This window comes from Enterococcus sp. HMSC078F03 (assembly GCF_001811595.1).
GTDB classification, from domain to species: domain Bacteria; phylum Bacillota; class Bacilli; order Lactobacillales; family Enterococcaceae; genus Enterococcus; species Enterococcus faecalis.
Map to the genome: position 1 here is coordinate 210,841 of NZ_KV805556.1, position 115,343 is coordinate 326,183.

At 37.9% G+C, this 115,343-nt stretch carries 110 protein-coding genes, 2 pseudogenes and 3 riboswitches (2 of these 115 only partly in view); of the genes and pseudogenes, 47 read left to right on the top strand and 65 right to left on the bottom strand.

All coding sequences use genetic code 11. The features are described from left to right. Positions 1 to 493: the 3' portion of an aldose 1-epimerase family protein gene (locus HMPREF2810_RS06570; RefSeq protein WP_002408466.1), read on the top strand. 383 nt of this gene lie to the left of the window's left edge; only the last 493 of its 876 coding nucleotides appear in the window; its start codon lies off the left edge, out of view; the stop codon is at positions 491 to 493. Positions 494 to 534: 41 nt separating this feature from the next. On the opposite strand, the gene plsY is transcribed toward HMPREF2810_RS06570, so the two are convergent. Beyond that, positions 535 to 1,164, bottom strand: a complete 630-nt coding sequence (plsY, locus tag HMPREF2810_RS06575; protein ID WP_002360243.1) for a glycerol-3-phosphate 1-O-acyltransferase PlsY — start codon at positions 1,162 to 1,164, stop codon at positions 535 to 537. Between the two features lie 194 nt (positions 1,165 to 1,358). Next, a riboswitch (cobalamin riboswitch) is annotated at positions 1,359 to 1,530 on the top strand. A 117-nt stretch (positions 1,531 to 1,647) separates the two neighbouring features. Here plsY and HMPREF2810_RS06580 point away from each other — a divergent pair. The 29 genes from HMPREF2810_RS06580 to HMPREF2810_RS06720 all read left to right on the top strand — a co-directional run bounded on the left by HMPREF2810_RS06580 (position 1,648) and on the right by HMPREF2810_RS06720 (position 31,013). Then, positions 1,648 to 2,676, top strand: coding sequence for an ABC transporter substrate-binding protein (locus HMPREF2810_RS06580; protein ID WP_025192224.1), 1,029 nt, complete (start codon positions 1,648 to 1,650; stop codon positions 2,674 to 2,676). Continuing rightward, positions 2,669 to 3,676 (top strand): FecCD family ABC transporter permease, encoded by a 1,008-nt coding sequence (locus HMPREF2810_RS06585; protein WP_002361862.1) that lies wholly within the window; start codon positions 2,669 to 2,671, stop codon positions 3,674 to 3,676. The genes HMPREF2810_RS06580 and HMPREF2810_RS06585 overlap by 8 nt, the downstream gene beginning before the upstream one ends. Then, positions 3,673 to 4,440 carry an ABC transporter ATP-binding protein gene (locus HMPREF2810_RS06590; protein WP_002365688.1) on the top strand — a complete coding sequence of 256 codons (768 nt, stop codon included), beginning with the start codon at positions 3,673 to 3,675 and terminating at the stop codon, positions 4,438 to 4,440. Before HMPREF2810_RS06585 ends, HMPREF2810_RS06590 begins: the two co-directional genes overlap by 4 nt. Positions 4,441 to 4,581: 141 nt before the next feature. Beyond that, the gene (locus HMPREF2810_RS06595; RefSeq protein WP_002363995.1) at positions 4,582 to 5,025 is read left to right on the top strand and encodes a EutP/PduV family microcompartment system protein; all 444 of its coding nucleotides are present in this window, start codon (positions 4,582 to 4,584) and stop codon (positions 5,023 to 5,025) included. Continuing rightward, positions 5,022 to 5,603 (top strand): cob(I)yrinic acid a,c-diamide adenosyltransferase, encoded by a 582-nt coding sequence (locus HMPREF2810_RS06600; RefSeq protein ID WP_002408470.1) that lies wholly within the window; start codon positions 5,022 to 5,024, stop codon positions 5,601 to 5,603. Before HMPREF2810_RS06595 ends, HMPREF2810_RS06600 begins: the two co-directional genes overlap by 4 nt. Before the next feature lie 44 nt (positions 5,604 to 5,647). Further along, positions 5,648 to 5,797, top strand: a riboswitch (adenosylcobalamin (AdoCbl) riboswitch). Positions 5,798 to 6,089: 292 nt separating this feature from the next. After that, entirely contained in the window at positions 6,090 to 7,220 is a 1,131-nt protein-coding gene (locus HMPREF2810_RS06605; RefSeq protein ID WP_010715227.1) for a 1-propanol dehydrogenase PduQ, read from the top strand. A 159-nt stretch (positions 7,221 to 7,379) separates the two neighbouring features. Continuing rightward, positions 7,380 to 7,727 carry an ethanolamine utilization microcompartment protein EutS gene (gene eutS / locus HMPREF2810_RS06610; RefSeq protein WP_002345864.1) on the top strand — a complete coding sequence of 116 codons (348 nt, stop codon included), beginning with the start codon at positions 7,380 to 7,382 and terminating at the stop codon, positions 7,725 to 7,727. A gap of 27 nt (positions 7,728 to 7,754) precedes the next feature. Then, positions 7,755 to 8,327 carry an ANTAR domain-containing response regulator gene (locus HMPREF2810_RS06615; RefSeq protein WP_002357503.1) on the top strand — a complete coding sequence of 191 codons (573 nt, stop codon included), beginning with the start codon at positions 7,755 to 7,757 and terminating at the stop codon, positions 8,325 to 8,327. After that, the gene (locus HMPREF2810_RS06620; RefSeq protein WP_002357504.1) at positions 8,328 to 9,761 is read left to right on the top strand and encodes a sensor histidine kinase; all 1,434 of its coding nucleotides are present in this window, start codon (positions 8,328 to 8,330) and stop codon (positions 9,759 to 9,761) included. A 66-nt stretch (positions 9,762 to 9,827) separates the two neighbouring features. Then, a complete protein-coding gene (gene eutA, locus HMPREF2810_RS06625) occupies positions 9,828 to 11,276 on the top strand; it encodes an ethanolamine ammonia-lyase reactivating factor EutA (RefSeq protein WP_025192223.1) in 1,449 nt (482 codons plus the stop codon). A gap of 17 nt (positions 11,277 to 11,293) precedes the next feature. Then, positions 11,294 to 12,658 (top strand): ethanolamine ammonia-lyase subunit EutB, encoded by a 1,365-nt coding sequence (locus HMPREF2810_RS06630; RefSeq protein ID WP_002357506.1) that lies wholly within the window; start codon positions 11,294 to 11,296, stop codon positions 12,656 to 12,658. Between the two features lie 17 nt (positions 12,659 to 12,675). Next, positions 12,676 to 13,587: an ethanolamine ammonia-lyase subunit EutC gene (gene eutC / locus HMPREF2810_RS06635; protein WP_002363986.1), complete on the top strand. Its 912-nt coding sequence runs from the start codon at positions 12,676 to 12,678 to the stop codon at positions 13,585 to 13,587. 13 nt (positions 13,588 to 13,600) lie between these two features. Continuing rightward, complete coding sequence (gene eutL / locus HMPREF2810_RS06640) at positions 13,601 to 14,254, top strand: ethanolamine utilization microcompartment protein EutL (RefSeq protein ID WP_010715225.1); 654 nt, start codon at positions 13,601 to 13,603, stop codon at positions 14,252 to 14,254. Between the two features lie 13 nt (positions 14,255 to 14,267). After that, a complete protein-coding gene (locus HMPREF2810_RS06645; RefSeq protein ID WP_002360254.1) occupies positions 14,268 to 14,786 on the top strand; it encodes a BMC domain-containing protein in 519 nt (172 codons plus the stop codon). After that, positions 14,777 to 16,255 (top strand): acetaldehyde dehydrogenase (acetylating), encoded by a 1,479-nt coding sequence (locus HMPREF2810_RS06650; protein ID WP_010715224.1) that lies wholly within the window; start codon positions 14,777 to 14,779, stop codon positions 16,253 to 16,255. The genes HMPREF2810_RS06645 and HMPREF2810_RS06650 overlap by 10 nt, the downstream gene beginning before the upstream one ends. Positions 16,256 to 16,378: 123 nt before the next feature. Then, the gene (locus HMPREF2810_RS06655; RefSeq protein ID WP_002357513.1) at positions 16,379 to 16,669 is read left to right on the top strand and encodes a BMC domain-containing protein; all 291 of its coding nucleotides are present in this window, start codon (positions 16,379 to 16,381) and stop codon (positions 16,667 to 16,669) included. A gap of 67 nt (positions 16,670 to 16,736) precedes the next feature. Further along, the gene (locus tag HMPREF2810_RS06660; RefSeq protein ID WP_010715223.1) at positions 16,737 to 17,306 is read left to right on the top strand and encodes a hypothetical protein; all 570 of its coding nucleotides are present in this window, start codon (positions 16,737 to 16,739) and stop codon (positions 17,304 to 17,306) included. Positions 17,307 to 17,309: 3 nt separating this feature from the next. Beyond that, positions 17,310 to 17,945, top strand: a complete 636-nt coding sequence (gene eutD, locus HMPREF2810_RS06665) for an ethanolamine utilization phosphate acetyltransferase EutD (RefSeq protein WP_002357516.1) — start codon at positions 17,310 to 17,312, stop codon at positions 17,943 to 17,945. Between the two features lie 14 nt (positions 17,946 to 17,959). Further along, positions 17,960 to 18,559, top strand: coding sequence for a TIGR02536 family ethanolamine utilization protein (locus HMPREF2810_RS06670; protein ID WP_010715222.1), 600 nt, complete (start codon positions 17,960 to 17,962; stop codon positions 18,557 to 18,559). 12 nt (positions 18,560 to 18,571) lie between these two features. Continuing rightward, positions 18,572 to 18,835, top strand: a complete 264-nt coding sequence (locus tag HMPREF2810_RS06675) for a EutN/CcmL family microcompartment protein (protein ID WP_002357519.1) — start codon at positions 18,572 to 18,574, stop codon at positions 18,833 to 18,835. A 12-nt stretch (positions 18,836 to 18,847) separates the two neighbouring features. Further along, complete coding sequence (gene eutH / locus HMPREF2810_RS06680) at positions 18,848 to 19,948, top strand: ethanolamine utilization protein EutH (RefSeq protein ID WP_002379468.1); 1,101 nt, start codon at positions 18,848 to 18,850, stop codon at positions 19,946 to 19,948. 12 nt (positions 19,949 to 19,960) lie between these two features. After that, positions 19,961 to 20,404, top strand: a complete 444-nt coding sequence (locus HMPREF2810_RS06685) for a cupin domain-containing protein (RefSeq protein ID WP_002357522.1) — start codon at positions 19,961 to 19,963, stop codon at positions 20,402 to 20,404. A gap of 88 nt (positions 20,405 to 20,492) precedes the next feature. Further along, a complete protein-coding gene (locus HMPREF2810_RS06690) occupies positions 20,493 to 20,921 on the top strand; it encodes a CoA-binding protein (RefSeq protein ID WP_002363980.1) in 429 nt (142 codons plus the stop codon). 204 nt (positions 20,922 to 21,125) lie between these two features. Beyond that, positions 21,126 to 23,183 (top strand): DNA topoisomerase IV subunit B, encoded by a 2,058-nt coding sequence (parE, locus tag HMPREF2810_RS06695; protein ID WP_010715221.1) that lies wholly within the window; start codon positions 21,126 to 21,128, stop codon positions 23,181 to 23,183. A 12-nt stretch (positions 23,184 to 23,195) separates the two neighbouring features. Further along, positions 23,196 to 25,658 (top strand): DNA topoisomerase IV subunit A, encoded by a 2,463-nt coding sequence (gene parC, locus HMPREF2810_RS06700; protein ID WP_002357527.1) that lies wholly within the window; start codon positions 23,196 to 23,198, stop codon positions 25,656 to 25,658. A gap of 289 nt (positions 25,659 to 25,947) precedes the next feature. Then, the gene (pflB, locus tag HMPREF2810_RS06705) at positions 25,948 to 28,194 is read left to right on the top strand and encodes a formate C-acetyltransferase (protein WP_002357529.1); all 2,247 of its coding nucleotides are present in this window, start codon (positions 25,948 to 25,950) and stop codon (positions 28,192 to 28,194) included. Positions 28,195 to 28,270: 76 nt separating this feature from the next. Then, the gene (gene pflA, locus HMPREF2810_RS06710) at positions 28,271 to 29,035 is read left to right on the top strand and encodes a pyruvate formate-lyase-activating protein (protein ID WP_002357530.1); all 765 of its coding nucleotides are present in this window, start codon (positions 28,271 to 28,273) and stop codon (positions 29,033 to 29,035) included. A 95-nt stretch (positions 29,036 to 29,130) separates the two neighbouring features. Next, positions 29,131 to 30,057 carry a manganese-dependent inorganic pyrophosphatase gene (locus tag HMPREF2810_RS06715; protein ID WP_002360265.1) on the top strand — a complete coding sequence of 309 codons (927 nt, stop codon included), beginning with the start codon at positions 29,131 to 29,133 and terminating at the stop codon, positions 30,055 to 30,057. 71 nt (positions 30,058 to 30,128) lie between these two features. Then, entirely contained in the window at positions 30,129 to 31,013 is an 885-nt protein-coding gene (locus HMPREF2810_RS06720; RefSeq protein ID WP_010715219.1) for a DUF1803 domain-containing protein, read from the top strand. Between the two features lie 58 nt (positions 31,014 to 31,071). Here the strand turns inward: HMPREF2810_RS06720 and HMPREF2810_RS06725 are convergent, their stop codons facing one another. Further along, positions 31,072 to 31,623: a DUF2179 domain-containing protein gene (locus HMPREF2810_RS06725; RefSeq protein ID WP_002361848.1), complete on the bottom strand. Its 552-nt coding sequence runs from the start codon at positions 31,621 to 31,623 to the stop codon at positions 31,072 to 31,074. Positions 31,624 to 31,803: 180 nt separating this feature from the next. On the opposite strand from HMPREF2810_RS06725, the gene cls reads away from it, so the two are divergent. The 9 genes and pseudogenes from cls (at position 31,804) to HMPREF2810_RS06770 (ending at position 44,249) form a co-directional block, all read left to right on the top strand. After that, complete coding sequence (cls, locus tag HMPREF2810_RS06730; RefSeq protein WP_002371124.1) at positions 31,804 to 33,264, top strand: cardiolipin synthase; 1,461 nt, start codon at positions 31,804 to 31,806, stop codon at positions 33,262 to 33,264. 281 nt (positions 33,265 to 33,545) lie between these two features. Beyond that, a complete protein-coding gene (locus HMPREF2810_RS06735; RefSeq protein WP_002420179.1) occupies positions 33,546 to 35,426 on the top strand; it encodes a beta-glucoside-specific PTS transporter subunit IIABC in 1,881 nt (626 codons plus the stop codon). After that, a pseudogene (locus tag HMPREF2810_RS06740) lies at positions 35,426 to 36,839 on the top strand (glycoside hydrolase family 1 protein). Before HMPREF2810_RS06735 ends, HMPREF2810_RS06740 begins: the two are co-directional and overlap by 1 nt. Positions 36,840 to 36,945: 106 nt before the next feature. Continuing rightward, positions 36,946 to 37,107: a hypothetical protein gene (locus HMPREF2810_RS06745; RefSeq protein ID WP_010715217.1), complete on the top strand. Its 162-nt coding sequence runs from the start codon at positions 36,946 to 36,948 to the stop codon at positions 37,105 to 37,107. A gap of 226 nt (positions 37,108 to 37,333) precedes the next feature. Next, entirely contained in the window at positions 37,334 to 38,191 is an 858-nt protein-coding gene (locus tag HMPREF2810_RS06750; protein ID WP_010715216.1) for a PRD domain-containing protein, read from the top strand. A gap of 3 nt (positions 38,192 to 38,194) precedes the next feature. Then, entirely contained in the window at positions 38,195 to 40,048 is a 1,854-nt protein-coding gene (locus HMPREF2810_RS06755) for a beta-glucoside-specific PTS transporter subunit IIABC (protein WP_002420183.1), read from the top strand. A 16-nt stretch (positions 40,049 to 40,064) separates the two neighbouring features. After that, positions 40,065 to 41,486, top strand: coding sequence for a family 1 glycosylhydrolase (locus tag HMPREF2810_RS06760; protein ID WP_010715215.1), 1,422 nt, complete (start codon positions 40,065 to 40,067; stop codon positions 41,484 to 41,486). A 315-nt stretch (positions 41,487 to 41,801) separates the two neighbouring features. Further along, entirely contained in the window at positions 41,802 to 42,683 is an 882-nt protein-coding gene (locus HMPREF2810_RS06765; RefSeq protein ID WP_002378272.1) for a helix-turn-helix domain-containing protein, read from the top strand. Positions 42,684 to 42,815: 132 nt separating this feature from the next. Further along, the gene (locus HMPREF2810_RS06770; protein WP_010715214.1) at positions 42,816 to 44,249 is read left to right on the top strand and encodes a cryptochrome/photolyase family protein; all 1,434 of its coding nucleotides are present in this window, start codon (positions 42,816 to 42,818) and stop codon (positions 44,247 to 44,249) included. Between the two features lie 316 nt (positions 44,250 to 44,565). Here the strand turns inward: HMPREF2810_RS06770 and HMPREF2810_RS06775 are convergent, their stop codons facing one another. From HMPREF2810_RS06775 to HMPREF2810_RS06795, 4 genes are all read right to left on the bottom strand, one after another. Next, positions 44,566 to 45,576, bottom strand: coding sequence for a hypothetical protein (locus HMPREF2810_RS06775; protein WP_010715213.1), 1,011 nt, complete (start codon positions 45,574 to 45,576; stop codon positions 44,566 to 44,568). Positions 45,577 to 45,715: 139 nt separating this feature from the next. Then, positions 45,716 to 46,141, bottom strand: coding sequence for an 8-oxo-dGTP diphosphatase (locus HMPREF2810_RS06780; protein ID WP_010715212.1), 426 nt, complete (start codon positions 46,139 to 46,141; stop codon positions 45,716 to 45,718). 88 nt (positions 46,142 to 46,229) lie between these two features. Next, the gene (locus HMPREF2810_RS06790) at positions 46,230 to 48,008 is read right to left on the bottom strand and encodes an ABC transporter ATP-binding protein (RefSeq protein ID WP_070635598.1); all 1,779 of its coding nucleotides are present in this window, start codon (positions 48,006 to 48,008) and stop codon (positions 46,230 to 46,232) included. Next, positions 48,001 to 49,749, bottom strand: a complete 1,749-nt coding sequence (locus HMPREF2810_RS06795; protein WP_010715210.1) for an ABC transporter ATP-binding protein — start codon at positions 49,747 to 49,749, stop codon at positions 48,001 to 48,003. The genes HMPREF2810_RS06790 and HMPREF2810_RS06795 overlap by 8 nt, the downstream gene beginning before the upstream one ends. A 136-nt stretch (positions 49,750 to 49,885) precedes the next feature. Between HMPREF2810_RS06795 and HMPREF2810_RS06800 the strand changes: the two genes are divergently transcribed. Next, a complete protein-coding gene (locus HMPREF2810_RS06800; protein ID WP_010715209.1) occupies positions 49,886 to 50,704 on the top strand; it encodes a helix-turn-helix transcriptional regulator in 819 nt (272 codons plus the stop codon). Between the two features lie 54 nt (positions 50,705 to 50,758). Here HMPREF2810_RS06800 and HMPREF2810_RS06805 read toward each other — a convergent pair whose 3' ends face one another. Continuing rightward, the gene (locus HMPREF2810_RS06805) at positions 50,759 to 51,286 is read right to left on the bottom strand and encodes a GNAT family N-acetyltransferase (protein WP_010715208.1); all 528 of its coding nucleotides are present in this window, start codon (positions 51,284 to 51,286) and stop codon (positions 50,759 to 50,761) included. A 19-nt stretch (positions 51,287 to 51,305) separates the two neighbouring features. Continuing rightward, positions 51,306 to 51,758: a GNAT family N-acetyltransferase gene (locus HMPREF2810_RS06810; protein ID WP_033591669.1), complete on the bottom strand. Its 453-nt coding sequence runs from the start codon at positions 51,756 to 51,758 to the stop codon at positions 51,306 to 51,308. A gap of 224 nt (positions 51,759 to 51,982) precedes the next feature. On the opposite strand from HMPREF2810_RS06810, the gene HMPREF2810_RS06815 reads away from it, so the two are divergent. Next, positions 51,983 to 52,591 carry an NUDIX hydrolase N-terminal domain-containing protein gene (locus tag HMPREF2810_RS06815; protein WP_010715206.1) on the top strand — a complete coding sequence of 203 codons (609 nt, stop codon included), beginning with the start codon at positions 51,983 to 51,985 and terminating at the stop codon, positions 52,589 to 52,591. 47 nt (positions 52,592 to 52,638) lie between these two features. On the opposite strand, the gene HMPREF2810_RS06820 is transcribed toward HMPREF2810_RS06815, so the two are convergent. The 4 genes from HMPREF2810_RS06820 to HMPREF2810_RS06835 form a co-directional block, all read right to left on the bottom strand. Beyond that, on the bottom strand, positions 52,639 to 53,979 hold the full coding sequence (locus tag HMPREF2810_RS06820) for an NADH oxidase (protein WP_002357559.1): 1,341 nt from the start codon (positions 53,977 to 53,979) through the stop codon (positions 52,639 to 52,641). Between the two features lie 297 nt (positions 53,980 to 54,276). Then, positions 54,277 to 54,720, bottom strand: coding sequence for a Fur family transcriptional regulator (locus HMPREF2810_RS06825; RefSeq protein WP_002357560.1), 444 nt, complete (start codon positions 54,718 to 54,720; stop codon positions 54,277 to 54,279). A gap of 138 nt (positions 54,721 to 54,858) precedes the next feature. After that, entirely contained in the window at positions 54,859 to 55,791 is a 933-nt protein-coding gene (gene cysK / locus HMPREF2810_RS06830) for a cysteine synthase A (RefSeq protein ID WP_002357561.1), read from the bottom strand. 228 nt (positions 55,792 to 56,019) lie between these two features. Further along, entirely contained in the window at positions 56,020 to 56,880 is an 861-nt protein-coding gene (locus HMPREF2810_RS06835; protein WP_002357562.1) for a glucosaminidase domain-containing protein, read from the bottom strand. Positions 56,881 to 57,234: 354 nt separating this feature from the next. Here HMPREF2810_RS06835 and HMPREF2810_RS06840 point away from each other — a divergent pair, with 354 nt between their 5' ends. Next, a complete protein-coding gene (locus HMPREF2810_RS06840; RefSeq protein ID WP_002357563.1) occupies positions 57,235 to 58,425 on the top strand; it encodes an MFS transporter in 1,191 nt (396 codons plus the stop codon). 50 nt (positions 58,426 to 58,475) lie between these two features. Here HMPREF2810_RS06840 and tkt read toward each other — a convergent pair whose 3' ends face one another. Beyond that, positions 58,476 to 60,470: a transketolase gene (gene tkt, locus HMPREF2810_RS06845; protein WP_010715205.1), complete on the bottom strand. Its 1,995-nt coding sequence runs from the start codon at positions 60,468 to 60,470 to the stop codon at positions 58,476 to 58,478. Positions 60,471 to 60,541: 71 nt separating this feature from the next. Then, positions 60,542 to 60,784, bottom strand: coding sequence for a DUF896 family protein (locus tag HMPREF2810_RS06850; RefSeq protein WP_010715204.1), 243 nt, complete (start codon positions 60,782 to 60,784; stop codon positions 60,542 to 60,544). Positions 60,785 to 60,934: 150 nt separating this feature from the next. Here HMPREF2810_RS06850 and lexA point away from each other — a divergent pair, with 150 nt between their 5' ends. Further along, on the top strand, positions 60,935 to 61,555 hold the full coding sequence (lexA, locus tag HMPREF2810_RS06855) for a transcriptional repressor LexA (RefSeq protein WP_010715203.1): 621 nt from the start codon (positions 60,935 to 60,937) through the stop codon (positions 61,553 to 61,555). 14 nt (positions 61,556 to 61,569) lie between these two features. Here the strand turns inward: lexA and queG are convergent, their stop codons facing one another. The 23 genes from queG to HMPREF2810_RS06970 form a co-directional block, all read right to left on the bottom strand. Continuing rightward, the gene (gene queG / locus HMPREF2810_RS06860; protein ID WP_010715202.1) at positions 61,570 to 62,739 is read right to left on the bottom strand and encodes a tRNA epoxyqueuosine(34) reductase QueG; all 1,170 of its coding nucleotides are present in this window, start codon (positions 62,737 to 62,739) and stop codon (positions 61,570 to 61,572) included. Positions 62,740 to 62,762: 23 nt separating this feature from the next. Next, positions 62,763 to 63,257 carry a trimethoprim-sensitive dihydrofolate reductase gene (gene dfr / locus HMPREF2810_RS06865; protein WP_002357568.1) on the bottom strand — a complete coding sequence of 165 codons (495 nt, stop codon included), beginning with the start codon at positions 63,255 to 63,257 and terminating at the stop codon, positions 62,763 to 62,765. Between the two features lie 17 nt (positions 63,258 to 63,274). Beyond that, on the bottom strand, positions 63,275 to 64,222 hold the full coding sequence (locus HMPREF2810_RS06870; RefSeq protein ID WP_002369390.1) for a thymidylate synthase: 948 nt from the start codon (positions 64,220 to 64,222) through the stop codon (positions 63,275 to 63,277). Positions 64,223 to 64,239: 17 nt separating this feature from the next. Then, on the bottom strand, positions 64,240 to 66,129 hold the full coding sequence (locus HMPREF2810_RS06875) for an ABC-F family ATP-binding cassette domain-containing protein (RefSeq protein WP_002365663.1): 1,890 nt from the start codon (positions 66,127 to 66,129) through the stop codon (positions 64,240 to 64,242). A gap of 110 nt (positions 66,130 to 66,239) precedes the next feature. Continuing rightward, on the bottom strand, positions 66,240 to 68,294 hold the full coding sequence (locus tag HMPREF2810_RS06880; protein ID WP_002360309.1) for a cation:proton antiporter: 2,055 nt from the start codon (positions 68,292 to 68,294) through the stop codon (positions 66,240 to 66,242). 35 nt (positions 68,295 to 68,329) lie between these two features. Next, on the bottom strand, positions 68,330 to 68,662 hold the full coding sequence (locus HMPREF2810_RS06885) for an ACP phosphodiesterase (protein ID WP_002357572.1): 333 nt from the start codon (positions 68,660 to 68,662) through the stop codon (positions 68,330 to 68,332). 77 nt (positions 68,663 to 68,739) lie between these two features. Beyond that, the gene (locus HMPREF2810_RS06890; RefSeq protein ID WP_002398295.1) at positions 68,740 to 69,216 is read right to left on the bottom strand and encodes a hypothetical protein; all 477 of its coding nucleotides are present in this window, start codon (positions 69,214 to 69,216) and stop codon (positions 68,740 to 68,742) included. 11 nt (positions 69,217 to 69,227) lie between these two features. After that, positions 69,228 to 69,422: a hypothetical protein gene (locus HMPREF2810_RS06895; protein ID WP_002357574.1), complete on the bottom strand. Its 195-nt coding sequence runs from the start codon at positions 69,420 to 69,422 to the stop codon at positions 69,228 to 69,230. Between the two features lie 193 nt (positions 69,423 to 69,615). Then, positions 69,616 to 70,464, bottom strand: a complete 849-nt coding sequence (locus HMPREF2810_RS06900; RefSeq protein ID WP_002382324.1) for a DegV family protein — start codon at positions 70,462 to 70,464, stop codon at positions 69,616 to 69,618. A 75-nt stretch (positions 70,465 to 70,539) separates the two neighbouring features. Continuing rightward, the gene (locus HMPREF2810_RS06905) at positions 70,540 to 71,712 is read right to left on the bottom strand and encodes an LCP family protein (RefSeq protein WP_002420197.1); all 1,173 of its coding nucleotides are present in this window, start codon (positions 71,710 to 71,712) and stop codon (positions 70,540 to 70,542) included. Positions 71,713 to 71,855: 143 nt separating this feature from the next. After that, a complete protein-coding gene (gene pheA / locus HMPREF2810_RS06910; protein ID WP_002374851.1) occupies positions 71,856 to 72,704 on the bottom strand; it encodes a prephenate dehydratase in 849 nt (282 codons plus the stop codon). Between the two features lie 7 nt (positions 72,705 to 72,711). Further along, entirely contained in the window at positions 72,712 to 73,218 is a 507-nt protein-coding gene (locus HMPREF2810_RS06915; RefSeq protein ID WP_010715201.1) for a shikimate kinase, read from the bottom strand. 19 nt (positions 73,219 to 73,237) lie between these two features. Continuing rightward, positions 73,238 to 74,476, bottom strand: coding sequence for a 3-phosphoshikimate 1-carboxyvinyltransferase (gene aroA / locus HMPREF2810_RS06920; RefSeq protein WP_370684044.1), 1,239 nt, complete (start codon positions 74,474 to 74,476; stop codon positions 73,238 to 73,240). 54 nt (positions 74,477 to 74,530) lie between these two features. Next, a complete protein-coding gene (locus tag HMPREF2810_RS06925) occupies positions 74,531 to 75,625 on the bottom strand; it encodes a prephenate dehydrogenase (RefSeq protein WP_002420202.1) in 1,095 nt (364 codons plus the stop codon). Between the two features lie 33 nt (positions 75,626 to 75,658). Then, positions 75,659 to 76,825, bottom strand: coding sequence for a chorismate synthase (gene aroC, locus HMPREF2810_RS06930; RefSeq protein WP_002357582.1), 1,167 nt, complete (start codon positions 76,823 to 76,825; stop codon positions 75,659 to 75,661). A 1-nt stretch (position 76,826) separates the two neighbouring features. Continuing rightward, positions 76,827 to 77,903, bottom strand: a complete 1,077-nt coding sequence (gene aroB / locus HMPREF2810_RS06935) for a 3-dehydroquinate synthase (RefSeq protein ID WP_010715199.1) — start codon at positions 77,901 to 77,903, stop codon at positions 76,827 to 76,829. Between the two features lie 22 nt (positions 77,904 to 77,925). Continuing rightward, positions 77,926 to 78,951, bottom strand: coding sequence for a 3-deoxy-7-phosphoheptulonate synthase (gene aroF, locus HMPREF2810_RS06940; protein ID WP_002363948.1), 1,026 nt, complete (start codon positions 78,949 to 78,951; stop codon positions 77,926 to 77,928). A gap of 36 nt (positions 78,952 to 78,987) precedes the next feature. After that, the gene (gene aroE, locus HMPREF2810_RS06945; RefSeq protein WP_002377421.1) at positions 78,988 to 79,854 is read right to left on the bottom strand and encodes a shikimate dehydrogenase; all 867 of its coding nucleotides are present in this window, start codon (positions 79,852 to 79,854) and stop codon (positions 78,988 to 78,990) included. A gap of 487 nt (positions 79,855 to 80,341) precedes the next feature. Then, positions 80,342 to 80,797: a hypothetical protein gene (locus HMPREF2810_RS06950; protein WP_002357586.1), complete on the bottom strand. Its 456-nt coding sequence runs from the start codon at positions 80,795 to 80,797 to the stop codon at positions 80,342 to 80,344. Positions 80,798 to 80,886: 89 nt separating this feature from the next. After that, a complete protein-coding gene (locus tag HMPREF2810_RS06955) occupies positions 80,887 to 81,261 on the bottom strand; it encodes a thioesterase family protein (protein WP_002420204.1) in 375 nt (124 codons plus the stop codon). Beyond that, positions 81,261 to 82,481, bottom strand: coding sequence for a CCA tRNA nucleotidyltransferase (locus HMPREF2810_RS06960; RefSeq protein ID WP_025192222.1), 1,221 nt, complete (start codon positions 82,479 to 82,481; stop codon positions 81,261 to 81,263). The genes HMPREF2810_RS06955 and HMPREF2810_RS06960 overlap by 1 nt, the downstream gene beginning before the upstream one ends. Next, entirely contained in the window at positions 82,478 to 83,257 is a 780-nt protein-coding gene (gene dapB, locus HMPREF2810_RS06965; protein WP_002357591.1) for a 4-hydroxy-tetrahydrodipicolinate reductase, read from the bottom strand. Before dapB ends, HMPREF2810_RS06960 begins: the two co-directional genes overlap by 4 nt. Continuing rightward, the gene (locus HMPREF2810_RS06970; protein ID WP_002363944.1) at positions 83,250 to 83,600 is read right to left on the bottom strand and encodes a nucleotide pyrophosphohydrolase; all 351 of its coding nucleotides are present in this window, start codon (positions 83,598 to 83,600) and stop codon (positions 83,250 to 83,252) included. Before HMPREF2810_RS06970 ends, dapB begins: the two co-directional genes overlap by 8 nt. A gap of 123 nt (positions 83,601 to 83,723) precedes the next feature. Between HMPREF2810_RS06970 and HMPREF2810_RS06975 the strand changes: the two genes are divergently transcribed. Beyond that, positions 83,724 to 84,608 (top strand): YitT family protein, encoded by an 885-nt coding sequence (locus tag HMPREF2810_RS06975; RefSeq protein WP_002357595.1) that lies wholly within the window; start codon positions 83,724 to 83,726, stop codon positions 84,606 to 84,608. A 37-nt stretch (positions 84,609 to 84,645) separates the two neighbouring features. Here the strand turns inward: HMPREF2810_RS06975 and HMPREF2810_RS06980 are convergent, their stop codons facing one another. The 10 genes from HMPREF2810_RS06980 to HMPREF2810_RS07025 all read right to left on the bottom strand — a co-directional run bounded on the left by HMPREF2810_RS06980 (position 84,646) and on the right by HMPREF2810_RS07025 (position 95,224). Next, on the bottom strand, positions 84,646 to 85,185 hold the full coding sequence (locus HMPREF2810_RS06980; RefSeq protein WP_002360333.1) for a ReoY family proteolytic degradation factor: 540 nt from the start codon (positions 85,183 to 85,185) through the stop codon (positions 84,646 to 84,648). A 9-nt stretch (positions 85,186 to 85,194) separates the two neighbouring features. Continuing rightward, on the bottom strand, positions 85,195 to 86,451 hold the full coding sequence (locus HMPREF2810_RS06985) for a tetratricopeptide repeat protein (RefSeq protein ID WP_002377424.1): 1,257 nt from the start codon (positions 86,449 to 86,451) through the stop codon (positions 85,195 to 85,197). Positions 86,452 to 86,460: 9 nt separating this feature from the next. Continuing rightward, complete coding sequence (locus HMPREF2810_RS06990) at positions 86,461 to 87,501, bottom strand: hypothetical protein (RefSeq protein WP_010715197.1); 1,041 nt, start codon at positions 87,499 to 87,501, stop codon at positions 86,461 to 86,463. A gap of 306 nt (positions 87,502 to 87,807) precedes the next feature. Next, positions 87,808 to 88,083: an HU family DNA-binding protein gene (locus HMPREF2810_RS06995; RefSeq protein WP_002357604.1), complete on the bottom strand. Its 276-nt coding sequence runs from the start codon at positions 88,081 to 88,083 to the stop codon at positions 87,808 to 87,810. 247 nt (positions 88,084 to 88,330) lie between these two features. Continuing rightward, positions 88,331 to 89,641, bottom strand: coding sequence for a ribosome biogenesis GTPase Der (der, locus tag HMPREF2810_RS07000; protein ID WP_002357608.1), 1,311 nt, complete (start codon positions 89,639 to 89,641; stop codon positions 88,331 to 88,333). 173 nt (positions 89,642 to 89,814) lie between these two features. Next, positions 89,815 to 91,026, bottom strand: coding sequence for a 30S ribosomal protein S1 (gene rpsA, locus HMPREF2810_RS07005; protein WP_002360341.1), 1,212 nt, complete (start codon positions 91,024 to 91,026; stop codon positions 89,815 to 89,817). Between the two features lie 113 nt (positions 91,027 to 91,139). Next, positions 91,140 to 91,820, bottom strand: coding sequence for a (d)CMP kinase (gene cmk / locus HMPREF2810_RS07010; RefSeq protein WP_002357612.1), 681 nt, complete (start codon positions 91,818 to 91,820; stop codon positions 91,140 to 91,142). A 236-nt stretch (positions 91,821 to 92,056) separates the two neighbouring features. Further along, complete coding sequence (locus HMPREF2810_RS07015) at positions 92,057 to 92,671, bottom strand: SAG1386/EF1546 family surface-associated protein (protein WP_010715196.1); 615 nt, start codon at positions 92,669 to 92,671, stop codon at positions 92,057 to 92,059. A gap of 75 nt (positions 92,672 to 92,746) precedes the next feature. Continuing rightward, on the bottom strand, positions 92,747 to 94,189 hold the full coding sequence (locus tag HMPREF2810_RS07020; RefSeq protein WP_002420207.1) for a RecQ family ATP-dependent DNA helicase: 1,443 nt from the start codon (positions 94,187 to 94,189) through the stop codon (positions 92,747 to 92,749). After that, positions 94,190 to 95,224: a YpbB family protein gene (locus HMPREF2810_RS07025; RefSeq protein WP_010715194.1), complete on the bottom strand. Its 1,035-nt coding sequence runs from the start codon at positions 95,222 to 95,224 to the stop codon at positions 94,190 to 94,192. A gap of 35 nt (positions 95,225 to 95,259) precedes the next feature. On the opposite strand from HMPREF2810_RS07025, the gene HMPREF2810_RS07030 reads away from it, so the two are divergent. Continuing rightward, a complete protein-coding gene (locus HMPREF2810_RS07030; protein WP_002357617.1) occupies positions 95,260 to 95,478 on the top strand; it encodes a ferredoxin in 219 nt (72 codons plus the stop codon). Between the two features lie 22 nt (positions 95,479 to 95,500). On the opposite strand, the gene HMPREF2810_RS07035 is transcribed toward HMPREF2810_RS07030, so the two are convergent. From HMPREF2810_RS07035 to HMPREF2810_RS07070, 8 genes are all read right to left on the bottom strand, one after another. Continuing rightward, positions 95,501 to 96,832, bottom strand: a complete 1,332-nt coding sequence (locus HMPREF2810_RS07035) for a zinc ribbon domain-containing protein (RefSeq protein WP_002420209.1) — start codon at positions 96,830 to 96,832, stop codon at positions 95,501 to 95,503. Positions 96,833 to 97,088: 256 nt separating this feature from the next. Further along, a complete protein-coding gene (locus tag HMPREF2810_RS07040) occupies positions 97,089 to 97,754 on the bottom strand; it encodes an ECF transporter S component (protein WP_002382314.1) in 666 nt (221 codons plus the stop codon). 71 nt (positions 97,755 to 97,825) lie between these two features. Further along, positions 97,826 to 97,945: riboswitch (FMN riboswitch) on the bottom strand. A gap of 151 nt (positions 97,946 to 98,096) precedes the next feature. Further along, positions 98,097 to 98,813, bottom strand: coding sequence for a pseudouridine synthase (locus HMPREF2810_RS07045; protein ID WP_002357624.1), 717 nt, complete (start codon positions 98,811 to 98,813; stop codon positions 98,097 to 98,099). Between the two features lie 3 nt (positions 98,814 to 98,816). After that, positions 98,817 to 99,422, bottom strand: coding sequence for an SMC-Scp complex subunit ScpB (gene scpB / locus HMPREF2810_RS07050; RefSeq protein ID WP_002357625.1), 606 nt, complete (start codon positions 99,420 to 99,422; stop codon positions 98,817 to 98,819). Then, positions 99,419 to 100,213 (bottom strand): segregation/condensation protein A, encoded by a 795-nt coding sequence (locus tag HMPREF2810_RS07055; protein ID WP_002420210.1) that lies wholly within the window; start codon positions 100,211 to 100,213, stop codon positions 99,419 to 99,421. Before HMPREF2810_RS07055 ends, scpB begins: the two co-directional genes overlap by 4 nt. Positions 100,214 to 100,277: 64 nt before the next feature. After that, entirely contained in the window at positions 100,278 to 101,168 is an 891-nt protein-coding gene (gene xerD, locus HMPREF2810_RS07060) for a site-specific tyrosine recombinase XerD (protein ID WP_002360354.1), read from the bottom strand. A gap of 168 nt (positions 101,169 to 101,336) precedes the next feature. Then, positions 101,337 to 102,266, bottom strand: a complete 930-nt coding sequence (locus tag HMPREF2810_RS07065; protein WP_010715191.1) for an alpha/beta hydrolase — start codon at positions 102,264 to 102,266, stop codon at positions 101,337 to 101,339. 194 nt (positions 102,267 to 102,460) lie between these two features. Further along, the gene (locus HMPREF2810_RS07070) at positions 102,461 to 103,552 is read right to left on the bottom strand and encodes a DUF871 domain-containing protein (protein ID WP_002357630.1); all 1,092 of its coding nucleotides are present in this window, start codon (positions 103,550 to 103,552) and stop codon (positions 102,461 to 102,463) included. Positions 103,553 to 103,733: 181 nt separating this feature from the next. Here HMPREF2810_RS07070 and HMPREF2810_RS07075 point away from each other — a divergent pair, with 181 nt between their 5' ends. Next, positions 103,734 to 104,483 carry a peptidylprolyl isomerase gene (locus HMPREF2810_RS07075; RefSeq protein ID WP_010715189.1) on the top strand — a complete coding sequence of 250 codons (750 nt, stop codon included), beginning with the start codon at positions 103,734 to 103,736 and terminating at the stop codon, positions 104,481 to 104,483. 43 nt (positions 104,484 to 104,526) lie between these two features. Here HMPREF2810_RS07075 and HMPREF2810_RS07080 read toward each other — a convergent pair whose 3' ends face one another. The 5 genes and pseudogenes from HMPREF2810_RS07080 to obgE form a co-directional block, all read right to left on the bottom strand. Then, on the bottom strand, positions 104,527 to 104,901 hold the full coding sequence (locus HMPREF2810_RS07080) for a YxeA family protein (RefSeq protein ID WP_002357632.1): 375 nt from the start codon (positions 104,899 to 104,901) through the stop codon (positions 104,527 to 104,529). A gap of 142 nt (positions 104,902 to 105,043) precedes the next feature. Beyond that, positions 105,044 to 105,590 (bottom strand): annotated as a pseudogene (locus HMPREF2810_RS07090) (TetR/AcrR family transcriptional regulator). A gap of 218 nt (positions 105,591 to 105,808) precedes the next feature. Further along, on the bottom strand, positions 105,809 to 107,107 hold the full coding sequence (locus HMPREF2810_RS07095; protein WP_010715187.1) for a PTS sugar transporter subunit IIC: 1,299 nt from the start codon (positions 107,105 to 107,107) through the stop codon (positions 105,809 to 105,811). A gap of 26 nt (positions 107,108 to 107,133) precedes the next feature. Beyond that, a complete protein-coding gene (locus HMPREF2810_RS07100; protein ID WP_002420214.1) occupies positions 107,134 to 107,436 on the bottom strand; it encodes a hypothetical protein in 303 nt (100 codons plus the stop codon). A 138-nt stretch (positions 107,437 to 107,574) separates the two neighbouring features. Beyond that, complete coding sequence (obgE, locus tag HMPREF2810_RS07105) at positions 107,575 to 108,891, bottom strand: GTPase ObgE (protein ID WP_010715186.1); 1,317 nt, start codon at positions 108,889 to 108,891, stop codon at positions 107,575 to 107,577. Between the two features lie 287 nt (positions 108,892 to 109,178). Here obgE and gap point away from each other — a divergent pair, with 287 nt between their 5' ends. Continuing rightward, positions 109,179 to 110,189 (top strand): type I glyceraldehyde-3-phosphate dehydrogenase, encoded by a 1,011-nt coding sequence (gap, locus tag HMPREF2810_RS07110; protein WP_002357638.1) that lies wholly within the window; start codon positions 109,179 to 109,181, stop codon positions 110,187 to 110,189. Positions 110,190 to 110,239: 50 nt separating this feature from the next. Here gap and HMPREF2810_RS07115 read toward each other — a convergent pair whose 3' ends face one another. The 5 genes from HMPREF2810_RS07115 to dnaG all read right to left on the bottom strand — a co-directional run. After that, positions 110,240 to 110,689, bottom strand: coding sequence for a ferric iron uptake transcriptional regulator (locus HMPREF2810_RS07115; protein ID WP_002357640.1), 450 nt, complete (start codon positions 110,687 to 110,689; stop codon positions 110,240 to 110,242). 115 nt (positions 110,690 to 110,804) lie between these two features. Next, entirely contained in the window at positions 110,805 to 111,686 is an 882-nt protein-coding gene (locus HMPREF2810_RS07120) for a CvfB family protein (RefSeq protein WP_002361792.1), read from the bottom strand. A 73-nt stretch (positions 111,687 to 111,759) separates the two neighbouring features. Further along, entirely contained in the window at positions 111,760 to 113,823 is a 2,064-nt protein-coding gene (locus tag HMPREF2810_RS07125; RefSeq protein ID WP_010715185.1) for a cell division site-positioning protein MapZ family protein, read from the bottom strand. Between the two features lie 151 nt (positions 113,824 to 113,974). Continuing rightward, positions 113,975 to 115,081, bottom strand: coding sequence for an RNA polymerase sigma factor RpoD (gene rpoD / locus HMPREF2810_RS07130; protein ID WP_002360364.1), 1,107 nt, complete (start codon positions 115,079 to 115,081; stop codon positions 113,975 to 113,977). 107 nt (positions 115,082 to 115,188) lie between these two features. After that, positions 115,189 to 115,343, bottom strand: the end of a protein-coding gene (gene dnaG, locus HMPREF2810_RS07135) for a DNA primase (protein WP_002380276.1). It continues 1,732 nt past the right edge of the window; 155 of the gene's 1,887 nt are visible here — the last part of the coding sequence; the start codon falls outside the window, past its right edge; the stop codon is at positions 115,189 to 115,191.

The following is a 115,343-nucleotide window of genomic DNA, read 5'->3' on the forward strand; positions in this document are numbered from 1 at the left end:
AGAAAATACAGGGAAAGAAGAGATGTATTTTGGGATTGGTGGTCATCCAGCCTTTAATGTACCTTTAGAATCTTCACTAACGTTTGAAGATTATTATCTAAGTTTTTCACCTAAAAAATCACGGACACAAATTCCCTTAGCAGGCCCGTTTATTGATTTAGCGAATAAAACGCTAGCCCAAACGAATACCAGCTTTGACTTAACGCATCAATTATTTGAAAATGATGCAATGATTTTTGAAACAAAAGGTCAAACAGCAATTACGATTGCCACAGACGAAAGTGACCATCAAGTCACTTTGAGTTATCCAGAAATGCCTTTTGTAGGGATTTGGTCACCGACACCGAAAGAAGCGCCTTTTGTCTGTATCGAACCTTGGTGCGGGATTGCTGATGCTGTCGACGCAACTGGCCAACTTGCTGAAAAATTTGGCATCAATAAGTTACCAGCTAACGAACTATTTAAAACACAGTATATGATTAGTGTAAAATAAAGAAAAAGGCTGTGAACATTATTTGTTCACAGCCTTTTTCTTTATTTTTTTGCACGTAAGCCAAAAGAGAGGCGACTTTCTGTTCCGTTTTTAATTCGCTGAATGTTTTCACGATGACGGACAAAGATAAAAGTAGTCAAAGCAATCGCAATCACGGTTAATAACCAGTTAAATGTTGGTAAAATAGCTGGGACAGTGAAAGGCAAAATAATAGTAGAAAGTGTAATTAGTACAGCGCTAATCATACTTGTTAAACTCACCATACTGGTTAGATACAGACAAATCACAAAAATAAGAGCAGAATAAATAAAAAATGTGGGGCTGTATGCTAATAACATGCCAGCGCTAGTGGCTACGGCTTTACCACCTTTGAAATTGGCAAAAATAGGGAAGGTATGCCCTAAAACAGCTGCTACCCCAAAGAAAAGCGGGTTCACGCCTTGTAAACCAAACAAATAGGGTAATGAAGTGGCTAACGTTCCTTTCAAGATATCCATTAATAATACCGTAATTCCGGCAGGTTTCCCTAAGACACGAAATGTATTGGTTGTTCCTGTATTCCCACTCCCAAATTGGCGTATATCTTTTTTAAAGAAAAGTTTGCCAATCCAAACACCTGAGGGAATCGAACCTAATAAATAGGCAACAAGTAACAAAATGACGATTTTCATCAAGTTAACCTCTTTCTTATTCAAACTAGGATTTATTTTATCATGAATAGAAAAACGGAACAACGTCTAATAACTAAAACAAGAAAAGTTTTTCTTTTGCTTGAGGAAGCGTTGACAAATGGTTGATAACCGTTATAATAAATGTGTGTCATTAGACAAAGACGTCTAATCACTGGTTTGAAAATTAGTTATCAACGAAGATACAATATATATGTACTTATGAAGTGTCAGGGAAAGAGGTGCGAATCCTCTACAGACCTACCTACTGTATGGTGGATGAAACCAATAAGACCACAGATTATTCTGGAAGGATTGGGAGTAAGAAGAAGCTAAGTCAGGATACCGGCTTGATAAGTCTAATCATTCTTTTGTAGGAAAAAGAAGGGGCTTTGAAGATAACTGGCTGAGTATATCATTAGCATAGTTAAGTGACTGCTTTTTTTCTATTGGAGAAAAAAGTGGTTTTTTTGTATTGTTTTGACGTTGAGACAAAGGAGGTTCATTTCAAAAAATTTTCCCCAAAATAAAATAGACGAATGCGAGGATGAAAAAATGAAAAAATTTACTTTAACAATGATGACTTTAGGTTTAGTAGCAACACTTGGATTAGCAGGGTGTGGTAAACAGGAAAAGAAAGCAACTACCTCTTCTGAAAAAACAGAAGTAACGTTACCAACCAAAGACCGTAGCGGCAAAGAAATTACTTTACCCAAAGAAGCAACCAAAATTATTTCTCTAGTGCCATCAACAACAGAAGTGATTGAAGACTTAGGTAAAACCGACCAATTAATCGCAGTTGATACTCAAAGTAGCACAATGATGACTGATTTAAAAAAATTACCACAAATGGATATGATGGCTGTCGATGCAGAAAAATTGATTGCCTTGAAACCACAAATTGTTTATGTGAATGACATCAATTTAGCTAGTTCAGAAAGTGTTTGGAAACAAGTGGAAGATGCTGGAATTACAGTCGTTAATATCCCCACTAGTACAAGTATCAAAGCAATCAAAGAAGACGTCCAATTCATCGCGGATAGCTTATCTGAACATGAAAAAGGACAAAAGTTAATCAAAACAATGGATCAAGAAATCGACGAAGTAGCCAAAATTGGGAAAACTATTAAAAAACCAAAAACTGTTTTGTTTGAAGTGGCTGCCTTACCAGACATTTATAGTTTTGGTAATGGGACATTTTTAAATGAAATGATTGAAACAATTGGGGCAAAAAATGTTTTGGCAAATGAAAAAGGCTGGTTACCAGTGACAGAAGAAGCGGCCATTGCTGCAAAACCAGAAGTCATTTTAACCAATGTTAACTATATGAAAGATCCCGCCAAAGAAATTTTAGCTCGTAAAAACTGGGAAAGCGTTCCAGCAGTTCAAAACAAAGAAGTTTTCGAAATTGATAATATGTCTAGCTCTTTACCAAATAACCACATTACCAAAGCATTAAAACAAATGGCAAAAGCTGTTTATCCAGAGGAATATAAGGATTTAAAAGATGAGTAAAAAAACGTGTCTCATACTGATGCTCTTGATCAGTATGAGCATGCTCTTTTTGGGTATTAAAATTGGAAGTGTTCAGATTTCGTTAACGGATTTGCTTCAAATTTTAGTGAAAAAGACGGTTTCAGAAGACGGGATTTTAGAGGGAATCATCTGGAATGTTCGGTTACCGCGTGTCGTGATGGCCTATCTCGTGGGCGCAGGCTTAGCAGTAAGTGGCACGGTGATGCAATCGCTCTTAGGTAATCCTTTAGCTTCTTCGTATACTTTGGGCGTATCAGCGGGAGCATCCTTAGGCGCTGCGTTAATCATGGTAACTGGAGTAACTGCTTCGATCTTAGGGGCATTTTTATTGCCTTTAACTGGTTTTATCTTTGGCTTAGCAACGGTCTTTTTAGTTTTGTTATTTACGCAAACAATGGATAGTCAAATGTCCAATCAAACAGTTGTTTTAGTGGGGATGATTATGACCTTGTTTGTCGGTGCTATTTTGACGTTGATTACAGCACTTTTCCAAGATTATTTGAAACAATTAGTCTTTTGGCAAATGGGTAGTTTTTCTGGCAGTAATTGGCAAAAAATTGCTATTTATTGTCCAATCTTGCTTGTCAGTAGTCTGTTTCTTTGGTTTGATGCCAATGCATTGGATGTTCTTGGCTTAGGAGAAGAACATGCGATGTTAGCGGGAGTAGAAGTCAAAACAGCAAAACTACGCATTATTCTTTTGGCTAGTTTACTAGCAGGAAGTGCGGTTTCATTTGTCGGTGTGATTGGTTTTGTTGATTTAATAGCACCACATATTGTCCGTCGCTATCTAGGGGCGACTCATCGCTGGTTGATTCCCGGTTCAGCAATCTTAGGTGGGACCATCATGGTAATAGGGGACACAATTGCCCGCACGATTTTATCACCAAGAGAAATTCCCATCGGGGCCGTAACAGCCTTGATTGGAGCGCCATTCTTCTTGTATATTTACTTTAAAAAAAGGGGCGTTGCTGCATGATTGAATTAAAAGAAACAGCTGTAACACTCCAACAAACCCCCATTTTAAAAGATATTTCCCTCGTTTTTCCGACAGGTAGTAAAACTTGTATTTTAGGTCCAAATGGTTGCGGTAAAACGACACTTTTAAAAACGATTGCCGGACTTGTCCCTTATAGTGGTTCTGTTTTAATTGATGGTCAAGAAGTTCATGGACAAAAGCGGAAGGAATTGGCAACGAAAGTAGCGATGATGAGTCAATTCACGACAGTTGCTTTTGATTATACGGTTTACGAAACAGTTTTGATGGGGGCGTATCGACAACAAGCACAACGTTTTTTACCGATTGTTTCTAAACAAGAAAAAGAACGAGTCCTTTATTATTTAGAACGCACGGGTTTATTGCCTTTAAAAGATAAAGTTGTCAATCAGCTTTCAGGAGGACAACAACAACGAGTATTTTTGGCTAAATTATTTGTACAAGATCCAGAAATTATTTTATTGGATGAACCCAATAATCATTTGGATATTCGGTATCAACAAGAATTGATTCAGCAGTTAAATGAGTGGAGTGCGCAAGAAGGGAAAACGTTAATCGGGGTGTTTCATGATATCCGTTTAGCGTTAACGCTGAGTGAAAAAATTGTGTTTATGAAGCAAGGGAAAGTGGCCGCGCAAGGTGATTTTCAAACGTTGGCTTCAAAAGAATTTTTACAAACGATTTTTGAAACAGATATTGTTTCCTATTTTCAGAAACAACATAAAGTTTGGGAAACTATCCAATAACTTTGACAAGTTTTTTGGAAACAGGTAAGATAAAGGCAAAGAATCAGAAACACAATGGCGTGTTTTAACAAATCGGCAAAGGAGCCCAAGACTAAGTACGTGATGGTACTTGCTTTGGGCTCCTTTTTTATGGAGGTAGCGATGAAACGAATCATTTTAATGGGAGCTATCGGTTGTGGCAAAACCACGTTATGTCAAGCTCTGCAAGGCAAAGAATTAATTTATGATAAAACACAGGCGGTGGAATTTCATACAGAAATGATTGATACACCGGGCGAGTTTATTTTGCATCGGCAATATTATAATGCATTAAACGTCACAGCGGCAGAAGCAGATGTGATCGGTTTGGTTCAAAGTGCTGTAGAAACACAACAAGTTTTTTCACCAGGATTTGGTAGTATTTTCCCGAAAGAAATCATTGGTATTTTAACCAAGATTGATTTAGCACAAGATTCTCAGCAGTTAGAGATTGTTCGGCAACAATTAAAAAGTGCGGGTGCAACAAGAATTTTTGAAATTTCTTCTGTTGAAAAAATTGGCTTGCAAGAATTAGTAGATTATTTAGAGGAGGATGAAGCAGAATGAAAATTTATACAAAAACTGGCGATAAGGGAATGACGAAATTAGTCGGCAGCTCAACCGTCGCTAAGGATTCTGATCGAGTTGAAAGTTATGGAACAATTGATGAATTGAATTCTTGGGTCGGCTACATTATCAGCCAACTTCCACAAGAAAATCAAGAAATTAAAGAAGAACTAGAAGCTTTACAACATTTACTTTTTGATGCGGGAACAGATTTGTCAACACCGATTGAAGCACAACGACCATTTAAATTACAAAAGGAAAGTGTCCATTGGCTAGAACAGCGGATTGATTTCTACACTGCACAATCACCAGATATTGATCGTTTTATTTTACCTGGCGGAACCTCAGCAGCCAGTATGGTTCATGTGGCTCGGACGATTGCACGGCGCGCAGAACGCATCATTGTTCGTTTAAATTGGACAGCCAAAATTAACGAAGAGGTATTAATTTTTACCAATCGTTTATCAGATTATTTTTATGCGTTGGCTCGCTATTTAAATGTTCAAGCACAACGACCTGATGTTTTTTATGAACGAAGCGAAAAGGTTTTCCATAAAATTAAAGAGGATGGATTGTAAACAGTTGCTTTTCTAAAAAACTTATGGTAAATTTCAGATAGATTAAACGAATATTTTATGAAAAATATGAATGGAAGCCAGTGAGAATCTGGCACGGTCCCGCCACTGTGAAGAAGCAAGGTTGCTTTTAAGTCAGGTCTTTTCATTTTTTCATTATTGGGCATGCTGTTTCGAGGCAAAACAGGATGTTTCTTAACAACGCTTGTGTTGAAAATCCAGCCCAAGATATTTGTATTAATCCAATTAATGGCACGAGGAAGTGCTTTTGGGAATTTTGGGCTGGTCTTTCAATGTTGAAGGAGATTTCAGGTACAATGACGTACTGCTATATTCCCTTTTTTTATTGACAATTAATTAAAGGCGTTGTACTCTATGGATAAGGTTTCGTGTACAATGGCGTATACATAAGGAAGCAAAGACGCTTCAGACAGATGATTTTTCGTTTGTTTGAAGTGTCTTTTTGTATTTTATTAAGGAGGAATTTAGATGAAAACAATTCATTTCCCTACCGAACTATGGGTAGGAGAAGGCGCATTAGCCAATTTGGAAACACTTCATGATAAACGTGTTTTCATTGTCACAGATCCATTCATGGTTGACTCTGGATTTGTGAATGAAGTGACAAAGCATTTAACAAAAAGTGAATGGCAAATTTTTAGTGACATCATCCCCGATCCACCAATTGATAAAATCGCTGCGGGAATTAAGCAGTTAGCGACATTTCAAGGAGATACGATATTAGCTTTAGGTGGGGGATCCGCTATTGATGCGGCCAAAGCAATGAAATTTTTTGGCAAACGTACTTTGCAAACTCAGATTGCTGAGTTTATTGCGGTTCCTACAACTAGTGGAACTGGTTCAGAAGTTACGAATTTTTCAGTGATTACGGTTGCAGAAACTGGCACGAAAATCCCGCTTGTAACGGATGAAATTCAACCAGAAATTGCGATTTTAGATACAAATTTAGTGATGAGTGTGCCACCAAAAATCACAGCGGATACAGGAATGGACGTCTTAACGCATGTTATTGAAGCGTATGTTTCAACAGAAGCAAATCCGATTTCAGATGCGTTGTGCGAAAAAGTCGTTCGCCTGGTATTCGACAATTTAGAAATAGCCTTTAATGAGGGTAGCAACCAAGAAGCTCGTGAAAATATGCATTTAGCTTCATGTATGGCAGGGATGGCGTTTAATGTTACTTCGTTAGGCTTGAATCACGGTATTGCTCATGCGGCCGGTGCGCGTTTACATGTGCCACATGGACGAATGAATGCAATGCTCTTACCTGAAGTCATTGCATATAACAGTGGCTTAGCGAATGGCAAAGTCACCAACGAACCAACAGCCAAACGTTATGCGCAGTTAGCAAATTGTCTAAATGATACACAGACAACCAATGCACGGATTGGTGTTCAACAATTTATTCGACAAATCAAGCAACTCCGTCACAAATTAAACATGCCTGCCACTTTTAGTGATTATGGTTTACCAAAAGAAGAAGTCCAAGCTGCGATCCCAAAAATAGCTGAAGGCGCATTGATGGATGGCTGTACCAAAACAAATCCTGTCCAACCAACAGCAGCAGAAGTGACAAAAATTTTAAATTCTATCTTATAAGCGATTGACAGGATGAAATCGATAACATATAATGTGGGTAGCACAACGGCGTGCTTCAAAATTTAAGAGCAAAGAAGCTCCTTAGTAGAAAGCGAAAGTGGAACCTTTACGTTTTTTATTGAGGATTTTTTATTTGCTAAATTAAAGGAGCGAGTCTGGTTGGAAGAAAAACAACGAATGATTCAAGAATATGTTCCTGGGAAACAAGTAACGTTAGCGCACATCATTGCTAGTCCTAATAAAGAAATTTATACAAAATTAGGATTGCCAGAAGGCACCAGCAATGCACTAGGTATTTTGACAATCACTCCGAGCGAAGCGGCAATTATCGCTGTTGATATTGCGACTAAAAGCGGAGATATCCAAATCGGTTTTATTGATCGATTTTCTGGATCGGTGGTCATTTCTGGTGACGTAAGCTCAGTAGAAGCAGCCTTACAAGCGGTGATTGAAGGTTTACAACAGATTTTAAACTTTTCTGTAACTTGTAAAATTACCAGAACATAGCGTTGAAAGGACAAGGGCGTGAAGAAAATGGATGGACGAATTGTAATAGTCGATGATGAACCTATTACGAGACTCGATATTCGTGATATTGTGATAGAAGCAGGGTACGAAGTAGTCGGTGAAGCGGCCGATGGTTTTGAAGCAATTGAAGTATGTAAAAAAACACAACCTGACCTAGTATTAATGGACATTCAAATGCCAATTTTAGATGGTCTAAAAGCAGGTAAAAAAATTGTTCAAGACCAACTAGCCAGTAGTATTGTCTTTTTATCTGCATACAGTGACGTACAAAATACGGACAAGGCTAAAAAATTAGGCGCACTGGGTTATTTAGTTAAACCTCTAGATGAAAAATCATTAATACCTACAATTGAAATGAGCATTGAACGAGGCAAACAAACGCAGCTGTTACTAAATCAAATCGATAAATTAAGTTTAAAATTAGAAGAACGTAAAATTATCGAAAAAGCCAAAGGTATTCTTGTAAAAGAAAATCATATATCGGAAGAAGAAGCCTACCAAATGTTGCGTACGTTAAGTATGAACAAACGCGCACGTATGAGTGAAATTGCAGAATTGATTGTAATGGATGATGAATAAATGAAACGATTAGAGCAATTATGTCACCAATATACCAATCTTTCAGAATCAGACATTAAAGAATTACAACGTACAGCACGTTATCTTTCTTCGACGACACTCTATCAAAGTGCAGATGTTTTTATTGATGTGTATAAGGAAATGTCACAGCAAGCACTAGTCGTTTATCATAAGCCGCCTGCGAAGACAACTTCTTTATATAGCGGAGATGTCGTCGGGATGGAAGCTTTATTAAAAAATGAACCTGGTGTTCTGCGTACCATGCAAACTAGCTTAAATAGCATTGGTTTGTTAGCAGTGACTCAGGAAAATCGTTTGATTAAGCAAAATATCTATCCCATTCGCAATGAACATCGAACGATTGGTGTCATTATTGTCGAGATTGCGGCAGATGAAGAGATTCAAGCGGACTTACAAAAAGAGGAGTTAAATAACTGCCAGTTAGCAAAAGTAGCGAAATCAACTAGTCAAGTCGACGCATTATTTATTGATCAATTGGCAGAAGCCGTTTTGATTTTTGATGCGGCGGGTCACTTATTAATTACCAATCACAATGCACAAGAGCTTTATCGCAAACTTGGTTATCGGGATAATATCATTGGAATGAGCTATGACAATTTGTCCATCGATTATACAACTTTTGAATATGTGTTGTATCAAATGAAATATAAAATGAGTAATCAACCAATTGAAAGCAAAACGACCTACCTTAATTATTATTTTAAGGTTCGGAAAGTGTGGTTGGCATCAGAAGAACAACTGATTATGATTATTCAAGACAATACAGAATTTAAAGAAAAAGAAGCGGAAATTATTTCCAAATCTGTTGCGATTCGTGAAATTCATCATCGTGTTAAAAATAACTTGCAATCGGTGGTTTCCTTATTGCGTATTCAAGAACGGCGAACGCAAAGCCCCGAAGCAAAGAAAGTCCTTCATGAAAGTGTCAATCGAATTATGGCGATTGCAGCCACCCATGAATTGCTGTCAAAACAAGTCAAAGATGACGTTGCTTTACGGCAAACATTGGAAGCAGTGATGTATAATTTTAGACATCTTTTTCAAGGCGCACAACCCATTGAGATGATGATGGATGTTGATCCAGCCATTATGGTTTCTAGCGAACAAATGGTCACCATTTCCCTTGTTGTCAACGAACTATTACAAAACATTTTTGATCACGCATTTGAGCCACAAACAAGTGGCGTTGTTAAACTTAGTGGAACATTAGATAATAAAATGATTACCATTACTGTTACAGATAATGGTAAAGGCTATGACGTTCATCAAAGTAACGAGACCAGTTTAGGTTTGATGATTGTCAAAAGCTACGTAAAAGATAAATTAAAAGGAAAAATTACAATTGAATCCAATAAACAGGGAACTAAAACCTGTTTCTATTTCGAACAGAACACCAGTGATGTTGTTCATTGATTAAGCAAAGGCGCTTAAAGAAAAGTAGAAAGAAATTTTCTAACGATTCTTTAAGTGCCTTTTTGTATGCAAAAGGAGGCGAGTCAGGCGATGTCGAAGGAAACACTTTTAACCGTAGGGATTGATTTAGGGACGTCTACAACCCAATTAGTCTTGTCAGAATTAACTGTTGAAAATTTTGCCTCTGCGTTTACAGTACCACGTATCAGCATTTCTGATAAAAAAGTCATTTACCGAAGTGACATTATCTTTACACCCTTACTTAACCAATCAGAAATTGATGCAGAACCTATCAAAGCGTTTGTAGCGGAGCAATATCGCCAAGCAGGCATTCATAAACAAGATATTCAAATGGGTGCGGTAATTATCACAGGTGAAACTGCTCGAAAAAGCAATGCCAACAATGTGCTACGAGCACTTAGTGGCTATGCAGGTGATTTTGTCGTTGCTACGGCTGGTCCTGATTTAGAAAGTATCATTGCCGGGAAAGGCGCTGGTGCTCAAACTTATTCTGAAACGAAACGCCGACCGGTGGTTAATTTAGATATTGGTGGTGGAACGACAAATTTAGCTGTCTTTAAAGATGGTGAAGTGATTGACACGGCTTGTTTTGACATTGGCGGACGCTTAATTAAATTAGATCAACAACAAAAAATCACCTATATAGCTCCGAAAATTCAAGAAATTATAAATAAAAAAGGGCTAACCTTGCACCTTGGTGACCAAGCCACCGAACAAAACTTACTGCCAATTATTTCGGAATTAGTTGCCGTGTTAGAAAATAGCATTGGCTTGGGGACACAAAGTCCGTTCTACCAGTTATTAGTAACCAACCATCCACTACGAAAAGGTGAGGAATTACCAATTGTAACATTTTCTGGTGGTGTGGCTGATTGCTTAAATACGACAAGTACGAATCTCTTTAAATATGGGGACATCGGCTTACTTTTAGGGAAATACTTGAGAAAGTCACTGATTTTTTCGGAAAAAGAAGTCTTAGAAAGCGCAGAAACAATCCGAGCAACGGTCGTCGGAGCAGGTTCACATACTGCTGAAATTAGCGGAAGCACGATTGCTTACCGTGAGCAAATTTTGCCGGTAAAAAATATCCCAATTCTAAAATTAGCGCAAGAGGATGAAACCCTTACTGTGACAGAATTAGGCCAGCGAATCCAAGAAAAACTCAATTGGCATCGTATTGAAGAAACGCCCCAGATTGCCCTAGCAATTAGAGGCATGAGCAATCCAACATTTGCTGATATTCAACGCTATGGTCAAGGGATTGTGGAAGGATTAGCTAGTTTAGTTGCTGAACAAATTCCCATTATTGTTATGGTGGATGAAGACATGGCGAAAGCTTTAGGGCATGCCTTAAGTGCCCATCTGCCAAAAGACTATCTGTTTATCTGTCTTGACTCGGTCAAAGTAGAAAACGGTGATTATGTAGATATCGGTTTACCAGTGGCAGAAGGAGCCGTCCTTCCAGTCATTGTTAAGACCTTAGTATTTAATTAAAAAGGAGCGACACAAAGATGATTTTAAAAACCAAACTATTTGGCAAAGTCTATCAATTTACATCCGTTAAAGAAGTCTTAGCCAAAGCCAATGAAGAAAAGTCTGGCGACAAGTTAGCTGGCGTAGCTGCTAATTCAGCCGAAGAACGCGTGGCAGCGAAAGTCGTTTTATCGGAATTGTCCTTAAATGACTTGTTTAACAATCCCGTTGTTGATTATGACGAAGACGAAGTGACACGCATTATTATTGACCAAGTCAATATGCGAATTTTTGAAAGTATTAAACATTGGACAGTCGCAGAATTACGCGAATTTATCTTATCTTCGGAAACAACCGATTTTGATATCAAACGAATTTCCCGTGGACTCACTTCTGAAATGATTGCTGCTGTCTGTAAATTAATGTCCAACATGGATCTAATTGTTGGCGCAAAAAAAATCAATATTGAAAAAACCGCCAACACAACGATTGGCCGTCCCGGAACTTTTTCAAATCGTTTACAGCCGAACCATCCAACCGATAATGTCGATGGCATTATGGCTTCAGTTATGGAAGGTCTTTCTTATGGCGCCGGTGATGCTTTAATTGGTTTGAATCCTGTTGATGATTCTACAGAAAGTGTTAAACGAATCTTAAACAAATTTGAAGAGTTCCGTAGCGAATGGGAAATTCCAACACAAACTTGCGTGCTTGCTCACGTAACGACACAAATGGAAGCCATGCGTCAAGGCGCGCCAACTGGCTTAGTCTTTCAATCCATCGCTGGTTCAGAAAAAGGGAACACAGCATTTGGTTTAAATGCAGAAATTTTAGCTGAAGCACAAGATTTAGCACTTCACAGTGGTCAAGCAGCTGGTCCTAATGTGATGTATTTTGAAACAGGTCAAGGCTCAGAACTTTCTTCTGAAGCGAACTTTGGCGCAGACCAAGTCACAATGGAAGCGCGTTGTTATGGCTTAGCCAAAAAATTTGATCCGTATATTGTAAATACCGTTGTTGGCTTTATTGGACCAGAATATCTTTACGATTCAAAACAAGTCATCCGCGCTGGTTTAGAAGATCATTTCATGGGCAAATTAACTGGAATTTCAATGGGCTGTGATGTCTGCTACACCAACCATATGAAAGCTGATCAAAATGATATGGAAAACTTAGCAATGTTATTAGCAACAGCTGGTTGTACGTATATCATGGGGATTCCTCATGGCGATGATGTCATGTTAAATTATCAAACAACTGGGTTCCATGAAACTGCGACGATTCGTGAAACATTAGGCTTACGTCCAATTAAAGAATTTGAAGAATGGATGGAAAAAATGGGCTTAATGGAAAACGGAAAATTAACAAGTCGCGCTGGCGATGCATCTGTATTTATTAAATAAACGAGGTGAGAATACAAATGAACGAAAAAGAATTAAAAGAAATGATTGCCGGAATTTTAACAGAAATGGTCGCTGACAATCAAGCGGTTTCGACTGCCACTGTGACTGCTGAAGAAAAACCAGTCACAACACACGTCACTGAAACGACAGAAATTGAAGAAGGCCTAATTCCTGACATTACTGAAGTAGATTTACGTAAACAATTACTATTGAAAAATGCCGTAGATCCTGAAGCACTATTAAAAATGAAAGCTTTCTCGCCAGCTCGTTTAGGCGTTGGTCGTGCAGGGACGCGTTATATGACTAGTTCAACATTACGTTTCCGAGCAGACCATGCGGCAGCACAAGATGCGGTCTTTTCAGATGTAAGCGAAGACTTGGTAAAAGAAATGAATTTTATTTCTACAAAAACAATCTGTAACAGTAAAGATGAATATTTAACACGTCCAGATTATGGTCGTCAATTTGATGAAGAAAATAGTGAAATCATTCGGAAAAATACGACACCAAAAGCCAAAATCCAAATGGTCGTAGGGGATGGCCTTAGTTCAGCTGCTATCGAAGCGAATATTAAAGAAGTCCTACCAGCAATTAAACAAGGATTAAACATGTACAACTTAGATTTCGACAATGTAGTTTTTGTTAAATATTGTCGTGTGCCAGCAATGGATAAAATTGGTGAAATCACTGACGCTGATGTTGTTTGCTTGCTAGTTGGCGAACGTCCTGGTTTAGTAACAGCTGAATCTATGAGTGCCTACATTGCTTACAAACCAACTGTCGGTATGCCAGAAGCACGGCGGACAGTTATTTCAAATATTCACAAAGGTGGGACACCGGCTGTTGAAGCAGGCGCCTACATTGCCGAAATTATTAAAAAAATGTTAGACAAGAAAAAATCTGGTATTGATTTAAAAGAAGCTGAATAAAGGAGGATTTCTCATGAAAAATGATCGTCTAGGTGCAAATGTCCTAAGTATGAAAGTCATTCCCAATGTCGATCCGGCATTAGCAAAAGAATTATCATTGAAACCAGAACATCGCTCATTAGGAATTGTTACTTCCGATTGTGATGATGTCACTTATGTTGCATTAGATGAAGCAACTAAAGCCGCCGATGTTACTGTAGTTTACGGTAAAAGTATGTATGCTGGCGCAGCAAATGCTTCAACCAAATTAGCCGGTGAAGTGATTGGCATTATTGCTGGTCCGAGTCCTGCCGAAATCAATAGTGGCTTGAGTGTCATTACGCAAGTCATTGAAGAAGAAGCCAGCTTCTATAGTGCTAACGAAGATGACAGTATTGTTTATTTTGCGCATGTAGTGTCAAGAACGGGTAGCTTTTTATCTGAACAAGCGAATATTCCTGAAGGTGAAGCGATTGCTTATCTGATTGCTCCACCGCTAGAAGCAATGGTTGGCTTAGATGCAGCAATGAAAGCTGCCGATGTTCAAATGGGTGTCTTTTATGGCCCACCTTCTGAAACGAACTTTGGCGGCGCCTTATTGACAGGTAGTCAATCTGCATGTAAAGCTGCTTGCAGTGCGTTTGAACAAGTCATTCAAAATATCGCTGACAATCCGTTGAGTTATTAAGGATGTGACCTGAATGAAAGCATTAGGAATGGTCGAAGTCAAAGGGTTTTTAGGTGCCATTAGTGTGGCCGATGCGGCATTAAAAGCCGCCGACGTTACTTTGTTAAAAGCTGAAATTATTAATGGCGGTTTAACAACTGTGGAACTGATTGGTGACGTTGCCGCGGTTCAAGCTGCCGTTGAAGTAGGCACGGAAGTAGCTAAAGAATTAAATTGTTTAATTGCTCATCATGTGATCTCACGGGTTGATGCTCAAACGGAAGTGATTTTATCAGATCCAGAACCCAAGTCAGCACCTGAACCGATGGAACAAATAGAAGTAATTGAAGAAGAGATTGAAACACCAGACTTGGAAGAACACACTGGCACACGCCAAAAATTAGAAACACAACGCGTGGTTGATTTACGCAAACAAGCCTACAAAATGAACCTAAGTAGTTTAAAGAAAAGTGAGATTAAATTTGCCAATAAAGAAGCTTTAATTCAAGCAATCATGGCTGAAATAGAAAGAAGTGAAGACGAGTGGAATTAGTAGATAAAGACTTACGTTCCATCCAAGAAACAAGAAATTTAATCAGAAAAGCCAAAGAGGCACAGCAAGTATTAGCAACATTTTCGCAAAAACAAATCGATGCGATTGTCCAAGCAGTTTCAGAGGCTACGTTTAACCAACGAGAAAAGTTAGCGAAAATGGCCAATGAAGAAACAGGATTTGGTATCTATGAAGATAAAATCATCAAAAATGCTTTCGCTTCAAAAGTAGTATATGACGAAATGAAGGACAAACCTACAGTTGGTGTGATCAATGATGATGCTGCCAAAAAAGTCACTGAAATTGCTGTCCCAGTTGGTGTAATTGCAGGATTAATTCCTTCTACCAACCCGACATCAACAGTCATTTACAAAGCATTAATTTCATTAAAAGCTGCCAACAGCATTGTTTTTTCACCACATCCCAATGCGTTGAAATCGATTATTGAAACAGTAGAAATTATCCAAAAAGCGGCTATTGCTGCAGGGGCACCAGAAGGTTGTGTCTCGGTCATCAAAACGCCAACTATGCAAGCGACCAACGAATTAATGAAAAATAAAGAAACAAATTTAATTTTAGCTACTGGTGGAAACGCAATGGTTAAAGCAGCGTACTCTTCTGGAACACCAGCAATCGGTGTTGGGCCTGGTAATGGACCAGCCTACATCGAACGAAGCGCAAATGTTCCTCATGCAGTGAAACAGATAATGGATTCAAAAACTTTCGATAACGGTACAATTTGTGCATCGGAACAATCAATTATTGTTGAAACTGTCAACCGTGAAGCGGTCAAAGAAGAGTTAATTAAGCAGGGCGCGTATTTCTTAAGTCCAGCCGAAGCCGACAAATTAGCTAAATTTATTTTACGACCAAACGGTACAATGAACCCGCAAATCGTAGGACGTTCCGTTCAACATATTGCTTCATTAGTTGGTTTATCTATTCCAAAAGATCGCCGCTTAATTGTTGCCGAGGAAACACATGTAGGCTTGAAATATCCATTTTCAAGAGAAAAATTGGCGCCGATTATTGCTTTCTATACAGTTGAAAACTGGGAAGCAGCTTGCGCGTTATCAATTGAAATTTTGAAAGGTGAAGGTGCGGGTCATACGATGGGTATTCACACAGAAAACAAAGAAGTCATTCGTGAATTTGGCTTAAGAAAACCCGTCTCTCGTTTGCTTGTTAACACCTCTGGTACACTTGGCGGAATTGGTGCTTCAACTAACTTAGTGCCAGCATTAACACTTGGTTGTGGCGCAGTTGGTGGCAGCTCAACTTCTGATAATATTGGAGTTGAAAATCTGTTCAATTTACGTCGTGTTGCTTATGGCGTGCGTGATTTAGAAGAGATTCGTCAAGAATTTGGTCAAACATCAACCACATCTGTGGCTACTTCTTGCGAAACAACCAATCAAGAAGAACTAGTAAATGCCTTGGTGGCTCAAGTTTTAGCTCGCTTAAACTAACAAGAAACGAGCGAGTAAGAGTAAAACAAATGAATTATTGGATTTAGGGTTTGGGACCTAAGTCAAATTGCTAATTGTCCCAAATTTTTAAAAATAAAACATACATCTTAGGAGGAAATTATAATGTCAAGTACAAATGCTTTAGGAATGATCGAAACTCGTGGTTTAGTAGGTGCTGTTGAAGCAGCCGATGCAATGGTGAAAGCGGCAAACGTTACTTTAATTGGAAAAGAACAAGTCGGTGGCGGTTTAGTTACAGTAATGGTTCGCGGTGACGTTGGTGCTGTAAAAGCAGCAACAGATGCTGGTGCTGCCGCAGCAGAACGTGTTGGCGAATTATTATCTGTCCATGTAATTCCACGTCCACATACAGAAGTAGACGCTATTTTACCTCACGCAACAACTGAATTATAATTTTGATTTTTTGGGGCAGAGGTAGGTTCATTACTTCTGTCCTAAACTTTCATTGAGGAGGGGTGTTATGACAGTTATTACAGAAGATATGCTTCGCAACAAAAGGCTTAAAAAAGAACTAGAAGATGGCACGGATTTTGTGTTTCCTGTAGGCAGTTTTCTGACGCCAGCCGCCAAAAGCTATCTACGCGAGCATCGGATTAATAGCAGCTTCTCTTCAACAAACCCATTGCTTTCTGAGGTTCATTCAGTGAAGGCCTCCTCACAAAAACAAAAACAAGAACATTTATCAAAAGAAACAATTTATGAGATTCGGCACTTAAGCCATCTATTGTATTTGCCTTTCTTAACGAATGAAGCGTTATCAACAGAAGGTTGGTTATATTTCGAACAACAACAACTGTGGTTAGAGAAATTTATTTTAGAACAGTCGCTTGTAATGGAACCAGTCATTTTGGAATCAAAGGTAAGTATTCTAACTAACCAACAGAGACAATGGCGCTATTCCTCAAAAGAAATTCAATTACAACTAGATAAAATTATTCTCCAGTTAAAAGGAGAATCACAACTGTTCGGCCTTTTTCAATCTTGGGCTACAGAATTAATTAGCACCATGGCTGAAATATCACGAAACTAGGAGATGAACAAATTGGATTCAATGAATGAAATTGTTGAAGAAGTTGTTAAACGAATTCAGCAACAACAACAAAATACTTTTGAAGTTGAAGCTTCTGGCCGACATGTTCATTTGTCTCGTCAAGAGATTGATGCATTATTTGGACCAGGATATCAACTAACAAAAGTGAAAGATTTATCACAACCTGGACAGTTCGTTTGTAAAGAACGAATTACGGTTGCTGGACCTAAAGGACTTTTTCAAAATGTGGTTATTTTAGGCCCTGAACGTAGCGAATCACAAGTTGAAGTTTCTATGACGGATACACGTATTTTAGGAATTAACGCCCCAGTTAGAGAGAGTGGCAAGACAGAAGGGACACCAGGTGTCACGCTGATGAACGGATCAGCAGTTGTGACATTAAGTCACGGCTTAATTGTTGCCAAACGTCATATTCACATGACACCCGAAGACGCCTTGAAAAATAAAGTAAGCAATAGCCAAATTGTGCAAGTCAAAGTGGAAGGCACACGTCCGTTAATCTTTGATGATGTAGTTGTGCGAATCAGTCCGCGATTTGCAACGTACATGCATATTGACTACGATGAAGCCAACGCTTGCGGCTTAACCAAAGGAGCTCGTGGCTATATTCTTAAGTAAAAGGAGGAAGGACAATGAACGTTTCTGAAATGGAAAATTTGATTCAACAGATTACTGATCGAATTTGTCAACAATTGCTGTCGTCGTCTTATTCAGTGGCTTTAGCAGAAGCAAAAGAAGCATTTCCTGAAGAAATGTTTGTTCGTTTTCCTGATGTAAATTGGGTAACCAAGGAGCAGAAGCAAGCACGAGGTTTGATTGTAAAGAGGCTAACGCTTTCCCAAGTAAATGCGATTGCGCATTTACAGGAAACGGATGAATTAGTCAAAAACATCTTAGCATTCTTATTTGAAGGTAAGCCGGTATTGGTTTTAACCCCAATACCTTCAGTGATTAAAAATTCACGATTGAAGTATCGTTTGAAACAAACGATTCAGGAAAACGTGGACATGTGCCAACAGTTTGGGATGATTTTTTATCATGATTCAGAAAATTATGCTATGTTTCAGGCGGCCTGTCAAAAACAATTTCGTTCTTTGGCGGAGACCAAACGAACCTACATTACTGAAAAACAATTGATAAGAATGACAGAAGCAGGTGTTTCTTTAAGTAAAAATGCCTATTTAACCCCGTTAGCGAAAGATTATGCTAGGAAACATCAATTGCTGACGTAAGGAGGAAAAACGATGCTTTTAGGAAAAGTGACTGGTAGCCTTTGGTCAACAAGAAAAGATGAAAAATTAAATGGCTGGAAATTTATGATGGTTGATATTTTGAATCAAGAGGACGAAAAGCAAGGATTTTTAATTGCTGCTGACAACGCTGGAGCTGGTGTCGGGGACAAAGTGTTAATTAGTCAAGGCAATGCTGCCCGTATTTCGGCAGAAGATCCGAATGTCCCAATTGATGCAATGATTGTTGGTGTCATTGATTCTACAGAGGAAGAATAGGGAGGACGAGACATGAGCATTAATGAAATTATTATGTATATTATGGTTCTTTTCATGATTATTGGAGGAATCGATAAATGTATTGGCAACAAACTAGGTTTAGGGGAGCAATTTGAGGAAGGGATTATGGCTATGGGTTCTCTAGCGCTTTCTATGGTAGGGATTATCACTTTAGCGCCTGTCTTAGCCAATCTTTTAAGTCCGATTGTCGTTCCTGTCTATGAATTACTAGGTGCTGATCCAGCAATGTTTGCCACAACCTTATTGGCTAATGATATGGGCGGCTTTGCGTTAGCACAACAATTAGCCAATGATCCACAAGCTGGTTTATTTGCGGGGGCAATCTTAGGTGCAATGATGGGACCAACGTTAGTCTTTACAATTCCAGTAGCGCTGGGCATTATCCAAAAAGACGACCAACAATTCTTAGCAACGGGTGTTTTGAGCGGGATTATTACAATTCCTTTTGGTTTATTAGCAGGTGGTTTAACAGCTGGCATGCCATTGTCATTGATTGTTCCTAACTTAATTCCAATTATTATTGTTGCCGCTTTAATTATTTTAGGTTTGTGGTTAGCGCCAAATGGCATGATTAAAGGCTTCCAAATTTTTGGTCAAGGCGTAGTGATTGTCGCTATCTTTGGTTTAGTTGTTGGGGCGATTCAACTATTATTAGGAATTACAGTGATTCCTGGTATTGCACCAGTTACTGAAGGTATTGAAGTCGTTGGCGGGATTGCTTTAACTTTAGCTGGCGCTTTCTGTTTAGTAGCTGTGATTACGAAAGTCTTTAATAAACCATTGATGAAACTAGGAAAAGTTTTAGGAATGAATGAAGTAGCGGCTGCAGGAATGGTTGCTACATTAGCTAACAATATTCCCATGTTCCAAATGTTAAAAGACATGGATAATCGAGGAAAAATTATTAATATCGCTTTTGCTGTTTCGGCTTCTTTCGTTTTAGGTGATCACCTTGGTTTTACTGCAGGCGTAGCAAAAGAAATGATTTTTCCAATGATTGTTGGCAAATTAGTTGGAGGGATTACCGCCATTTTTGTGGCTATCTTTATGGCAAATCGAATGCTAGGGAAACCCGAAACAGAAGTGAAATAATGAGGTGTAAATATGACAGAATTAAATCGTGAAATGATTGAAACGCTTGTTCGACAAATTGTCACAGAAAAATTAATGCCGACTAAACAAGTGGATCCCAGTGGAATTATGTCCATCAAATTACCCGAAATTGACGTAACAGAAGACGATCGCTTAGATACAGGCAACCCAGCGGACATTGTTTACACAAAAGATCTGTTTTCTTTAGAAGAAAGCCCGCGCCTTGGTTGCGGTTTAATGGTGATGAAAGATACCACCTTCGATTGGACACTAGAATACGATGAAATTGATTATATTATTTCAGGACAACTGGATATACTGATTGACGGACGTAAAATTTCTGCAACAGCCGGTGAAATTATTTTAATCCCGAAAAGTAGCAAAATTCAATTTTCAGTGACGGGTGATGCCCGCTTTGTCTACGTGACTTATCCAGCAGATTGGCAAAGCCAATAATTATTTTACCGGCAGTCAGAGAATAATTTTGCCAAAACCCTTTACTCAGCGTTATAATAAATAAGAACGAAAAAAAGGGGTTGAGTGAATGACATTTGAGAATCCAAGTCAAAATCAAATTTTTGATATTTTAAAACAAGCAAAAAATATTGCGGTGGTTGGTTTGAGTAACAAGCCCGACCGCACGAGTTACAAAATTGCGGAAATTTTACAGCAACATGGCTATCGTGTGTTACCTGTCAATCCAGTTTTAAAAGGCGAAACGGTGCTTGGCGAAACGGTTTATGGGACATTAACAGAGATTCCTGAAAAGATTGATATTGTTGACGTCTTTCGGCGGAGTGAATTTTTGCCAGAAGTGGCCGCAGAAACATTGAAAACAGAAGCGCCTGTCTTTTGGGCCCAACTAGGTTTGGAAAATGAAGAGGCAGCGAACTTGTTATTAAATGAAGGTCGTCAAGTTATTATGAACCGTTGTATTAAAATTGAATTGGCAAAAATGGCAGATGCTGAATAAACACGTGTAATTTTATAAAGAAAGAGCGTCCTGAACGGAAAGCTCTTTTTTTTTTGACCCAGATAGAGTATTATTGTAATGATGGTTTTAGAAGGAGCGAACGGAAAACGCAAGAAACCGGCTCACTCTTCTTCTAATTCTTTAAGAAATAGTTAATGTACGCTTATTAACTAAACGAGAATCTAAGTATAAGGAGTTTTTTCTTTGGCTAAAAAAATTAACAATGAGTACAATGATGCCTCTATCCAAGTTCTAGAAGGATTGGAAGCAGTGAGGAAAAGACCTGGTATGTATATCGGTTCAACCGATAGCCGTGGACTCCATCACTTAGTCTATGAAATTGTCGATAACGCAGTCGATGAAGCGTTATCTGGCTACGGGAATGAAATCAACGTAACTATCCAAAAAGATAATAGTATTTGTGTTGCAGACTCTGGCCGCGGAATGCCAACAGGGATGCATGCTTCTGGTATCCCAACAGTAGAAGTCATTTTTACTGTCTTACATGCGGGTGGTAAGTTTGGCCAAGGTGGCTATAAAACTTCAGGCGGACTCCATGGGGTGGGTGCCAGTGTTGTTAATGCCTTATCTAAGTGGTTAGAAGTTCATATTGTTCGTGATGGCGTAGAATACATGGAACGATTTGAGGACGGCGGTAAACCAGTTGGTACCTTAAAAAAAATCGGCAAAACAAAAAAACGCAACGGCACCTCCGTTACTTTTTTACCTGACGACACCATTTTCTCTACGACAAATTTTTCTTACGAAATTTTAGCAGAACGTTTGAGAGAATCAGCTTTCTTATTAAAAGGCGTCAAAATTACTTTAACGGATGAACGTGGGGAAGAACCCAAAGAAGAAATCTTTCACTACGAAGAAGGCATTAAAGAATTTGTTGCCTATCTAAATGAAGAAAAAGATACATTAACACCCGTTGTTTATTTTTCAGGAGCCAAAGAAGGTATTGAAGTTGAATTAGCCTATCAATACAACGATGGCTATTCTGAAAATGTTTTATCTTTCGTTAACAATGTCCGCACAAAAGATGGCGGTACCCACGAAGTCGGTATGAAAACGTCAATGACAAAGGCGTACAATGAATATGCACGTAAAGTAGGACTATTAAAAGAAAAAGATAAAAATTTAGAAGGTAGCGACTTCCGTGAAGGCTTAGCAGCCGTCCTTTCTATTCGAGTACCAGAAAACTTACTACAGTTCGAGGGCCAAACCAAAGGAAAATTAGGTACACCTTTAGCAAGAACCGTTGTCGACAACGTCGTAGGCGAACAAATGGGCTTCTATTTACAAGAAAACAGTGAAATGAGTCAATCATTAATTCGGAAAGCGATTAAAGCCCGTGAAGCCCGTGAAGCGGCTCGTAAAGCCCGTGAAGAAAGCCGGAACGGTAAAAAACGGAAAAAAGGTGAATCGTTACTTTCTGGAAAATTAACACCGGCTCAATCCAGAAATCCTAAGAAAAATGAATTATATCTTGTCGAAGGAGACTCGGCTGGTGGCTCAGCAAAACAAGGACGCGATCGGAAATTCCAAGCCATTTTACCGCTACGAGGAAAAGTCATTAATACGGAAAAAGCGAAAATGCAAGACATCTTGAAAAACGAAGAAATCAATACTATGATCTATACAATTGGCGCAGGCGTTGGTCCTGAATTTTCAATTGAAGATTGTAATTATGATAAAATCATCATCATGACCGATGCGGATACCGATGGTGCCCATATTCAAGTGTTGCTATTAACGTTCTTCTATCGTTATATGAAACCATTAATTGAAGCCGGCAAAGTCTATATTGCCTTACCTCCTCTTTATAAAGTCTCTAAAGGAACTGGAAAAAAATCAGTCATTGAGTATGCTTGGACCGATGGTGAATTGGCAGAAGTGATTGATAAAGTTGGTAAAGGCTATATGCTCCAACGCTATAAAGGTCTGGGGGAAATGAATGCAGAACAACTTTGGGAAACAACGATGGATCCTGAAACTAGAACCTTAATTCGTGTTCGGATTGATGATGCAGCTCAAGCAGAACGCCGTGTGACCACATTAATGGGCGACAAAGTCGAACCTCGTCGAAAATGGATTGAGCAACATGTTCAATTTACGTTGGAAGAAGATGGCAGTATTTTAGATCGTTCAGAAGAAGACACTTCTGCACCAATAGGAGAAAGTCTTTTAGATGCGGAAAAAACAAAAGAAGCAGAACAAACCGATGACACTGAAATCAGTTTGTTTGACATAGAGTAGGGAGTGACAATTTTGGAAAAACGCCAAGAAGTTCAAGAATTAACCCTTGAAGAAGTAATGGGCGATCGTTTTGGAAGATATTCCAAATACATCATTCAAGAACGGGCCCTACCAGATATTCGAGATGGGCTAAAACCAGTACAACGCCGCATTCTCTTTTCAATGAATAAAGATGGCAATACCTTTGATAAAGGCTTTCGTAAATCAGCAAAATCTGTCGGAAACATTATGGGGAATTATCATCCCCATGGCGACAGTAGTATTTATGAAGCGATGGTGCGTCTAAGTCAAGACTGGAAATTACGGGAAGTACTAATTGAAATGCACGGAAACAACGGAAGTATGGATGGCGACCCGCCAGCGGCGATGCGTTATACAGAAGCTCGTTTATCACAGTTAAGTGGTGAGTTGTTAAAAGATATCGACAAAAATACCGTCGATTTCGTCTGGAATTTTGACGATACAGAAAAAGAACCCACTGTTTTACCAGCCAAATATCCTAATTTATTGGTAAATGGCTCAACGGGGATTTCAGCAGGTTATGCAACAGAAATTCCTACACATAATTTAGCGGAAATTATTGATGGGACCGTGTATTTAATTGATCATCCTAATGCAAGTTTAGAGAAATTAATGGAATACATTCCAGGACCAGATTTTCCAACAGGTGGGATCTTACAAGGAAAAGCAGAAATAAAAAAAGCCTACGAAACCGGCCGTGGTAAAGTAATTTTACGTGCGAAGACAAAGATTGAGCCCTTAAAAGGCGGCAAACAACAAATTGTCATTTCTGAAATTCCTTATGAAGTCAATAAAGCAACGCTAGTGAAGAAGATGGATGAAATCCGTTTAAATAAAAAAGTAGACGGCATTGCCGAAGTTCGTGACGAAAGTGACAGAACTGGCTTGCAAATTGTTGTTGAACTAAAAAAAGATGTCAATGCAGAAGGTATTTTAAATTATCTATTTAAAAATACTGAATTACAGATTAACTATAATTTTAATATGGTTGCGATTGACAACATGACCCCGCAACAAGTGGGCCTTAAACGGATTTTAGAAAGTTACATTACGCACCGCAAATCAGTTATCATTAATCGTTGTCAATTTGAGTTGGACAAAGCTCGCAAACGTGAGCACATTGTTGCTGGTTTAATTAAAGCATTGTCTATCTTAGATAAAGTGATTGCAACAATCCGTGGCAGTAAAGATAAAAAAGATGCGAAGAAGAACTTAGTATCCGACTATGCGTTTACTGAAGAACAAGCTGAAGCAATCGTTACTTTACAGCTATACCGTTTAACCAATACGGATATTACTGATTTACAAGAAGAAGCAAAAACTTTAGAGCAACAAATTGCTGAGTTATTGAACATTTTAAACAATGAAAAAGAACTATTCTCAGTCATGAAAAAAGAACTTCGCGAAGTTAAAAAGCAATATGGCAATCCTCGCTTAACTCAAATTGAAGAGGAAATCCAAGAAATCAAGATTGAAACAGCCGTGTTAGTTGCACAGGAAGACGTGGTCGTAACCGTGACGCACGAAGGCTATATCAAACGGAGTAGTATTCGTTCTTATACAGCATCAAAACCAGAAGAAATCGGCATGAAAGAAGGCGACTTTTTACTATATGCTGGCGAAGTCAATACATTAGATCATCTTTTACTAGTAACAAATAAAGGAAATATGATCTATCGCCCCGTCCATGAGTTGCCAGATTTACGCTGGAAAGAAATTGGCGAACATATTTCTCAAACCATTTTAAATCTTGCTATCGATGAATCGATTATTGCTGTATATCCTTATAAAGAGTTAAGTCCGACAAAAACCTTTGTTTTCATTACAAAAGCTGGCATGATTAAACAAACCAAAATGGCTGATTTTGAGCCTTGGCGCACTTATAAGAGCCGCCCGACATCTTGTATGAAATTAAAATCAGACCAAGATGAAATTACCAATGTTTATTTAACAAATGATCAAGACTTATTGGATGTTTTCCTCGTTAGCAATCGCGGTTTTGGCTTACGTTATCCATTATATGAAGTACCAGTCGTGGGTAGTAAAGCGGCTGGAGTTAAATCAATGAACCTCAAAGAAGACGATTATGTCGTTAATGGTTTACTGGTTCATTCTGAAGGGGATACACCAATTGTCATCGTTACCCAACGTGGCGGTGTTAAACGTATGTTAGCCCAAGAATTAACACAATTAGGACGAGCAAAACGTGGATTAATGGTCTTACGGGAATTGAAGAAAAATCCACATCGTGTTGTCTTTATGTCTGAAAGTACCGATTTAGATTTATTAGTTACTACGCAAAAAGGCACACAAGAAGTTATTCAGTCGAAAAACTATCCAATCAGTGAACGAACATCCAACGGTTCCTTTGTCATCGATGAACAAAAAGATGGCCAAGTAATGGAAGTCCACGAGATGCATTCTGCAGTGATTGAAGAAGAGCAAACAAACTAAACTGTGTTATAAATATCTCGACAGCAGCCATCTGTATTAATACAGATGGCTGCTGTTTTTAATACAGAAGTACATTTTTCACAAGTGATAACAACTATAAATCGTTCTTATTTTCACAAGTATAAATGTTTATATATCAGCGTTTAGAATCTTCGCTCCCCATTTATTTATTAAGAAAGTGCAATAAATAATAAAAAAACGCTTGCATCTAAAAGGTTATGTGTTATACTAATCACATAAAGCTGTTACATACAATCAAGTAGCAGTTAACTAAGGAGGCAAACACTTCATGAAACAATGGGAAGGCTTTAAAGGCGACAAATGGAGAACAAGCGTTGACACTCGTGATTTTATTCAAAACAACTACACAGAGTACAAAGGCGACGACAGTTTCTTAGAACCAATCGCTCCGAGCACTGACAAATTATGGACAAAACTACAAGAATTATTTGAAATCCAACATGAAAAAAATGGCGTTTATGACATGGATAGCGATATCCCAGCAACTATTACGTCACATGAACCTGGTTACTTAATCAAAGAAGAAGAAAAAATTGTCGGTTTACAAACAGATGTACCATTAAAACAAGCATTTATGCCATTCGGTGGTATTAAAATGGCGAACAATGCCTTAGTTTCAAATGGTTATGAAACTGACGAAGAAATGACAAAAATCTTCACAGAATACAGAAAAACACATAACCAAGGTGTTTTTGATGCCTACACAGCTGAAATGCGTTTAGCACGTAAAAACAAAATCATTACTGGTCTTCCAGATGCTTATGGCCGTGGCCGTATTATCGGTGACTATCGTCGTATCGCATTATATGGTATCGACTACTTAATGGAACAAAAGAAAAAAGATCATGATAACACTGGTAACAAAGAAATGACAGACGATGTTATTCGCTTACGTGAAGAAATTTCTGAACAATACCGTGCGTTAAATGACTTAAAACAAATGGCTGCTTCTTATGGTTTCGATATTTCTCGTCCTGCTGCAAATGCGCAAGAAGCAATCCAATGGTTATACTTTGGTTACCTAGGTGCCATTAAATCTCAAAATGGTGCGGCAATGTCAATTGGTCGTATCTCAGCATTCTTAGACATCTATATCCAACGTGACTTAGAAGCTGGTTTAATCACTGAATTTGAAGCACAAGAAATGATTGACCATTTAATCATGAAATTACGTATGGTTAAATTTGCACGGACACCAGAATACAACCAATTATTCTCTGGTTATCCAATTTGGGCAACATTATCTATTGCTGGTATGGGTATTGACGGTCGTTCATTAGTTACCAAAAATGACTTCCGTATCTTACACACCTTAACAAACATGGGACCATCTCCAGAACCGAACTTAACTGTATTGTATTCTTCTCACTTACCAGAAGGCTTCAGAACATATGCAGCTAAAATCGCGAAAGAAAGCTCATCTATCCAATTTGAAAACGATGACTTATTACGTGAAAACTGGGGTTCTGACGACTGCGCAATCGCATGTTGTGTTTCTGCAACAGTTATGGGTAAAGATATGCAATTCTTCGGCGCTCGTGCGAACTTAGCGAAAGCTGTTCTTTATGCAATTAACGGCGGGGTCGACGAAAAAACTAAAATGCAAGTAGCACCAAAATATCGTCCAATGACTGGTGACAAATTAGATTACCATGAATTCATGGAACGCTATAAAGACATCTTAGACTGGTTAGCTGAATTGTATGTTAACACATTAAACATTATTCATTACATGCATGATAAATATGCATATGAAGCACCACAATTAGCTTTAATGGATACTGATTTACAACGGACATTCGCAACTGGTATTGCCGGAATCTCTCATGCGACTGATAGTATCATGGCAATTAAACACGGTGAAGTAGAAGTAATCCGTGACGAAGATGGTATGGCAATTGATTATGTACCAACAAAAGAATTCCCAACATACGGAAACGATAACGAAGAAGCCGATGCAATGGCTAACTGGATTTTAGATTACTTTATGACACAAATTAAACGTCAACACACATACCGTAACTCTAAACCAACGACTTCATTATTAACAATCACTTCAAACGTTGTTTATGGTAAAGCAACAGGGAACACGCCTGACGGACGTCGGGCCGGCAAACCTCTTGCACCAGGTGCGAACCCAAGTTATCAAGACGGTAAATTCTTAGGTGAGAAAAATGGCTTGTTAGCTTCATTAAACTCAACAGCTCGTTTAGAATATACAATCGCTTTAGATGGTATTTCTAATACACAAACCATCAACCCTAATGGTTTAGGTAAAGACGACGACACAAGAATTAACAACTTACGTAACGTATTAGATGGCTACTTCGATAAAGGTGGTTACCACTTAAACGTAAACGTATTTACAAACGAATTATTATTAGATGCACAAGCACATCCAGAAAAATATCCAAACTTAACTATCCGTGTATCTGGATATGCCGTGAAATTCCGTGACTTAACTCCTGAACAACAAGCAGACGTTATTTCAAGAACTTCACACGACAGACTATAAAAAACATTTACATTATTTAACTGAAAGGGTGACATTTAACGTGTCATCCTTTTCGTTTGAAAGAAGAGGGATCATTATGACAACACCAGTTACAGGTAGAATTCATTCAACAGAAAATTTTGGTACCGTTGATGGCCCAGGTGTCCGTTTTATCGTATTTACACAAGGGTGTCGCATGAGATGTCAATTCTGTCATAATCCAGATACTTGGAAAATTGGTTCCGGTGGTCGTGTGGTGACGACTGACGAAGTATTAGAGGAAGCATTACGTTTTCGCTCTTATTGGGGCGAAAAGGGTGGTATCACTGTCAGTGGTGGTGAGCCGCTATTGCAAATGGACTTTTTGATCGATTTATTTAAAAAAGCCAAAGCACAAGGCATTCATACAACCTTAGATACGTGTGGCAAGCCTTTTACTCGGGAAGAACCCTTCATTAGTCAATTTGATGAATTGATGAAGTACACAGATTTACTCTTATTCGACATCAAACATATTGATAACGAGCAGCATAAACTGTTAACAACGCAATCAAATGATAATATTTTAGAGATGGCTACCTATTTATCTGAAATTGACAAACCTGTTTGGATTCGCCACGTATTGGTGCCTCAACGTAGTGATTACGACGAATATTTAATCCGTCTGGATGCCTTCATAAAAACATTAAACAATGTAGATAAAGTTGAAGTGCTTCCTTACCATACGATGGGCAAGTACAAATGGGAAGAACTAGGTATTCCTTATCCATTAGAAGGAATTGAGCCTCCTAAAAATGATCGTGTTGAAAATGCGAAAAAACTACTACATGTCGAGGACTATCAAGGTTATCTAGCACGTTAACAAACGAAAAAATAGAAAAGAAGACAATTTTTTTGTTGTTTCTTTTCTATTTTTTGTTATCATTAAGAGTGAATCAAAACCAAGGAGTGTGTATTATGTCAAAAATTTTAGTTTTTGGACACCAAAATCCTGATACAGATGCTATCGGAGCAGCAATTAGTTTTGCTTACTTACAAAAAGAATTAGGAAAAGAGACAGAAGCTGTCGCTTTAGGAACACCAAGTGAAGAAACTCAATATGCCTTAGATTACTTCAATATTGAAGCACCACGTGTTGTCACTGAAGCAGCTAGCGAAACAAACCAAGTCATGTTAGTGGATCATAACGAATTCCAACAAAGCATTTCAGATATCGCTGAAGTAAACATTTTAGCAGTAGTGGATCATCACCGGATTGCCAACTTCGAAACAGCAGATCCATTGTATTATCGTGCAGAACCAGTAGGGTGTACCAGTACAATCATCTATAAAATGTTTAAAGAAAATAACGTTACAATTCCAGCTCAAATTGCTGGTATGATGGTCTCAGCGATTATTTCTGATACATTATTATTTAAATCACCAACTTGCACACAAGAAGACATCGATGCAGCGCACGCCCTAGCTGATATTGCTGAAATCAATTTAGAAGGCTATGGTCTTGACTTATTAAAAGCAGGAACAAATTTAAGCGATAAATCAGCTGAAGTCCTTTTAGATTTAGATGCTAAGAGCTTCCCAATGAACGGCAAAACAGTTCGTGTTGCTCAAGTAAATACCGTCGATTTAGCAGAAGTTTTAGATCGTCAAGCTGAATTAGAAGCAGCTATGGCCGCAGAAAATGCAGCCAATAATTATGACTTGTTTGTCTTAATTATTACGAATATCCTAGACAGTGATTCTGAATTATTAGCGATTGGTGCGGAACAAGCCAAAATTGAAGCAGCATTCAATGTAACATTAGTTAACAATCGTGCGTTCTTACCAGGCGTTGTTTCTCGTAAAAAACAAGTAGTACCACAATTAACAGAAGTCTTTAACTAAAACCGTAAGCGCCTAAGCAACGCGATAAATTCCTTGTTGCTTAGGCGCTTCAATAGTAAAGGGGCGTTAACATGAATGATTTAGCAATTTACTATCATTCTCCGCAACAAACGAAACAATACAATCATTTGCTCAACCAATCACTTTTTTTCCCTCTTGTTACTTTTATGTATGAACATCGGGAAGAAAGAATCATTTTAAGACAATTAAAAGCGGCCTTTGCAACAGAAGGCAAGTTAGAACAATTTTTATCAGAAATGATTGATTGTCAGTTAATCATTCGGGAAAATCGTCAATATCGTTTGAATTTTCCTATTTATACGGCAGCTGAAGTTGCGAGTTTGACCTTGGCTGAAGACGAACTTCCTAAGTTTAAAGGAACTGTAACAGAGCAATTATTTTGGCTAGCTGAATCTTTTTGGCCACAAGTGTTTCCAGAAGAGGAAGACTATTTTTTTGGCGTGAGCGGTGGCCCCTCATTCTATCAAAAACAAAGATTGGCCTCGGCACAACTATCTATAATTACGCTTGAAAAAGAAAAGACAGAGGTTCCAACAATGCCTCGTTATTTTGATTACTTGGGCAAAGAGCATTCCTTGCCAGAAGCCTTCAGTGCTTTATATGACTTGCTAGGAGACGTAAATCCTGAATACTATCTTTCACAAGCGAGAAGAGTTATTAAACAAGCTCTGCGAGGCCGCAAAGTCAGTACTGTGCCTAATATTTTTCAAGAAAGTTTGCACTTGACCCAAGTGATTACGATTGACCAGGACCACTTAAAACTCCTTTTACCAGTAGCAACGGAACAAGCCGAGCCTTTAGAAGCACAGTCGGATATTCTAGCATTTTATTATGAAAAAATTGCTAACCGATCGGCCATCGAACGCTTAGTTTTTATGCAACAATTGATTGAGCAACTAGGTACGAACTCTCTAAGTTATCTTAGAATAAATTAAAGTTACGATAATTTTATTATGTAAACTAAAAATCAATGACAAGAAATGACGCCGCTTCTTAGTGAGAAATGGCGTCATTTCTTTTGCGAACTTTTTTCGTCCAAAAACCACCGGAAATGAACTTAGGCTCATAGGAAATGATAAATGCTCTCGGCTCTAATTGATTGATTAACTTGTACAATGTACGTTCGTTTTTTCTTGGGGAAAGAATTTCTAAAACCATTCGTTCTCCTTCGCGTCCGTAGGCGACACTTTGCGTAACACCATAGCCGTGTTCACGAAGTGTTTCTGGTAAATGAAATTGTTCAGTAGTAGAAGGGAGGATAACCGATACCATAATATAACCCAAGGCCAAATAGTCTTCGATTTTAATTCCTACACTAATGCCAACAGCGTAACCAAGCGCATAAACAAGTAAATTTAAAGGATTGTCTAACCGATTCAGAACCATACTTAGCCCTAAGACATAAATTGTTATTTCAGCCATACTAACCAGCGGTGCAATAACCCGATAACCTTTCATCGTTAACATAAAACGAATAGTATTTAAGGTAATATACGCAAAATTAATGATAAAAATCATAGCTAACATTTTCAAATCAACGACCATAAAATAAGTACCTCTTTTCAAAATCTTTACATCCAGCCCTCATTATAGTACAGAAAAACTGAGAATCAAAGGCGAAACACTTATAGAAATGAATTCTTTTTTGAATACTCGCTCATATTATTCGCCTAATTTAACTGTTATTTGATATAATCTTAGTATGAAGTAAGAAGGAGGTAAGCGATGAAAATTTTTGTTTGGATTTTGTTATTTTTATTAGTAATTAACGTTATTGCTGCCTTAATTACTGTTTTTAGAAAACCTCGTAGTATTTCCAGCGTTTTAGCATGGATGATGACGTTGATTTTCTTGCCTGGTATCGGCTTTATTATTTACTTATTCTGTGGGCGAGGTATCGATGGACAAGAAGTTTTTAAATTGTCTGATGATGAAAAACAAATGGTTCAACGAATTAAAGAAAAAGTGGACGTTGATAACAAAAAAGCAGGGCGCGATAAACGTTATGATTTACTTTATGATGCGAAAGTTTTAAATCGTTATTTCCGGAATATGGACGCATCACCGTTGGCCAAAAGAAATAGTTTGCAATTATTCACAGATGGCCAAGAAAAATTCCAAGCATTATTTGAAGATATTCGTGCAGCGAAAGAAACCGTTCATGTGGAGTATTATGCGTTTTTTAATGACACAATTGGCAATCAATTTTTAGATGTATTAATCGAAAAGTTGCATGAAGGCGTGGAAGTTTACTTAATTTACGATCCTTGGGGTTCACCCGGCGCAAATAAAAAGTTTTTTGCTCGTTACGTTGACGCTGGAGGAAAAGTAGCTCCCTTTATTACTTCTCGCGATATGATCCGTAAAACACGTCTAAATTATCACTTGCATCGAAAAATTGTTGTCATCGATGGGAAAATTGGCTGGACCGGCGGGTTCAATGTTGGGGATCAATATTTGAATGTCACCGAAAAATTTGGTTACTGGCGAGATACCCATATTCGTTTGGTCGGGACGGCCGTATTTTCATTGCAAGAGATATTTATCATGGATTGGAATGCTTCAGTCAAATATCCTGAAGAACGTATGACGTATCATGAAAAATATTTTAAATTACCAGAAGATCATGAAGTGGAGCATTTGTCCTTACAAGTTGTTTCAGATGGTCCTGATTCAGAAGAAGAAATTTTGAAAAGCGGGTTTGTTCGGATGATTTTTTCTGCAGAAAAGAGTGTCTGGATTCAAACACCGTATTTAATCCCTGACGATAGTATGATTAATGCGTTGTTAGTGGCGGTTCGTTCAGGTGTCGACGTGCGAATTATGATTCCTTGTATGCCTGACCATCCCTTTATTTACCGCGCAACACAATATTACGCGAATTACTTACACAAACGCGGCATTAAAATTTATATTTATGATAGTGGGTTTATTCATGCAAAAACAATGGTGATTGATGATGAATTAGCTATGGTTGGCACAACAAACCAAGATATTCGCAGTTATTCATTGAATTTTGAGGTAAGTACGTTTATTTACAATCCCGACATTGCGTGGATGTTAGCGCAAGTCTTTGAAGAAGATATAGAAAAAAGTGTCTTACTAACCGACGAGATAATTAAAAAACAAGGGTACTGGCTACGCTTCAAGCAAAACTTTTCACGCTTGTTGTCACCAGTCTTGTAATCAATAAATCAGCAGTGAATGTAGTAAACTACTATTTTCACTGCTGATTTTAGTAACAAAACACTGAGGTGGTCTACCTAATTCATTGATAATCCCTCTAAATAATGGTAAATTAAAAATAAATTCAATCAGCTATTCTATCGTGAGAAACATAGTTATTACGTAGATCAGATCAAAGGGACATTCACGACGAGCAAATATTGAGTGTGTTTGCTGAAACGTGCATGTGTGATTTGATCTTTTTTATTGAGCTGTTATTTTATAGATAAGGAGTGGTCACCATGGACTACCAAGCAATAGCAAAAGAAATTTTGAAAGACGTAGGTGGCAAAGACAATATCGTGGATGTCACACATTGTTATACACGATTGCGTTTCGTATTGAAAGACACGAAACAAGTGAACAAAGAAGCCTTACTACAAACAGAAGGTGTCATTTCTGTTGTTGAAAGTGGCGGTCAGTATCAAGTGGTTTTAGGCAATAAAGTCGCGCATGTCTATAATGTTTTAGAACCTTTGTTGGCTCAGCAACTTACGACCAAAACATCCATAAAAGAAAAAAATTCATTAGGCAATCGAATTTTAAATACTGTTGCCGCGATTTTCACGCCTGTCGTACCAGCAATTGCCGCTTCAGGCATGTTAAAAGGAATTCTAGCCATTGCTGTGATGGTCGCAAACAATTTTTACCAGGTCGATTTAAAACCTTTGAATACGTATATTATTTTAAGCGCCGCTTCCGATGCACTTTTTTATTTTATGCCAGTTATTTTAGGTTATTCAGCTGCTAAGGTTTTCAAAACAAACGAATATATCGCTATGGTAATTGGTGCCACCTTATGTTATCCGACCATCGTTTCATTAATGACTGAAGAATCAGCGGTTACCTTGTTTGGATTACATGTGACCAAAGCCAATTATGTTTCCACGGTAATTCCTATTATTCTTGCAATTTTTATTTTAGCTTATGTGCAACGCTTTTTGGAAAAAGTGATTCCAGAAGTTCTAAAAATTATTATGGTTCCTACGCTATCATTACTTTTAATGATTCCAGCCACTTTATTATTATTTGGACCGATAGGGATTTATTTAGGTGACGGCGTAAATTGGTTGTATTATTATATAATGAATTTGAGTCCCATCTTGTTAGGCGGTTTTATCGGTGGAATTTGGTGTGTCTTAGTCATTTTTGGGGCTCACCGCGGACTTGTACCAATTGGGATTAATGATGTCGCTCGAACAGGTCGGCAAAATTTGCTAGCGTTTGCTGGTGCAGCGAACTTTTCTCAAGCGGGCGCCGCATTTGGCGTGTTTGTCCGCACAAAAAATAAAGGCTTGAAAGCCGTTGCTGCCTCTGCAACAGTGACTGCATTATTTGGTATCACAGAACCAGCCATTTATGGTGCAAACTTGCGGCTAAAAAAACCGATGATTTATGCGGTGGCTAGCGGAGCAGCAGGTGGGGCCTTAATGGGCTGGGGCGGCTCCTATGGGACAGCCTTCGCTAACCAAGGACTCTTGACCATCCCAGTTTACGCAGAAGCAGGAACCAAAGCCTTTATTTGTTATTTATTAGGTTGTGGTATTGCTTTTTTTGGTGCATTTCTATTAACGATTTTTCTAGGCTTTAATGATTTACCGCTTGACGAGTCACGTCAAGAACCAGTCCTAAAGACAGAGGCAACGACAGTCAAAGAAAAGCAACGGATTCAAGCACCTCTTCAAGGACAACTCGTATCTTTAGACCAAATCAACGATGAAGTCTTTGCTTCTCAACAAATGGGAAAAACACTAGCTATTTATCCGATAGAGGAACAAATTGTTTCTCCAGGAAATGGGCAGGTGACGGCTTTATATCCAACTCATCATGCAATTGGCTTAAAGTTAGACAATGGTGCTGAAATCCTCCTTCACATTGGAATCAATACCGTCGAATTAAAAGGGCAGGGATTTGAAACGTTCGTAAAAGTAGGAGAAAGGGTCAGACTAGGACAGAAACTGCTCTCTTTTGATAAACAAATCATCCAAGCTGCTGGTTATGATCCAACCGTCTTAGTCATCGTAACAAATACTGCGGAAATGGCTATAATTGAGACAACCAAACAAACAGAGATTACACCACAAACAAATTTATTTTTCATGCAAGTAAAGGAGCAAAACTAATGGTTAAACAATTTAAGAACGATTTTTTATGGGGCGCTTCTTCCTCCGCTTTTCAAATTGAGGGAGCTTGGAATGAGGACGGCAAAGGCCTAACAGTTGCTGATTACAATTCTTTTAAAAAGTCAGCTGTACAAGCAGATACGAAAGTCGCCAGCGATTTTTACCATCGTTTCAAAGAGGACATTGCGTTAATGAAAGAATTAGGCTTAAAAACCTATCGTTTTTCTCTTTCATGGGCACGAATCATTCCAACAGGTGATGGCGAAATCAATCAAGCCGGCATCGATTTTTATAATGCCGTCATTGATACACTTTTAGAAAACGATATTTTGCCGTTTGTCACACTGTATCATTTTGATTTACCTTTTGCGTTGGTGGAAAAATACAATGGTTGGGCGGATCGTCGCTGCGTTTCCGCATTTCAACACTATGCGCAAGTTTGTTATCAAGCGTTTGGTGATCGAGTCAAAAATTGGCAGGTTACAAACGAACAAAACTTAATGATTCGTGTCGATGAACGAATGAATATGTACGTACGATGTTGCACCAGAAAATGCTGAAAAAATTCGTGCACAAATGGATTACCATATGTTTGTTGCCCATGCGCTAGCGACGAATGATTGTCACCAATTGGTCGCTGGGGGAAAAGTCGGTCCCTCTGTTTCCTCAACGATGACTTATCCTAGTTCCAATAAGCCTGAAGATGTTTGGGCGGCTCGTATGAATGATAACTTTAAAACGAATTACGCTCTAGAAATGTATTGTTTTGGCGAATACCCTGGTTACTATCAAGAGTATTTGACCAAATGCGGCATTTATCCCGAAACACAGCCAGAAGATCAAGCAATTTTGAAAGCCGCTAAACCAGATTTTATCGCCCTTAATTATTATCGGACGTTAGTCGCTAGCTATTTACCGACAGATGAGCAACACCCATTGGGTACGAAAGAAAAGGACATTGATTTTGATCTATACGGTTATTTTAAAATCGAAAAAAATCAACATTTAAAAACCTCTAAGTATGGTGCCCAAATTGATCCAACTGGTCTACGTTTAGTTTTAAATGATTATTATCGTCAATACCGTTTGCCGTTAATCATTACAGAAAACGGTTTAGGCACACCAGATCGCCTAACAGAGGACGGAAAAGTTCATGATGACTATCGAATTGCGTATTTGCATGACCATATTGCTGCTTGTCATGCGGCTATTTCTGACGGTGTTGAGTTGTTTGGCTATTGCCCTTGGTCGGTCATGGATATTTTAAGTTCTCATCAAGGATTCAAAAAACGCTACGGTTTTATTTACGTCAATCGTGAAGACCATGAGTTAAAAGATTTACGACGTATTAAAAAAGATAGTTTTTATTGGTACCAATCAGTGATTAAAAATAACGGTTTACCAGAAGAATAATGACCAAAAAGGATCATCCATTGCATAAGTGGGTGATCCTTTTGTTTTCAAGTTCTCTCATTCCGTGTTAGGCTTACTAATAAACCCGTTAAAGGTGGTGAGAGAGATGAATAATTACGATTTATGGAAATGGGTTGCAGGTAAACGAACCGAAAAAAATCAAAATGAAACCTATAGCGCCAAAAATTGGTGGTATGTTTTACTAATGCTCGGTGTATTTGTAGGGATCATGTTGTTGTATTATTTAATCTCTGTGCTTTGGAATTAAGGGAAAATGATAAAACAGACAAAAAGATGTTGTAATTTCGAATAAAAATTGTTACTATAAGGGTAAGAAGAAAACGATTGCAACAAGGGGTTGCAAGAAAAGAGTATGTCACTGGTTCGACCAGGCAGAACTCAACAGACAACTGTTATAAATCTTTACATGGGTTAAGGATGACAGTTTGTTTGTTGAGTTTTTTTCGCGGTTTTTTATAGGAAGAAGGGGTTATATGAAAGTCAAACAAATACTAAATAACAATGTAGCGATTTTAACAAAAGGAACCAATGAGGTAATCGTCTATTCTAAAGGAATTGCTTTTCGAAAAAAAGTAGGCCAATCAGTTTCTAAAGAAGAAGTAGACAAAGTCTTTGTGTTAGACTCGGCAGATGTTTTAGAGCATTTTAGTTATTTGTTAGCGAATACAGAAGAATCATTATTTGAAATTGTTCGTAGCATTATTTTACGAGCGGAGGAGCTTTTTCAAAAAAAAGCAACTGATTACCTGTATTTAACGCTTTTAGATCATATTGATTACGCCCTGAAACGTGGTATGAAAGGCCAATATATTTCCAATCCTCTTCTTTGGGAAGTACGGCGCTATTATCCGAAGTCCTATCAATTAGGAGTAGAAGTGGTGGAACGATTAAACAAAGAATACAACGTTTCATTTCCAGAAGACGAAGCTGCTTCAATTGCGTTACATTTGGTAAATATCCAAGAAGCTGTACAAAATAGCCAAGAGAATGAAAAAGTCACAGAAATTATGAAAGATATTGTGTCCATCGTTCAATACCATTTTGGTGCGCCAATGAATCATGAATCCATTAATTACACGCGTTTCATGCAGCATTTACAATACTTCGTCCAACGGATTTTAACCAATGATACGTATAGTGAAAACGATTCTGAGTTATATCAACAAATTTCACAGCTCTACCCAGAAGCTTATGGTGCGGTGAAAAAAATCGAATTGTATGTCATTGGCACTTTTGGAAAACTGATTTCTGAAGATGAAAAAACATACTTAATGATGCACATTCATCGCATGACTGAACGAACAGAAAAGCGAAAAGAAAGCGATGTGTAGAAAATGAAATATGAAACATTTTTAAAAGAATTAATTGTCTTAGTTGGTGGACCAGAAAATATTGATAGTGTTGCACACTGTGTCACGCGCTTGAGATTTCAATTAAAAGATCGTAGTAAAGCCCAAACAGCCGAAATCCAAGAAATGAAACAAGTGATTGACGTTATCGACAATAATGTGGCTTATCAAGTCGTTGTCGGAACACAGGTGAAAGATATTTATCAAGAATTATTACCTATGTTAGGAATAGGAGAAACAACTACAGACGCACCAAAGAAAAAGACTAATCCATTCAAAGCAATTGTGGATGTCGTGAGTGAAACAATGACACCTTTAATCGAACCAATTTTTGTTGCCGGGATTTTGGCAGGCTTTTTATCATTATTTAAATTACTTGGAATTATCCAAGAAGATAGCTCCACGTTCATTGTGTTAAACACGATTAGTACTGCTGCTTTTCAATTTTTACCAGTGTTTATTGCAGCATCGGCAGCTAAACGTCTCAAAGCGAGTCCCTATTTAGCCGTTTTGTTAGCGGTTACGTTATTGTCTGATTCAATTGACGGTGTAAAAGGTCTAAGTATTTTTGGGTTAGGTTTACCACAAATTACGTATTCAAATAGTTTTGTGCCAATCTTTTTAGGTGTTTGGTTTATGGGGATTTTAACTGAGCGCTTTAAAAAATGGATACCTGATGCCTTGCAATATTTTTTAAATCCATTACTAATTATGCTGATTACCTTACCAGTGACATTATTAATTTTTGGACCATTAGGTACATGGATTGGTGATGCGTTGTTCTTCGTTTGTGATATTTTACAAAATACAGTTGGTTCATGGGCTGTCACAGCCTTATATGCCGCTTGCCAACCATTCTTAATTTTACTGGGTGCTGGTAATTTCGTTATGCCAGTTATTATGCAAATGTTAAGCGAGCAAGGTTATGATAGCATCTTTTTACATGCTTCAACAATTTCAGATATTGCTGTTGCGGGAGCCATGTTTGGTTACTTCCTGCGTGCTCGTCAAGCAAAACAACGTGAATTATTTGGCTCAGTTAGTTTTACTGCATTGATGGGAGTGACGGAACCTGCTGTCTATGGTGTATTCGTAAAATTCCGCCGGCCGTTTATCGCTGTAATGATTGGCGGTGGTTTAGGAGGACTAATTGCTGGACTGTTGAAAGTCAAAACTTATGGCTATGTGTGGGGCCTAACTAGTTTGCCTTCTTATTTAGGCAAAACAAATGATACGAAGAACTTTATGGCTATGCTAATCGCAGTAATTGTCGGTTTTGTCGGTGCAGCGGTTGCTTCGTTTATCCTAGGGATTCCATCAGAAGAAAAAGAACTACCTAAAGAAACAACGACTAACAAAACAACACAAAAAGAACGACTACTGACCAAAAATCCTGTTTTTGCAGCAATTAAAGGAACCGTCATCCCTCTAAGTGAAGTAGAAGATGCGGCTTTTTCAACAGAAGCATTAGGTAAAGGCGTTGGTATCGTTCCAACTGATACCGAAGTGGTTGCCCCTTTTTCTGGCGAAGTTGTTTCTGTTTTCCCGACAAAGCATGCCATCGGACTTAAAAATGCAGATGGTGTCGAATTGTTGATTCATATCGGTATTGATACTGTTTCTTTAAATGGTAAAGGGTTCACTGTCCATGTGACAGAAGGCGAGCATGTTCAACAAGGACAATCATTAGTCACCGTTGATTTTGATTACATTCGCCAACAGGGACTTTCAGATACTGTTATTTGTGTAATTACCAATACAAATGAATTTTTAGATGTTATCGGAACTACAGGAGAATGTGCTTCGTATGATCAAGAAATGCTAAATATTGTATTATAAAAAGGAGACACCGATCATGAAAAACAAAAAATTTTTATGGGGCGGCAGTATCGCCGCTCATCAATTAGAAGGCGCTTATCAAGAAGGCGGCAAAGGCTTAGCAATCATGGATCTGGTTACAGTGGGTGCTGTAGATCAGCCACGAGAAATCACCCAAACCATTGAGGCAGACAAATATTATCCTTCACACACTGGCATTGATTTTTACCATCGCTATCAGGAAGATATCGCCTTATTTGCGGAAATGGGTTTTACCTCACTTCGTATCTCTATTGATTGGTCACGAATTTTTCCAAAAGGAGATGAAACCGAACCGAATGAAGAAGGTTTGTTTTTCTATCATCAAATCATTGATGAATTACTCAGTCAGGGAATCGAACCAATTGTCACTTTGTATCATTTTGAAATGCCAGTTCATTTAGTCAAACAATATGGTTCATGGAAAAATCGGAAAGTTATTGATTATTATTTGCATTACTGTCAGACTGTTTTTGAATCGTTTAAAGAGAAGGTTACTTATTGGTCTACGTTTAACGAAATGAATCACCTCGATCCGACCTCAAACGCTTCTGAACCTTTCACCTATATTTTGACAGGTTTAGAATACGGTAAAATCCAAAATCGGCCACAAGTGTTAGCCGAAATCGGCTATAATATGACACTGGCCGGAGTAAAAGCTGTTCAATTAGGTCATAAAATTAATCCTGATTTCCAAATTGGTTGTGTTTTTGGTTTGACACCCGCTTATGCCAAAGATTGCCATCCAACAAATGCGTTAAATTCATTAAAACAAACAACTCGTGATTTTTATCAGATAGATGCAATGTGCAATGGGGCCTTTCCACTATATAAACAAAAGGAATACGAGAAACTTGGACTCCACATTACTATTTCGCCCGAAGATCAGGAAGTATTTTCCGAAGGTAAAATTGATTGGATTGGTTTAAACTATTATGCTAGCGAAGTTGCGAAATTTGAAGGAGACGACGACGCTGAAAGTTCTCTATGGGGTGGCACTCAAAATCCTCACTTGGAAGTTTCTAAATGGGGTTGGGCAATAGATCCTATGGGTATTCGTTATTTATTAAATATGCTTTACCAACGGTATGGGTTGCCAATTATGATAACGGAAAATGGCTTAGGGGCTGTTGATGTTTTTGAAGACGGCACTGTGCATGACACCTATCGTATTCACTATTTGCAACAACATATTGAGCAAGTCCAAAAAGCCATGACAGAAGATTTTATTGAGGTAATTGGTTATTTAACTTGGGCACCGATTGATTTAGTCAGTGCCACAACAGGTGAAATGAAAAAACGTTATGGCTTTATTTACGTGGATAAACATGACGATGGTACAGGAACATTAGACCGTTATCGGAAAGATTCTTTTTATTGGTATCAACAATTAATTAGAGATTATCCGCAAGGTTGTTAAAAAGAAGAAACAAATTATTTTAAATCTAAATACACCTAACTAAACAAAAGAACAGCAAGAAGTGATGAATACTTCTTGCTGTTCTTTTTCTTAAGAAAAAACCAATAATTTTCGGTTGTATTTGTCTATCCGTTTGTAGTATGATTGAGTCAGTTTTAAAGGAAACATGCCAAGTATGGAAGACCATACTTGACACGCATTGACTAATTAAACATGGGGAACGTTGCCATAAGTTGATGTTCCAGTCAATAATGCAAGTAAATCAAACATAGCATGTACCTCCTTTAATTGATAATCAAAGTATAACATCTTTTAATGAATTTACATAATAATACAAGTGGAGGTCTGTTCGTGAAGGTAGCAGGAGACAAAATAAAACAAGCGAGAAAACTTAAAAAAATCACACAATCAGAGCTGGCTAACGGCATCTGTACGCAAGCAACAATTAGTAATATTGAAAACCGTAATCTATGTGACAGTTTAGATATTTTCTCATCTATTTGCCTCCGATTAGATTTAGAAGTAGAAGAATGCATGATGATTTCTGAAGAAAAGAAAATTGAAAATCTACTAAACAAAGTCGAGGATTTATCTTTACGGTTATTTCACTTAGAGGCCTACAAATTATTACAAGAAGTGCCTGAAGGTCTTATCTTATCTAATAATGAACTAACGACTAAATTGTTATATTATAAGGGAATTACTTGTTTATTAGGAAAAAAAGATAAAGCAGAGGCCTTGTTTTACCTATACCGGGGCGCGGAAATTGACCGTAAAGTCAATATTTACAACATTTTAAGCCTGAATGCGCTAGGTACGCTATACGAACTGGAAAAAGATATGAGAAAAGCGCAAGTGTATTACGAAAAATCATTACAAGAATTGGAACAATTTAAATTAGAATGTTCCTTGGAGCGTTGTAGAATTTATTATAATTCTGCTAAATTCTACTCGGAAATAAAAGATTACCAAAAAAGTGTCATTTTAAGCGAAAAAGGGATTCAGATTTGTCGTGACAAACACTCCATTTATTTGCTAGATTATCTTTTATATGAAAAAGCCTTTAACAAACAAATGCTCGGGGAAGACACAGCCGATGACTATCGTCAAGCCTATTATTTTACACAATTTTTTGGCAATACAGAAGTCCTGCAATATATTGAGAAAGATATGAAAGCTTTTAATATTTCCTATTAATTTAATCAAAAAGCCGGTAAAAGCTGAAAACTCAGTTTTTACCGGCTTTTTGAAAAGTCTAGGCAAGTTACTTTTAAAAATCAGCAGTCACGGTTACGATAAGCAAGACGAAGTATTTAGGAGGATTTAAAAATGAAAAGAGTAATGTGGTTTAGACGTGATTTACGATTACAAGATAATAAAGCATTAGCACACGCGTTACAAAATTCTGCAGCTGATGAATTGATTTTATTATTCCAAATGAATCCTCAACAATTTATTCAAGAAAGTGCTAATCATAACGCTTTTTTTGCAAGTTTAGCCTCGTTTAAAGAACGAATCGATCAAGAGGCACATTTACAAATCATGGTCGGCGAACCGTTAGATTTATTTTCACGTTTGAAACGCAAATTACCCGATTGGCAGGCCATTTATTTTAATGAAGATACTTGTGGCTTTGGGGCAAAGCGGGACCAGCAAGCTATGCGCTTTTTTGAAGAAAATAATATTCAGTCTTTCTCTTTTCAAGATGCCTATTTGCATGGCTCTGAAGAAATTAAGAAGAACGATGGCAGCAAGTACCAAGTGTTTACGCCCTATTACAATAAATGGAAAGAGGCGCCTAAAGAAACACCGATTCCTGTTTCCTATACAGCTGAAAAAATTTTTAGTGCGTGTCTTTTTCCAGAAGAGGAAGCAGCTTATCGTGAACAGATTGCAAGGATTCCTTTAAAACACTATAGTGTCGGCGAAAAAACAGCCAGAAGGTGCTTAAATACTTTTATTGATCAAAAACTTCAATCCTATGAAAATAAGCGTGATTTTCCTTATCAGGATCAAACGAGTCATCTGTCTACTTTTTTAAGAACGGGAGAACTTTCGATTCGCACCATTTGGCAAGAGCTTGCATCTGCGCCTTCTAGCTTAAGTAAAGAAACCTTCAAAAAAGAATTAGCTTGGCGCGACTTTTACAATATGATCTATAGTACGTTTCCACAACAAAAAGAGGAAGCTATTCAAGAAAAATTTCGTTATATTCAATGGGCAAATGACCCAGAAATGTTTGTCAAGTGGCAAAAAGGGGAGACGGGGTACCCTATAATTGATGCCGCCATGCGACAACTGAATCAAACTGGTTGGATGCACAACCGCTTAAGAATGATAACTGCCTCTTTTTTAGTTAAAAATTTGCACATCGATTGGCGTTGGGGTGAAAAATACTTTCAAAAAATGTTGATTGATTATGATGCCGCCAATAATATCGGTGGCTGGCAATGGGCTGCTTCAACGGGAACGGACGCTGTCCCGTATTTTCGGATTTTTAATCCAATTATCCAGTCAAAAAAATTTGATAATGACGGCCAGTTTATCAAAAAATATGTTCCAGAACTTAAGCAAGTGCCACAAAAGTATATTCATCAACCAAATCTAATGAACGAAGCCTTACAAACGCAATCTCATGTACATTTAGGAGAAAATTATCCAAAACCCATTGTCGATTATGCATCAAGTAAAAAACAAACATTGTTTCTATATGAAGCGAGCAAAGAAATTCATCAAGAAATGAACAATCCAAGGTTTCAATAAACAGTAAACCCAACTAGCTTAGCAAACAACTGTAAGGTTAGTTGGGTGAATTGATTAGTCGAAAGGAGAAGTGGCAATTTATCGGCTAAAGTTTTTATTTTATTCTAGTTTACATAATATACATTATACAAAGTAGAGTAAAAAGCATTGAAAAGAAAACAAAACCAGTCTTTAGTTATCTAGACTGGTTTTGTCATTTACGTTATAAAAATTATGTTTGTTAATTAAATTTTCTTTGATTGTTTGCTGCAGTTTTTTATTCAAAAAAGACCTAGCATAATTTAGGCAGCAAGTTATACAAAGCATTAATTCATGGTTATTGATTGATTGCAACAGTCGTGTCTTCTGTCGATAGACCTGTCATAGAGGTGCTATCGGAAAAAATTTTTTCAACTTCTTGTTCTGATAAAATATTTTCTTTCTTAGGCATTGAAATCATCGCTTTTTTGGCTTTTTGTGTAATGCTAATTTTACTAGATAATGATTCAAGTCCCATGTCAACGTTCTTGTCTTGTTGCGGTTTCACATTAATCAACATATTTGTTTTATTTTCTTTTGTATTAACGGAAACTTTGGCAGAAACATCTTTGACTTTTTCGAAAGGATCTTGTTCTTTACCTTTCTCAGATGTTTCTGTCGTAATTTTGATTAACTTTTGTAATTCTTTTTTTGTAAACGTATGGGTAATGGTATCCCCTTTTTTCTCGAACGTATCCTTGTCTAATCCTTCTAAAAACTCTTTGTATTCCTTAGCAGACTGTTTTCGTTCTTTTTCCGATTCCTGATACTCTTTGATTGTATCTTGCCATTCTTTCGCACTTTCCTCGTTCACGGCTAAAAGATCAATGTATTTTCCTTTTAGTTTTTCTGTATCTAACTGAGAACTATCAATAGCACCGTCAGTCATTGAGTCTGCGACAGCGACAATATATTCCATCATATCTGTTGCTAAATAGAGTTTTGGCTCTTTGCCCTCGTTATCTAATGATCCAACCAATGAAATCGGTACATCCATGCCCATCGCTTTTAATTTCATCTCTAAGTTGAATGCTTTTTCTTTTTTGGCATCTACTTGAATCTTCCCAGAAAGCGATGCGTCTTTGATTTGCGTGATGAGCATCCCAATCATAGGATTCGTTTGTGCACCATCTTCTTGTGAAAATTTCATGTCACTAATTGACATAGAGAAATCCCAAACCCCAGATTCTTGTGCGTTTTGATTGCCGATTCCTTGAATGAACTCATCTTTCGCGCTTTTGCCACAGCCTGTCAGTAACAAAGCTGAACAGAAAACGCCTGCGATAATCCCCACTTTTCTTTTTAACACACTTTTTCCCCCTCATTATATAAAAAATTAATTCCCTTTTATTAAGAATAGCAAACATTGCTTATAAATAGCAATGTTTAATTTTAGATTTCCTCTCTTTTAATAAATGGGATTGATTTAATCTTTTAGGTTTGAATCATTAAGCTGTATTATTTTTAAAATAAAATTGCTTTTCGCCAAAAAATACTGGGAAAAGTTCTGCTAAACTGCCAGCTAAAGGGCCTTCTCGCAATTCTTTTTCAGTGACCCAAAACAAGGGTTGTTCCGTTTCTTCTGGTAGTTCAGCCGCTGTTTCTGCAATGAATAATGTGGCTAATTCCCGCGCACCCGAACAATCATTCAGCCATTCTGCAACACCTACTAATTGTGGTTTCAGCACTAATCCTGTTTCTTCAAGGAGTTCGCGAACCATGGCTGTTTCCATGCCCTCGTTTTTTTCAACATGTCCGCCAGGGAACGTCCAACCAGGCCAATCCTTTTTTTGTCGTTCTTGCACAAGGATTTCATTTTTCTGATTTCTAATCATACATAATGTTGTTAATTCCACTTCAAAATTCCGTTTCATTTGGCACCTCATCATTTTTTCCTTTGTTAAGGTTACGATACAGAAAAACAGAGAAAGATTCAACTAAGAATTTTCTCTGTTTTATCATCTAACTCTTTAATAAGTCGTATTGCGATTGATATAAATGATGATATAACGCATGTTTTGCCATTAGTTGATCATGAGATCCTTCTTCCACAATACGACCACCATCAATATAGAAAATTTTATCGCTATTTTTGATGGTAGAAAGTCGATGAGCAATAATAAACGATGTCCGTCCTTTCAGAAGTTGTTGTAGTCCTTCTTGTAACAATTCTTCTGTTTTTGTATCAATACTGGAGGTTGCTTCGTCTAAAATTAAAATTTTGGGATCTGCCAGTAAAGCACGAGCAAATGAAATTAATTGGCGTTGTCCTGCCGAGAGTGTACTCCCCCGCTCTTCCACAACTGTTTCATAGCCATCTTTTAAATCCTTGATAAAGTCGTGCGCACGAACAATTTTTGCGGCTTGGATAACTTCTTCCTCTGTGGCTGCTAAATTTCCGTACCGAATGTTTTCAATAATTGTTCCTGAAAAAATAAACGTATCTTGAAGCATTACCCCCATTTGTTTCCTTAACGAACGGAGTGTCACATCGCGAACATCATAACCATCAATTTTAACGGCCCCTTCATTCACATCATAAAAACGACTTAACAAATTGATGATTGTTGTTTTACCCGCACTTGTTGGCCCAACCAAGGCGATTGTTTGTCCTGGCTCAATATGAAAACTAACATCGGTCAAAATATTTTTCCCTTCTTCATAACGGAAATAAACATGCTGAAAGTCAACGGTTCCTTTAATTGGCGGCAACGCAATAGCATGCGGCGCATCTTGAATTTCTGGAACAACATCCATCGTTTCAAAAATCCTTTCCAAATAGGCAGTTGCAGTAATCAGAGAATTGTAGAAGTTACCAATATTGATGACTGGATTCCAAAAGTTATTGATATAACCGATAAAAGCAATTAGCGTCCCAGTAGTAACGGACACACCTAATTGACGGATTCCTACGAAATAGATAAAACAAGTCGTAATGACGGATATATTTTGCACTGCTGGCCATAATAAATACTGGACACGCACAGCTTTCATAAAGGATTGACGATATTCTTCGCTTACCTCGTTAAAAATCTGGAAATTTTCATCTTCTCGTGCAAAAGATTGTGTAATTTTAATTCCTGAAATACTTTCATGAATATAGGCATTTAAGTTTGATTGTTTATTGCTAAGCTCTTGGTAAGCTTTCCGTTGTTTCCCTTGAATAAATAGAACCATCACGAACAACACAGGCAATAGCAGTAAACTGTATAAGGTTAATTTCACATCAATAAATAACATGAAAATTAAGGTAATAATCACATTAAATAAATCAGAAATTAAATTGATCAATCCGTTACTTAATAAATCACTTAACGTATTGATGTAATTGACCACCCGAATTAAGATTTTCCCATGCGGCCGACTGTCAAAGTAAGAAAATGGTAATTTTTGTAGATGCTCAAAAATTGAAAAACGCATATCTTTTAAAATATCTTGTCCAATTTCTGTGATGGCATATATCCGATAGCGCATACACCAACCAATAATCACCAAGGAAAATAGGAAAATAGCTCCTAGTACCAAGAGTAACGAGAGATTCTTTTGTGGAATTACTTGGTCAATCGCAATTTTAGTAAAGTAAGGGCCTAACATACTTGCCAGATTAGCTAATATGATGACAAATAATGTTTTAAAAACAGCTTTTTTGTAAGGCTTAATATAGGCGCCTAATCGTTTATAGTGGGACCAATTAAATTCTTTTTCTAAAGTCTCATCTACATCAAACGTATTTCTAGCCACGCGACTCACCTTCCTTTGTCAGACCTAATTGTTTTTGATATACGTCAAAATATTTGCCTCTTTGTTCGACTAATTCGCTATGCGTACCGCTTTCTACCACACGGCCTTTTTCCATCATCAAAATTAAATTGGCCTCTCTCACAGAAGAAATTCGGTGGGCAATAATAAATGTCGTTTTCTTTTCCGTCAAACGACCTAGTTCTTTTTGAATTTTTGATTCTGTTTCCATATCAACAGCGGAAGTTGTGTCATCTAAAATTAAAATAGCTGGATCTTTGGTTAAGGCACGGGCCAGTGAAATCCGCTGTTTTTGGCCACCAGATAGGCCAACGCCGCGTTCACCAACAATTGTTGCATAACCTTCGGGCATTCTGGAAATAAAGCTATGGGCATCAGCAATTTCAGCCATCATTTGCACTTGTTCCAAGTTAGCCAATGTGTTACCAAAAGCAATGTTATCTTCTATTGTATTGGAAAAAAGAAAGACATCTTGCATAACCATGGAGATATTTTCTCGCAATTTACGAACAGAATAGCTTTTAGCATCTTTTCCATCAATATAAACAGTGCCTTTTGTTGGATCATAGAACCGAGCGATTAAGTTAACTAAAGTGGTTTTGCCTGAACCAGTTTCCCCTAAAATACCAATTGTTTCACCAGGTTTTGCTGAAAATGAAACATCCGATAAAATGGGGGTTTCTGGATCATCTGAAAAATGAAAGGACACGTGATCAAACGTCACATAGCCTTGGATTGGTTCTGCTTCTTTTTCCCGAGCAATGGGAATCTTCGGTTTCGTTGCTAATAACTGACGAATTTTAATGGACGATGCCGTAAAGCGTTGCACATCATTGATCAACCAGCCACTCATTCGCATCGGCATGTTCAACATCCAGAGAAAACCGTTAAAGGCCACTAAATCACCAATTGTCATCCGACCTTGAATTACAAAGAGGCCACCAAGAACTAAGGCAATAACATTTAAACTACCTGCAAAACCGTCTAACCACGGTAAATATTTTTTTGAGACATCTGCAGAAGCCATATTCCATTTTTTATAGTCTTCATTGTGCTTGTTAAACTTTTCAATTTCATAAGGTTCTTGAGAAAAAGCTTTAACCACCCGATTTCCACCAATATTTTCTTCGACCATCGAATTTAGCCGAGAAAAACTTTCCCGGATCTCAAAAAATACCGGATGCGATTCCTTCGACATTTTTTGTGTTAACAGAAAAATCAAAGGTGTAATTAAAATTAATGCTAGCATCAATTGCCAATTGATCGTCCCCATCACAATCACGGCTGCGATGAACCATAAAATACATTCTAAGAGGTTATAAGTGACCCAAGAAACAAAATGGCGGATAGCGTCTGTATCCCCTGTCATTCGCGCCATAATATCGCCAACACGTGTATGATTAAAGAAATCAAAATCTAATTCTTGAAGTTTGACATACATATCTTTTCTTAAGTCAAATAACGCAGATTGTCCAACCGATTCAAACAAGACTTGATAACTATAACGAACAACTGTCCGAATAATGGTCACCCCAATCATAATCCCAAGAATTGGGACAAGCTCTTCAGTTTTCCCCTGATTGATTACTTGGTCTACAATTCTGCCAGATAACAATGGAATAATAACAATTAAAATAGCGTTAATAACGACAAAAATAACAGCTAGCAGTAACTTATTCTTATTTTTTTTAGCATATTGCCAAATCCATTCAAAACTATTCATTTTCTCCCCTACTCTCTCTTGTTTTTATGGACGTGTATAAGATTACTGTTTTTTTATAGGAAAAGAAATGGGCATTCTTGTATATTTTGATGTACAATATAGTATAGAAAGCGGATACAAGTAGGAGTGATTTTTTATGAACTACACAAATAGTCGAACGTTTAATCCTGAAATTTTATATGCCTTCGATCCTTGGAACGAAGAGACCCACCCTTATAATTGTCATCATCATGAATTTCTGGAAATATCTATTCTTTTAGAAGGTGAATCTGAATATATTGTTCAAGGGCAACAGTACCATGCCACTGCTGGTACGGTGTTTCTTTTTAATCCGCGAACGGAACATGGTGAGCAACAAAAAGTAGGAACTTACTCACATCAACTACACATTGGCATTTCAAATCTCTATTTAGAAGGCTTAGCGCGAAACGTATTTCCAAATAAATCAGCTTTATTAAATTTGAGTCATTTACATGGTGCATTTTTAGAAAAAGCTTGGCAAATTGTTCATGAATTAAACCATCAAGAAGTTGAATCAGCGTTACAAATTAAAGCTTTAGTTATTGAACTATTGGTTTATATTTTAAGAAGCTTAGCAGTTGATCAAGAAAATAAAATTGAAACTCGGCTATCGAAAACGGAAAAAAGAAAACGAAATTTAGTCAATCATACGATTTATTATCTGGAAACGCACCATGACGAAGAAATTACTTTGGAACAGTTAGCTGAAATGTTATATGTTACCCCGACTTATTTGTCGAAAACCTTTAAAGCGGCCACAGGCGTTGGGCCAATCAATTATTTAATTCAAATCCGCTTAAACCATGCGAAAGAATTGCTGAAAAATGATTCCTTAAGTGTCAAAGAAGTGGCAAAAACGGTTGGTTACGAAGATGCCTATCATTTCAGTAAATTATTCAAAAAATATTATGGAAAATCCCCTTCACAATTTTAAGATAAAAAAACAAGGAATCGTCGGCTTCATTGCGTCCGTTTCCTTGTTTTTGCTTTACGTTGACTCTTTTAACTGTTTCGTCATTGTATAATCGGTATGACGTTCATTTCCCATATAAAAATCATGTTCATCTGTTTTGACGAAGCCTAATGATTGATAAAATTTTTGCGCTGAATGATTATGTTCCCAAACACCTAACCAAACCGTCTCTTTTTCTGCTTCTTCTGCTAATTCAATTGCTTTCGTAATCAAATGTTTGCCTAAGCCTAAACGCTTAAAAGATTTACGAATATAAATGCGCTCAACTTGTAACGCTTGTGGATGTTGATAGGTAATCTGAGCATCACCGTGATTTAATTTCACATAACCTGCAAGTTCATTATTATAAAAAGCAAAGAAATATTGCGAATCTTTATGTAAGATTTCGCTTTCTAAAACTGCTGGACTAAATTTCCTCTCATAATGTGCCTGTAAATCCTCTTCGTTTTCGCCATTTCCATAAGTATCTGCAAAAGTCTCTTGGCAAATGGCCTCTAATTCTGGTACGTCTGCGACGGTACACTCTCTAATAAATACTGACATACTAAAACTCCTTTGTAGATTAAATCAACTGTTTAATTAAAATTAAACAAGGATTCCAAGCGTCCCATAATGTCGGAAAAACCTCAAGGCGCTTAAAACCCAATGATTCGTAAAAACGAATAGTATGATCGTACACGGAATAATTTCCTTCGTCAACTGTTTTGACTTGAATAAAAAAATAGTTATTTTTAGAATACGTTTCCACGCTTTCTATCAATAACTTGCCGACACCTTTGCGATGATACCGCTTTTTAACTGCCATACAATGGATTTCTACTGTATCTTTACTTGTTTCTGAAAGTGTTATAAAACCGAGTATTTTATTCTCTACATCCTTTGCCACCCACATAGGTAAAGTACTAGCTATATCGATATACTTACGGGTCTCTTTTTCAAGGCCAAACCATTCTGGAAGATTAAACAATACCTCTTGTGCTATCTGAGTCTTTTTATCTGCATTTTTTTCCCTCATAATTGTGAATTCTTTCAATTTACAACCTCCTTTTTGTTTACATAACAAAATTATTGTATACACGATCCTTTTTATTAAATAATAGCATAAGTAGTTTAAAAATGTAAGCTAGTCATTTATTCTTTATTATTTCCTTAAACCGACTCCTTTTTTCACTTAATCTGCCCTTCCTTTATTTTTTTCTGTTAAACTAAACGTATTAAGTCTATGAGGAGCGTGCGTATATGGATTATCTGAACACCTATAAGCGGTTGCTAGCATTGGCAGATGCAGGTCTTTTTTACGGGAAAGATGCTTTTGATCAAGAACGTTACCAAGAACTACGGGAACTTACGTTACAACTTATTAGCGCAACCGGACACGAAGCGACTGTCTTGCCCGACTTAGAAAAAATCTTAACTAAAGAGGAAGGTTATCCAACACCGAAAGTAGATGTTCGCGGTTTGATAAAAAAAGAGAATCGTTTTTTATTAGTTGAAGATTTACGGACCAAAGAATGGTCATTACCTGGTGGCTATGCCGAAATTGGCTACTCCCCTAAAGAAAATATTGAAAAAGAAGTATTGGAAGAAACTGGCTTAGTTGTTACAGCAAAAGAATTGCTTGCTGTTTATGATACAGATAAACGAAAAGACATTCCTCAACTATTTCAGTACTATAAAATGATCTTTTCTTGTGAGATTTTAGAAAATCATCCCTTTGAAAAAAACATTGAAACCTCGAATTGTGCTTATTTTTCTTTAGATAATCTCCCCCCTCTTTCTATCAAACGAACAACGAAAGAGCAATTAATGGCATTAATGAACCAAACAACTGGAGCGCTTAGTGACTAACAAAAAGGATGAAGAACTTCTGTTCTTCATCCTTTTTCTATTATTAATTACATATTTTCTAAAGCGGCTTGGGCTAATAAGTTTAAGTAGTTCCAAGGGCGATCAAAATGTGGTTGGAAGAAGAAATCAGAAATCGCTAAATCTTCGACAGTCATTTTATTTTGGACCGCTAATGATAAAGTATTGGCAGATTGTGTGATATCATATTTAGACATCAATTGACCACCAACAATGCGTTGTGTTCCTTTTTCATAAACTAATTCCATCAGAACTTTTTCAGTTGTTGGCATAAACTCTGGACGATAGTTATCTTCGAAAACAGTTGCTTCGACATCTAGTCCGTTTAATTTGGCACTTTCTTTTGTCACACCTGTTGAACCAATTTTCCAACCGAATAAATATAAGCCAGAAGTTCCCTGTGTGCCACGATAAGCCAATTTTTGTTCAGTCAAATTACGACCTACTAGCATACCTTGACGAACAGCATTCGTTGCTAATGGGATATAATTTTTTGTTTGACTTGGGTTGTAGTGAACAACTGCACTATCACCCGCAGCAAAAATATCAGGATTGCTTGTTTGCATATACTCATTGACTTCGATTGCACCATTTGGTAACATGTCAACTTTATCTTTTAATAATTCTGTATTTGGACGGAAACCAACACACATAATCACCATATCTGCTTCGAATTCTTGACTTGGTGTAATGACTTTTGCTACTTTTCCTTGCTCATCTGCTACGAATTGTTGGACATTTTCACCTAAAGCTAAATTAACGCCACGATCAACTAATTCTTTTTCTAGAACATCTGTGAATGGCTTATCTAAATATTTATTTAAAATGCGGTCTAACCCGTCAACTAAAGTAACTTGTTTACCTGATTCTACAAAAGCTTCTACTAATTCAATACCAATATAACCGCCACCAACGACAACGACACGTTTGGCATCTTTCGCTTTTTCGATGATCACGTTGGCTTGTGAATAGTTCTTACATAATAAAATATTTTCAGCATCAATTCCTGGAATTGGTGGAATAATTGGCCAAGAACCAGTTGTCATTACTAATTTATCATAAGAAACGGTCTCTGTTGCACCCGTTTGTAAGTTTTTCGCTATAACAGTTTTGTCGTCCACGTTGATTTCTTCAACATTGTGTTCCATCTTCACTGTTGCTCCTAAAGAAGCCAGTTCTTCTGGATTTGAATAAAATAAATCAGCAGCATTTTTAACTACGCCTCCAACGTACAAGGCAATTCCGCAAGATAGGAAGGAAATATTGTCATTTCTTTCATATACAGTGACTTCCGCCTCCGGGTGATTTGCTAAAATGCTTTTAACTGCTGAAGTTCCAGCATGGGTACATCCTACGACTACGACTTTCATGTTGTAAATCCCTTCTTTCACAATCTTTGTTTTGCAGAGGTGACGTCTCCCTCTGTCTGTTTAAAATATATCAGAGGAATCAAGCTTATTCGAGTTCTATGCTTGTGAATCGCATATAAAAAAATTCACAAACTGTTGCTAACTCTTAATAATAGCTAGTTAATTTTTTGTTTTTAAGAATTTAAAAGTCAATAACCACACAAAAAAACAAGCATAAGAGTGAAAACTCTTACGCTTGTGAAATTTGCCTAGACAAGTGACTTATCTTTTGATAAATTTTTAACAGTATGTAATTTTTTACACATTCTCCTGTTGTGCTTGTTGGCAATCTGGACATAATCCATATAATTCTAAACGATGTTCATTAATTTCGAAGCCTGTTAATTTACTAGCGGCCATTTCAACGTCCTCTAACCCTGGATAATGAAAATCAACGATTTTACCACATTTTTGACAAATCACGTGATAATGTTTCTTCGAACTAAAATCAAAACGACTAGATGCATCGCCATAACTCATTTCTTGAACGAAACCGATTTCAGTAAATAAACGTAGATTGTTGTAAACCGTTGCTACACTCATATTTGGAAAATGATCTTCTAGTGCGCGATAAATTTCATCAGCTGTTGGGTGTGTATGATTTTCGATTAAATATTCCAAGATAGCATAACGTTGCGGAGTAATTCGGATATTGGCTTCTTTTAATTCAGCAAGTGCATTTTTAACCAATACGTTGTCCATCTTTGTATCCCTCCCCTGTCTATCTTTCTTAAATAATACTATTTCTTATTACGATTGACAAGAATTATTGTAGGATTCTCGTGGAAAAAACGAGCATTTTACTAAACTAAGAGAAATGCTCGTTTTTTGGCGTGTTTTTTATTCTGGAAATTCGTAAAGAGCTGTCGAAAGATAACGTTCACCGTTATCCGGAACCAACGCTAAGACACGTTTGCCTGCGCCTAATTCGACTGCCAAATCAATGGCAGCTTTAATTGCTGCCCCTGCTGAAATCCCCACAAGGATGCCTTCTTTTGGCCCCATTAAACGAGCAGTTTCTAACGCGTCTTCACTAGAAACGGCGGCAACTTTTTGATAAACGGTGGTGTCTAAAACTTCTGGGACAAAGCCAGCGCCTATTCCTTGGATTTTATGTGGACCTGGTTCGCCACCTTCTAAAACAGGCGACTCCGTTGGTTCTACTGCAACAATTTCAATATCTGGAAAAATCCGTTTCAATTCATGGCCAACTCCTGTAACGGTTCCTCCAGTGCCAACACCAGAAACAAACGCATCTAAGCCACGTTTACCAAAGACATCAACAATTTCTTTTCCTGTTTTTTGTTCATGTACCATTGGATTAGCTGGATTATTAAATTGCAAAGGCATGAAGTACCCGTGTTCTTCTGCTAATGCTGTAGCTTTTGCAATTGCCCCTTTCATTCCTTCGGCACCAGGGGTTAATAATAAATCAGCCCCATATGCTTGCATTAATTTGCGGCGTTCAATACTCATAGTATCTGGCATCACAATCTTAACTGGATATCCCAACGCAGCACCTACCATTGCTAACCCAATGCCTGTATTACCACTAGTCGGCTCAATAATCGTTTGTCCAGGTTTTAGGCGACCATCTGCTTCGGCTTGTTGAATCATGCTTAAAGCAATTCGATCTTTCACACTGCCACCAGGATTAAAGAACTCTAGTTTAACAAAAACATCTGCAGCTCCTTCTGGTACCATCCGTTTTAATTTCACAACTGGGCTTTGACCAATTAACTCTGTTACTGATTTTACATAACCTTTAGTCATAATCCTACATCCTCCAATTTTACAAACAATATAATAATTCTTTCTCTAAGCATAGCTCAAAAAAACGATTTCTACCAGAAAAACGAATTTTAGTTTGTGAAAAATTAAATAAAAAAACGGATTATGCTCACCAAATAATTGCTGCTGGCCCTACCTATTTTCACGATAAAAGACCTTACAAAAACTACTGCTTTTGTAAGGTCTTTCTTCAACTAAATAATTGCAAAATTAACCGATTTGGATGGTTTGACCCACCGATAAAACAGAATCCAATGTTAATCCATTTAGTGACATTAAATTATCAACTGTCGTTCCAAAACGTGCAGCAATGTCCCACAATGTATCGCCGTTTGCGACAGTGTAACTTTGACTAGCTACAGTTTCTGCTGTTGCTGTTGCAGAAGCCGCTGTATCGATTGTTGTATCAACGGTTCCCGTTGTATCTGAATAACTAGTGGTTTGAGCGACTGGTGCTCCCCAATCATATTGAGTTAAATTATATGCTTCAATTAACCAATTCAATTTTTCGGCATAGCCTGGATCAGTTGCATAACTTCCAGCTAAAGCGGCTGTTGCATCGCGATAACTGCTAGTATTACTCTTCCAAACGCCTGAATAATGGTATGTATCCCCAAAAGCAGTGGAACGAATAACATTGGCATGATCTTGGAACGATTCCGCATAAGAATTATAACTTCTAAATGCTGCTGTGACGGTCACCCATTGTCCGTCTAAATATTCTTTTGTTGGCATATAAACAGATTGTCCATTATAACTTCCTTTTACACCAAACAAGTTATAGTTCGGTGCAGATGCTAACCCAGAACTACCATAACTACTTTCTAGCAACGCTTGAGCAATCATGACGGAAGCATACATATCATTGCTATTGGCAACGGCTGCTGCTGAATTTCCGATTTCATTAATAAATGCTTGCTGGCTCGATTCTGCTTGGGCAGGTACCGCAGCACCAACCACAGGTGCTAAAATCATTGAAGTCCCCGCAACGGCGGTAGCACGTTTATAAGCTTTTTGCTTTTTAAGAGCTTTTTGAATATGTTTACTACTTCTTGTTAACTGTTCGCTCATTCATTTTTCCTCCTCACTGTCTCACTTTTCTATTTTACCGTTAATTTCCTATTGAAACAAGAAATAAACGTATTAAATTTTGAGTTTTAAAATTTCTGTAATGTAATTGAAATCTTGTTTGTATTTAATTAACCCTCTTCACACTTGTGAAAACAACCACTTCTTCTTTTCATTTTGATGAGATTTTTGTTATTTATCCTCTTACTTTTCTTTATTTATTGTGATAAACTTTTTAATGGACTTGTCACTTTTTGAACAAACTTTATAAGAGAAGTCTGTTTTTTTAGTCAAAACAACTATTACCGAGTAGTTGTTGTATTACAAAATGAATTACATAGAAATGTAGGTGGTTAGATGAAGAAACAACAATCGGGTTTAACAAATCAAGTGACGTTTTTATTAGCGTTAACTTGCGGGGTCGTGGTCGCCAATATGTATTATATTCAACCAATTGGCACCCAAATTGCTCAGGCCTTTCAAGTCAGTATTGGTTCTATTGGTTTTGTTACTATGCTGACCCAATTAGGGTATGCGCTAGGCTTACTTTTTCTTGTTCCATTAGGCGATGTCGTTGATCGCCGCAAATTAATCATTCGAGTAGCCGCACTCTCCTCGCTGTCTCTAAGTGCTGCGTTTTTTGCACCAAGTTTTCTCCTGTTTGCACTCTCTTCTTTTTTTATTGGGTTGCTCTCTATTGTCGCCCAAATTATTATTCCTTATGCAGCGGTCATGGCGGGGCCAGCGAACCGTGGTAAAGTAACAGGTCGAATGCTTGGCGGACTATTGACAGGTATTTTATTGTCTCGAACGATTTCGGGTTTCATTGCTAGTGCAGCTTCTTGGCGAACAGTGTACCTAATCGCCGTAATATTCGTGTTAGCATTGGTCGTTCTACTCCAATTAAAATTACCCAAAACAGTGATACATACTCAAACTTCAAATCGATTAACTTATTTGGGTTCTTTGAAAAGTCTTCCTAAGCTAATCAAATCGCAACCTTTGTTAAGAGAAGCAACTGTCAATGGCTTTTTTATGTTTGCAACCTTTTCAATCTTTTGGTCTACATTAATTTTCTTTGTTAGTAGTCCAGCTTATTATTGGGGACCGAAAGAAGTCGGTATTCTAGCAATTTTTGGTTTATCGGGAGCTTTCGTAGCACCCATCATTGGTCGTCTATCCGATTATTATCCAGAACGGAAGATTGTTTTGATTGGCCTGTTGATGCAGTTCGGTAGTTTTATCTTACTTTTTCTAGGTGGAACACATGTGGTCTTACTAATCTTAGCAATTATTGTTTTAGATATCGGTACTCAATTTGGGCAAGTAGCCAATCAAACACGCGTCCAAAATTTGGGAGAAGAAGCCAGCAATCGTAACAATACCGTCTTTATGTTTTTCTATTTCATCGGCGGTTCACTGGGTTCATTGATTGGTACATTAATGTGGCAAAACTATGGTTGGTCTGGTGTTACTTTAACTGGTATTGGGTTCCAATTGTTCGCATTATTTTTCCACTTTATGCTCTTTGCTCCCAAAAAGAAATGAAGCAAAAAACCTGAATGCTATCACAAGCATTCAGGTTTTTTAATGTTTATTTATAGTGATTTATAGGTATTAACCACATTTTCAGGAGTAAAGCCGAATTTTTCAAGAACTAGACCGCCAGGTGCAGAAGCGCCGAAGTGATCAATTGTAATTGTTTTGCCTTCCGTTCCTACATAGCGTTCCCAACCAAAGCTTGCTGCAGCTTCAATTGCCACACGTTTTGTCACAGCTTTAGGTAACACACTTTCTTTATATTCAGCAGATTGTTTTTCAAACAAATCAAAACTTGGCATTGACACGACAGATACATCGATGCCTTCTTCCGCTAATTTCGCTTGTGCTTCCACTGCTAGATTTACTTCAGAACCAGTCGCAATTAAAATCCCTGCTGGTTGTTCACCTTTTTGTGGTGACAATACATAAGCACCTTTTTGAACAGAAGCAGAAGCGTGTTCTAACGTTCCTTCTAAAACAGGTAAGTTTTGACGACTTAGAACTAAAATAGTTGGTGTTTCCGTAGAAGTCATAGCAATTTTCCAAGCAGCAACAGTTTCATTGCCGTCTGCTGGACGAATCACATGAACATTTGGAATGCAACGAACACTTGCTAATTGCTCAATTGGTTCGTGTGTTGGCCCATCTTCACCCACCGCAACAGAGTCATGTGTTAAGACGTAAGTTACAGGAACTTTTTGTAAAGCGGCTAAACGGATTGCTGGACGCAAGTAGTCAGTAAAGACGAAGAATGTCCCGCCATAAACATGGCTACCACCGTGTAATTGAATCCCGTTCATTGCTGCAGCCATTGCAAATTCGCGAACACCAAACCAAATATTACGGCCTTCGTATTGACCAGGTTCGAAATCTTTTTCTGCAGCAACCATTGTATTATTTGAGGCAGATAGATCGGCTGAACCGCCCCAGAAACTTGGAACAACTTTTGAAATAGCTTGAATCGTTTCTTTACTTGTTACACGACTTGCGGCACTTGTTCCTAGTTCATATTTAGGTAATTCTTGTTCCCAACCTTCAGGTAATTGGTTGGCAAAAGCTTCTTTAAATTGTTTGGCTAATTCTGGATGCGCATGTTCATAGTTCTTAAACATCTCATTCCAAGCCGCTTCAGCTTTTTGGCCTTCGTCAATCATCGTTTCTTTAAAACGAGCAGCGACTTCCTCTGGCACAGTAAAGTCAGGGTATTCCCAACCATAAACAGCTTTAGCCGCTGTAATGCCCTCTTCACCAATTGGCGCGCCGTGAACGGAAGATGTTCCTTCTTTTGGTGCTCCGTAACCGATGACTGTTTTAACTTCAATCAGTGTTGGTTTATCTGTTTCAGCTTTAGCCGCTTCAATCGCAGCCTCTATTTCATCTAAATCATTGCCGTCTTTAACTAAAATATGTTGCCATCCGTATGCTTCATAACGAGCCCCAACATTTTCAGTAAAGGCTTTAGAAGTTGGTCCATCTAATGAGATGTCATTTGAATCGTACAAGACAATTAATTTACCTAATTTCATATGACCAGCCATTGAACTTGCTTCTTGAGAAACACCTTCCATTAAATCGCCGTCACCACAAATTGCGTACGTGTAATGATCCATAATAGGGAAACTATCACGATTATAAGTTGCAGCTAAATGCGCTTCAGCCATTGCCATACCAACAGCCATAGCAATCCCTTGTCCTAGAGGTCCCGTTGTTGCTTCAACACCATCTGTGTGGTGCACTTCTGGATGCCCTGGTGTTTTACTATCCCATTGACGGAAATTTTTCAAATCGTCAATTGTTACGTTGTATCCTGATAGATGTAATAAGCTGTACAACATTGCAGAGCCGTGGCCTGCTGAAAGTACAAAACGATCACGATCAACCCAGTTTCTAGAAGTTGTTGGGTTCACCTTTAAATGTTTTGTCCAAAGTGCATACGCCATTGGGGCAGCACCCATTGGTAAACCAGGATGTCCTGAGTTCGCTTTTTGTACGGCTTCAATACTTAATGTCCGGATTGTATTAACGCCCAATTGATCTGTCTTGTCAAACAAAAAAATCATCTCCTAATTTAGGTTTTTTTTACCTTTATTCATAGTGTAGCTTATTTCGACAATGAAAGCAATTACTTTCTGTTGTGAAGTCCTTTTTCACGTTGAATTTGTTTTAGTTTTTCAGGAGTCACATCGGTCCCTTCTTGATCCACGACCTTCATTCCTTCGATATGGTGACGCATCCCTCCACGAAATGCTTCTAAATACTCTTTACGTAATTCTTGTTGTTCGACTTTTTCTTTCACACTAAGTTCTTCCACTTTTGCTTTATTCGCTAATTCATTTATACGGGCAATTTTTTCTTTCGATAACATCAAAATCCCTCCTTACTCTCACTGTCTATATTATAAGAACTGCCTTAAAAAAACAACTATATTCTGATATTTATAAAACACGAACGCTTGTTTGATTTCGTTCGCATTTTATGGTACACTAATTTTATCAATTGAAAGAAGGTGCGGGTTTTGGCGAAACGTACAGAAACAAGACAATTAGAAGTACTTAAATATATATACGAACAAGTCGAATTAAAGGGTTATCCGCCAACCGTTCGCGAAATTGGGAAGGCTGTTGATTTATCCTCAACTTCTACCGTTCACGGACATTTAGCTCGTCTTGAAAAAAAGGGTCTAATCTTACGTGACCCAACAAAACCGCGAGCAATCGAATTAACACCAGAAGGCTTGGAAAAGATCGGAATTCAACCGACAACTATTCCGATGTTAGGTGTCGTAACTGCTGGTGAACCAATTTTAGCGGTGGAAGAAGCATCAGATTTCTTCCCGTTACCTCCTGATTTACGTACAGAAGAAAATGCTTTATTTATGTTGACGATTCGAGGAGAAAGTATGATTAACGCAGGTATTCTAGATGGCGACCAAGTGATTGTTCGTAAGCAATCGAATGCCAATAATGGCGACATCGTAATCGCAATGACCGATGAAGATGAAGCAACCTGTAAACGATTCTTCCGAGAAGTAAATCATATCCGCTTGCAGCCTGAAAATGATGCATTAGCGCCTATTCTTTTAGATAACGTTACAATTTTAGGTAAAGTTGTTGGTTTATATCGGAATCATATTTAATAAAAAAAAGGAAGTCACTCCGTTGAGCGGCTTCCTTTTTTGGTTGTTAACAAGTAAATAGCCTTTTGAGCTTCCTCGATAACCTCTGCTTCAGTTTCTACAGAAAGTAGATAATTTAAAGCTTCTAAACTTTGCTCGGGTTCTCTTTTTGCGAGCTGACCTAACGACCAAGCAGCTGTTCCGCGAATGACAGGACGCTGATCATTTAAACAGAGAATAATTTGTGGGATAGCTTCACGGCCGCCCAAATTCGCTAACGCAATTAAAGCATTTCGTTGCAATGGTTTTTTGCCACGCCAAGAGCCTGCTAAGTGTCCGAATTGCTGTTTAAACTCTTTATTGGAAATAGTTAATAACGGTGCCAATTTGGGATAGACTTCTTCAATCTTTGGTTCCATCTCTTCATGAAAATGAAAATCTTTTCCTTTATTATAAGGGCAAACCAGCTGACAAATGTCGCAACCATAAATGACGTTACGCATTTTTTTCCGATACTCTTCAGGCATCATGCCTTTTGTTTGCGTTTGATAAGACAAACATTTTTGAGCATTCATTCGACCGTCCCCTAACAAAGCCCCTGTAGGACACCCTGTGATACAACGAGTACAATCACCGCAACCATTTGGAACAGGTTCATCTGGTTCAAATTGAATGTTGGTGGTCACCTCACCTAAATATACAAAGGAACCAAATTCTTCGGTAATCAGTAGACCATTTTTACCAATGAATCCTAAACCCGCCCGCTGAGCAACAGCGGTGTCAACATATTCGCCAGTATCTACTTGCGGCCGAAAGCGCCAGTGTTCTTTTTCTGCTTCAGTGGCAGCTTGCTCTTCAATAAAAGCAATTAATTTTTGCAACCGATCCTGCAAAATGTGATGATAATCAATTCCCCAAGAGGCTCGCGCAAATTGTCCACGCTTTTCATCTCTAGGCATTTTTTCCTGAGCTTTGGTGGGATAAGCTAAAGCAATGGAGATAATACTTTTAGGATGCTCAAACGTTTTTTCTGGGTAAATTCGTTCTTCCACATTTTGATGTTCAAACCCCGAGTTATATCCTCGCTCTCGTTGTTCATGCAGAGAATCTTCTAATTCAATAAATGGTTCAGCATGAGTAAAGCCGATTTTATCGATGCCTAAACGTTGACTCTCTTGAATAATTTTTTCTTTCAATGTTGGCATTGCTCATGCCTCCCTTCATTTTATTATTTATCGTTTCGATGATACGTTTCATAGTCATGTGCATAGAGATTTTTCTCGTCCACGACGCCGGGAACAGTGGCAACTTTTTCCCAAACAGACCAGTCGATTTCTGGAAAGAAGGTGTCGCCTTCAAACGTTTCATGAATCATCGTCCGATATAAGACATCGCATGCGGGAATCAGTTCTTTAAAAACGACAGAACCTCCACCAATAACGGTCACACCTTCATAGTTGTCAGCATATGCAAGAATTTCCTCTACGGAATGCATAACCAAAACGCCTTCAGCTTGGTAATCCGGATTACTGGTAAGAACAATCGTTGTTCGATTTGGTAACGGACGACATCCCATACCTTCGAAAGTTGCACGTCCTAAAACCAATGTATTATGAATTGTTTTTTCCTTGAAAAATTTCAAGTCGTTGGGTAAATGCCAAGGCAATTTGCCTTCTTTACCAATCACTCCTTGTTCATCTTGGGCCCAAATAGCTGCTAACATAGCTTCTCTCTCCTTTTTTATACGGCAATCGGCGCTTTAATCGTTGGATGTGGGTCATAGCCTTCTACTTTAATATCTTCCATATCAAAATCAAAAACAGAAGCCTTGTCTGGATTCAAAACGAGCGTTGGGAAAGAACGAACTTCTCGTGATAATTGTTCTTGCATTTGCTCCACATGATTTTGATATAAGTGGGCATCTCCTAGCGTGTGTACAAACTCCCCCACTTCTAAACCTGTTTCATGCGCAATCAGATGTGTCAATAAAGCATAGCTTGCAATGTTAAAAGGAACACCTAAAAAAACATCGGCACTGCGCTGATAAAGTTGACAGCTTAATTTTCCTTCATTTACATAAAATTGAAACATAGTGTGACAAGGCGGCAACGCCATTGAAGGCACATCTTCTGGATTCCAAGCGGAAACAATTAAACGGCGAGAATCAGGATTGGTTTTAATCATTTCAATCACATTAGCTAATTGATCAATAAAGCTACCATCTTTGGTTTCCCAGTGACGCCATTGCGCACCATAAATATTCCCTAATTCACCATATTTTTCTGCAAATTCTTCATCGTTTAAAATGGCGTCACAGAATTTTTGATGTTCTTCTTTGTATTGTTCTGCAAACGCTGGATCTTGTAAGACACGATGCCCAAAATCCGTCATGTCTGGTCCTTGATAATCTGCGCTTTTTACGTAACGTTCGAACGCCCATTCATCCCAAATATGATTATTTCGCTCTAACAAATAACGAATATTCGTGTCGCCTTTTAAAAACCACAATAACTCACTTTTAATCAAGCCAAACGGTACTCGTTTGGTTGTTAGTAAGGGAAATCCTTTGGCCAAATCAAAACGCATTTGATAGCCAAATAAACTATACGTCCCAGTTCCTGTACGGTCTTCTTTAAAATGACCTTCTTCTAAAATCTTTTTTCCTAGCGCTAAGTATGCTTCTTCCATCTTATTCCCTCCGTCTCTTAATCCGCGTATTCACTCAAGTATTCCCAACGATTCATTTTTTCTTCTAACAATTGTTCCGTTGCAGTTACTGCTTCTTGCAATTCTTGTAAACGAACAAAATCATCACCCTGATGATTCATTTCTTCAGTTAATGTTTCTAATTTCGTTTCTAATTGTGTGATATCTTCTTCAATTGTTGCCCACTCTTTTTGTTCCATATAAGTCAGCTTTGTTTTTTCTTTCTTTTCTGTCGATGCTTCTTTTACTGGTTTATTGAGCGGTTTTTCTTTGACCTTTTCTTGTTCTTTTTGGTTCGCCAAATATTCACTCATCGTGCCATAAAATGATAGGATCTGACCATTTCCTTGAAAAACTAACAATTTATCCATTGTTTTATCCAAGAAATAACGGTCATGAGAAACCGCAATTACCGCTCCTTTAAACGTTTGAATATAATCTTCTAAAATGGTCAACGTATCAATGTCTAAATCGTTGGTTGGCTCATCCAATAATAACACGTTAGGCTGACTAATTAATAATTTTAAGAGATATAACCGGCGTTTTTCTCCACCAGACAGTTTGCCAATCAGTGTGCCATGCATAAAACGAGGAAATAAAAAGCGCTCTAACATTTCAGCGACCCCAACGCTGCTTCCATCACTGCGTTTCACTTCTTCTGCTGCTTCTTGCAAATAAGCAATCATCCGTTGATTAGGATCCATTTCTTCGTTTTGCTGGGTATAATAGCCAATTCGGACGGTTTCACCGATACTATATAGGCCACTCTCTAAAGGAATGCGGCCAGCTAAAATATTTAATAACGTGGATTTGCCTGCACCGTTTTTACCAGTAATGCCAATTCGATCGTTTGCTTGAATGAGTAAATTAAAGTCTTTCAAAAGCTGTTTGTGATCAATGGCATAATTTCCTTCCTTGATTTCCAGAACTTTTTTCCCTAAACGCTGCGTGGCAAAGTCTGCTTCTAAGGTGCCATTGGTTTGTACCTGATGCAAGTTTTCTTTTAAATCCTGAAACCGATCAATTCTTGCTTGCTGTTTCGTTCCTCGTGCTTGAACGCCCGCTCGCATCCACGCTAGTTCTTGTTTGAAGAGCCGTTTTCTTTTTTCTTCTTGCTCTACAGCGACACGTTCACGTTCGGCTTTTTCCATTACATACGTTTCATAGTTTCCTTTGTATTCATACAGTTTTCCAAAAGAAAGTTCGAAAATCCGATTGGTTACTCGATCTAAAAAGTAGCGGTCATGGGTCACCATTAAAACCGCACCACGATAGTTATTTAAAAAGTTTTCTAGCCATTCAATCGTTTCATAATCCAGATGGTTCGTTGGTTCATCCAATAACAGTAAATCAGGCGCTTCAATTAAGACTTGCGCCAAGCTTACTCGTTTTAACTGCCCACCAGAAAGCTCACCTATTTTCTTTTCCAATGTGGGAATGCCTAATTTTTGTAAAATAATTTTTGCATTGGTATCTGCTGTCCAAGCATCTTGTTTATTCATGGCTTCTTCTGCTTGCGTGTAACGTCTTTGAACCCCTTCGTCTAAACCATTCTCACTTAAAGCAGCTAACGCTAATTCATAATTTTTGACCGCTTTTATGATCGGGCTGTCTCCCTGAAACACGGCTTCTGCAATCGTAATATTCTCGTCAAATGTTTGATTCTGGGAAAGGTACCCAATTTGATAATCACTTGGCTGCTGAATCGCAGCAAGATCACCATCACCGCTATCTACGCCAGCAATGATATTTAATAAACTGGTTTTCCCTGTGCCGTTAATCCCAATTAAACCAATGCGATCTTTTTCATGAATCAAAAAAGAAAGATGATCAAATAGTGTTTTTTCCCCATATGTTTTGGTTAAATCTGTTACTTTTAATTCTTTCACCGACACTACCAACTCCTTCTATTTTGGTCTTGCTTATTGTATCAAAAATTGGATTATAAAAAAAGTGCATGAGATAAAAATCGTCTTGGTTTCATCTCATACACTATTACTTATTCTTTATTAAAATTTTTAACAAATCGTTTCAGCGGAACGTTATTCACTTCGCCGCTAATCGAATAACTCTCTAATAAATTGACATTTTTTCGTAACTCGTTCGCTTCGATAATTGAAATGCGTTCAGATTGTTCATAATGATCAATCATCCGTCGTTCTTCTTGGAAGCCTAATAATAGGTCTTTGACATAGTCTGTCTCCGTATGAACAATATACGAATCAATAAATTCGCCTTTTTCAAACTTATGGGCTAAATCCAAGCGTCCGTCAATGAAGAAATCAATTAAATCATCATCATAGACACCGCGCAAATTATCTAAACTCTTCAGAATAACTTGAGAATTTCTTAGAAAAACTTGGCGAATATTTTCTAGTTCTTCATTTCGTAATTCTTTTTCTTCTTCAGAAGCTTCACCACGATTGAAAAATAGCTTAGGATGTAAAAGAATCGAAATGATTTGTCGAGCAAATAATAACCAAAAGCCTACAATCGATAATAATTGTTTGGCAATCGACCGTTGCATCCGTGTAATCAAGCGTTGATACATACGATAACTTCTGACACTAATTTCTCCTTGTTTCAGACTTTCTTCTAGGCCGTCTCGTTCAATGGACACAATTAACGTCCGCAACTCTTGCACTTCTTGTTTTCGTTCTGCACTTAGCTGCTCGGTATACAATTCTTTTAAACGATCCTGATAATTTTCAATGACCGCATTCATTTCACCACGAGGATTCTCTTCATTTTGCTGTTTTAAGACATCAATGACATCACGTAATAAATCAATTTCGACTGACTCTTCATTTTCCACTTCTGTCTCTGAATCAGTTAAAAATGGTAAAACTAGAATCCCGCCAATCAGAGTCACCAAAATAACACAAGCCGTAATGAATAGTAATAACGGTCGTTCTTTAAAATGCTCCCCGTTAATCGCTGTTGGCAAAATAAAGATGGTGGCTAAACTCACTGTTCCTTTAACACCGCCAAAAGTTAAAATCAGCATTTCATTCATTGCGTTTTTAACTTTCTTAAGTCCATGTTGAAGCGTGTAAACACTGAAAATGGCTAAGAAACGAATCAAAAAGACAACGGCGCTAATAATTAGAACAACCATTAGTAGGAACCAGTTTGAATATTGTTGGTCAATCCAAATTGGCGAAAACACTTGAGAAAGTTCAATTCCTAAGAATAAGAAAACTAAGGCATTTAAGGTGAACTCAATCATACTCCAAATACTTTCGCCAACATTTGACAGCTCTGCTTCAAAAAGCGAAACTTTTTTCAAACTAGACGCTTGCATAATTCCAGCAATCACAGCAGCAATAATTCCAGAAACGCCAATCAACTCTGAAATTAAATAAGCAATAAATGGCAAGAGTAATTCAATCAACAAGTAGCCTGTAACATCTTTTGCCACTGCAGTTTCAAGTAAATGAACAATTTGCTGTTTTAATAGAACTAACACGATTCCGACTACCGCTCCACCAATACTGGAAATAACCAAGGTCCCTGCCGCTTCCACCGGCGAAAATGACCCCGTTAATAAAGCCGCTAATGCAAATTGAAAGGCTGTAACGCCTGATGCATCATTAATGAGTCCTTCACCAGATAAAATGTTCATCGAACGTTCAGGAATGTCAATTCGACCTGATAACGAACCTACCGCCACCGCATCCGTTGGTCCTAGAGCCGCTCCAAAAGCGAAGCAAGCGGCTAATGGTAAAGTAGGCAAAATCATATGCAGGGTCCAGCCGACTCCGACTAAAGTGATTAACACACCAAAAAAGGCCAAGAAAAGAATCATCCCGAAATTTTTCATCATTGCTTTCAGATTGATTAGCTCCCCTTCTCTAAATAAAAGCGGTGCAATAATCATTACTAAAAACACTTCAGGCTCAAATTCAATTTCCTGCCCCATTTTAGTTAAACCAATTAGAACGCCTACAATAATTTGCACAATTGGCAGCGGAATGACGGGAACAATCCGGTTGAATATGTTTGAGAAGGTAATAGACAGTGCAAAAACAATGATTAGAAAGGTAAATTCCATCCTATCATTCCCTTCTATATTAAATTTTTATTGACTTACCGATCAAAACATTTAAGTAATTTTTTCTTTTTAAGAATAATTTTCTTTTCAACTTCTTCTAACTCAGAACTGCGTTCGCAAAGTTCCAATTGAGCGCGTCGTGCTTCTAAACGAAGAAGTTCTCCTTTAATTAATTCAATTTTTTTGTAGCGTAAGAAATTTTTCTTTTGCATACGTTCTGCAAAGTGTTGTCGTTTTTCTTCAGGGATTGCTTGATATTTCTTTTTCAAGTCAGCGACACACTTTTCAAATTCTTCACTCACCGAAACAACTTCCTTCCAAAATTTAATCTGACTAATTATAACAAATTTTACCAAAAGTACAAGCAAAATTGCTTTCTTTTTTTCAAAAGAAATTCAGACAAAACTTAACGCGGGAAAAGCTGATTTCTAGGAGCTGAACATGGTTAATCTTCATTAACAATAATATCAATTTCTGCCTCTTCATTCATCCGTGTTGAAAGAAAAAGAACCATTTCTTCTAGTGGCGCAGAAAAGCGTAAAACCACCCCTCTTCTGCCTTTTTTTAAATACCCTAAACGAATACCGTTCGGTTTTTGAACAAGGACAATCTTTTCGATATCTTTAAAGGCCGTGCCCCGATTGTCAAAAGGATGCGTAATAATACAATTCTCCGCAAAACCTCTTGCATCGTAAAGAAAACTGAAGATAATCAAAATATATAACACACTTCGAATCATTTCAATTTTATCTCCTGCCGAAAATGCATTGGCCAGAATCATTAAACTAAAAAAAGCAACTAGATATTTTGTTGTAGGATGTTTTGCAGCCGGAATTACAATACTTTTACGTACGAAGTAAAAGTAACCATACATAACGACGACAAATAAAAATAGCAATAACGTAAATCCATCGATAATCACAAACGACTCCTTTATTTCTTTTTCTTTTGAATATCTGTTAATATATCATTTATTTCTTTAATTTCTTTTTTTGATTCGTTAATCTTTTTGATAACCGCCTCACGGTTTTTTCCAGGCGGTAAGTCAATTGATTCTTGGTAGTAGTTTGCTAAAGCTTGAACTTTTTTCATTTTTTCGCTTTGCAACAAGGCTATATTTCTTTTCATTTAACCGCCTCCTCTTCCTTAGTATACATTACTTTGTAAGGAATTGCTTAATTTGCAAGATATTTTCTAATAAAAAGGAGTAATTTTACATTTTCTTATAAACAAAAAGTGTTCGACTGAGTAACACCAGCGAACGATAAAATAATAGAATAAAAAATGAGACAGAAGTAGTTTACTTTTGTCTCATCTTTTATTATTGAGCTGAAATCGCTAAACCAATTGCTTTTTCCCCTAGGTGGGTCCCGATAACTGGACCAAAATGACCGATTTCAATTTCTGCATTTGGGTATAGCTTTTGTAATTTTGCTTGTTCTTTTTCAGCAACGATGCGGTTATTAGCATGAATCACATACAGTTTAACTGGTGCTTCAATCCCTGCGTTTCGTTCACCAATAATCTTTTCTGCACGAGCAAAAGCTTTCTTTGTTGAACGGATTTTTTCAAATAATACAATCTTTCCATCTTCAAAAGTCAATATAGGTTTAATCTTCAATAGTCCAGCAATCAAGGCTGCGCCATTCGTTAAGCGACCGCCACGAACTAAGTTGTTCAGATCTTCTACAATTAGATATGCATACGTATTGTCACGAATTAAATCTAATTTGGCAAAAATTTCTTCTAAGCTGGCTTTTTCTTCTGTTAAATCTAAAGCAGCTTCTACCATGTGTCCCATTGGCATACTTGTAATTTTTGAGTCATATGGATACAAAGCAACGCCTGGGATTTCATCAGTAAGTCCGTGCAATGTATGAACAAAACCAGAGATTCCTGAAGAAAGATGAATGCTGATGATGGTGTCGTACCCTTGTTCAGCGATTGATTTGTAAAGCTCTAACACTTCTCCTAAAGCAGGTTGTGAAGTCGTCGGAAATTCTTTACTATTATTTAGCAATGCATAATATTCATCTGCTTCAATGTCAATGCCTTCGTTGTATATTTTTCCATCTAAAATGACTGGGATGGGAATTACAAAAAGATTCGGATGATCTTTAATGCGCTCGGGTAAATAAGCTGTACTATCTGTCACAATAGCAATTTTCATTTTGTAACCTCGTTTCACTAATTTTCCACGTTGTTTCTAATATAGCATAAAAAAGGATATTTTAAAATGCTTTCCTTATTCGTTCAGGAATTTTTCGATGGCGTCAGCATTTTTTTGTTCATCTACTTCTAAAATACTGCCTGCATAAGAGGATTCACCAAAATTCCAAGAATCTGGTACCGGAACCGATAATGACTCAACCCCTGCTTTTCCTTTAATCAGCAATGATGGTCCGTTCGTTAGCATGAAACTGACAGGCACATCTGTCGACATATAACCGACTAATTTTCCAAGTGATTCTGGGGTTCTTAATAAAGTCATTGGGTTTTTCATTTGGCTCATTACAGCTGACATAACTTGTTGTTGGCGACGAACCCGACCAAAGTCGCCTTCTTCATCCATCCTAAAGCGAGCGTATTGAAGTAAGACATGTCCATCCATGACCTGTTGCCCTTTTTCAATATCAACACCATCTAAATTCAGTGATTTTTCTGCATCGATTTTGACACCTTTTGGAAACATAGAGTCAACAATTTTTTCAAATGATTGGAAATCTACCTTAGCATAATATTTCGTATCTAAATTAAAGTTTTGTTTTAACGTTTCACGAACCAATTCAGCACCGCCATAAGCGTATGCGGCATTAATTTTATTCGGCCCGACACCAGGAATGTCCACGAATGTATCACGCATAAATGAAATTAATTTCGGTTTTTTTGATGGTCCATTTAGTTGGAGAACCATTATTGTGTCGGCTCGTCCAGCATCTTCCCCACGTGTATCGCTGCCAAGAATTAAAATATTCTTAGCCCCATTGCTACTTTTGACACCATTAAATGTTTCTACTTTTTCTTGAGGCAACGAGTCATCATGTTCTGCTGCAGATTTTCCTTTTAAAAACATGACTGTACTATAGGCAAATAACAGAATCAATAGGATCACTAGCCATTTGAAAAAGCGTTTTGTTTTTGATTTTTTACGTTTCTTTTTTGGTTTCTTGTCTTTTTTTCCGCGGGGTGGTTGGTCAGAACCGTTGCCGCCACCTGAATCTGTTTGATGTCGCCTCTCCCTTCTGCGACTGTCCTCAGTATAGCTGTCTTCGTAAACTGGCTCTTGAAGGCTTTCAGCTAGTTCTTCTGGTTCTTCTTCTCTATGTTCACCCATTGATTTTCGGGGATTAAAGGTCTTTTTATGCTCTGCTGGTCTCGATTTTTCATGAATATGTTTATAACGATCTACACGACTCATCGTGTCACTCCTTTACCTCTGTGTTTTATCACCTTTCTTAGGATACCTCATTTCGCAGGAAATTCCTATTACAAATATGTAATTTAATAAAAAATGAAACTCACTTTATCTAATAAGTAAGCTTCATTTTCATTTTTAACTCTTTAAAGTGTGGACAAAACATAGATCGGGTAATCCCCTAAAATTTTTATTTCTGCGCCAATCAGTTCCAGTTCTGTTAAAGCTGCTTCAATTAGTTTTTCTGGTTGATCATTCACTAAGTCCATTAAAAAGAAGTACTCTCCGAGCTTTGTTTTCAACGGCCGCGATTCTATTTTGCTAAGATTAATCCCTCGCCAACTAAACACGCTTAATGCTTTGTGTAAAGAGCCAGGAACATTACTTGGCATCGTAATCGCCAGCGTTATTTTTTTCTCAGATAGCGGGAAAGAAATCGCTAAATTTTCAGAACCAAGAACCCAAAATCGGGTTTGATTTACCGATAAATCTTGTATATTTTTTTCAACAATGGTCAAATCATACATTTCCGCAGAAAGTTTTGGTGCAATAGCTGCAAAAGGTAATTCTGGATGTTCTGCAATGTATTTGGCGGCGTAAGCTGTTGAAGGCGTTGCTTCTAAAATCGCTTCTGGAAAGTTTTTCTCTAGAAACATCTGCGATTGAGCTAATGCTTGCGGATGTGATAAAATTTTCTGACTTTGTTGCCAGATCGCTTGATTCTCTTTTGCCACCATTAATTGTTGTTGAATCGGTAAAACTAACTCTGCTTGGACAGGTAACTGCGCTTGATGATACAAATAATCTATCGATGCGTTAACAGTTCCTTCAATCGTGTTTTCTATTGGAATAATGCTGCATGCCACTTCTTGCTGTTCAATTGCTTTCAAGCAAGCTGGAATCGATGCGTACGGTATCAATGTAGCATCAGGAAAAGCAGCCAACGTTGCACTGTACGTAAAGGAACCAATCGGACCTAAATAACCAACTTTCATCGTTTCTCTACTCCTTTAATTGTTGCAGAATTTCATGGATAATTTCTTCTGGTGAGCGATTGGTCGTATCAATTGTCATCTTCGCACATTCTTCATAAAAACTTTTACGAGACTCAAACAAAGTAATGATTTCTTTTGAAGAACGTTCTATAGCTAAGGGCCGTTGGTTTTCAGTATCTTCTGTGATTCTTTTTAACAGCTCTTCTGGTGTCGCATGTAAATAAATCACTTGCTGAAAAGATTTTAATAAGCTACGATTTTCTGGTCCGACAACAATCCCGCCCCCAGTTGAAAGGACGGCTGTATTTTTTGACAGCTCCTTTAAAAGTTGGGTTTCCTGTTCTCGGAAAGCTGCTTCACCATATTTTTCGAAATAGTCAGGAATTGAGCGTCCTATTTTTTCAATTAACGCTGTATCTAAATCAAGATGAGGCATCTTTAGTTTATTGGCCAAACTTTGACCAATAGTTGTTTTACCCGCACCCATGAAACCAATTAAAACAATGCTTTCCATGGTTCGTTATCCTCCTTCGTTAACAACTTAAACGTTCTAAGTCGTCAAAAAATGCTGGATAAGAAACTGAAACTGCTTCAGCCTTATCTAATTCAACAGTGCCTTCTTTTACAAGTAATGCAGCAATTTGTAACATCATCCCGATACGATGATCCCCATAACTGGTAACTCTTCCACCATGTAAAGAAGTTGGCCCATGTATAATTAAGCCATCATCAGTAGGCGTGATGTCGGCGCCTAAAATTGTTAATTCTTTCGCTACTGCATCAATCCGATTGGTTTCTTTGACTTTCAATTCTTCTGCATCTCGAATGATTGTCGTGCCAGTAGCCTGAGTAGCTAACAAAGCAATAATCGGTAACTCATCAATTAAACGTGGGATAATAGCGCCACCAATCTCTGTAGCTGTTAATTGACTCGTTTTTACAAGTAAATCGCCAGAGTGATTGGCCTCATCTTCATTTAAAATAGTGACGGAACCGCCCATGTTTTTAATCACATCTAAAATACCTGTCCGCGTTTGATTTAAGCCAACATTTTTCAGAAGTATCTCGCTATCTGGGACTACTAAACCCGCAACTAAAAAGAAAGCCGCAGAAGAGATATCGCCAGGAACTACCACGTTTTGACCTGTTAATTGTTGTGGTCCAGTTAACATAATTTTTTTATCATCTACTTCAAGCGTCCCACCAAATTGTCGAATCATCTCTTCTGTATGATCACGTGTCTTTTCTTTCTCAACCACTACAGAAGTGCCCTCGGCTTGCAAAGCGGCGAATAAAATAGCCGATTTCACTTGAGCACTCGCAACAGGCATTGTGTAGTCAATAGGTTGTAAATTTTGAGTCCCGCGAATAGAAATTGGCGGAAACTCCGTTTGTTGAACCCCTTGACATTCCGCTCCCATTTGGTTTAAAGGAAGCATCACACGATTCATCGGTCGTTTAGCAATAGACGCATCACCAGCTAGGCGCGTTTCAAAGGGACAGCCAGCTAAAATGCCTAGCATTAGACGAATTGTTGTCCCTGAATTTCCAACATCAATTGTATTCTTCGCCTTTTTTAAGCCTGCAAATCCTTGCCCCTCAACGGTGATTGTCGTCCCGTCATCTTCAATGTTCACACCTAAAGAACGAAACGCCGCTAAGGTACTTAAACAATCTTCGCCTCTTAGAAAATTTGTAATCGTCGTTTTTCCAGAAGAAATCGCTCCAAACATAATACTTCTATGGGAAATCGATTTGTCGCTAGGAACCATCAGAGTCCCTTGTAAATGTTTCACATTTGTACGTAGTTGCACCCTCATCACCTCTTATTTTTCGTAACATGTATAGTTCGTTTTTTTAGATAAAATTTGTTTTGCAGCTTGGCAGTCTGGTTGATTTTTAAAAGACAATTGAAGAATCCCATAGATTTCTTCTCTCGTTTCTAAAATTTTAATATTTGTAAGAGAAAGGTCCGCTTCGCCTAAAATTTGCGTAATTTCAGCAATGATTCCTGGTTGATCTGGTACATCAACAAACAGATCATAGAAAGCTGGGATTGCGCCTTCTTTATGAATAGGCAATTGAGCACGTGTTTCTTTGGCTTTATCAAAAAAATTACGAATAGCTGGGGCGTTTTTTTCCGTTAACCATTGGCAAACAGTAGTCATCTCTTTTTGCCAATTTTCTAGTAAGTCCAATAATACTAAGCGATTGCTTAATAAAATATCCGTCCACATCGTTGCATCAGAGGAAGCAATTCGAGTAATATCTCTAAATCCTCCAGCCGCTAGCTGCTGTGCTCTAGGGTAAGTGGTATTCAGTTGCTGACTTTCGTTCACTAAAGCTGCGGCAACAATATGTGGCAAGTGACTTAGAGCACCAGTAATTTCATCATGTTCCTGTGCAGGCATCGTAATAAACTTCGCATGCGTTCCTTTTAATAACGTTTGTAACTCCTGAATCTGTTTGCTTTTTTCGCCATGGTCATCGGTAAAAATATAGTAGGCATTTTCAAACAAACGTTCATCAGCGGCTGTTACGCCGGATTTATGTGAACCAGCCATTGGATGACCACCAATAAAATTTTTCATGTTAAGCTTTGTTGCTAACTGATTAATTTCCACCTTGGTACTACCCACATCTGTGATCAGAGCAGTTTCTAGTGATAATTGGTTTAATTCTTCTAGTTGTACTAAAGTTGCTTTAACTGGGGAACAAAGAAAAATAATCTCTGCTCGTCTTGCCCCACTTGTTAAAGATTCAGCTATCTCATCAATTAGACCCGTTTTCTTAGCAAATTCAGTTGACTCCGCTTGATTATCAAAACCGATAATCTCACTGTTTGGATGCCCTTTTTTGATACACAAAGCCAGTGAACTCCCGATTAGCCCTAATCCTACGATTAAAATACGTTTCTTCATTTTTTCCCTCCATATACTTGCGACTTTCTTCCATTAAAAGTTTTGAGTATATAGACGATAACGTTTCACTGCTTCTTTCATTTGTTCAAATGAGTCACTATCAAATTTTTCGAGCATAGCCTTCGCTACTTCCGTTGCAACAACGGCTTCACAAACAACGCTAGCGGCCGGTACTGCCGTGCTATCAGAGCGCTCAACGCTGGCCTTATAAGGCTCTTTTGTATCAATATTTACGCTTTGCAATGGTTTATAAAGGGTTGGAATAGGTTTCATGACACCACGAACGATGATTGGCATTCCGTTGGTCATTCCTCCTTCAAAACCGCCTAAATTGTTGGAAGTTCTGGTATAACCTGTACTTTCGTCCCAAACAATCTCGTCCATCACTTGGCTACCAGGGCGTTGTGCCATTTCAAATCCAATGCCAAACTCAGCACCTTTAAAAGCATTGATGCTTACAACAGCCTGCGCAATTTTGGCATCTAGTTTACGATCCCATTGAACATAGCTCCCTAAGCCAGCTGGAACGCCACCCACAAGTACTTCTACTACCCCACCAATTGTATCGCCATTTTTCTTGGTTTGGTCAATTAGTTCTTTCATTTTTTCTTCTACGGAAGGATCTAATACGCGAACGGCAGATTGTTCAGATCGTTCTTGAATTTCACGAATCGTTAAATTTTCAGGAATCGTAGCTTCAATCCCACCTAATACCGCGACATGCCCAGCAACTTGGATATCCAATTCAGCTAAGAGTTTTTTAGCAACCGCACCAATCGCCACACGCATTGTTGTTTCTCGTGCCGAAGACCGTTCTAAAACATTCCGTAAATCATCATGTTGATATTTCATTCCACCGACTAAATCAGCATGTCCTGGACGTGGTTTGCTGACGCGGCGGATTTTCTTTTGTTTTTCAGGAACTGGCTCTACTGACATCACGGAGGTCCAATTTTTCCAGTCTTTGTTTTCGACAATCAACGTTACTGGTGAGCCAAGTGTTTTACCATGCCGAATACCCGAAGTAATACGTACTTGGTCTTTTTCAATTTTCATCCGTCCCCCACGACCGTAACCGCCTTGACGTCTTGCTAATTCTCGGTTAATCTCTTCGCTACTTAAAGGCAAGCCGGCTGGTAAGCCTTCAATAATAGCAGTTAATTCAGGTCCATGTGATTCGCCTGCTGTAATAAAGCGCATCTTAAATTCCTCCTTCTCTATTTAAAAATGCTCGAATTTCTTCCGTTGGTAAAGAGACAATTTTCGCTTGACCAATTTTTTCTAAGACAATGATTTTAATCTGTCCCCCACGTGTTTTTTTATCATGTGTAATTGCTTGATAGAGACGTTCTTCTGGCCAACGATCTGTCGTTACTGGTAAATGGAACTTTTCTAGCATGGTGACCAACTCTTGGGTAGTCCCAAGTGGGGAAAGCCCTCGTTGTTCTGCGACTTGAGTTATTTGAATCATTCCTAAAGAAACGCCTTCACCGTGAGCAATCACCCCGTAACCAGCTGTATTTTCTAATGCGTGGCCAATCGTATGCCCAAAATTCAGAATCAAACGTAAGCCCAAATCTAATTCATCTTCTTCGACGACATCACGTTTAATCTTGCAACAGGCCGTGATAATTTCTTCTGCATGTGCCACTAAATCTTGTTCATTTTCCAAAGAGGATAAACGGTGCCACAATTCAACATCAGCGATAGCTGCTGATTTTACAATTTCTGCAATTCCTTCACGAACACGTCTAGGTTCTAATGTTTTAAGTGTATTAGGATCAATTAAAACCCCATCTGGTTGGGCAAAAGTACCGACAAGATTTTTGGCTTTTTTAGTATTAACCGCTGTTTTACCTCCAATGCTACTATCTACTTGTGCCAGTAAGGTTGTTGGTACTTGCAAAAAGTGAATGCCGCGCATATAGGTTGAAGCGACAAATCCAGCTAGATCTCCCACAACGCCTCCACCTAAAGCAATTAGACCATCACTTCGAGTCAATTGCTGTTCCGCTAAAAAATCATAAAGCAGTTGAGCTGTTTCGAGGCTCTTACTTTGTTCACCTGCCGCTACAGCAATCAATGATGTTTCAAAACCAGCAGCTTGCAATTCTTTCTCAACAGCTGCGCCATATAATTTATTCACCGTTTCATCGGTAATAATCGCTACCCGTTGTGGCTGCCACAGGCTACGTACCCAGGTGCCAATTTTATCTAAGGCACCTGTTTCGATGGTTAAATCATATGAATGTGTAGGTAACGTTACGGTTAATTTCATGTCCTCTACTCCTCTGTCTTTACTAATCTTCTAAAGCATTAATTTCTTTCATTGCTTTTTCGATGATATGAACTTCTTTCATCATACGTAGGTAAGTTTTTTCATTCAAGGATTGTGGCCCATCTGACCACGCATTCGCTGGATCTGGGTGAATTTCTACAATCAAGCCGTCCGCACCTGAAGCAACACCTGCTCGGGCCATTGGCGGTACTAAATCCCAGATACCAACACCATGACTCGGATCAACAATAATTGGAAAATGACTTAATTTTTTAATTAAAGGCACCGCACTTAAATCAAGTGTATTGCGCGTAGCGGTTTCGTACGTACGAATCCCACGTTCAATGAAGATCACATTGAAATTTCCTTGCGCAGCAATGTATTCAGCTGCGTTTAGCCATTCATCAATCGTACCGGCAATCCCGCGTTTTAAGCCAATAGGTTTTCCAGTTTTACCAACCGCTTGTAATAACTTGAAATTTTGCATGTTGCGCGCACCGATTTGTAAAATGTCACTGTATTTTGCGACAAGTTCTAAATTCGCTTCATCCATCACTTCTGTAATGACTTGCATATCTAATTCATCAGCCGCTTGGCGAATGTATTTCAGTCCTTCTTCTTCTAGCCCTTGGAAAGCGTATGGCGACGTTCTAGGTTTAAATGCACCACCTCGTAAAATTGTTGCACCGCCAGCTTTAGCAATTCGCGCACATTCACGAATCTGATCTAAGCTTTCGATTGAACAAGGACCCGCCATCATGGTCATACTGCCGTCACCGATTTTAACACCGTTCACATCAACCACTGTATTCTCTGGATGAAATAAACGACTCGTTAGTTTGTAAGACAACGAAATGCGGACACTTTTTTCCACGCCTTCTAATGCTGTTAACTCTGCTTCAACTAATTTTTCTGTATCACCAATCAAGCCTATCACTGTTTTTCCATTATCTTGACTTGTTTGAGTAGTTAAGCCTGCACCTGTTACTAAATCAATGACTTGTTTCATTTGCTTTTCGGTTGCATTTTCTTTCATAATTACGATCATTATATTCTCTCCTCATGCCTTTAAACGGCGCTCTTTTTATCTATTTTCAATTTTACGTTTTACGACTGATACAGGCATTTTTTGTCCTGTCCATTGTTCAAAAGCAGCAGCTCCTTGATAAAGTAGCATGTCCAAGCCGTTGCTTGTTTCTGCGCCACGTAAACGGGCTTCTTTTAATAACTGTGTTTCTCTGGGATTATAAATAGCATCATACACGAATAACTTCGGTTGAATCATTGCATAATTTTCTATAGGACTACTATGTGCATGTGGATGCATACCCACACTCGTTGCATTAACTAACAAGACGCTTTCAGCAACATCTTTTGCTAGTTTTTCAGTATCCGCTAAATCGTTTAAATGAATTACACAGTTGGTTCGTTCAGTGAAATTTGCCAGTTTTTTTTGACTGTCGTTAAACCCCGCGCTTTTCCTGTTGTAAACGGCGATTTCTTTCACGCCATCTAAAGCAGCTTGGGCAATGATTGATAAGGCTGCACCACCTGTTCCTAAGATGGTCATTTTATTCTGAAAAACGTCAACCTTTTTCTCTTTCAAACTCCACATAAAACCAGTACCATCCGTGCTGTCTCCGTAAAGTTTTCCATCTTTGTTGACAATCGTATTAATCGCGCCAACCAGTTGGGCGGTAGGACTTAGTTCATCCATATAACTTACAGCCGCCACTTTATTGGGCATTGATAAGTTGGCCCCTAACATGTGAAACGTTCGAATCGCTTCAATTGCTTGTGGCAATGTCTCTTGTCCAACGTCAAACGCCAGATACCGAGCATCAACTCCTAAATTTTGAAATGCTGTATTATGAATCAACGGTGAAATACTGTGTTGGCTGGGTTTCGCGAATAACCCAGCTAAACGAGTAGATCCAGTTATTTCTTTCATCCTGTGTGCTCCTTTACGAAATTTTTTTAGTAAGTTTCTGAAATCCTAATTTTTGGCCAAACAAAAAGGATATTCACAGTAAATTTTAAGAAAAATCTACAGTGAATACCCTACAAAAAAGCAATATAAAAGCCACTATAGATTTTCTTAAATCTACATGGCTGAAAGTCATCTTAAATTTCCCTAGCCATTATAGATACAAACGTTTGTTGTCTGTACCCATAATGTTATGAATACAAACCTATCTAAAATAGCTAAAGTAAAAGTTATTCAGTTGTGTATGGTTTTTCTTCGTTGTTGTCATAAGAATCACTCCAAAACTGATTTAATTAAGAATTGTTAACAGTATACCGCTAGAAAAAACATGTGTCAACACTTATTCGCTTATTTTTTTGACTATTCCATTAAAAACAATGTTATTTTATTCGCCAAAAGACTAAAAAAGCCACAGGAACCAGTCATTTCACTGATTCCTGTGGGGCAAAAATTATTTTAATTCTTCAGCGTATACATCATCAACTGTTTGTGTTGGGTCGATAACAATGTATAAGTTTTTAGTTTTTTCGCTGACTTTTGTAGATTGATAGATGTTATCCAAGCCCTCATCTGTTTTATCTTTGTAAGGGAAATAAACTAAATCTGGTGTGCCATTTTTGTAAAGAATTTCCATACGTTCGATATCTTCATATTTTAAAGCACGAGAGAACATCCCTAATTCTAAGCCACCTAAGTTAATATCGTGGGTTTGAACATGATCTCCTTCTTGGAAAATTTCAATTTTGAACCCTTCACATGGATGAATTTCAACAAATTCACTACCATGGATACGGCCAAAACTTGTTGTAATATGTTTAATCCATAAATCACCAATAAAACGACGATCAATCGTCCAAGTTTCACCATTTCTGAAATAAAATTTAAGTCCTGTCATTTCTCTAGCCATAGCACAAATCTCCTTACTTAAAAATAATTTCTTACATTATTAGTTTACCATACTTTTGATAAACGGTCACAAACTTTCGCTGTAGATTCTTAATCTTTTGTTATTCTTTTTAAAAAAGAATCAATCTCAACTACTGCACGTTGGTGAGAACCTTTGGCAATTTTTCGTTCTCCTTCATAAGCAACAAATTCATAGCGTATTTTGTGTGCAGTCTGTTCAATGCTGGTCATCGTAACAACGATTGTCGCCCCTACCGCGGATGGATATAAGTGGCGCAATTCTAACACCGTTCCGACAGTTGTTTCCCCAACTGATAATTGGTCCTTCACAGCTTCTTTGGCTGTTTGTTCAATCATGGCAGCTAAAGCAGGGGTTCCTAAAACTTCTAAGTCACCAGAACCGAGCATTTTTGCCGTTTGTGATTCTTTCACCAAAAATTCTTTTGTAAACATTTCTGTTGGCATTATGCTTTCTCTCCTTTTGAACGTTGTTTTTTGGCAAACGAAAGCAGAACTTCTTGTTTATTCTCTAAGCTACCTTCAACAACGTGTTGCTCGATTTCAGCAATCAGTTCCCCTAACCATTTGCCTGGTGTTTCTTCTAAGACGGCTAAAAGGTCTTTTCCTGTTATGGCCAATTCATGTCTTTGATGGATGGGTAATGCCTTAACTAACTCTTTTGTTACTTGTACTTGACTCTCTTGTTGGTAATAATATAAAAGCCTTTCAACAAGTACTGCTGATTCTTCGCCTAATTCATAAAGCATCATTGGCTGCCAGTCGTTATTCAAACGAAAACGCAGACCACGTACTAATTGTGAAACGTTTTGAATTAATTGATTTGAAAGTTTCCAAGCCTTTAAGAAGGAGCGGATTTCTGCTTCTGGTAAATTCAATGATTGGATAAGTAACGTCCACGCTTCTGCTTCTGTTTCAATTTGACGAGCAGGCAAGTACATTAAACGAAAAAGTCCAGCCCCTTGTTCTCGTAATTTGGGACAATATTGATAGCATTCTGTTTCAATAAACGGAGCTAAGCCACCTTGTCGATTAACCCCTAAAAGCATTTTTACAAATTCAATCGTAATGCGTTCTACTGAAATTTTTTCTAATAAAGGATGAAATTCAGCGATAGCGGCTAAGGTTTTTTCTTCAATTTTAAAATCTAATTGGCTAGCAAAGCGTAAGCCCCGCATCATCCGCAGAGCATCTTCATGAAACCGCTCATGGGGATTGCCGACTGCACGAATGGTTTGATTAGTTAAATCTTCGATACCATCAAATAAATCAATGATTTCGCCTGTGCTGTCAAGCGCCAAGGCATTAATCGTAAAATCTCGCCGTTTTAAATCTTCTTTCAAGGAGCGAACAAAGGTGACTTCATCTGGTCGGCGAAAGTCTTGATAAGTTGACTCGGTACGAAAGGTTGTTACTTCATACTGTTGATCTTCCATCAATACAAGGACTGTGCCATGTTCGATGCCCACATCAACGGTTCGTTTAAAAATTTGCTTAATTTCTTCTGGATAGGCACTTGTCGCAATATCGACATCATGGATTGGTTTATTTAATAAAGCATCACGGACACTGCCCCCGACAAAATACGCTTCAAAGCCCTGTGCATTGATTTCACGAATAACGGGAGCGGCTTCTTTAAATTCGTTTGGAATAGTTGTCAATTTCATAGCATCTGTTCCAATCCGTAAAGTAGTTCTGTTCTCTGTACCACTTGCCGACAAGCTAACGCCACTCCTGTCATGAATGAACGCCGATCATAAGAATCATGCCGAATAGTGAGCCCTTCACCTACACTGCCAAATTGGACTTGTTGGTGTGCCACTAAACCAGGTAAGCGGACACTATGGATTCGCAGACCCTCGAAATCAGCCCCGCGTGCCCCTGGTATTGATTCTACCTCTTGCGGATTCCCTTGTTTTTTTGCTGGCCGAACTTCTTGAATCATTTCTGCAGTTTTTATAGCCGTTCCACTTGGTGCATCTAATTTGTTATCATGATGTAATTCAATGATTTCCACATCCGGAAAATACTGTGCCGCTTTTTGGGCAAATTGCATCATTAAAACTGCCCCAATTGCAAAATTTGGCGCAATTAAGCCGCCGATGGCTTTTTCTCGAGATAGGTTTGTCAATTCGTTGATTTGTTCCTCCGTAAAGCCTGTCGTCCCAACAACTGGCGCCATACCGTGTTCCAACGCAAAACGCGTATTTGGATAGGCGGCTTCAGGAACCGTAAAATCAATCCAAACATCTGGTTTGACAGCTAGGACTTCTTCTAAGCGCTGAAAAACGGGAATTGCTGTTTCATCATTGAAAGAAACAGTTTCTTGTGCTTCATGAGGATCATACACACCTACTAATTCAAAGTCTGCGGTTTCTAAGACCATTTGTGTAGCAGTACTGCCCATCCGTCCTTTAAACCCAGCGACAATTATTTTAATCATGTGTTTTCCCATCCTTTCTTTCAAAGCGATAGCGATCCCGCTTGTTAAATTTGGCCATATTTTCTTCAAAAACTTCGGTTAAATCAATCTCTAAAGAATTTGCCATGCTAATCAATACAAAAAAGACATCTCCAAGTTCCTCTGATACTGTCTTTGGTTTTTCGTCTGCTTTTTTCTGTTTTTCACCATAATAATGATTGACTTCACGGGCTAATTCTCCGACCTCTTCCGTCAAACGAGCCATTTGTCCTAATGGTGAAAAATAGCCTGTTTTAAACTGTTGAATATAATCATCAACTTCTGTTTGCATCGATTGCAAACTACGTTGTTCTGATTCTGACATTTTACCCCAACCTTTCTTACTCTACCTCCTACATCTTATCAAAAACTCGGCTATCTGGAAAGGTTCTACTTGTTGTTTTATATAGAGAATGATACAGTTTATACTGTAAAAGGACGTGATTAAATGGAAGAACAAAGATTTTATTTTAAAGATGTGTTATTTATTGTATTAGGAAGCTGTATCTATGCCTTTGGTTTGGTTACTTTCAATATTGCCAATGACCTGGCCGAAGGTGGTGTCACAGGGATTACTTTGATTTTAAGAGCCTTATTTCATTTTAACCCAGCATATACGACATTATTAATCAATATTCCGCTCTTATTAATTGGTGGTAAAATTTTAGGCAAACGTTCCCTCTATTATACGCTAATTGGTACCGTGTCGTTATCGGTATTTTTGTGGTTTTGGCAAAAATTTCCTGTTGAAATTAATTTAGATCATGATTTATTGATTGCTGCTCTCTTAGCTGGTTTGGCCGCAGGATTCGGGAGTGGCCTTGTTTACCGCGTAGGCGGAACCACTGGTGGGACCGACGTCATTGCCCGCATTTTCGAAAAATACTTTGGGATTAGCATGGGCCGCTCGTTGTTACTTTTTGATGTTGCAGTCTTACTCCTCTCGTTGACCTATATTGATGTCAAACGAATGATGTATACTTTAATTGTGTCCTTTGTTTTCAGTCGTGTTGTCGATTCTGTACTCGACGGAGCCTATGCTGCGAAAGGAATTTTAATTGTTTCCAATCATTCCGAAGAAATCGGTCAAAGTTTAATGGCTTCTTTAGAACGTGGGGTAACATATTTAAATGGTGAAGGTGCTTATTCACAAGTGGAAAAACGGGTTCTCTACACGGTAGTCAGCCCTCGAGAAATAATGGAAGTCAAACGGATTGCTAATGAAATAGATGAAAAAGCCTTTGTGTCCATCATTAACGTACATGAAGCAATTGGCGAAGGCTTTACTTATGCAAAACCTAGCAAACAACGGCGCTTTAAATTAAAACAATAAATAAAACCCAGCATTTATTGAAAATGCTGGGTTTTATTTATTGTTGTTTCAAACGATTTAATTCATCGGATAATTCTAAAAACGCTTCTTTGTTGCCTGTTTCTAAAGCATCATCAATTTGAGCTTTAAGTAATGCCATTCGTTGCGTTTGTTCTTCTTGCTTAAAGTATTGATCAATCGCTCTGGCAACTTCCTGATCCACTTGTTCATTCCATGGCGCAAACGGATTATCTTCTAAAACAGATAAATACTGGCTCGTTTGCCATGCCTCTGGAAATACACATTCTAAATAAAGAGCTTTCCGCCAATTCATTCGAATCTCATGAAAAATTTGTTCCGGATCTGTAAATTCTTGTGCTTGGATAAAAAGCAATAACGGCTCCTTACCTAAACCATCTGCTACCACGCGGATCCCTCGATCAGTCTTCTCTACGTTCTCAACAAAATGAACATTATTTAAAATCGCATCGTGCGTTAATAAGTAATTTAAAATCCACAGTACTTCTCTTCTTCCAAAAGGCACTGTATTCACTAACCAAGTTAAAAATTTTTTCTTTTCTGATAAACTAACAAACATCGTCGTTTCCTATCTTTCTTCCATATCTGCTAGCACAGATTGCATGTCGACATCACCAGGTTCATGTTCCAAATAATGGTGCAACAAGTGTTTTGCTTTTTCAAGTTCGCCTTCTTCTCGTAAGAACAATGCGTATTCTTTTAGAAATTCTGGTTCGTGAGACAATTCTTGCGCTGCTTGTTCGTAATGAACTTTAGCGACGGCAAAGTCTTCTAATTCGTTGTACGCTTTTGCTAAGTTCCATTCAGCATAAGGATGATCCGTTTCCTCTAAATCATTTAAGATAGTAATTACTTCCTCAAAACGCTCTTCCGTGATGTAGAGATTACTTAAGGTCAAACGACTTTCATCTGTTTTCTCACCTAATTCCAAAGCTTTTAACAACCAATTTTCAGCACCAGCAATGTCGTGTAAGCGATAGGCATTTTCAGAGGCAAATTGGTATAACTCTACTTGGAATGGGTTTTCCGCAATTCCTTCTTCGATCACCGCTTTTGCTTCCTCTAATTGCTCTTCTTCTTGGAGCGCTTCCGCTAAATATAGATAAAGTGATTGATAATGTGGGTTTAGTGTTTTTAATTGCTGGAACAACGCAATGGCTTTTTGATTCTCATGTAACTGTAAATAAGTGAAAGCTAACTGGAATAAACGATCGTCTGTTTGTTCTTCTTTGACCGCGGCTTCCAAATAAGGAACTGCTTCTTCAAAATCACCTAACATGCTGTAACTACTTCCTAAGCGTTCGTTCAAGGAAATAGCAGAGATTTGCGCTGTCCCACTTTCTACAATGCTTTGATAACGAGTAATAGCCTCGACAAATTGACCATTTGTAAAATATAGTTCTCCCAAAGCAAATTGAATTAACGGCTCTTCTGGCATAAGATTGGCTGCTTCTTTTAATTTCGCTTCACTGACTTCTGGAATCCCTAAAACTTGGTACAAATCCGCAGTGACTAAGAGACTTTGGACATAACTGTCACTAGTTTCTGGAATTTTTTCTAAATAGATGAATGCGTCATCTATTTCATTATTTTCAATGGCGATTTCTGCTAATGGAATGTTTAAGCCATCTGCATCGGGAAATTGTTCCAACAATTGTTGGAAAATTTGTTTGGCTTCTTCTAGAAAACCTAAAGATAATAACGTTTCCCCTAAATCAGCTAAGGTATTTTCATCATCTTTCTTTAATGCTTCTTCAAACATTAACTGTGCTTCTGCTAAATTTTCAGCTTGTAATGCTTGAACCATTTTTTCACTATATGACATAATTTCCCCTCAAATCTCTTTTAAAATTTCTTGGTATCTTTCAATCGTTGTTAACAGTTGATCGGGCGTTGGCTTTAAAGCTGCTCCTAGTTGACCGATTTTTTCCAACACCATAGGAGGACCTAGTGTTTCTGTGTGAAGCAAAACTTGTTCTGCGTAATCAGCACTTAAAATTTCTTTTGGAAACGCCACCGGAAAACCTAAGCGAATAAACCAAACGATAAAATTTTTAAATTGAAAATCAAAGTGATTGACTTGCTGGCTCCATAAAACTTGTAACAACAATCCCAATAATCGTTTCATGGGACCTGATAACAAATGGCCATTTTCGGTTGTAGCAAAGGCCACTTCAAAAACTCGGCCAAATTGATCCACTTTTTCCCCTGCTTGTTCATACAAAGATAACAACTCGTCTAAAATACCATTAAATGACGTTTGATTCAACCGTTTTTTATCTGGATACGTTTGGTATAGCATTTGTAAATAAGTATAATCACAGACAAGACCCGCTCGAATAAAAACGAGCAAATCAATTAAAGGGGCAGCACCTTTTTTATTGGTCAAGGTACTATCAAACAAAATTTCTTCTGAATGATTTTCTATATGCATAGTTGCATGCTGTGCTTGCTGAATTGTGGCACTTGGTAAAAGTCCTTGCCGTAACGCTTGAACAGACACAGGCATCAGCCAACATTTGGAGGAACACTTACTTACTTGGTGCAGAAATGCGGTTAATTGTAGTACCCCTTCATTACCCAAACCAATCAATAAAACATCCTGATTTTCTGGCCAATCAGCTAAGAAACGTAACACACTTTCTAATTCTGATAAGTCATTGCAATGAACATCATTGCGACAAATATACCAGTTTAATCCCAACTGTTCCCCAAAGGCATAATTAATCTTCTCAGAAAAAAGATCATAGTAACGCTGATTCGCCAAAACAACGATTGACTCCGTCGTTACTGGTCGTTTTTTTAGGACGGAAGCAAATGTTTCTCCATAAATAATAGCGACCTTGTTTTCCCCTCTAGAATAGTTGTATTTCATTGATTCACCACCTTAAGACTGTTTCCTCTTCCTTTCACCCCAAGTCTAGCATAACCACTAAAAAACAGCTACTGGCAACAACTTATTTTTGTCCTTCATTCATAAATCTTTCTCTTTTTATCAAAAAAGCAAGGAGCGAGTGTCGAACCGTTCCCACTTGATTCTCGGAGCGAAGCACGTTTTTTCACCCAAGTTTCGTCACAATTTAACCTTTTAGCGTGCTGTTTCGACCACCTCTTAAAATAACATTTTCTATGTATGATTCAAAAAAGAACCCTTGGAAACCAAGGGTTCTAATTGTCTGTCTTATTTCACTGCATCTTTCAATGCTTTACCTGGTTTGAATGCAGGTACTTTGCTTGCAGCGATTTGAATTTCTTGTCCAGTTTGTGGGTTACGTCCTTTACGAGCTGCGCGTTCGCGAACTTCAAAGTTACCAAAACCGATTAATTGAACTTTTTCACCTTTAGCAAGAGTTTCTTGAATTGTTGAAAAGACAGCGTCTACTGCTGCAGTAGCATCTTTTTTAGTTAAACCAGTTGAAGATGCAACGTTTTCGATTAATTCTGCTTTATTTGCCATGGATCATTTCACCTCCTCTATAAGAGATACGATGTTTTTACACACCTAAAGTTCCGTCTATTTTTGAGTGGTCCAAAAACAGACAGCAAATATTGATCTGGTTCAATATTCTGTTAACAAGATAGCATAAGAAAGTTGTAATAGCAAGGTTTTTAGTGTATTTTAACCAGTTTTTTCAAAAAATAATCATTTTTTCTCAAAGTTGATAAATTTATTTGAATATCTAAAAAAAGTATGGTAGAATGCACTATTTTCGGCGTCGCGGAATGATTTTAATCGGTGTACCTTCAAACGTAAATGCTTTTCTGATTTGATTTTCTAAAAACCGGGCATAAGAAAAGTGCATTAGTTCTTCTTCGTTGACAAAAATAACAAATGTAGGTGGTTTGACTGCCACTTGTGTTGCATAAAAAATCTTCAAACGTTTTCCTTTATCGGTTGGTGTTGGATTAATTGCTACAGCATCCATTACAACGTCATTTAACAACGCTGAAGGAATCCGTAAGTTTTGATTCATACTTACTGTTTCAATTAGTTCAGGCAGTTTGTTTAAACGTTGTTTGGTTAATGCAGACACAAAAATAATAGGTGCATAATCTAAATATTGGAATTCATCACGAATTTCCGCTTCAAAATCACGCATTGTATTTGTATCTTTTTTAACTGTATCCCATTTGTTGACCACGATAATAATACCCCGACCTGCTTCATGGGCATAGCCCGCCACACGCTTGTCTTGCTCACGAATACCTTCTTCTGCATTCAAGACCATTAAAACAATGTCTGAGCGTTCAATCGCCCGCATTGCGCGCATGACGCTATATTTTTCAGTTGATTCGTATACTTTTCCACGTTTACGCATACCAGCCGTATCAATCATTAAGAACTTTTGACCTTCTTCAGATTCAAAATACGTATCGATTGCATCTCGCGTTGTTCCTTCAATATCTGAAACAATCACACGATCTTCACCAAGAATAGCATTAATCAATGATGATTTACCGACATTTGGACGCCCGATTAAACTAAATTTAATTGTATCTTCGTCCTCTTCTTCTGAAGTGTTAGGAAAATGTTTAACTGCTTCGTCTAACACATCGCCAATGCCTAAACCGTGACTACCAGAAACTGGGAAAGGATCCCCTAGTCCTAAAGCATAAAATTCATAAATATCATTACGCATTTCAGGATTGTCAACTTTATTAACAGCTAAGATCACTGGTTTATTACTACGATATAAAATTTTTGCTACTAACTCATCTGCATCAGTAATTCCTTCACGGCCACTAGCAACAAAGATAATCACATCTGCTTCATCAATCGCAATTTCTGCTTGGTGTTTGATTTGGTCCATAAATGGTTCGTCACCTAAATCAATCCCACCTGTATCAATAATACTAAATTCACGCCCTAACCATTCTCCAGTTGTATAAATACGGTCGCGTGTTACGCCAGGAGTATCTTCTACAATCGAGATACGCTCACCGGCAATGCGGTTAAAAATAGTCGATTTACCGACATTCGGTCTACCGACAATCGCAATAGTTGGATTTGCCATTTGATTCCCTCCTTGAGAATTTCAATCCTTACTAGTTTACCTAATCAAACCTTAAAGTGCAAGAAAAGTTTTAGTTTCTGCTGATTTTCTAACCAATTCAAGAAAAAATGAGTTTGACATAGCCGATCTATTTACGGCTATGTCAAACTCATAAATTTCAAGAAAGTAACGTGTTATTCCTCTTCTTTCGCATCAGATAAAGCGTCACCTAAAATATCGCCCATGGTAAAACCAGTATTTTCTTCAGGCAATTCATATTCCTGTTCTTCTTTTGGTTCTTCTTGAGACTCAGGTTTTGGTTCTAACGCTTTGATACTTAAAGCAATACGATGTTCCTCTGGATTAACTTCTAAAACTTTCACTTGTACTTGATCCCCTTCATGAAGGACTTCATGAGGCGTTGCAATATGCTTGTGAGAAATTTGAGAAATATGCACTAATCCTTCCACACCAGGGAAAACTTCCACAAACGCACCGAAGCTGGTTAAGCGTTTTACTGTTCCATCTAAAACAGTCCCAGCGGCTGCTTTTGTTTCGATATCTGTCCATGGTCCAGGCAATGTTTCTTTAATAGATAAAGAAATACGTCCTTCTTCTGGATTAATTGAAAGAATTTTTACTTGAACGTCTTCGCCAACAGTTAACGCATCACTTGGTTTGCCCACATGCTGATGAGCAATTTCAGAAACATGAACTAAACCATCCACGCCACCTAAATCAATGAATGCGCCGAAATCTGTTAAACGAGCTACTTTCCCTTCAACAACGTCTCCGTCATGTAAAGAAGAAAGTAATTCTTCTTTTTTCGATTCTTTTTCAGCTTCAACAACTGCTTTATGTGAAAGAATTAAGCGGTTTTCTGAAGGTTCGATTTCAATAATTTTAAATGCTAGTGTTTGACCTTTATATTCAGAAAAATCTGCAACAAAATGATCTTCAACCATTGAGGCAGGAACAAATCCGCGAACACCGACATCAACAACCAAACCACCTTTAACAACATTTGTAACAGGTGCTTCGATTACTTTGCCCGCTTGGAAATCTTGTTCAATTTCTTCCCAAACTTTTTTAGCATCTAAACGGCGTTTTGACAGTAAATAACTGCCGTTTTCTTTATCTTTGCCAATTGATGTGATAACAACTAAATCTAACACATCACCGACTTTCACAAGTTCGTGTACATCTTCAACTGGTAAAGTCGATAATTCCTTTGCAGGAACAACGCCTTCAACGCCCGCTCCTTCAATGCCGACAACAACTTGTTTGTCTTCGATGGCTAAAACTTCGCCTTTAACAATATCGCCAACACTGACTTCTTGAACGCTGTTCATTGCATCTTCCATTGTTTCGTTGTTTGCTACTTGTTTGTCTTCAAAATCTGTCATGCCTCTTATCCTCCTATGCCAACAAAAATTCCAAAACTTAGCTATATATACTTACATAGTACGAGATTTTTGTAAAAAAATAAAGCGATTTCTTCTATTTTTCTTAAAATTCTTTAAAAAAGTTCAAAACCTTTTTGTTTAATCACATTTTGTATGGCGGCGACGACTTCTTCAATCGTCAAGCCTGTTGTATCGATTTTCACAGCATCACTTGCTTGGACAAGGGGTGATACTTCTCTGGTTGAATCTAAATAATCCCGACGTTCAATCTCCGCCTTCAAGGTTTCAAAATCCGTCTCAATCCCTTTTTCTTGATTTTCTTTAAAACGACGTTCTGCACGTTCTTCAACGCTAGCCACCAAGAATATCTTTACTTCGGCCTTTGGTAAAACTGCAGTACCAATATCTCGACCATCCATGACAACTCCGCCGGCTTGACCAATTTTCTGTTGTAACGCCACCATTTCTTCTCTAACTTTTGCATGTTTTGAAACAGCTGAAACAGCATTCGTTACATCTGGCTGGCGAATCGCTTCGGTCACTTCATGACCATCGATAAAAACACGTTGGCCATTTTCTGCTTGCTGAAAAGAAATAGTGTGGTTGACACAAAGCGCTACTAATGGCTCTTCCGCTTGAATGTCGATTTGATTTTGCAAGGCCAAATACGTAATCGCTCGGTACATGGCCCCCGTGTCACAATACACATAATTCAATTGTTTTGCTAAAATTTTTGCAACTGTACTTTTGCCTGACGAAGCTGGTCCGTCAATAGCAATACTGATTTTCCCCATGAAAAAACTCCTTAACTGATATGCATCCTTTAAAATGCGCTTCTTCTTTTATATTAAAATCAGAAGAAAAGAACTTGGATTTAAACTGATGACGAGTTTCTAACGAAAAAGCAATAAGCCGAAATCCCTCGAAAGACGCAAAACATCTTTCGGAAATTTCTGCTTATTGGCATTCTCATGTAATCATCCGTCGCGGTTTAGCCCTTGAAAGTGCTGTCCAAACCTCTTTTTCTGGATTATTTAATACGTAATGGTTGTCCTGGATAAAACACAGATGTATCAATCCCAGGATTTAACGCTAAAATTTGTTCTAATGTCATTCCGTTACGTTCGGCAACTTGACGTGCCCCTTCGCCACTTTGAACGGTATCATAAACAGGTTGTTGGTTCTGCGCTTGTTGCTGTTGTTGATTTTGAGCTTCTTGTTGTTGCTGTTGCTGTTGCTGTTGTTGTGCTTGTTGGTCCTGTTGTTGCTGTGCAGCAGCATCTGAACTTGAAGGTGTTGTATTTTCAGCTGGTTGGCTGCTTGCTGGTTCTGAGCTTTCCACTGATTTTGACGTACTTTCTTTTTTCTTCTCTTTTGATGATGATTGGACTAATGAAGAAGATGGCTGGCTATTTTTGCTAGCACTTTCGTTCGGTTTCTTGTCTTGCATCATCCATAAGAAAGTCCCAATTGGAATGGCAATAATTAATAATAGCAAAATAACTAAAACAGTTAGAAATAATGAATTTCCTCGTTGCTGTTGGCGTTTTGCTAAACGAGAACCACCACCATTTTGATCAGGTTCATAAATTGATTGTTCCCATGGCTCACGAGCTTGGTTTTTCTTTTTGTCCTTTTTACTCACTGCTAATTTCCTCCTAAACTTCTCTCGCTTGTTATTATATCATAGCTTTTGCCAACTGCCGACTAAAAAAATGAATTAATCACGTTCTTTAAATAATTTTAGAAATTTAGAACGCCAATCTTCTTCATTTTGATTGCTGGTCTTGTTCGATTTTACTATTGAATCTTGGTAAATGTCAAAGAATAACGCACAATTATCACAACAAGTTTCCGGTGATTGTTTGACAATCGATTCTTGAAAATAAGTTTGAATCAACGTTCTTCGACAGGTTGTGGTTTCAATATACGTCAGCATCCCTCTTAATTGTGCTTGACGATCTTTTTCTTTCTCCTCTAAACGATGCTCTAGCTCTTCAAAAGAATAATCCTTGGCTAAATAGCCTTGGACCCATTTTTGTTGTAACTCGGTGGCATTTTCTAACAAACCTGCTTGTTCTTCTCCTTCAATCAGCGATTTTAAGGTCGCTCGATTCGCTCTTGTCTCTTCTAAGAAAAACCGATGAATAAATTCATCCCCTTTTTTATACAATAATAGCGCCCAACTTTTTTGACCATCACGTCCAGCTCGCCCGATTTCTTGCAGGTAATTTTCTAAGCTATCAGGCAAATCAAAATGAATCACTCCACGAACATCAGGTTTGTCGATTCCCATCCCAAAAGCATTCGTTGCACAAAGAATATCGATTTGATTATCAATAAATTGTTCTTGCAAGCGACTACGTTCACTAGCCTCCAAGCCCCCATGATAATAGGCCACCTTAAAACTGGTTTTTGCCTGAATAAGTTGACTAATTTGTTCTGTTTTGTTGCGCGTGGCGCAATAGATGATGATTTTACCAGCCGTTTTAGATAAGTAATCTAGTAACACTTCTTCTTTTTCTGACGTTTCCTTCACGAACAAGCCAATATTTTTTCGATTCACTGAAGAAAGAACTTCTTGATAGCTACCATGAGAAAATAATTGTTTTATAATTGCGTGCTGTACAACGGGTGTCGCTGTGGCAGTTAACGCCAAGGTCAAAGGAAAGTCTAGCTGTTTTTGGACCAGATCTAATTTACTATATTCAGGGCGAAAATCGACGCCCCACTGATAAACACAATGGGCTTCATCCACCACAAATAATGCAATTTTTTGGCGTTGTAACACACTAAGTACTTCTTGCTGCAAAAGCATTTCTGGGCTTAAAAACAGATAATCGTATTGGAACATTTCCGCTAAAATATAACGCTTTTCTGAATATTGTAACGTACTGTTTAAGGCAACCGCACCTTTAATTCCTTGTCTTTGTAATTGACGCACCTGATCTTCCATTAACGAAAGTAAAGGAGAAACAATTACCGTTAGTCCCTCTAACTTCTGGCCCACAAATTGATAACACAATGATTTACCAGTCCCTGTTGGCAAAACAGCCAATGTATTCATACCGTCAAGTAAGTTTGTAATCACTTCTTTTTGACCAGGCTTAAACGCTGCATAACCAAATCGAGTGAATAATTCTTGTTCTAATGTCAACAACACTCACTCCTTTTCTTGCCAAATTTGTTTGATTTGATATAAGCGGAAATCTAAATAAGAAAGCGTCTCTTCTTGGGCTCGCCAATCCCGATACACCCACAACCGCGGATCTTGTTCTGTTTGAGCCAAGTTTTGGAGCATTGCCTCCTTTTCAAGATAAACAGACGCCTGCAGCTGCCCTTGAATAGCCAACTCTAATAGATGGTCATGAATGGTACTCAGTTTTATTTTTCGCTGCTCAGCAATTTCTTGAAGTGTCTTACCTTCCGTTAACAATCGTTGAGTTTCTTGCATACTTTGGTTTAGATTTTTTTCTAGATACGGCCATACAAGCGTTTGTAAAGCAGGATAGTTTCCTCCGTACATTATCAACTGCAGTAAATGATGAACCGCTTGTGTATGCCACAAACGCTGTTCAAGAGCTGTCTTATGGCTTGTTAATTGCTGAGGAACTTTGCCAGTTTGCTGATAACCAGAAAGTTGCGCAACCAAATAGTCGCTTTCTGCTTCAGGTAGTAACTCAAACCCTCGCAACAGTTCTTCTTTGATTGATTGAATGCGCTGCTCTTTCTTGTCTTGTTGTAACCATCGTTTCAAATATAGTTGCGGAATCGGTGTTGATAAAAGTGGAATATACTGTTTTTCCTCAAATGATAAATACGAAGTCACTTGCACGGCAAATTGAATGAGTTGCCAACTTTCTTGATCACTTCTGCCAAAACGATAAAGATCAATTGCAGGATAATCCAGCAACGAAAAATGGTGCTCCTTTAAAAATAGTTGCCCTTCTTTTGTTAGTTGAATTTCATTTGTCTCTTTGTGATACTGAATTTGTTTCGCCTTCGAAAGTTTTTCAAGAATTTGAAAATAGGCTTGTTCGGAAATCGTTGGCCACCAGCCAATGAACCGTAAACAATCATATAAAAAACCATAAATCAAAACAGAGCTAGTCCGTTTGCCTTTTAAAAGATGATACAAAGTTGATGCACGTACCTTGTATCCGTGAGATAATAACGCTAAAATAAAAGTTGCTTCCATAGTAAACCTCTTTTAGATAGGATGTGTCACTGTTTATGCAATCACGTTTAGTTCCTGAAAAATGTATTGCTTGTGGACTTTGTCAAGTTTATGCGCCCAATATATTTGATTATGATGATCATGGGATTGTCCTTTTTAAAGACGAGCCGCATGCTCGACAACAATTTATTCCAGAAAACGAACGCGAGAATGTGTTAAAAGCGTACCGCAAATGTCCCACGCGTGCAATAGAAATAAGCAAAAATGAGTGCTAAATAATTTAGCACTCATTTTTGCTTAGAGTATTTTTTCGAGCCAAGCAAGTGTTTGTTCATCTATCGAAACAAACTGTAATTGTCCTTCTTTTAGCGGTTCTTTGACTAAATGAATTTGATCATTTAGGCCATTGATCCATTCATAACGAAGACCATTTTCTTTTGCTTTAGAATTTTTGGCTTCTAAATAATAATTGACATGGTAATTTTCTTTACCATCCAATTGTAGCGTATTAATGGTCACTTCAAAATCTGGTGAACCATCGGTCGATTTCTTTTCACGTAATCGTTCAAGTGCTTCTATAAAAGAAGGAAATTGAGGATTATTTTCCCCACCAACGAGATATTTTTCAGCAAATTCTGCACTATCCGTATGACTTTTCACTTGTTTGGCAAATGCTTGATAAAAGGTTTCTAGCGCTTTGCGGGCATCATAGTCGCTAGCTAACGGAAAATTCAATTGTAGCGTAGGATTATCGGAGAGCGCTTCGACAAAATCATTTTCACCAATCGTTTCTTTTGATGTTTGAATTTCTTCTCCATTAATCGTCTTTTTAAGTTGAATCGTCATCCCTTTGGACCAGAACAAAGGGCCAATCGTTTTGCTTCCATTCGTTAGCGTACCAACTTTCCGATCATTAATATAAATATCTGCGTCTGGCAGATTGCTCTCCACAACAAAATTCATTCGTTTAAAATCTAAAGGAATACTAGAAATATAATTTTCCTCTTCTAATAAACGATACTCTTCTGTGATAACAGGTTCGCCGGTGCTATCTTTCACTGTGGCTGTAAAGGTATATTGTCCTGGCGCTAAGGGGCCCAATTCCTTTTGATAAGTAGTTGAGTCGGAAGTGCCCACTTCCCGCCCGTTCATTGCCAGCGTCACACCGCGCTGATTTGTCGTTAACTGAACAGAAACAGGCGTTAAAATGAATTGATAACGGTGAAAGAAAAATGCTGTTTGACTCGTTTCACGAATAGTTAAACCATGTAGCTTTTTATCCTTTAATAGCGCTTTTTCTAATTTTTTTAGCTCAGTTGGATTTTTTTGATAATAAGTGATTAAAGGCTTAATGCTTTGCGGATTCACTTGAAATTCAGACTCGTTCGTCCTCATTTTTTTACTTAATTCTTGGGCATCACCATTCTCAATCGCTTCAATAAAATGAGAAATTTGTTGTTCCTTAGAAAAATAATGCGTCCCGAGAAAATAGCTACCCGTTCCAAGAACGATGAACACAAAAAGAAACACCCAGATCCAGCTTCTTTTTGATCTGAGAGGAGTAGATTCGTTCCCTTTATTCATTGATGGTTGTGCTTGGTTTTCCTCTTGATGCATTGATTCATTCATTAGCGGAGCGCCGCATTCTTCACAAAAGGACTCCGTATCACGATTCACGTGACGACAATTTTTACACTTTTTCACTCAGGAAAACTCCTCTTTCTTTGATGATTTCTATCATACCAAGGGAAAGTTAAAATTACAATGCAGATGGTTTAGTATTTTTTAACAGAATGATGACAGATTGTGACAACCTCTTTTCTTTTAGGCGTAAATTTTAAAAACCCACTGTCAAACATTGTTCAACAGCAGGTTTTTTTATCATTTATTTTGTTAACGGTGTTTTTTTCTGAATAGTATGTTGTTTTTTTGATAGCCATGGCAATAACTTCGCATGTAGTACTAGAAAAACACCACTGACTAAGAGGCCTTTAATAAGGTTGAATGGCACAATACCAATCGCCACATAGCTTGCTAAAGATGTTCCTAAAAATTGTTGTGTGGTCACACCATATAATTGTAAGTAAATGGGTGTAATGACAAAATAATTCGCAATACTCATGAAAATTGTCAAGGCTAAAATCCCACTTACTAAGCCCACTATCCGATTTGTACGGATATTTTTCTTTTTACCAAAGAAATAAAAAATTGGCAAGGTGAAGATACTACTTGCTAAAAAGCTAGCGAAATCTCCCACCATATTTTGCGGTGCTAGTCCGGTTAAGAACAGGTGTAGCAACGAACGAACAAAAGCAGTAATTACTCCTGCTAACGGTCCGTACAAGAACATTCCGAGTAGAATCGGAATATCACTAAAATCGATTTTCAAAAAACTAAACGCTGGCATAATCGGAAATGCCACAAATTGTAATACTGTACCGATTGCAGCCAACATTGCAATGCTGACCATTTTTTGTACCTTGTTGTTCATCTGAAATCCTCCAATTAAGGACCCATCTTCAACGAACTTTTTGATTCGCTTCTTTGTCATACAAAAAAACCCTATTTTTCTGCAGGGAAAAATAGAGTAGGATTATCTGATGAAAAAGCGTCTCAAATAAGCCCTATCTTCTTTATCCAGACTATACTGTCGGTATTGGAATTACACCAATTCAATCGTTAAAAACGAGTCGTGGACTATAACCACCGGTCGGGAATTACACCCTGCCCCTGAAGACGAACCTTGTATTATATTTTTTTACTTACTTAGTGTAACCGATTTGAACAATGAATGCAACTAACTAAGCTTTTTTATTAAATTTCATTGATTGTTTCGTTTCTCAAAAAAAACAATCCCTCCGCCATAAGCGCGAAGAGATCGAGTCATTTTATCTTATTTGGCTTGATTTAATAATTGACTGATTTCTTTTTTAGTTAAATCACGATATTGCCCTGGTCGCAATCCTTGTAAGGTCAACTCACCGTAACGTTCACGTTTTAATTTTTGAACTGGGAAACCAACAGCTTGAAACATTTTCTTCACTTGATGATTACGTCCTTCATGAATCGTTAATTCCACGACACTGCTACCTGTTTTAATGTCCGCTGAAAGAATTTGAAAATTGGCTGGTGCTGTGCGTTTGCCATCAATGCGAATGCCTTTGGCTAATGGCAATAGATCCCGTTTAGTTGGTACACCTTTAATTTTTGCTACGTAGACTTTATCTACTTCATGTTTAGGATGGGTTAATTTTTGTGAAAAACTTCCATCATTCGTTAAAAGTAACAACCCAGAAGTATCATAATCCAGACGACCGACTGGATAAATTCGCTCAGTAACATCTGTAAAATAATCCGTTACTACTTTACGGCCTTTGTCGTCAGATACTGCAGAAATAACCCCTCTTGGTTTATAGAATAAATAATAACCATATTCTTCTTGATAAATTGGTACACCATCAACCTCAACAGTATCTTGTTTACTTACTTGCGTTCCTAATTCTTTGACCACTTGGCCATTGACTTTTACGCGACCTTTGACAATTAATTCCTCTGCTTTGCGACGCGAAGTCACCCCAGCATGAGCAATTGCTTTTTGTAATCTTTCCATTGTTTAAGCTTCCTCGCCTTCTGTTGTTTCAGACATTGGGTTCGTTTCTTGATAACGATCAAAAAATAGATCCATTGGTAGTTCTTCTTCTAATTCATCTTCCATTTGTTGGATATCTGGTAATTCATCTAAACTTTTCAACCCAAAGTAATCCATAAAATACTTCGTTGTGCCATACAAAATCGCTCTACCAGGACCATCTACGCGGCCTTTTTCTTCTATTAACTGACGGGCAACTAACTTTTGGATAGAGCCAGAAGTCTGTACGCCACGAATTTCATCAATTTCAATACGCGAAATTGGTTGCTTATAAGCAATAATGGATAATGTTTCTAGCGCCGCTTGTGATAAGGCGTTCGACATAGGCGATTGCGCATATTTTTTTAGTAATGAGGCATATTTTTTCTTCGTTGTTAAGACAAAATGATTGCCGACTTCTAAAATATTCAACGCTGATTTATTGTCAGAAGCATAATGTTCTTTCAATTTCGTTAATTCTTCATAGGTTTTTGCTGTTGACTTCTCTAATAAGTACGCAAGCTCTTCCAAGCCAATTCCTTCTTCGCCAACCACAAATAAAATTGCTTCAATTTGACTAACTAATGTCACTGTGTTTCCTCCACCTCTGTTGTATCTTCCTGCTGGGTTTCTGTATTAAATAACAAAATTTCACTATAATTATTTTCTTGTTCAGCATAAATCACGCCCGTTTTCATTAATTCTAAAAGAGCCATGAACGTTGTCACAATTTCTTGTTTGGAATAAGAATCGAAGAAAGAGTCAAACGACACTGCCTTCCCTTTCTGTACTTGACGCATACGCTCTGAAATAGCGGAGATTTTTTCTTCGATGGAAACATCGTCACTGGCAACAGTTGTTTCAACAGGCTGGCGATTTTTTTTCTTTTCTAACATGGCATGAAAGGCTAGAAATAAATCAATTGTATTGATTTGATTAGGCGGTAGTGTTGTATCTTCCTCTTTATAATCATCCATATCCATTGGTTCTTTTGTATAATAGAGTTTACGTTCTTCTTCTTTTTCATGTAAAACAGTCGCTGCATATTTAAATTTCCGATACTCCAATAACTGAGCTACTAAAGCTTCCCGTGGGTCTTCCTCTTCAAAAAAATCTTCATCATCAATGATTTCAAGCTCTTGTTTTGGAAGCAACATCTGACTTTTAATAGCCATTAAGGTGGCAGCCATGACTAGATATTCTCCGGCGACTTCTAACTCTAAGGTTTGCATCGCATGAATATAAGACATGTATTGTTCAGTTACTGCTGTAATGGGAATGTCATAGATATCGATTTCTAATTTTTGAATTAAATGTAGTAGAAGATCCAGTGGTCCTTCAAAGACATCTAGTTTTAAATTAATTTCTTGCAAAAACGACACCTACTTTCTTTTCTCGACTTCCTAGTTTACCATAAATTTATTCGTTTGTGGGCATTCTCGCAAATTAAGCCCGAGGAAAATGTTCCTTATAAACATCTGCCATTCGTTGTTTGGTAATATGTGTATAAATTTGTGTCGTGGAGATATCTGCATGTCCTAATAATTCTTGCACGATTCTAAGATCTGCGCCATTTTCCAACAAATGTGTCGCAAAGCTATGCCGTAATGTATGCGGCGTAATATTTTTCTCTATCTGGGCTTCTCGAACAATCTGTTTTAAATTTTTCCAAATGCCCTGTCTAGATAACGGTTCACCATGATGGTTAACGAATAGGTGTGTTTCATTCGGATGATTTTTAATCAATTGAGGTCTGGCTTCGTTCATATAGCGCTCAATCCATTGAATCGCATAATCGCCTAAAGGAATAATTCGTTCTTTGTCCCCTTTTCCGATTGTTTGCAATAAACCAATGGATAAATGCAGATCCCCTAATTTTATTTCAATTAGCTCACTAACTCGCAGGCCCGTTGCATACATCACTTCTAAAATAGCACGATTCCGCATACCTAGTGGTTTACTTGTATCAGGCGTTTCAATTAATCGAGTCACTTCGTCAACAGATAATGTACTTGGCAATTTTTGAACTTTCTTGGGGGAGTCAATATGTTGCATCGGATTATGTTCGCTTAAGCGTTCTTGACGTAAAAATTGATGAAATCCTCTCAAACTAGAAATCATCCGAATCACACTTGCTGAAGCTTGCTGTTCTTCGTGAAGGGATTGCAAAAATTCTGTAATCATGTAACGGTCAACTTCGTCCCAAGAATGCAAGCCTTGTTCTTGTAAAAAGGCTACGTATTTTTTTAAATCTCGTTCGTAACTCCGTCGTGTGTTATTTGATAAGCCCCGCTCTATTTGTAAATAGTGTAAATAATCGACTAATTGTTCTTCCATTATCCTTCCCTCATTTCTAGTACTATCCTATCAGATTATGCCCTAGATTGCATGGGTAAATTCCAACTTATTCAAAAAAATCAACTGACAACAAAAGACTTGTTCACTAAGTCGTTAACTTAAGAACAAGTCTTTTGTTTTTGCTACTATTAGTAAAGAATAAATTTGTTATTTTATATATTTATCTAGAAAAGCAGCTACTGTTTCCTTATATTTTTCTGGGTTTTTATTATAAGCTTTCGCATGCTCTGCTCCAGGCACGACATATTTCTCTTTAGGTCCTTGGGTTGCATTATAAACTTCGTCTAACATACTAAACGGCACAAACGTATCATTTTCACCATGAATAAAGAGCATTGGTAAATGATTCTTTTGCAATTGCTTAACAGCGCTTGCTTCCCCAAAGAAATAGCCAGCTCTAAGTTTCGTAATCCCGCTAGTAACATTAACTAATGGGAAACTTGGTAAATTGAAAAGCTCTTTCAATTGATATTGCAACTCCTGATTGACTGTAGAATAGCCACAATCTTCCACAATGGCTTTCACGTTATCTGGTAATTTTTCCCCGCTCGTCATCATGACTGTAGCAGCACCCATACTGACACCGTATAAAGTGATTTGTTCTTGCTGACCATTTTCGGTTAAAACTTTCTCAATCCATTGGACATAATCTTTACGATCGGGCCAGCCGAACCCAATATAATCTCCTTGACTTTTCCCGTGACCACGCGCATCTGGCGCTAACACATTGTAGCCCCAATCATGATACATTTTCGCAAAGACAGACATCGTTTCTGCCGAACCCATATAACCATGCGCCATAATAACGGTACGATTACTTTTTTTGTCGGATGGTAAATAAATAGCCTTTAGACGTAGCCCATCTTCCGAAGTAATTGACCATTCTTGTCGATTTTTGTCATCTTTAAACCACGCGCCTTCAGGTGTCTGGACCACTTTTGACCCTGGGGTATTCTCATTTATAAAGTCTTTCTTTCCTGGAACTACTGCATAATTATAAAAATATAAGCCTGCCGCAATTAAACCAATTGCAATTACTACAATAAGCGCAATCAAAATTTTTAACCATCGATTCATCTACGTACTCCTTTTATTTAAACTGTATGATTCATTATAAGTTGTCGCCCTTTTTTTGACAACTACCATTCAAAGATTTAGCCATCTTTCTTTACCACTACAATGGGACAATTTTGTTGCGACAAAAAAAGCATAGCACAAAAATGTTACCTTTTGCGCTATGCTCCACTTATCTATTTATAGGAAACTAAAAATTATTTATTTTCAATAAGTTTAAAACTTGACCATGGTTTCAAAAATTCTAATAAGAAACGTTCGTCATCAGAAATACGACCAACCACATTTACACGGCCATCATTTTTCATTTCTTTTAAAGCAATTTGTGTTTCCCCTTTGTATTGTCCATAGCCAACGTTGTCAATCAAGACATCGCCTCGAACAATGTCTCTCGTTGTATGAGCTGGGAAAGGACGATCTTTATAGTAAACACGTGTCATTGTTGAACGCAAAACGTAATCAGAACGATCTCCACGATAACTGTGTAAGTTATCGAACAATGCAATTCTTTCATCTTCTGTGATTTCTGGTTCTGTATCCACTTTGATCGAAGGATACGGTGCATGAAAGGCTTCTGCCATTGCTGCTAATTCTGCTTCTGAGGCATAAGCATTTCCGACAGAAATATCATCGATTAACCCTGTTAAAACTAAATGCTTAACTTGCGTTGCAATTTCTAAATCGCGGTGGTCTTCCAAAGAACATAATCCATCTTGTGTCGGCCATGGCCCAAATGTAGCATCGTGTGAGTTCACAAACGCCATCGTATTTAAATTATATTTTCTAAATTTTTCTGAACAATAAACAAAATGATCATAGCCTAAGCCTGTATAGCGATGTGGATAGAAATTATGTGAGCCTAGTAAATTTTCTGTGTTTGGTGAGTAGGCCATAATATTATCAACATAACTTGTGCCTGAACTCATATTAATTTCAATTTTAATGCCATAAGGGTTTCTTGTCATATTCGCCTCTTCTTGCCCAGTAAAACCAAGATCTAAACGAATACCGTAAGCGCCCATATCATGGAAAAATGATAAATCATCATAAGAGATGCCTAATTGTTCGAACAATGCAGGATTAATATCGACCATCACTTCCATACCTAATTGGTTGGCGTAATCTACGACTTTTTTAAACTCTGCTAATACCTTTTCCCGATCATCATTGATTTGCAATAAACTAGTAAAGACACGCTTAAAGCCGTATTTATGAGCCAAATCCAAATATGCTTTGTCCTTTTCAAATGTTGAACGTTCTGGATAAATTGAAATACCTAATTTTCCCATGTGATTGCCTCCTAAATTGTAAAACATAATAATGTATCTGCTTACATTGTAACAAAAAAAACAAAAGTGGTCTACACCTTTCCTATAGGAAATCTTATAAAAATTCCACTGGTTTGTTATCTTCTCTTTTGTTATGATAAAAAAGAACCTAATTGTCAGTGTGAAAGGAAGAGGAAAACAGATGAAACATAAGAAAATGCTTGCTGTTGCTTCAGTTGCAGCATTCACCTTGCTTTTAGCAGGCTGTAACACAACCAATAATAAAAGCACGACCGCAACGAGTGATTCTATCGCTAAATCCAGTGAAAGCAAAACAAAGGATTCGGTCGACTTAAATTCACTAGATTTACCACAACTAGATGACAAAGTTGCCGAAGATCAAGACTTAGTCCAAATGGTTACTTCAATGGGAAATATTGAAATCAAACTATTTCCTAAACAGGCTCCAAAAACTGTCGAGAACTTTATGAAACATGCCAAAGATGGCTATTATGATGGCTTGACTTTCCACCGCGTCATCAATAACTTTATGATCCAAGGCGGCGATCCTAGCGGTGATGGAACTGGCGGAAACAGCATCTGGAATAAACCATTTGAAGATGAATTTTCAAACCAGTTATATAACATTCGTGGCGCATTATCAATGGCGAATGCAGGGCCTAATACTAACGGCAGTCAGTTCTTTATTGTCCAAAATACAGATGATCAATCTGATGGTCTTTTATATGATGATTATCCAAAAGCAATCATTGATGCTTACAAAAAAGGCGGCTATCCTTCTCTTGATAAAAAACATACTGTTTTCGGTCAAGTAACCAAAGGAATGGATATTGTCGATAAAATTGCCAAAGTCGAAGTTGGTGCCAACGATAAACCAAAAACTGATGTTAAAATTGAAAAAATCAATATTCTTCAAGAAGCAAAAAAATAACAAAAAGTCAGAACGTATCTTCAGCGTACGTTCTGACTTTTTGTTATTTTTGAATCGCTTGTAATGCCTTTTCTGGCACTTGGTCTTGATTGACCTCTTCATACGTATTGATGTGGGCCCCTTTATTTGAGACTTTTAGATAATGATCTGTTTTTAATTCATGGTCCGCTGTGAAAGTTATTTCTCGCGTTTTGCCTTCCTCATCTGCGGCTACTTGCGTATAACTAGCAATTCCATAGCCATTAACACTATCGGCTTTCTTTGTTTTAACATACACATTTCCTTCTTTAACCAATGGATTTAATTGATCTAACACACCAGCTAATTCGCCAGAGTTCTTCTCTGCGTAAAACTTGGCCCCAAATAAACCACCACCAATAACAATTGCTGTCACCACTAAAAATTTAATAAATTTCATCACATAAATCCTCCCGAGTAATTATTCTCTGTTACTTCTTCCAAAGTATAGCAAGTTTTAAACAATCCTTCCTCGGGCGCAACGACCAGTTTTTTCTCAGACTTATGTCGTATTTTTGTTATTTTGAATAAATAACAAAACACTACTCTTCTATCAATAATTGACTTAATAATTGAATTTCTTGATTCTTAGTTAAGTCAATTGTTTTCATTGTAACCACTGTGGCTAAACCTAAATAGATTACCACCATTTTAGGAAATAATTCGACAAATTTTCCTTTGTCCATTTGTACATATTTTTTATCCAATAATAAACGCTCTTCAAAAAAAAGTTTGAAGCATTTGCTGCAATTCTTCTTCATAACCATGTGCTTTCATAAATAACGCCGTATAGATTTTTTGATGTTTTTGGGCAAATAATATAAAGTTCAGACCCAATGCAATCACTGGGTCTGAGGCACCAACGTCTGCTTTATAAAATAATTGCATACGATGAAATAACGATTTAATTAAGGTTCGTTTTAAATCGTCCATGTTGACAAATTCTAAATAAATTGGCTGCGTAGAAATCCCCATAGTATCTGCAATATTTCTAGCAGTTAAATTAGAAAAACCTTTATCTACTAAAATTTTTTCAGCTACGTTTAAGATTTTTTCCTTTGTATATACCTTCGTTCTAACCATTTTCATACCCCTTTTCTCTTTTAGTTAACAATAACTTTATTATGTTCACACAAAAGAAAACCATTTTCATTATATATATAATATTTTACACTTTTTTATGCGTTTCTTTTCTCAAAATTTTCTATACATTTCAAAAAAATTGAGAATTTTCATCACCTATAAACAAATAGGTCCAGAACAAAAGGTCATCACCTTTTGTTCTGGACACTAAACGGCTGCACTCTTTATTCTTCTATTTGTTTGCCTTGCTCTTTGGCAAGCTCATTTTTATCATAAGCTACAAAGAACGGATAGTAAATCAAGATGGCCACTAGAATTAAAACAATATTCAAAACAGCAGCACGCCAATCGCCACCTGTCGCCATAAAGGCGCCAATTGGCCCTGGTAAGGTCCAAGGTGCGGTAAAGACAACTTCACTTACTAAACCTAATTTAGTGGCAAACCAAGCAATCGTTGCTAAAACCATTGGTGCAAAGATAAAAGGAATCATTAAAATCGGATTTAAGACAATCGGTACACCGAAAATAACTGGCTCATTAATATTAAAAATAGACGGTGCTAAAATAGCTTTTCCTAGTTTTGAACCATATTCTGATTTTGCCCGAAAGGCTAATAATATAGCTAAGCCAATTGTGGCTCCAGCACCACCAATCCAAATGAACCATTGGTAAAAAGGCTCTGCCGCAATCCGAGGCAATGCTTCGCCAGCTGCTTTAGCAGTCGTGTTTTCCTCTAATAGTTGTAGCCATAGAGGACGCGCCAACGATCCTACGATTGAAGCACCGTGAATCCCAAAGAACCAGAAAAATGTGGTTAAAAAGACTAACAGCAAGACATTCAATAAAGAATCTGCTGCTTGAACTAGTGGTCCTACTAAGTTCCCTACAAATGTGTGCCAATCAAAGCCTAAATAATAAGTGATTGAACCAATCAATAACATGACAATTAACGTCGGCGTCAATGATTCAAATGAACGAGCAACAGCAGGTGGAACGTTATCAGGCATTGTAATTTTGAACTTAGACTTATCTGTTACTCGATAGATTTCGACAGCAATAATTGACGTCACAATCCCGACAAACATCCCTGCGCCACCCAAATTAGCCATTGGTAAAACAAACCCAGAAACGCCAGCTGCTTTACTGGCTTCTTCAGGAATCGCTACAGGTACTAATGTTAATAAAAAAGCAATCGTAGCCAAAATCCCTCCAGAGACTTGATCAAGATTATATGATTTCGCTAAACTAGCGCCAATGCCAAAAGTCGCATATAACGCCATAATGTACATTGTCATTCGGTAAGGCAGTAAGATTGTAGCAGCATTACTTGTTAAAAATTGAGTAATGCCCCAAGATTCTGGTAACGGCGGAAACGCAATAATTAGAAAAAAAGAACCGACAATAATTAAAGGTAATGTCGCAATAATTCCATCCCGCACCGCACGTAAATGGCGCTGATTGGCAATTTTAGCCATTGGTCCAGCTAGATGATTTTCAATCCAAACAGTCAGTTTATCTAACATAAATAACACTCTCCTCTGTTTTTCTCTTAAAAAATAACTCCTTTAATCAGCCATAAATAAGAGATAATCTCTAATAAAATAAGAGAAATTAAAAACAACCAAATAAAACGCTTACAAAAACCTGTTTTCGTTTCAATAAAATAATGACTATACGCTAACGCAAAAGCAATCCCAACAGGCAAAAAAATCATGGCACCAATATTAAACGGCAGATTGAAAGTCCATAATAAAACACTCGGCAACAGGACACCACATAAGAGCCCCATACTAAAAAGAAAACCAGCACTTTTAACTGAAAACTTAGGAACAATTGCTTGATTGTTTTCCATTTCAATTTCGCTCCTTTCGTTTGTTATTTTGTTACATTTAAAATTATAAGCTATTAAAAATATTATTTCAATCTATTCGCTGATTTAATACTAATTTTAAAATAAAAAACCAGTTCACTGAGTGAACTGGTTTTATGCTTATTCGACAAATTCAAATTCAAAATTACCAATCCGAACAATGTCGCCATCTTTCGCGCCACGTGCTCGTAATGCCTCATCGACACCCATACCACGTAATTGACGTGCAAAACGCATTACTGTTTCATCATGATCGAAATTCGTCATTTCAAATAATTTTTCTAATTTTTCACCAGATAAAACCCATGAAGCATCTGGTTCACGATCAATCGTAAATTCTGGACCTTCTGGTTGGAAGCCATAACGAACGGTTTCTTCCTCTACTACTTCATCTTCATATAATGGGAATTCAGGCGTTACTTCCAACAAGTCAGCTGTTGCATTTAATAAAGGTTCAATACCTTTACGAGTAACCCCAGAGATTGGGAAAATAGGTAGCTCATCAGCATACTCATCTGTGCGTTCCTTCGCAAGTTGCTCTTTAAATTTCGCTAAATTCTCTTCTGCTTCAGGCATGTCCATTTTATTGGCAACAATAATTTGAGGTCGCTCCATCAAACGTAAATTGTGTGAAGCCAATTCTTTATTGATTGCCAAATAATCTTCATAAGGATCGCGTCCTTCCATACCACTCATATCAATGACATGTAAAATAACACGCGTCCGTTCAATGTGGCGTAAAAACTGTGTTCCTAAGCCGACACCTTGAGAAGCTCCTTCAATTAAGCCTGGCAAATCTGCTGCAGCGAAGCTTCGACCGTCACTAGTAGTCACCATCCCTAAGTTTGGAACTAACGTCGTAAAATGATAGGCACCAATTTTCGGACGAGCGGACGAGATAACAGAGAGTAACGTTGATTTCCCTACAGAAGGAAACCCAACTAAGCCAACATCTGCTAAAACTTTTAATTCTAATTCGATTTTACGTTCTTGGCCCGGTTCGCCGTTTTCGGCAATTTCTGGTGCAGGGTTTCTTGGGGAAGCAAAGCGAATATTCCCGTGACCACCGCGTCCGCCTTTTGCTACTACTAAGGTCTGACCATTCTCAATTAAATCCCCAATTAAAGCTCCAGTTTCTGCATCACGAACTGTTGTACCTGGTGGAACTTTGACAAGTAAATCTTCTGAACCACGACCGTGCATTCCTTTACTCATACCATTTTCTCCAGGTGTCGCCTTAAAATGACGATTAAACCGGAAATCCATTAATGTGCGTAATCCTTCTTCAACAACTAAAACAACGTCGCCACCGCGACCGCCATCACCACCAGCGGGACCCCCGTCTGGTACATATTTTTCTCTACGGAAAGCAACCATTCCGTCGCCGCCTTTACCAGCTTTGACATCAATCGTCACTTGATCTAAAAACATGGACATATAATTTGTCCTCCTATTCTACTTCTACTATCTTTAATCACCTCAAAAAGCATGATTCGAAAGTCTTTATTATTGTATCGGGAAAACAACCGTTTGTCTAGCAATTCTAGTTAGTTATCGTTGGAAAAAGCAAAATTTCTCATGAATCTTTCGCTTTCTTTTTGTCGCTTCGCTATCAGTCTTTTGACAAAAAAATTTTAGAGGTTCATACTATAGATAGTTGAAGAAAATCACTTTTTCAGCAAGGGTCCAAAGAAACACAAACATCTAAAGGAGGAATTTTTGTTATGACAGTCAAAGTAGGAATTAACGGTTTTGGAAGAATTGGTCGTTTAGCCTTTCGCCGAATAAAAGAAGTTTCTGATGATATTGAAGTTGTGGCAATCAATGATTTGACTAGCCCAACAATGTTGGCTCACTTATTACAATTTGACTCTACGCATGGCACCTATCCTGGCACCGTGACAGCCACTGAAAATGGCATTGTGGTTGACGGCGAAGAAACCCGTGTCTACGCAGAACCAGATGCAAGTAAAATCCCTTGGGTTAAAGAAAACGGAGTAGACATTGTCCTTGAATGTACAGGTTTTTATACCTCTGAAGAAAAAGCACAAGCTCATTTAGATGCAGGTGTGAAACGTGTGGTTATCTCTGCTCCTGCAGGCGCAATGAAAACAATCGTTTACAACGTCAATGATGATACACTTGATGCCAACGATAAAATCATTTCTGCTGGTTCATGTACGACAAACTGTCTAGCACCGATGGCTTACTTCTTAAATAACGAATTCGGTATTGAAGTTGGTACCATGACAACTGTCCATGCCTACACATCAACACAAATGCTATTAGATGGCCCTGTTCGTGGCGGAAATCTTCGTGCGGCACGCTCTGCTGCAGACAATACTATTCCCCATTCAACTGGTGCTGCTAAAGCAATTGGCTTAGTTATTCCAGAACTTAATGGAAAATTACAAGGCCATGCCCAACGTGTTCCCGTTGTGGATGGATCCTTAACAGAATTAGTTAGCATTTTAAAAACAAAAGTAACAGCTGATCAAGTAAATGAAGCAATGAAAAAACACACCATTGATAACCCTTCTTTCGGTTATGATGATCGTGAAATTGTTTCTGGAGACATAATCGGCACGACAGAAGGTTCGATTTTTGACCCAACGCAAACAGAAGTAACGACAGCTGGCGATTTCCAATTAGTGAAAACTGTGGCTTGGTATGACAATGAATATGGTTTTACTTGCCAAATGATTCGCTTATTGGAAAAATTCGCTAATTTATAATTCCAATGAATAAAAAACTGCCTTGCATAAATTAATGCAAGGCAGTTTTTTTAATGTTTACTTTGACAACTTTGACAAATACCATGAAAAGTTAAGCGATGATCTTTGACTAAAAAATGATACCGACTTTCAACAATTTGCTCTACTTCACCAAGCAAGTCTTCTTCCACTTCCTCAATTGTGCCACATTCTAAGCATAACAAATGGTGGTGAAAGTGTTTGGCGCCTTCTTTTCTTAAATCATAGCGAGCTAAACCATCGTTAAAGCTCACTTTATCAACGACTTTTAAGTCTGTTAAAATTTCTAGCGTTCGATAGACTGTTGCTAGACCAATTTCCGGACTTTTTTGTTTTACCAAGAAGTAAATTTCTTCTGCTGATAAATGATCTTTTTCATTTTCCAATAATACAAGTACGGTTGCTTCCCGTTGTGGTGTTAATTTAAAGCCTGATTCATGTAATTGTTTTTTTGTCTTTTTTAAAGCAGCAGTCGAATCCATTATTACAGCTCCTTGTTTAGAATGATTACAAATTAAGAAACTTAATTTATCAATCAAATTAAAATAATTATAAAAGAAATAACTGTAATTTGCAAGATATTCTCAATTAGCTACCTTAATTTTTTTCTTTTGATTGTTCCAACGAGCCAATTAGAATTGTTTTACCATCTTCTTGTTTAATTAATTTTTGTTTCATTAAATGACCTAAAGCGCGTTTAAATTGAGCTTTACTAATGCCAAAGGTTTGTTTAATTTCATCAGGGCTTGATTTATCGGTGAAAGGAATTTGGTGATCGTTTGCTCTTTCTAAGAAAGTTAGAATCATTAACGCATCATCGCTGATTACTTCATGACTTCTTGGTTTTAATGAAAGATTCAATACGCCGTCCGGCCGCACGCCAATCACACGTCCCACTACTTTTTCACCTAAACGTGGTTCTTGGAAACGTTCAGAAGGATGGATAAATCCAATGTATAAATCATCAGTTAAAATATACGTTCCTGCAAGTTTCAGACGATACACATGCCCAGTTAAGTTTTGGTTTTGCATTTCAGCATTCCCGCGTTTTGCCATGGCTTTAAAGACTTTTTCATCTGCTAATTCGCCCCAAATGCGGTCTTTACTGTCCACTTTTAAAGTAACCATTACTCGGTCTTCTTTTTTAGGCCAAAGTTCCCGCATGGTTGGTAATTCATCCAACGAAATAACGACATCTTTATCTGGTAAGCCAACATCCACAAAGACACCTAAATCACGTCTCGTTCCTGTGACAGTACCAAAGCCATAGCTACCAATGCGCACAGTAGGAATTGTAGTTGTCAGTGCTGGCTCTTGTTTTTGATTTAAATAACCAAACCCTTCTACAGCCTCCCCTATAGCATGCGTACCTTCTTCTTTTTTTAAACGGAATGTGATGCCATTTTTTTGAACAAAATAAAATTGTTCATTTTCATCGACCACAATGCCGGTAAATGTTGTTGCTAGTAATTCTCTCATTTATCATTAACTCCTCAAGGAAAATCAATCGAACAAAAGATTTCCGCTTTTGTTCGATTGTTTCTATTTTCTTTTATTGCCCTGCATTACGAGAAGCGTTCCCTTTGAACCAACCTGTTTTAGCATTGATTGTAACTAAATACATGTGAACATTTTTCTCTGTAGTGCCTTCTAATAATTTTGATTGATTGTTGGTTGCATAAAGATTGTAGTAACCTTCGCCATTCACAATTTTGGCAGGTTCTAAAGAATATCCGCCAGGAACCACATAGCCACGAGCAATCACTGTGTCTAAGACTTTTTCTTTCACACCTGGTGCCCATGTCCACGCTGGATTGCTACTATCAGCGATATCGGCAGCATCTGGCGCATAAAGCGGACTAGTGTACACCCCGTCACTGTTCGGTGCCGTGTAGCCATTCGCTTCTGTTTTTGCTGTTTCTTCCTTCTTAGCGTTCTCTTTTTTCGCGGCAGCAGCTTGTTTCGCTTGTTCTTCTGCTTGTTTTGCTTGCTCTGCGGCAGCTTGTTCTTCTGCAATTCTTTTCTGTTCTTCTTCAACCTTGGTTAACGCTTGGTCAGCTGTCGTGACTTGTTTGATCAGTTCTTTTTTCAGCTTATCACTTGTTACTTTATCTACTTCTGCCTTAGCAGCTTGATACGTGTCTCGATTCAGCTGATTGGTAGTTTTTCCATCTTTATAAATGACCTCAACCGCTTTTTTAGCTTTTTGTAATTGGTTGTATTGTTGGTTCGCTTGATCGATTGCTTGGTTCATCAATTGGTCAAACGGATCATTTCCTGTTAATTTCTTTATGGAAATTGGTTGATCAGCAGCTAGAATCGCCGGTTTCAACTCATTGCCATTGACAATCGGGGCCTCAAATAATTGGTTGATTTGTTGAATGATTTGTTGTTTCTCTTTCAATGTTTGAATTTGTTTATTTAATTGAGAATACTCTTCTGAATCTTTAATTTCCGCGACTTGTTTTGAGAGTTTTTCTGGACTAACAGTCACCATATCGGGTTTAATAAAAACTTGCTCCTTTGTGGTATAAAAGGCTGCTAGTTCATCTTTCAGCGTATCTGTTTTCTTGGATAGTGCCGCCGCCTCTTGCGCGGCAGCTTTTTGCGTTTGATCATGATACGCCCAAGCACTACCTCCAGCTAATAAAACAACCGCAAGCGCAACGAAAGCCACTTTTTTTGATGGTTTCTTTGGAGCAGGCGCTGGTTGAGCATTCCCAGTTTCATTCATCGGTGGTATCACACCTGAATCTGAAACTTTTTCCTCGGTTGTATCAGCTTCGCTCGGTTCCTCTAGCGACGCTGCACTTGTTAACCCTTCTTCAGAATCTGAAATGGATTCAGTTGGTGTTTCGGCTTGGGTTAATACTGCCTCACCGCTGTTTTCTAACTCTTGGGTCTCTGCTGTTTCTTCTGATGGATTTTCAGACATTTCTGTATCTGCTCGATGCGCTTGAATATAAGCTTGCAAAGTTTCGTTTGGTGTTACATCTTGATCTTCTATCGGTGGTTGTGAAAAAATTTCTTCTTCAGAAGTGGTAGAGATAACTTCAGTTCCTGAAATCTCTGTTAAAGCTTCCTCTTCTGACTTCACTGTCTCAGATACCTCAGCTGTTTCTGCTTCAACAGTAGTTGTTTCTTCTGTTGTTTCCTCTAAATTAACTGCTTCGTCCGTTGCTAGTTTTTCTTCTGTTGAATGAGTAGGCATCGCTTCTGTCGCTGGTATCGTTTCCTCCACCGAATCATGAGTCTCCTCACTAGCCCCTTCTTGAAGCACTGCTTCTGAATCAGAAACATCCTCTGAATCAGAGACTATTAAGTTATCTTCTATCGACTCTTCTTTTTTGTCATCATTACTTTCTTCTTCAGGTGATTCGCCAAACAGTTCCATCACATGGCCTAAGCTCATATCTTTTAACTCAGACCATTCAATATTCTCATTTAATTGATCTTCATGTTGTTCATTTTCCTGTGTTTTAAAATCTATATTTGTTGAAGTCGTTTCCGCTTCTTCTTTATCAACTGTTGTGTCAGTTAGTGAATAGCCACATGTTGGGCAGGTCGTTAATTCTGCATCGAATTCGTTCCCGCACTTCGGACATTTCTTTGTCATTCTTCCGCCTCACATTCTGCTAATATTCCATTACTTCTAATTTACCACAACTTGCGCCTTCTTCCAATAACTAGCAATGACATTTAGAGACTTTTTAAAAATCAAAAGCGGCTCTTCTCGCATGCACGAAAAGAGCCGCTAAACGGTATGTTTATTCTAAAAAGTCTTTTAATTGTTTTGAACGAGAAGGATGTCTTAGTTTTCTTAACGCTTTTGCTTCAATTTGACGAATACGTTCGCGAGTGACACCGAAAACTTTTCCGACTTCTTCTAGCGTACGTGTCCGACCATCATCTAAACCAAAACGTAAACGTAAAACATTTTCTTCACGGTCTGTTAAAGTATCCAGAACATCTTCTAGTTGTTCTTTTAACAATTCGTAAGCTGCATGTTCAGCAGGACTTGTAGCATCTTGGTCTTCAATGAAATCACCTAAATGTGAATCATCTTCTTCACCAATTGGTGTTTCTAAAGAGACTGGCTCTTGTGCGATTTTTAGGATTTCACGAACTTTTTCTGTTGGTAAATCCATTTCCGCACCAATTTCTTCTGGCGTTGGTTCTCTACCTAAATCTTGCAATAGTTGGCGTTGAATCCGAATCAATTTATTGATTGTTTCAACCATGTGAACAGGAATTCGAATTGTTCTAGCTTGGTCCGCAATTGCCCGCGTAATCGCTTGACGAATCCACCAAGTAGCATACGTAGAGAATTTGAACCCTTTACGGTAGTCAAATTTTTCAACAGCTTTCATTAAGCCCATATTACCTTCTTGAATTAAATCCAAGAATTGCATACCACGACCTACATATCGTTTGGCAATTGAAACAACCAAACGTAAGTTAGCTTCTGCTAAACGTTGTTTTGCTTCTTGATCGCCTTCTTCAATTTTAAGTGCCAATTCAACTTCTTCTGCAGCAGTTAATAATTGAACGCGCCCAATTTCTTTTAGGTACATACGCACGGGATCATTAATTTTAACACCTGTTGGCGCAGATAAGTCTTCTGCTTGGGCCTTTTCCGCTTCTTTTTCATCTTTTTTCAAGCTATGTTCACTTGGGTCTCCATTTTCATCGACTACGCTGATACCAGCATCTTCAACTTTTTGGATTAATTTTTCCATAGCTTCTGCATCCAAAGTATACGGTGTGGCTAATTGATTCGCTAAATCATCATAAACCACTGTTCCTTTAGGCTTGTTTTCTTTGATAAATGCTGCCACTGCAGCTTCATATTTTTTACTTGTTTCTTTTTCCATGAAAGAAGGCCCCCTTCATTTTTCGGTTCACGCTTGAAATAACTGATAAATCACCGGGACTTATCAAAATAAAATGAACAAAACGCTTAGTTCTATTCATTTATTACTTAAGTAAATGTTCGTTGAGCTTTAAGCTGTCGAGCCAATTGGATAATCTCCATTGTTAATTCGGCTTCAAGCTGTTGGTTGCCCACTCGTTTTGCTTCTTGCTGTTGAATCTTTTTCTGCTCAATTGCCTCTGCAATACTTGATAAGGCAATTA

Excerpts from the sequence above, each read along its gene's own strand:
- plsY (WP_002360243.1), bottom strand. The coding sequence starts at position 1,164 with ATGAAAATCGTCATTTTGTTACTTGTTGCCTATTTATTAGGTTCGATT.
- HMPREF2810_RS06585 (WP_002361862.1), top strand. The coding sequence starts at position 2,669 with ATGAGTAAAAAAACGTGTCTCATACTGATGCTCTTGATCAGTATGAGC.
- HMPREF2810_RS06590 (WP_002365688.1), top strand. The coding sequence starts at position 3,673 with ATGATTGAATTAAAAGAAACAGCTGTAACACTCCAACAAACCCCCATT.
- HMPREF2810_RS06595 (WP_002363995.1), top strand. The coding sequence starts at position 4,582 with ATGAAACGAATCATTTTAATGGGAGCTATCGGTTGTGGCAAAACCACG.
- HMPREF2810_RS06600 (WP_002408470.1), top strand. The coding sequence starts at position 5,022 with ATGAAAATTTATACAAAAACTGGCGATAAGGGAATGACGAAATTAGTC.
- HMPREF2810_RS06605 (WP_010715227.1), top strand. The coding sequence starts at position 6,090 with ATGAAAACAATTCATTTCCCTACCGAACTATGGGTAGGAGAAGGCGCA.
- HMPREF2810_RS06615 (WP_002357503.1), top strand. The coding sequence starts at position 7,755 with ATGGATGGACGAATTGTAATAGTCGATGATGAACCTATTACGAGACTC.
- HMPREF2810_RS06620 (WP_002357504.1), top strand. The coding sequence starts at position 8,328 with ATGAAACGATTAGAGCAATTATGTCACCAATATACCAATCTTTCAGAA.
- eutA (WP_025192223.1), top strand. The coding sequence starts at position 9,828 with ATGCAAAAGGAGGCGAGTCAGGCGATGTCGAAGGAAACACTTTTAACC.
- HMPREF2810_RS06630 (WP_002357506.1), top strand. The coding sequence starts at position 11,294 with ATGATTTTAAAAACCAAACTATTTGGCAAAGTCTATCAATTTACATCC.
- eutC (WP_002363986.1), top strand. The coding sequence starts at position 12,676 with ATGAACGAAAAAGAATTAAAAGAAATGATTGCCGGAATTTTAACAGAA.
- eutL (WP_010715225.1), top strand. The coding sequence starts at position 13,601 with ATGAAAAATGATCGTCTAGGTGCAAATGTCCTAAGTATGAAAGTCATT.
- HMPREF2810_RS06645 (WP_002360254.1), top strand. The coding sequence starts at position 14,268 with ATGAAAGCATTAGGAATGGTCGAAGTCAAAGGGTTTTTAGGTGCCATT.
- HMPREF2810_RS06655 (WP_002357513.1), top strand. The coding sequence starts at position 16,379 with ATGTCAAGTACAAATGCTTTAGGAATGATCGAAACTCGTGGTTTAGTA.
- HMPREF2810_RS06660 (WP_010715223.1), top strand. The coding sequence starts at position 16,737 with ATGACAGTTATTACAGAAGATATGCTTCGCAACAAAAGGCTTAAAAAA.
- eutD (WP_002357516.1), top strand. The coding sequence starts at position 17,310 with ATGAACAAATTGGATTCAATGAATGAAATTGTTGAAGAAGTTGTTAAA.
- HMPREF2810_RS06670 (WP_010715222.1), top strand. The coding sequence starts at position 17,960 with ATGAACGTTTCTGAAATGGAAAATTTGATTCAACAGATTACTGATCGA.
- HMPREF2810_RS06675 (WP_002357519.1), top strand. The coding sequence starts at position 18,572 with ATGCTTTTAGGAAAAGTGACTGGTAGCCTTTGGTCAACAAGAAAAGAT.
- eutH (WP_002379468.1), top strand. The coding sequence starts at position 18,848 with ATGAGCATTAATGAAATTATTATGTATATTATGGTTCTTTTCATGATT.
- HMPREF2810_RS06685 (WP_002357522.1), top strand. The coding sequence starts at position 19,961 with ATGACAGAATTAAATCGTGAAATGATTGAAACGCTTGTTCGACAAATT.
- HMPREF2810_RS06690 (WP_002363980.1), top strand. The coding sequence starts at position 20,493 with ATGACATTTGAGAATCCAAGTCAAAATCAAATTTTTGATATTTTAAAA.
- pflB (WP_002357529.1), top strand. The coding sequence starts at position 25,948 with ATGAAACAATGGGAAGGCTTTAAAGGCGACAAATGGAGAACAAGCGTT.
- pflA (WP_002357530.1), top strand. The coding sequence starts at position 28,271 with ATGACAACACCAGTTACAGGTAGAATTCATTCAACAGAAAATTTTGGT.
- HMPREF2810_RS06715 (WP_002360265.1), top strand. The coding sequence starts at position 29,131 with ATGTCAAAAATTTTAGTTTTTGGACACCAAAATCCTGATACAGATGCT.
- HMPREF2810_RS06720 (WP_010715219.1), top strand. The coding sequence starts at position 30,129 with ATGAATGATTTAGCAATTTACTATCATTCTCCGCAACAAACGAAACAA.
- HMPREF2810_RS06725 (WP_002361848.1), bottom strand. The coding sequence starts at position 31,623 with ATGGTCGTTGATTTGAAAATGTTAGCTATGATTTTTATCATTAATTTT.
- cls (WP_002371124.1), top strand. The coding sequence starts at position 31,804 with ATGAAAATTTTTGTTTGGATTTTGTTATTTTTATTAGTAATTAACGTT.
- HMPREF2810_RS06735 (WP_002420179.1), top strand. The coding sequence starts at position 33,546 with ATGGACTACCAAGCAATAGCAAAAGAAATTTTGAAAGACGTAGGTGGC.
- HMPREF2810_RS06745 (WP_010715217.1), top strand. The coding sequence starts at position 36,946 with ATGAATAATTACGATTTATGGAAATGGGTTGCAGGTAAACGAACCGAA.
- HMPREF2810_RS06750 (WP_010715216.1), top strand. The coding sequence starts at position 37,334 with ATGAAAGTCAAACAAATACTAAATAACAATGTAGCGATTTTAACAAAA.
- HMPREF2810_RS06755 (WP_002420183.1), top strand. The coding sequence starts at position 38,195 with ATGAAATATGAAACATTTTTAAAAGAATTAATTGTCTTAGTTGGTGGA.
- HMPREF2810_RS06760 (WP_010715215.1), top strand. The coding sequence starts at position 40,065 with ATGAAAAACAAAAAATTTTTATGGGGCGGCAGTATCGCCGCTCATCAA.
- HMPREF2810_RS06765 (WP_002378272.1), top strand. The coding sequence starts at position 41,802 with ATGAATTTACATAATAATACAAGTGGAGGTCTGTTCGTGAAGGTAGCA.
- HMPREF2810_RS06770 (WP_010715214.1), top strand. The coding sequence starts at position 42,816 with ATGAAAAGAGTAATGTGGTTTAGACGTGATTTACGATTACAAGATAAT.
- HMPREF2810_RS06780 (WP_010715212.1), bottom strand. The coding sequence starts at position 46,141 with ATGAAACGGAATTTTGAAGTGGAATTAACAACATTATGTATGATTAGA.
- HMPREF2810_RS06795 (WP_010715210.1), bottom strand. The coding sequence starts at position 49,749 with ATGAATAGTTTTGAATGGATTTGGCAATATGCTAAAAAAAATAAGAAT.
- HMPREF2810_RS06800 (WP_010715209.1), top strand. The coding sequence starts at position 49,886 with ATGAACTACACAAATAGTCGAACGTTTAATCCTGAAATTTTATATGCC.
- HMPREF2810_RS06805 (WP_010715208.1), bottom strand. The coding sequence starts at position 51,286 with ATGTCAGTATTTATTAGAGAGTGTACCGTCGCAGACGTACCAGAATTA.
- HMPREF2810_RS06810 (WP_033591669.1), bottom strand. The coding sequence starts at position 51,758 with ATGAGGGAAAAAAATGCAGATAAAAAGACTCAGATAGCACAAGAGGTA.
- HMPREF2810_RS06815 (WP_010715206.1), top strand. The coding sequence starts at position 51,983 with ATGGATTATCTGAACACCTATAAGCGGTTGCTAGCATTGGCAGATGCA.
- HMPREF2810_RS06820 (WP_002357559.1), bottom strand. The coding sequence starts at position 53,979 with ATGAAAGTCGTAGTCGTAGGATGTACCCATGCTGGAACTTCAGCAGTT.
- HMPREF2810_RS06825 (WP_002357560.1), bottom strand. The coding sequence starts at position 54,720 with ATGGACAACGTATTGGTTAAAAATGCACTTGCTGAATTAAAAGAAGCC.
- cysK (WP_002357561.1), bottom strand. The coding sequence starts at position 55,791 with ATGACTAAAGGTTATGTAAAATCAGTAACAGAGTTAATTGGTCAAAGC.
- HMPREF2810_RS06835 (WP_002357562.1), bottom strand. The coding sequence starts at position 56,880 with ATGAGCGAACAGTTAACAAGAAGTAGTAAACATATTCAAAAAGCTCTT.
- HMPREF2810_RS06840 (WP_002357563.1), top strand. The coding sequence starts at position 57,235 with ATGAAGAAACAACAATCGGGTTTAACAAATCAAGTGACGTTTTTATTA.
- HMPREF2810_RS06850 (WP_010715204.1), bottom strand. The coding sequence starts at position 60,784 with ATGTTATCGAAAGAAAAAATTGCCCGTATAAATGAATTAGCGAATAAA.
- queG (WP_010715202.1), bottom strand. The coding sequence starts at position 62,739 with ATGCCAACATTGAAAGAAAAAATTATTCAAGAGAGTCAACGTTTAGGC.
- dfr (WP_002357568.1), bottom strand. The coding sequence starts at position 63,257 with ATGTTAGCAGCTATTTGGGCCCAAGATGAACAAGGAGTGATTGGTAAA.
- HMPREF2810_RS06870 (WP_002369390.1), bottom strand. The coding sequence starts at position 64,222 with ATGGAAGAAGCATACTTAGCGCTAGGAAAAAAGATTTTAGAAGAAGGT.
- HMPREF2810_RS06880 (WP_002360309.1), bottom strand. The coding sequence starts at position 68,294 with ATGGAATTTACCTTTCTAATCATTGTTTTTGCACTGTCTATTACCTTC.
- HMPREF2810_RS06895 (WP_002357574.1), bottom strand. The coding sequence starts at position 69,422 with ATGAAAAGAAATATAGCCTTGTTGCAAAGCGAAAAAATGAAAAAAGTT.
- HMPREF2810_RS06900 (WP_002382324.1), bottom strand. The coding sequence starts at position 70,464 with ATGAAAATTGCTATTGTGACAGATAGTACAGCTTATTTACCCGAGCGC.
- HMPREF2810_RS06905 (WP_002420197.1), bottom strand. The coding sequence starts at position 71,712 with ATGAGTCGTGTAGATCGTTATAAACATATTCATGAAAAATCGAGACCA.
- pheA (WP_002374851.1), bottom strand. The coding sequence starts at position 72,704 with ATGAAAGTTGGTTATTTAGGTCCGATTGGTTCCTTTACGTACAGTGCA.
- HMPREF2810_RS06915 (WP_010715201.1), bottom strand. The coding sequence starts at position 73,218 with ATGGAAAGCATTGTTTTAATTGGTTTCATGGGTGCGGGTAAAACAACT.
- aroA (WP_370684044.1), bottom strand. The coding sequence starts at position 74,476 with ATGGTTCCTAGCGACAAATCGATTTCCCATAGAAGTATTATGTTTGGA.
- HMPREF2810_RS06925 (WP_002420202.1), bottom strand. The coding sequence starts at position 75,625 with ATGAAGAAACGTATTTTAATCGTAGGATTAGGGCTAATCGGGAGTTCA.
- aroC (WP_002357582.1), bottom strand. The coding sequence starts at position 76,825 with ATGCGCTTTATTACAGCAGGCGAATCACATGGACCTGAATTAACTGCT.
- aroB (WP_010715199.1), bottom strand. The coding sequence starts at position 77,903 with ATGAAATTAACCGTAACGTTACCTACACATTCATATGATTTAACCATC.
- aroF (WP_002363948.1), bottom strand. The coding sequence starts at position 78,951 with ATGATCGTAATTATGAAAGAAAATGCAACCGAAAAGCAAATGAAACAA.
- aroE (WP_002377421.1), bottom strand. The coding sequence starts at position 79,854 with ATGAAAGAAATAACTGGATCTACTCGTTTAGCTGGGTTATTCGCGAAA.
- HMPREF2810_RS06950 (WP_002357586.1), bottom strand. The coding sequence starts at position 80,797 with ATGGCTAGAGAAATGACAGGACTTAAATTTTATTTCAGAAATGGTGAA.
- HMPREF2810_RS06955 (WP_002420204.1), bottom strand. The coding sequence starts at position 81,261 with ATGCCAACAGAAATGTTTACAAAAGAATTTTTGGTGAAAGAATCACAA.
- HMPREF2810_RS06960 (WP_025192222.1), bottom strand. The coding sequence starts at position 82,481 with ATGAAATTGACAACTATTCCAAACGAATTTAAAGAAGCCGCTCCCGTT.
- dapB (WP_002357591.1), bottom strand. The coding sequence starts at position 83,257 with ATGATTAAAATAATTGTCGCTGGGTTTAAAGGACGGATGGGCAGTACT.
- HMPREF2810_RS06970 (WP_002363944.1), bottom strand. The coding sequence starts at position 83,600 with ATGTCAGAATCAGAACAACGTAGTTTGCAATCGATGCAAACAGAAGTT.
- HMPREF2810_RS06975 (WP_002357595.1), top strand. The coding sequence starts at position 83,724 with ATGGAAGAACAAAGATTTTATTTTAAAGATGTGTTATTTATTGTATTA.
- HMPREF2810_RS06980 (WP_002360333.1), bottom strand. The coding sequence starts at position 85,185 with ATGTTTGTTAGTTTATCAGAAAAGAAAAAATTTTTAACTTGGTTAGTG.
- HMPREF2810_RS06985 (WP_002377424.1), bottom strand. The coding sequence starts at position 86,451 with ATGTCATATAGTGAAAAAATGGTTCAAGCATTACAAGCTGAAAATTTA.
- HMPREF2810_RS06990 (WP_010715197.1), bottom strand. The coding sequence starts at position 87,501 with ATGAAATACAACTATTCTAGAGGGGAAAACAAGGTCGCTATTATTTAT.
- HMPREF2810_RS06995 (WP_002357604.1), bottom strand. The coding sequence starts at position 88,083 with ATGGCAAATAAAGCAGAATTAATCGAAAACGTTGCATCTTCAACTGGT.
- der (WP_002357608.1), bottom strand. The coding sequence starts at position 89,641 with ATGGCAAATCCAACTATTGCGATTGTCGGTAGACCGAATGTCGGTAAA.
- rpsA (WP_002360341.1), bottom strand. The coding sequence starts at position 91,026 with ATGACAGATTTTGAAGACAAACAAGTAGCAAACAACGAAACAATGGAA.
- cmk (WP_002357612.1), bottom strand. The coding sequence starts at position 91,820 with ATGGGGAAAATCAGTATTGCTATTGACGGACCAGCTTCGTCAGGCAAA.
- HMPREF2810_RS07025 (WP_010715194.1), bottom strand. The coding sequence starts at position 95,224 with ATGGAAGCAACTTTTATTTTAGCGTTATTATCTCACGGATACAAGGTA.
- HMPREF2810_RS07030 (WP_002357617.1), top strand. The coding sequence starts at position 95,260 with ATGCAATCACGTTTAGTTCCTGAAAAATGTATTGCTTGTGGACTTTGT.
- HMPREF2810_RS07035 (WP_002420209.1), bottom strand. The coding sequence starts at position 96,832 with ATGAATGAATCAATGCATCAAGAGGAAAACCAAGCACAACCATCAATG.
- HMPREF2810_RS07040 (WP_002382314.1), bottom strand. The coding sequence starts at position 97,754 with ATGACAAAGAAGCGAATCAAAAAGTTCGTTGAAGATGGGTCCTTAATT.
- HMPREF2810_RS07045 (WP_002357624.1), bottom strand. The coding sequence starts at position 98,813 with ATGGAAAGATTACAAAAAGCAATTGCTCATGCTGGGGTGACTTCGCGT.
- xerD (WP_002360354.1), bottom strand. The coding sequence starts at position 101,168 with ATGGAAGAACAATTAGTCGATTATTTACACTATTTACAAATAGAGCGG.
- HMPREF2810_RS07065 (WP_010715191.1), bottom strand. The coding sequence starts at position 102,266 with ATGAATCGATGGTTAAAAATTTTGATTGCGCTTATTGTAGTAATTGCA.
- HMPREF2810_RS07070 (WP_002357630.1), bottom strand. The coding sequence starts at position 103,552 with ATGGGAAAATTAGGTATTTCAATTTATCCAGAACGTTCAACATTTGAA.
- HMPREF2810_RS07075 (WP_010715189.1), top strand. The coding sequence starts at position 103,734 with ATGAAACATAAGAAAATGCTTGCTGTTGCTTCAGTTGCAGCATTCACC.
- HMPREF2810_RS07080 (WP_002357632.1), bottom strand. The coding sequence starts at position 104,901 with ATGAAATTTATTAAATTTTTAGTGGTGACAGCAATTGTTATTGGTGGT.
- HMPREF2810_RS07095 (WP_010715187.1), bottom strand. The coding sequence starts at position 107,107 with ATGTTAGATAAACTGACTGTTTGGATTGAAAATCATCTAGCTGGACCA.
- HMPREF2810_RS07100 (WP_002420214.1), bottom strand. The coding sequence starts at position 107,436 with ATGGAAAACAATCAAGCAATTGTTCCTAAGTTTTCAGTTAAAAGTGCT.
- obgE (WP_010715186.1), bottom strand. The coding sequence starts at position 108,891 with ATGTCCATGTTTTTAGATCAAGTGACGATTGATGTCAAAGCTGGTAAA.
- gap (WP_002357638.1), top strand. The coding sequence starts at position 109,179 with ATGACAGTCAAAGTAGGAATTAACGGTTTTGGAAGAATTGGTCGTTTA.
- HMPREF2810_RS07115 (WP_002357640.1), bottom strand. The coding sequence starts at position 110,689 with ATGGATTCGACTGCTGCTTTAAAAAAGACAAAAAAACAATTACATGAA.
- HMPREF2810_RS07120 (WP_002361792.1), bottom strand. The coding sequence starts at position 111,686 with ATGAGAGAATTACTAGCAACAACATTTACCGGCATTGTGGTCGATGAA.
- HMPREF2810_RS07125 (WP_010715185.1), bottom strand. The coding sequence starts at position 113,823 with ATGACAAAGAAATGTCCGAAGTGCGGGAACGAATTCGATGCAGAATTA.
- rpoD (WP_002360364.1), bottom strand. The coding sequence starts at position 115,081 with ATGGAAAAAGAAACAAGTAAAAAATATGAAGCTGCAGTGGCAGCATTT.